This window comes from Methylobacterium sp. 1030 (assembly GCF_040544715.1).
Lineage (GTDB): Bacteria > Pseudomonadota > Alphaproteobacteria > Rhizobiales > Beijerinckiaceae > Methylobacterium.
This window is the reverse complement of the sequence record NZ_JBEPKM010000008.1, coordinates 115,344-226,239: the sequence shown is the minus strand read 5'-3', so window position 1 is coordinate 226,239 and position 110,896 is coordinate 115,344. Positions and strand designations below refer to the sequence as shown.

The 110,896-nt window shown below is 72.6% G+C and carries 104 protein-coding genes, 1 tRNA gene and 1 pseudogene (2 of these 106 only partly in view); 51 read left to right on the top strand and 55 right to left on the bottom strand.

What is annotated here, in order from left to right; translation table 11 throughout:
* Positions 1-263: the start of an alpha-D-glucose phosphate-specific phosphoglucomutase gene (locus ABIC30_RS13770; protein WP_103985000.1), read on the bottom strand. 1,372 nt of this gene lie to the left of the window's left edge; 263 of the gene's 1,635 nt are visible here — the first part of the coding sequence; its start codon is at positions 261-263; the stop codon falls past the left edge of the window.
* Between the two features lie 217 nt (positions 264-480).
* On the opposite strand from ABIC30_RS13770, the gene ABIC30_RS13765 reads away from it, so the two are divergent.
* Entirely contained in the window at positions 481-1,593 is a 1,113-nt protein-coding gene (locus ABIC30_RS13765) for an alpha/beta hydrolase (protein WP_049961816.1), read from the top strand.
* Between the two features lie 56 nt (positions 1,594-1,649).
* Here ABIC30_RS13765 and scpA read toward each other — a convergent pair whose 3' ends face one another.
* The 9 genes from scpA to ABIC30_RS13720 all read right to left on the bottom strand — a co-directional run bounded on the left by scpA (position 1,650) and on the right by ABIC30_RS13720 (position 13,933).
* Complete coding sequence (scpA, locus tag ABIC30_RS13760; RefSeq protein ID WP_020093231.1) at positions 1,650-3,815, bottom strand: methylmalonyl-CoA mutase; 2,166 nt, start codon at positions 3,813-3,815, stop codon at positions 1,650-1,652.
* Between the two features lie 117 nt (positions 3,816-3,932).
* A complete protein-coding gene (locus ABIC30_RS13755) occupies positions 3,933-4,652 on the bottom strand; it encodes an SURF1 family protein (protein WP_020093232.1) in 720 nt (239 codons plus the stop codon).
* A gap of 74 nt (positions 4,653-4,726) precedes the next feature.
* A complete protein-coding gene (cyoD, locus tag ABIC30_RS13750; RefSeq protein ID WP_020093233.1) occupies positions 4,727-5,122 on the bottom strand; it encodes a cytochrome o ubiquinol oxidase subunit IV in 396 nt (131 codons plus the stop codon).
* Complete coding sequence (cyoC, locus tag ABIC30_RS13745) at positions 5,119-5,751, bottom strand: cytochrome o ubiquinol oxidase subunit III (protein WP_020093234.1); 633 nt, start codon at positions 5,749-5,751, stop codon at positions 5,119-5,121. Before cyoC ends, cyoD begins: the two co-directional genes overlap by 4 nt.
* A gap of 4 nt (positions 5,752-5,755) precedes the next feature.
* Positions 5,756-7,756 carry a cytochrome o ubiquinol oxidase subunit I gene (gene cyoB / locus ABIC30_RS13740; protein ID WP_020093235.1) on the bottom strand — a complete coding sequence of 667 codons (2,001 nt, stop codon included), beginning with the start codon at positions 7,754-7,756 and terminating at the stop codon, positions 5,756-5,758.
* Positions 7,757-7,831: 75 nt separating this feature from the next.
* A complete protein-coding gene (gene cyoA, locus ABIC30_RS13735; protein ID WP_020093236.1) occupies positions 7,832-9,064 on the bottom strand; it encodes a ubiquinol oxidase subunit II in 1,233 nt (410 codons plus the stop codon).
* A 139-nt stretch (positions 9,065-9,203) separates the two neighbouring features.
* The gene (locus ABIC30_RS13730; RefSeq protein ID WP_020093237.1) at positions 9,204-10,535 is read right to left on the bottom strand and encodes an MFS transporter; all 1,332 of its coding nucleotides are present in this window, start codon (positions 10,533-10,535) and stop codon (positions 9,204-9,206) included.
* Between the two features lie 168 nt (positions 10,536-10,703).
* A complete protein-coding gene (locus ABIC30_RS13725) occupies positions 10,704-12,890 on the bottom strand; it encodes a glycosyltransferase family 2 protein (RefSeq protein WP_354455440.1) in 2,187 nt (728 codons plus the stop codon).
* A complete protein-coding gene (locus ABIC30_RS13720; protein ID WP_091926348.1) occupies positions 12,890-13,933 on the bottom strand; it encodes a hypothetical protein in 1,044 nt (347 codons plus the stop codon). The genes ABIC30_RS13725 and ABIC30_RS13720 overlap by 1 nt, the downstream gene beginning before the upstream one ends.
* A gap of 476 nt (positions 13,934-14,409) precedes the next feature.
* On the opposite strand from ABIC30_RS13720, the gene ABIC30_RS13715 reads away from it, so the two are divergent.
* Positions 14,410-14,484, top strand: a tRNA-Val gene (locus ABIC30_RS13715).
* 217 nt (positions 14,485-14,701) lie between these two features.
* Here the strand turns inward: ABIC30_RS13715 and ABIC30_RS13710 are convergent.
* A complete protein-coding gene (locus ABIC30_RS13710) occupies positions 14,702-14,920 on the bottom strand; it encodes a hypothetical protein (protein ID WP_020093240.1) in 219 nt (72 codons plus the stop codon).
* 39 nt (positions 14,921-14,959) lie between these two features.
* Positions 14,960-15,289: a hypothetical protein gene (locus ABIC30_RS13705; RefSeq protein ID WP_020093241.1), complete on the bottom strand. Its 330-nt coding sequence runs from the start codon at positions 15,287-15,289 to the stop codon at positions 14,960-14,962.
* Positions 15,290-15,586: 297 nt separating this feature from the next.
* Here ABIC30_RS13705 and ABIC30_RS13700 point away from each other — a divergent pair, with 297 nt between their 5' ends.
* The 5 genes from ABIC30_RS13700 to ABIC30_RS13680 all read left to right on the top strand — a co-directional run bounded on the left by ABIC30_RS13700 (position 15,587) and on the right by ABIC30_RS13680 (position 19,245).
* On the top strand, positions 15,587-16,090 hold the full coding sequence (locus ABIC30_RS13700; RefSeq protein ID WP_020093242.1) for a hypothetical protein: 504 nt from the start codon (positions 15,587-15,589) through the stop codon (positions 16,088-16,090).
* Positions 16,087-16,584, top strand: a complete 498-nt coding sequence (locus tag ABIC30_RS13695) for a hypothetical protein (RefSeq protein WP_020093243.1) — start codon at positions 16,087-16,089, stop codon at positions 16,582-16,584. Before ABIC30_RS13700 ends, ABIC30_RS13695 begins: the two co-directional genes overlap by 4 nt.
* 225 nt (positions 16,585-16,809) lie before the next feature.
* The gene (locus tag ABIC30_RS13690; RefSeq protein WP_020093244.1) at positions 16,810-16,947 is read left to right on the top strand and encodes a hypothetical protein; all 138 of its coding nucleotides are present in this window, start codon (positions 16,810-16,812) and stop codon (positions 16,945-16,947) included.
* A 173-nt stretch (positions 16,948-17,120) separates the two neighbouring features.
* Positions 17,121-17,900 carry an SDR family oxidoreductase gene (locus ABIC30_RS13685; protein ID WP_020093245.1) on the top strand — a complete coding sequence of 260 codons (780 nt, stop codon included), beginning with the start codon at positions 17,121-17,123 and terminating at the stop codon, positions 17,898-17,900.
* A gap of 61 nt (positions 17,901-17,961) precedes the next feature.
* Positions 17,962-19,245 carry an amidase gene (locus ABIC30_RS13680; RefSeq protein ID WP_103985004.1) on the top strand — a complete coding sequence of 428 codons (1,284 nt, stop codon included), beginning with the start codon at positions 17,962-17,964 and terminating at the stop codon, positions 19,243-19,245.
* Positions 19,246-19,269: 24 nt separating this feature from the next.
* Here the strand turns inward: ABIC30_RS13680 and ABIC30_RS13675 are convergent, their stop codons facing one another.
* A complete protein-coding gene (locus tag ABIC30_RS13675) occupies positions 19,270-20,475 on the bottom strand; it encodes a serine hydrolase domain-containing protein (protein WP_081636480.1) in 1,206 nt (401 codons plus the stop codon).
* 242 nt (positions 20,476-20,717) lie between these two features.
* On the opposite strand from ABIC30_RS13675, the gene ABIC30_RS13670 reads away from it, so the two are divergent.
* The 4 genes from ABIC30_RS13670 (at position 20,718) to ABIC30_RS13655 (ending at position 23,169) form a co-directional block, all read left to right on the top strand.
* Positions 20,718-21,059 (top strand): GCG_CRPN prefix-to-repeats domain-containing protein, encoded by a 342-nt coding sequence (locus ABIC30_RS13670; RefSeq protein ID WP_376738877.1) that lies wholly within the window; start codon positions 20,718-20,720, stop codon positions 21,057-21,059.
* Between the two features lie 124 nt (positions 21,060-21,183).
* On the top strand, positions 21,184-21,438 hold the full coding sequence (locus ABIC30_RS13665) for a hypothetical protein (RefSeq protein WP_042670699.1): 255 nt from the start codon (positions 21,184-21,186) through the stop codon (positions 21,436-21,438).
* 78 nt (positions 21,439-21,516) lie between these two features.
* A complete protein-coding gene (locus ABIC30_RS13660; RefSeq protein ID WP_082557758.1) occupies positions 21,517-22,119 on the top strand; it encodes a nucleoside deaminase in 603 nt (200 codons plus the stop codon).
* A 246-nt stretch (positions 22,120-22,365) separates the two neighbouring features.
* Positions 22,366-23,169 (top strand): class II aldolase/adducin family protein, encoded by an 804-nt coding sequence (locus tag ABIC30_RS13655; RefSeq protein ID WP_103985006.1) that lies wholly within the window; start codon positions 22,366-22,368, stop codon positions 23,167-23,169.
* Between the two features lie 219 nt (positions 23,170-23,388).
* Here ABIC30_RS13655 and ABIC30_RS13650 read toward each other — a convergent pair whose 3' ends face one another.
* The gene (locus tag ABIC30_RS13650) at positions 23,389-24,288 is read right to left on the bottom strand and encodes a LysR family transcriptional regulator (RefSeq protein WP_042670683.1); all 900 of its coding nucleotides are present in this window, start codon (positions 24,286-24,288) and stop codon (positions 23,389-23,391) included.
* A 142-nt stretch (positions 24,289-24,430) separates the two neighbouring features.
* Between ABIC30_RS13650 and ABIC30_RS13645 the strand changes: the two genes are divergently transcribed.
* Entirely contained in the window at positions 24,431-26,593 is a 2,163-nt protein-coding gene (locus ABIC30_RS13645) for a malate synthase G (RefSeq protein WP_234080751.1), read from the top strand.
* A 170-nt stretch (positions 26,594-26,763) separates the two neighbouring features.
* Here the strand turns inward: ABIC30_RS13645 and flhB are convergent, their stop codons facing one another.
* The gene (flhB, locus tag ABIC30_RS13640; RefSeq protein WP_354455434.1) at positions 26,764-27,825 is read right to left on the bottom strand and encodes a flagellar biosynthesis protein FlhB; all 1,062 of its coding nucleotides are present in this window, start codon (positions 27,823-27,825) and stop codon (positions 26,764-26,766) included.
* Between the two features lie 104 nt (positions 27,826-27,929).
* Positions 27,930-28,625: pseudogene (locus ABIC30_RS13635) on the bottom strand (flagellar motor switch protein FliG); the annotation flags it as partial.
* Between the two features lie 6 nt (positions 28,626-28,631).
* Between ABIC30_RS13635 and ABIC30_RS13630 the strand changes: the two are divergent.
* From ABIC30_RS13630 to ABIC30_RS13615, 4 genes are all read left to right on the top strand, one after another.
* Positions 28,632-28,772 (top strand): hypothetical protein, encoded by a 141-nt coding sequence (locus ABIC30_RS13630; RefSeq protein WP_020093256.1) that lies wholly within the window; start codon positions 28,632-28,634, stop codon positions 28,770-28,772.
* Entirely contained in the window at positions 28,769-30,016 is a 1,248-nt protein-coding gene (locus ABIC30_RS13625; RefSeq protein WP_234080752.1) for a chemotaxis protein, read from the top strand. Before ABIC30_RS13630 ends, ABIC30_RS13625 begins: the two co-directional genes overlap by 4 nt.
* A 185-nt stretch (positions 30,017-30,201) precedes the next feature.
* Entirely contained in the window at positions 30,202-31,581 is a 1,380-nt protein-coding gene (locus ABIC30_RS13620; protein ID WP_234080753.1) for a flagellar hook-length control protein FliK, read from the top strand.
* Positions 31,541-32,086, top strand: a complete 546-nt coding sequence (locus ABIC30_RS13615; RefSeq protein WP_042670687.1) for a transglycosylase SLT domain-containing protein — start codon at positions 31,541-31,543, stop codon at positions 32,084-32,086. The genes ABIC30_RS13620 and ABIC30_RS13615 overlap by 41 nt, the downstream gene beginning before the upstream one ends.
* A 236-nt stretch (positions 32,087-32,322) precedes the next feature.
* On the opposite strand, the gene ABIC30_RS13610 is transcribed toward ABIC30_RS13615, so the two are convergent.
* On the bottom strand, positions 32,323-32,730 hold the full coding sequence (locus tag ABIC30_RS13610; protein ID WP_042670689.1) for a hypothetical protein: 408 nt from the start codon (positions 32,728-32,730) through the stop codon (positions 32,323-32,325).
* 271 nt (positions 32,731-33,001) lie between these two features.
* On the opposite strand from ABIC30_RS13610, the gene ABIC30_RS13605 reads away from it, so the two are divergent.
* Positions 33,002-33,756 (top strand): IS5 family transposase gene (locus tag ABIC30_RS13605; protein WP_354455430.1). Its coding sequence is split into 2 segments (ribosomal slippage): positions 33,002-33,326 and positions 33,326-33,756, totalling 756 coding nucleotides; the frame shifts between segments, so codons are not numbered across the junction.
* Between the two features lie 12 nt (positions 33,757-33,768).
* Here the strand turns inward: ABIC30_RS13605 and ABIC30_RS13600 are convergent.
* Positions 33,769-33,960: a hypothetical protein gene (locus ABIC30_RS13600; RefSeq protein WP_091677546.1), complete on the bottom strand. Its 192-nt coding sequence runs from the start codon at positions 33,958-33,960 to the stop codon at positions 33,769-33,771.
* 87 nt (positions 33,961-34,047) lie between these two features.
* On the opposite strand from ABIC30_RS13600, the gene ABIC30_RS13595 reads away from it, so the two are divergent.
* Positions 34,048-34,320, top strand: coding sequence for a hypothetical protein (locus ABIC30_RS13595; RefSeq protein WP_020093263.1), 273 nt, complete (start codon positions 34,048-34,050; stop codon positions 34,318-34,320).
* A gap of 55 nt (positions 34,321-34,375) precedes the next feature.
* On the opposite strand, the gene ABIC30_RS13590 is transcribed toward ABIC30_RS13595, so the two are convergent.
* Positions 34,376-35,002 (bottom strand): cell wall hydrolase, encoded by a 627-nt coding sequence (locus ABIC30_RS13590; protein WP_103985008.1) that lies wholly within the window; start codon positions 35,000-35,002, stop codon positions 34,376-34,378.
* 136 nt (positions 35,003-35,138) lie between these two features.
* A complete protein-coding gene (locus ABIC30_RS13585) occupies positions 35,139-35,465 on the bottom strand; it encodes a DMT family transporter (protein ID WP_020093265.1) in 327 nt (108 codons plus the stop codon).
* Between the two features lie 336 nt (positions 35,466-35,801).
* On the opposite strand from ABIC30_RS13585, the gene ABIC30_RS13580 reads away from it, so the two are divergent.
* Positions 35,802-37,031, top strand: a complete 1,230-nt coding sequence (locus ABIC30_RS13580; protein WP_103985009.1) for a serine hydrolase domain-containing protein — start codon at positions 35,802-35,804, stop codon at positions 37,029-37,031.
* Positions 37,032-37,080: 49 nt separating this feature from the next.
* Here the strand turns inward: ABIC30_RS13580 and ABIC30_RS13575 are convergent, their stop codons facing one another.
* The gene (locus ABIC30_RS13575) at positions 37,081-38,493 is read right to left on the bottom strand and encodes a DUF4105 domain-containing protein (protein WP_056523253.1); all 1,413 of its coding nucleotides are present in this window, start codon (positions 38,491-38,493) and stop codon (positions 37,081-37,083) included.
* A 632-nt stretch (positions 38,494-39,125) separates the two neighbouring features.
* Between ABIC30_RS13575 and ABIC30_RS13570 the strand changes: the two genes are divergently transcribed.
* Positions 39,126-39,554 (top strand): Ros/MucR family transcriptional regulator, encoded by a 429-nt coding sequence (locus ABIC30_RS13570; protein ID WP_020093268.1) that lies wholly within the window; start codon positions 39,126-39,128, stop codon positions 39,552-39,554.
* A 219-nt stretch (positions 39,555-39,773) separates the two neighbouring features.
* Here ABIC30_RS13570 and ABIC30_RS13565 read toward each other — a convergent pair whose 3' ends face one another.
* Entirely contained in the window at positions 39,774-40,727 is a 954-nt protein-coding gene (locus ABIC30_RS13565; RefSeq protein WP_244603190.1) for a PAS domain-containing protein, read from the bottom strand.
* Between the two features lie 63 nt (positions 40,728-40,790).
* Between ABIC30_RS13565 and ABIC30_RS13560 the strand changes: the two genes are divergently transcribed.
* The 3 genes from ABIC30_RS13560 to ABIC30_RS13550 all read left to right on the top strand — a co-directional run bounded on the left by ABIC30_RS13560 (position 40,791) and on the right by ABIC30_RS13550 (position 43,345).
* Entirely contained in the window at positions 40,791-41,009 is a 219-nt protein-coding gene (locus ABIC30_RS13560; protein ID WP_128083362.1) for a hypothetical protein, read from the top strand.
* 496 nt (positions 41,010-41,505) lie between these two features.
* Positions 41,506-42,441, top strand: a complete 936-nt coding sequence (locus ABIC30_RS13555) for a sugar kinase (protein WP_042672778.1) — start codon at positions 41,506-41,508, stop codon at positions 42,439-42,441.
* A 109-nt stretch (positions 42,442-42,550) separates the two neighbouring features.
* Positions 42,551-43,345: a DUF502 domain-containing protein gene (locus tag ABIC30_RS13550; RefSeq protein ID WP_042672775.1), complete on the top strand. Its 795-nt coding sequence runs from the start codon at positions 42,551-42,553 to the stop codon at positions 43,343-43,345.
* A 311-nt stretch (positions 43,346-43,656) separates the two neighbouring features.
* Here the strand turns inward: ABIC30_RS13550 and ABIC30_RS13545 are convergent, their stop codons facing one another.
* A complete protein-coding gene (locus tag ABIC30_RS13545; RefSeq protein WP_042672773.1) occupies positions 43,657-43,980 on the bottom strand; it encodes a hypothetical protein in 324 nt (107 codons plus the stop codon).
* Positions 43,981-44,277: 297 nt separating this feature from the next.
* Positions 44,278-46,497 (bottom strand): ATP-dependent DNA helicase RecG, encoded by a 2,220-nt coding sequence (gene recG, locus ABIC30_RS13540; RefSeq protein WP_244603191.1) that lies wholly within the window; start codon positions 46,495-46,497, stop codon positions 44,278-44,280.
* Between the two features lie 98 nt (positions 46,498-46,595).
* On the opposite strand from recG, the gene ABIC30_RS13535 reads away from it, so the two are divergent.
* Together ABIC30_RS13535 and ABIC30_RS13530 are read left to right on the top strand one after the other, a co-directional pair.
* The gene (locus ABIC30_RS13535) at positions 46,596-47,480 is read left to right on the top strand and encodes an alpha/beta fold hydrolase (protein WP_042672765.1); all 885 of its coding nucleotides are present in this window, start codon (positions 46,596-46,598) and stop codon (positions 47,478-47,480) included.
* Between the two features lie 281 nt (positions 47,481-47,761).
* A complete protein-coding gene (locus ABIC30_RS13530; RefSeq protein ID WP_042672770.1) occupies positions 47,762-48,976 on the top strand; it encodes a UbiH/UbiF family hydroxylase in 1,215 nt (404 codons plus the stop codon).
* A gap of 177 nt (positions 48,977-49,153) precedes the next feature.
* Here ABIC30_RS13530 and ABIC30_RS13525 read toward each other — a convergent pair whose 3' ends face one another.
* Together ABIC30_RS13525 and ABIC30_RS13520 are read right to left on the bottom strand one after the other, a co-directional pair.
* Positions 49,154-49,498 carry a hypothetical protein gene (locus tag ABIC30_RS13525; RefSeq protein WP_020093275.1) on the bottom strand — a complete coding sequence of 115 codons (345 nt, stop codon included), beginning with the start codon at positions 49,496-49,498 and terminating at the stop codon, positions 49,154-49,156.
* Between the two features lie 161 nt (positions 49,499-49,659).
* Complete coding sequence (locus ABIC30_RS13520; protein ID WP_244603192.1) at positions 49,660-51,003, bottom strand: AMP-binding protein; 1,344 nt, start codon at positions 51,001-51,003, stop codon at positions 49,660-49,662.
* A 487-nt stretch (positions 51,004-51,490) separates the two neighbouring features.
* Between ABIC30_RS13520 and ABIC30_RS13515 the strand changes: the two genes are divergently transcribed.
* The gene (locus ABIC30_RS13515) at positions 51,491-52,270 is read left to right on the top strand and encodes an invasion associated locus B family protein (protein ID WP_020093277.1); all 780 of its coding nucleotides are present in this window, start codon (positions 51,491-51,493) and stop codon (positions 52,268-52,270) included.
* Between the two features lie 89 nt (positions 52,271-52,359).
* On the opposite strand, the gene ABIC30_RS13510 is transcribed toward ABIC30_RS13515, so the two are convergent.
* The 4 genes from ABIC30_RS13510 to ABIC30_RS13495 are packed head-to-tail and all read right to left on the bottom strand — an operon-like array spanning position 52,360 to position 54,975.
* On the bottom strand, positions 52,360-53,466 hold the full coding sequence (locus tag ABIC30_RS13510) for a DUF4424 domain-containing protein (protein ID WP_103985012.1): 1,107 nt from the start codon (positions 53,464-53,466) through the stop codon (positions 52,360-52,362).
* 12 nt (positions 53,467-53,478) lie between these two features.
* On the bottom strand, positions 53,479-53,817 hold the full coding sequence (gene hspQ / locus ABIC30_RS13505) for a heat shock protein HspQ (protein ID WP_012318638.1): 339 nt from the start codon (positions 53,815-53,817) through the stop codon (positions 53,479-53,481).
* Between the two features lie 47 nt (positions 53,818-53,864).
* Positions 53,865-54,242: a nuclear transport factor 2 family protein gene (locus tag ABIC30_RS13500; RefSeq protein ID WP_042672764.1), complete on the bottom strand. Its 378-nt coding sequence runs from the start codon at positions 54,240-54,242 to the stop codon at positions 53,865-53,867.
* A 10-nt stretch (positions 54,243-54,252) separates the two neighbouring features.
* Entirely contained in the window at positions 54,253-54,975 is a 723-nt protein-coding gene (locus tag ABIC30_RS13495) for a DJ-1/PfpI family protein (RefSeq protein WP_020093280.1), read from the bottom strand.
* Between the two features lie 53 nt (positions 54,976-55,028).
* Between ABIC30_RS13495 and ABIC30_RS13490 the strand changes: the two genes are divergently transcribed.
* Positions 55,029-56,012 (top strand): GlxA family transcriptional regulator, encoded by a 984-nt coding sequence (locus ABIC30_RS13490; protein WP_042672762.1) that lies wholly within the window; start codon positions 55,029-55,031, stop codon positions 56,010-56,012.
* A 174-nt stretch (positions 56,013-56,186) separates the two neighbouring features.
* On the opposite strand, the gene ABIC30_RS13485 is transcribed toward ABIC30_RS13490, so the two are convergent.
* The 6 genes from ABIC30_RS13485 to ABIC30_RS13460 all read right to left on the bottom strand — a co-directional run bounded on the left by ABIC30_RS13485 (position 56,187) and on the right by ABIC30_RS13460 (position 64,888).
* Positions 56,187-57,236, bottom strand: a complete 1,050-nt coding sequence (locus ABIC30_RS13485; protein WP_042672761.1) for an HpcH/HpaI aldolase/citrate lyase family protein — start codon at positions 57,234-57,236, stop codon at positions 56,187-56,189.
* A gap of 142 nt (positions 57,237-57,378) precedes the next feature.
* Positions 57,379-58,758 (bottom strand): DUF2778 domain-containing protein, encoded by a 1,380-nt coding sequence (locus ABIC30_RS13480; RefSeq protein WP_103985013.1) that lies wholly within the window; start codon positions 58,756-58,758, stop codon positions 57,379-57,381.
* Positions 58,759-58,945: 187 nt separating this feature from the next.
* Positions 58,946-60,298: an AmpG family muropeptide MFS transporter gene (locus ABIC30_RS13475; protein ID WP_042672758.1), complete on the bottom strand. Its 1,353-nt coding sequence runs from the start codon at positions 60,296-60,298 to the stop codon at positions 58,946-58,948.
* Positions 60,299-60,363: 65 nt separating this feature from the next.
* Entirely contained in the window at positions 60,364-63,954 is a 3,591-nt protein-coding gene (gene mfd / locus ABIC30_RS13470; RefSeq protein WP_042672757.1) for a transcription-repair coupling factor, read from the bottom strand.
* 381 nt (positions 63,955-64,335) lie between these two features.
* Positions 64,336-64,566 carry a hypothetical protein gene (locus tag ABIC30_RS13465; RefSeq protein WP_020093287.1) on the bottom strand — a complete coding sequence of 77 codons (231 nt, stop codon included), beginning with the start codon at positions 64,564-64,566 and terminating at the stop codon, positions 64,336-64,338.
* A gap of 25 nt (positions 64,567-64,591) precedes the next feature.
* A complete protein-coding gene (locus tag ABIC30_RS13460; RefSeq protein ID WP_020093288.1) occupies positions 64,592-64,888 on the bottom strand; it encodes an FAD assembly factor SdhE in 297 nt (98 codons plus the stop codon).
* A gap of 190 nt (positions 64,889-65,078) precedes the next feature.
* Here ABIC30_RS13460 and ABIC30_RS13455 point away from each other — a divergent pair, with 190 nt between their 5' ends.
* The 3 genes from ABIC30_RS13455 (at position 65,079) to ABIC30_RS13445 (ending at position 66,992) form a co-directional block, all read left to right on the top strand.
* Entirely contained in the window at positions 65,079-66,056 is a 978-nt protein-coding gene (locus tag ABIC30_RS13455) for a quinone oxidoreductase family protein (RefSeq protein WP_020093289.1), read from the top strand.
* Between the two features lie 9 nt (positions 66,057-66,065).
* A complete protein-coding gene (gene pncA / locus ABIC30_RS13450; RefSeq protein WP_042672749.1) occupies positions 66,066-66,692 on the top strand; it encodes a bifunctional nicotinamidase/pyrazinamidase in 627 nt (208 codons plus the stop codon).
* 99 nt (positions 66,693-66,791) lie between these two features.
* A complete protein-coding gene (locus tag ABIC30_RS13445; RefSeq protein ID WP_042672748.1) occupies positions 66,792-66,992 on the top strand; it encodes a hypothetical protein in 201 nt (66 codons plus the stop codon).
* Positions 66,993-67,040: 48 nt separating this feature from the next.
* Here ABIC30_RS13445 and ABIC30_RS13440 read toward each other — a convergent pair whose 3' ends face one another.
* The 3 genes from ABIC30_RS13440 to rimO form a co-directional block, all read right to left on the bottom strand.
* Positions 67,041-67,286 carry a hypothetical protein gene (locus ABIC30_RS13440; RefSeq protein WP_244435304.1) on the bottom strand — a complete coding sequence of 82 codons (246 nt, stop codon included), beginning with the start codon at positions 67,284-67,286 and terminating at the stop codon, positions 67,041-67,043.
* Between the two features lie 264 nt (positions 67,287-67,550).
* On the bottom strand, positions 67,551-68,633 hold the full coding sequence (gene dinB / locus ABIC30_RS13435; protein ID WP_354455420.1) for a DNA polymerase IV: 1,083 nt from the start codon (positions 68,631-68,633) through the stop codon (positions 67,551-67,553).
* A 193-nt stretch (positions 68,634-68,826) separates the two neighbouring features.
* A complete protein-coding gene (gene rimO / locus ABIC30_RS13430) occupies positions 68,827-70,173 on the bottom strand; it encodes a 30S ribosomal protein S12 methylthiotransferase RimO (protein ID WP_042672745.1) in 1,347 nt (448 codons plus the stop codon).
* A 357-nt stretch (positions 70,174-70,530) separates the two neighbouring features.
* Between rimO and pabB the strand changes: the two genes are divergently transcribed.
* The 6 genes from pabB (at position 70,531) to ABIC30_RS13400 (ending at position 74,851) form a co-directional block, all read left to right on the top strand.
* Positions 70,531-71,904, top strand: coding sequence for an aminodeoxychorismate synthase component I (gene pabB / locus ABIC30_RS13425; protein ID WP_354455417.1), 1,374 nt, complete (start codon positions 70,531-70,533; stop codon positions 71,902-71,904).
* Positions 71,901-72,515 (top strand): anthranilate synthase component II, encoded by a 615-nt coding sequence (locus ABIC30_RS13420; RefSeq protein ID WP_354455415.1) that lies wholly within the window; start codon positions 71,901-71,903, stop codon positions 72,513-72,515. Before pabB ends, ABIC30_RS13420 begins: the two co-directional genes overlap by 4 nt.
* Positions 72,502-73,365, top strand: coding sequence for an aminotransferase class IV (locus ABIC30_RS13415; RefSeq protein WP_331327876.1), 864 nt, complete (start codon positions 72,502-72,504; stop codon positions 73,363-73,365). The genes ABIC30_RS13420 and ABIC30_RS13415 overlap by 14 nt, the downstream gene beginning before the upstream one ends.
* The gene (locus ABIC30_RS13410) at positions 73,362-73,880 is read left to right on the top strand and encodes a DoxX family protein (RefSeq protein ID WP_427509452.1); all 519 of its coding nucleotides are present in this window, start codon (positions 73,362-73,364) and stop codon (positions 73,878-73,880) included. Before ABIC30_RS13415 ends, ABIC30_RS13410 begins: the two co-directional genes overlap by 4 nt.
* Before the next feature lie 126 nt (positions 73,881-74,006).
* Positions 74,007-74,189 carry a hypothetical protein gene (locus ABIC30_RS13405; RefSeq protein ID WP_026604943.1) on the top strand — a complete coding sequence of 61 codons (183 nt, stop codon included), beginning with the start codon at positions 74,007-74,009 and terminating at the stop codon, positions 74,187-74,189.
* Positions 74,190-74,305: 116 nt separating this feature from the next.
* Positions 74,306-74,851, top strand: a complete 546-nt coding sequence (locus tag ABIC30_RS13400; RefSeq protein WP_042672733.1) for a YciE/YciF ferroxidase family protein — start codon at positions 74,306-74,308, stop codon at positions 74,849-74,851.
* 78 nt (positions 74,852-74,929) lie between these two features.
* Here the strand turns inward: ABIC30_RS13400 and ABIC30_RS13395 are convergent, their stop codons facing one another.
* The 6 genes from ABIC30_RS13395 to ABIC30_RS13370 all read right to left on the bottom strand — a co-directional run bounded on the left by ABIC30_RS13395 (position 74,930) and on the right by ABIC30_RS13370 (position 79,552).
* Complete coding sequence (locus ABIC30_RS13395) at positions 74,930-75,259, bottom strand: hypothetical protein (protein ID WP_354455412.1); 330 nt, start codon at positions 75,257-75,259, stop codon at positions 74,930-74,932.
* Between the two features lie 134 nt (positions 75,260-75,393).
* The gene (locus ABIC30_RS13390; RefSeq protein ID WP_056523114.1) at positions 75,394-75,771 is read right to left on the bottom strand and encodes a hypothetical protein; all 378 of its coding nucleotides are present in this window, start codon (positions 75,769-75,771) and stop codon (positions 75,394-75,396) included.
* Between the two features lie 141 nt (positions 75,772-75,912).
* Positions 75,913-76,830, bottom strand: coding sequence for a nucleoside triphosphate pyrophosphohydrolase (gene mazG / locus ABIC30_RS13385; protein WP_091677476.1), 918 nt, complete (start codon positions 76,828-76,830; stop codon positions 75,913-75,915).
* A gap of 98 nt (positions 76,831-76,928) precedes the next feature.
* Entirely contained in the window at positions 76,929-77,165 is a 237-nt protein-coding gene (locus tag ABIC30_RS13380; protein WP_020093304.1) for a hypothetical protein, read from the bottom strand.
* A gap of 127 nt (positions 77,166-77,292) precedes the next feature.
* The gene (locus ABIC30_RS13375) at positions 77,293-77,538 is read right to left on the bottom strand and encodes a hypothetical protein (protein ID WP_042672728.1); all 246 of its coding nucleotides are present in this window, start codon (positions 77,536-77,538) and stop codon (positions 77,293-77,295) included.
* A gap of 130 nt (positions 77,539-77,668) precedes the next feature.
* Positions 77,669-79,552 carry a glycosyltransferase family 2 protein gene (locus tag ABIC30_RS13370; protein ID WP_056523119.1) on the bottom strand — a complete coding sequence of 628 codons (1,884 nt, stop codon included), beginning with the start codon at positions 79,550-79,552 and terminating at the stop codon, positions 77,669-77,671.
* A 45-nt stretch (positions 79,553-79,597) separates the two neighbouring features.
* Here ABIC30_RS13370 and ABIC30_RS13365 point away from each other — a divergent pair, with 45 nt between their 5' ends.
* The 4 genes from ABIC30_RS13365 to ABIC30_RS13350 all read left to right on the top strand — a co-directional run bounded on the left by ABIC30_RS13365 (position 79,598) and on the right by ABIC30_RS13350 (position 83,484).
* Complete coding sequence (locus ABIC30_RS13365; RefSeq protein WP_354455408.1) at positions 79,598-80,545, top strand: transporter substrate-binding domain-containing protein; 948 nt, start codon at positions 79,598-79,600, stop codon at positions 80,543-80,545.
* Positions 80,546-80,694: 149 nt separating this feature from the next.
* A complete protein-coding gene (locus ABIC30_RS31820) occupies positions 80,695-80,916 on the top strand; it encodes a hypothetical protein (protein ID WP_502915841.1) in 222 nt (73 codons plus the stop codon).
* A gap of 242 nt (positions 80,917-81,158) precedes the next feature.
* Positions 81,159-82,865, top strand: a complete 1,707-nt coding sequence (locus ABIC30_RS13355) for a lysine--tRNA ligase (protein WP_354455406.1) — start codon at positions 81,159-81,161, stop codon at positions 82,863-82,865.
* 7 nt (positions 82,866-82,872) lie between these two features.
* Positions 82,873-83,484: a pyridoxamine 5'-phosphate oxidase family protein gene (locus tag ABIC30_RS13350; protein ID WP_020093309.1), complete on the top strand. Its 612-nt coding sequence runs from the start codon at positions 82,873-82,875 to the stop codon at positions 83,482-83,484.
* A gap of 123 nt (positions 83,485-83,607) precedes the next feature.
* Here ABIC30_RS13350 and ABIC30_RS13345 read toward each other — a convergent pair whose 3' ends face one another.
* The 3 genes from ABIC30_RS13345 to ABIC30_RS13335 all read right to left on the bottom strand — a co-directional run bounded on the left by ABIC30_RS13345 (position 83,608) and on the right by ABIC30_RS13335 (position 90,620).
* Positions 83,608-84,507, bottom strand: coding sequence for a transglutaminase family protein (locus ABIC30_RS13345; RefSeq protein ID WP_354455404.1), 900 nt, complete (start codon positions 84,505-84,507; stop codon positions 83,608-83,610).
* A 115-nt stretch (positions 84,508-84,622) separates the two neighbouring features.
* The gene (locus ABIC30_RS13340; RefSeq protein ID WP_354455402.1) at positions 84,623-87,160 is read right to left on the bottom strand and encodes a circularly permuted type 2 ATP-grasp protein; all 2,538 of its coding nucleotides are present in this window, start codon (positions 87,158-87,160) and stop codon (positions 84,623-84,625) included.
* A gap of 169 nt (positions 87,161-87,329) precedes the next feature.
* Positions 87,330-90,620, bottom strand: a complete 3,291-nt coding sequence (locus tag ABIC30_RS13335) for a transglutaminase family protein (RefSeq protein ID WP_103985066.1) — start codon at positions 90,618-90,620, stop codon at positions 87,330-87,332.
* A 197-nt stretch (positions 90,621-90,817) separates the two neighbouring features.
* Here ABIC30_RS13335 and ABIC30_RS13330 point away from each other — a divergent pair, with 197 nt between their 5' ends.
* The gene (locus tag ABIC30_RS13330) at positions 90,818-92,014 is read left to right on the top strand and encodes a zinc-binding metallopeptidase family protein (RefSeq protein WP_026604947.1); all 1,197 of its coding nucleotides are present in this window, start codon (positions 90,818-90,820) and stop codon (positions 92,012-92,014) included.
* A gap of 80 nt (positions 92,015-92,094) precedes the next feature.
* Here the strand turns inward: ABIC30_RS13330 and mntR are convergent, their stop codons facing one another.
* Positions 92,095-92,556, bottom strand: a complete 462-nt coding sequence (gene mntR / locus ABIC30_RS13325) for a manganese-binding transcriptional regulator MntR (protein WP_020093314.1) — start codon at positions 92,554-92,556, stop codon at positions 92,095-92,097.
* 187 nt (positions 92,557-92,743) lie between these two features.
* Here mntR and ABIC30_RS13320 point away from each other — a divergent pair, with 187 nt between their 5' ends.
* On the top strand, positions 92,744-94,072 hold the full coding sequence (locus ABIC30_RS13320; protein WP_020093315.1) for an Nramp family divalent metal transporter: 1,329 nt from the start codon (positions 92,744-92,746) through the stop codon (positions 94,070-94,072).
* Between the two features lie 57 nt (positions 94,073-94,129).
* On the opposite strand, the gene ABIC30_RS13315 is transcribed toward ABIC30_RS13320, so the two are convergent.
* Positions 94,130-95,818 (bottom strand): thiamine pyrophosphate-binding protein, encoded by a 1,689-nt coding sequence (locus ABIC30_RS13315; protein WP_354455399.1) that lies wholly within the window; start codon positions 95,816-95,818, stop codon positions 94,130-94,132.
* A gap of 205 nt (positions 95,819-96,023) precedes the next feature.
* On the opposite strand from ABIC30_RS13315, the gene ABIC30_RS13310 reads away from it, so the two are divergent.
* Both ABIC30_RS13310 and ABIC30_RS13305 read left to right on the top strand, forming a co-directional pair.
* Positions 96,024-96,458, top strand: coding sequence for a DUF1236 domain-containing protein (locus ABIC30_RS13310; protein WP_170868094.1), 435 nt, complete (start codon positions 96,024-96,026; stop codon positions 96,456-96,458).
* Positions 96,459-96,580: 122 nt separating this feature from the next.
* Positions 96,581-96,868 carry a hypothetical protein gene (locus ABIC30_RS13305; protein WP_020093318.1) on the top strand — a complete coding sequence of 96 codons (288 nt, stop codon included), beginning with the start codon at positions 96,581-96,583 and terminating at the stop codon, positions 96,866-96,868.
* Positions 96,869-96,910: 42 nt separating this feature from the next.
* Here ABIC30_RS13305 and ABIC30_RS13300 read toward each other — a convergent pair whose 3' ends face one another.
* Positions 96,911-97,795: a LysR family transcriptional regulator gene (locus ABIC30_RS13300; protein ID WP_082557748.1), complete on the bottom strand. Its 885-nt coding sequence runs from the start codon at positions 97,793-97,795 to the stop codon at positions 96,911-96,913.
* Between the two features lie 443 nt (positions 97,796-98,238).
* On the opposite strand from ABIC30_RS13300, the gene ABIC30_RS13295 reads away from it, so the two are divergent.
* The 3 genes from ABIC30_RS13295 (at position 98,239) to ABIC30_RS13285 (ending at position 102,318) form a co-directional block, all read left to right on the top strand.
* Positions 98,239-99,720: an HD domain-containing phosphohydrolase gene (locus ABIC30_RS13295; protein ID WP_354455396.1), complete on the top strand. Its 1,482-nt coding sequence runs from the start codon at positions 98,239-98,241 to the stop codon at positions 99,718-99,720.
* 31 nt (positions 99,721-99,751) lie between these two features.
* The gene (locus ABIC30_RS13290; RefSeq protein ID WP_042669790.1) at positions 99,752-100,777 is read left to right on the top strand and encodes a histone deacetylase family protein; all 1,026 of its coding nucleotides are present in this window, start codon (positions 99,752-99,754) and stop codon (positions 100,775-100,777) included.
* Between the two features lie 191 nt (positions 100,778-100,968).
* Entirely contained in the window at positions 100,969-102,318 is a 1,350-nt protein-coding gene (locus ABIC30_RS13285) for an MFS transporter (RefSeq protein WP_354455394.1), read from the top strand.
* A gap of 51 nt (positions 102,319-102,369) precedes the next feature.
* On the opposite strand, the gene ABIC30_RS13280 is transcribed toward ABIC30_RS13285, so the two are convergent.
* Both ABIC30_RS13280 and ABIC30_RS13275 read right to left on the bottom strand, forming a co-directional pair.
* A complete protein-coding gene (locus ABIC30_RS13280) occupies positions 102,370-103,080 on the bottom strand; it encodes a DUF1013 domain-containing protein (protein WP_020093323.1) in 711 nt (236 codons plus the stop codon).
* Between the two features lie 448 nt (positions 103,081-103,528).
* Positions 103,529-104,203 (bottom strand): TetR/AcrR family transcriptional regulator, encoded by a 675-nt coding sequence (locus tag ABIC30_RS13275; RefSeq protein WP_103985067.1) that lies wholly within the window; start codon positions 104,201-104,203, stop codon positions 103,529-103,531.
* A gap of 78 nt (positions 104,204-104,281) precedes the next feature.
* On the opposite strand from ABIC30_RS13275, the gene ABIC30_RS13270 reads away from it, so the two are divergent.
* Both ABIC30_RS13270 and ABIC30_RS13265 read left to right on the top strand, forming a co-directional pair.
* Positions 104,282-105,520: an HlyD family secretion protein gene (locus tag ABIC30_RS13270; protein WP_020093325.1), complete on the top strand. Its 1,239-nt coding sequence runs from the start codon at positions 104,282-104,284 to the stop codon at positions 105,518-105,520.
* A gap of 56 nt (positions 105,521-105,576) precedes the next feature.
* Positions 105,577-107,169, top strand: a complete 1,593-nt coding sequence (locus ABIC30_RS13265) for a DHA2 family efflux MFS transporter permease subunit (protein ID WP_103985025.1) — start codon at positions 105,577-105,579, stop codon at positions 107,167-107,169.
* 12 nt (positions 107,170-107,181) lie between these two features.
* Here the strand turns inward: ABIC30_RS13265 and ABIC30_RS13260 are convergent, their stop codons facing one another.
* Positions 107,182-108,222: an ABC transporter substrate-binding protein gene (locus ABIC30_RS13260; protein ID WP_020093327.1), complete on the bottom strand. Its 1,041-nt coding sequence runs from the start codon at positions 108,220-108,222 to the stop codon at positions 107,182-107,184.
* Positions 108,223-108,398: 176 nt separating this feature from the next.
* On the opposite strand from ABIC30_RS13260, the gene ABIC30_RS13255 reads away from it, so the two are divergent.
* Positions 108,399-110,075: a cache domain-containing protein gene (locus ABIC30_RS13255; protein ID WP_354455391.1), complete on the top strand. Its 1,677-nt coding sequence runs from the start codon at positions 108,399-108,401 to the stop codon at positions 110,073-110,075.
* A 57-nt stretch (positions 110,076-110,132) separates the two neighbouring features.
* Here the strand turns inward: ABIC30_RS13255 and ABIC30_RS13250 are convergent, their stop codons facing one another.
* Positions 110,133-110,759: a TetR/AcrR family transcriptional regulator gene (locus ABIC30_RS13250; protein ID WP_354455389.1), complete on the bottom strand. Its 627-nt coding sequence runs from the start codon at positions 110,757-110,759 to the stop codon at positions 110,133-110,135.
* Between the two features lie 105 nt (positions 110,760-110,864).
* On the opposite strand from ABIC30_RS13250, the gene ABIC30_RS13245 reads away from it, so the two are divergent.
* A protein-coding gene (locus ABIC30_RS13245; protein WP_020093330.1) for a PspA/IM30 family protein crosses the window boundary here: on the top strand, positions 110,865-110,896 show its beginning. It continues 643 nt past the right edge of the window; the window shows 32 of its 675 coding nt (coding positions 1-32); its start codon is at positions 110,865-110,867; its stop codon lies off the right edge, out of view.

Sequence of the window (110,896 nt, the reverse complement as noted above, 5' to 3'; positions counted from 1 at the left end):
CCCTGCCCGACCAGGACCCGGCCGAAGCCGTTTCCGGCGGCCAGCCGCAGCGTCTTCTGCACCACCTCGCGGTTGAGGAACCGGCCGTCCCCGCCGAGCACCAGGGTGGCGCCCGCCCTGTCGGGCAGGGTGTCGAAGATCGCCTGGACGAAGTTCTCGACGTAGTTCGGCTGCCGGAACACCGGCACCTTCTTGCGCAGGCCGGAGGTGCCCGGCTTCTGGTCGGGGAAGGGCGTGGTCGCGACGGTCGTCGGGGTCGTCATAAGCGGGCGTCTCCCGGGCTCTCCCGCCTCAATGCCCGCGCGGAGGCGCGGCGTCACCAGCCCCGGCGACAGGGGCGGGCTTTTATCACGCGGTTTCGCCGGATCGGGCGACGGAACCCGCCGCCTGTCCGCCGCCGGCCGCCCCGGAGCGTTGCGCCCGCCGGCACCCGCCGGTTCAATCGCCCGAGCCGCCGGACAAGGCGGACCGGAGGAAACCATGGCGGACAGACCGATGCGGACAGATCCGAACGGGGCACGACCGGGCCGGGGCCTGGCCCGGCGCGAGCTGGTCGGGGCGCTCGCCGCCGGGGCGGCGGTCGCGGCCGCGGCGGCCCCTGCCGTCGCGGCTCCCGCGGCCCGGCTGGCCACGGAAGAGTTCCGCCTCCCCTGGAGCGAGCCGGGCGTCGACATCTACGTGCGCAACAAGCGCCCGGCCGGCACCGACACGTTCCCGGGCGACCGGATCCTGCTCTACGTGCACGGCTCGACCTACCCGTCCTCTACGGCCTTCGACCTGCCGCTCGGCGGGATGTCGGCCATGGACTACCTCGCGGGCCTCGGCTTCGACGTCTACTGCGTGGACCTGCCGGGCTACGGCCTGTCGGGGCGCCCGGCCGCCATGGACGCGCCGCCGGACGACAACCCGCCGCTGATGCGCACGCCCGACGCCGCCAAGGTGGTGGGGCAGGTCGTCGACTTCATCAAGAAGCGGCGCGGCGTCGAGAAGATCGACCTGATGGGCTGGTCCTGGGGGACCTCCACCATGGGGCTCTACACCAGCACCCACAACGACAGCGTCAACCGCCTCGTCCTCTACGCGCCGCAATGGCTCGCGCGCACGCCGGGCCTGATCGGCGGCGGTGGCAAGGTCGGGGCCTACCGCACCGTCAGCCGGGACAGCGCCCGGGCCCGCTGGCTGACCGGGGTGCCCGAGGACAAGAAGGCCGACCTGATCCCGGCGGGCTGGTTCGACCAGTGGGCCGACGCGACCTTCGCGACCGACGCGGACGGGGCGAAGCGGTCGCCGCCGGTCCTGCGCGCGCCGAACGGCACGGTCGCCGACAAGGACGCCTACTGGGCGGCCGGCAAGCCGCTCTACGACCCGGGCGAGATCCGCGTGCCGGTGCTGATCATCCACGCCGAGTGGGACGCCGACCTGCCGAGCTACCAGGCCCAGGAATACTTCGCCAAGCTCACCCACGCCCCCTACAAGCGCTTCGTCGAGCTGGGGGAGGGCACCCACACGGTGATGATGGAGAAGAACCGCATGCAGTTCCTCCACGCCGTCGGGGCGTTCCTCACGGAGGCGGACCCGCAGGCGCTGAACTGAGGCGCCTCGGCAATGAGGTCCGCGGCGGCCAGCTTGGCCGCCGCGGGAGGCGCGTCCTACTCCGCCGCCTGCCGGGCCGCGTAGCCCAGCCGCTCGTTCAGCGCGCGGATCAGCTTGGCTGCCGCCTCGGCGATCACCGTGCCGGGCGGGAAGATCGCCGCCGCGCCGGCCGCCGTCAGCGCCTCGTAGTCGCCCGGCGGGATGACGCCGCCGATGGCGATCATCACGTCGTCGCGGCCCTGCTCGGTGAGCGCCGCCTTCAGCTCCGGCACCAGCGTCAGGTGGCCGGCCGCCAGCGACGAGACGCCGACGATGTGGACGTCGTTCTCCACCGCCTGCCGGGCGGCCTCCGCCGGCGTGGCGAAGAGCGGCCCGATATCCACGTCGAAGCCGAGATCCGCGAAGGCCGAGGCGATCACCTTCTGGCCGCGGTCGTGACCGTCCTGGCCCATCTTGGCGACCAGGATGCGCGGCCGGCGGCCGTCGTTCTCCTCGAACGCCTCGACCAGCGCCCGGACTTCCTCGACCACTGGCGACATGCCCCCCACCTCACGCTTGTAGACGCCGGAGATCGAGCGGATCTCGGCGCGGTGCCGGCCCCAGGCCTTCTCCAGGGCCTCGGAAATCTCACCCACCGTCGCCTTGGCGCGGGCGGCCTCGACGGCGAGTTCGAGCAGGTTGCCGGCACCGTCGGCGGCCTTCGTGAGCGCCTCGAGCCGGGCCGTCACGGCGGCCTCGTCGCGCTCGTCGCGCAGGCGCTTGAGCTTGTCGATCTGGAGCCGGCGGACATTGCCGTTGTCGACCCGCAGCAGCTCGATCGCCATCTCGTCGTCGGCGCGGAACTTGTTGATGCCCACGATGGTCTGCCGGCCGGAATCGATCCGCGCCTGGGCGCGGGCGGCGGCCTCCTCGATGCGGAGCTTCGGGATGCCGGCCTCGATCGCCTTGGCCATGCCACCGAGCCCGTCGACCTCGCGGATGTGCTCCCAGGCGCGGGCGACCATGTCGGCGGTGAGCTTCTCCACGTAGTAGGAGCCGCCCCAAGGATCGACGATCCGGGTGGTGCCGCTCTCCTGCTGCAGGAACAACTGGGTGTTGCGGGCGATCCGGGCCGAGAAGTCGGTGGGCAGCGCCAGCGCCTCGTCCAGCGCGTTGGTGTGGAGCGACTGCGTGCCGCCCTGCGTCGCCGCCATCGCCTCGATGTTGGTGCGGGTGACGTTGTTGAACACGTCCTGGGCGGTGAGCGACCAGCCCGACGTCTGCGAGTGGGTGCGCAGGGCGAGCGACTTCTCCGACTTCGGATCGAACCCCTTCACGAGCTTCGCCCAGATCAGGCGCGCGGCCCGCATCTTGGCGACCTCCATGAAGAAGTTGGTCGAGATCGCCCAGAAGAACGACAGGCGCGGGGCGAACTGGTCGATGGTCAGCCCGGCCGCCAGCCCGGCCTTGATGTACTCGACGCCGTCGGCGAGCGTGTAGGCGAGCTCCAGGTCGTTCGTGGCGCCCGCCTCCTGCATGTGGTAGCCGGAGATCGAGATCGAATTGAACTTCGGCATGTTCTTCGACGTGTAGGCGAAGATATCGGAGATGATCCGCATCGATCCCTTGGGGGGATAGATGTAGGTGTTACGGACCATGAACTCCTTGAGGATGTCGTTCTGGATCGTGCCCGCGAGCTTCTGCGGCGGCACGCCCTGCTCCTCGGCGGCGACGATGTAAAGGGCGAGGATCGGCAGCACCGCGCCGTTCATCGTCATCGACACAGTCATCTCGTCCAGCGGGATGCCGGAGAACAGTGTGCGCATGTCGTAGATCGAGTCGATCGCCACGCCCGCCATGCCGACATCGCCCGAGACGCGGGGATGGTCGGAATCGTAGCCGCGGTGGGTGGCGAGATCGAAGGCGACCGACAGGCCCTTCTGCCCGGCCGCGAGGTTGCGGCGGTAGAAGGCGTTCGAATCCTCGGCCGTGGAGAAGCCGGCATATTGCCGGATCGTCCAGGGCTGGGTGACGTACATGGTCGGGTAGGGGCCGCGCAGGAACGGCGCGATCCCCGGATAGGTGTCGAGGAACTCGATGCCCTCCCGGTCCTCCGGCCCGTAGCGGCCCTTCACCGGGATGCCCTCCGGCGTCATCCAGGGCTCGCCGAGCGCCGGGGCCGACACCGCGAGCGATTCGCCTGAGAACGGGACTTCGGCGAAGTTCGGGATGCGGGAGGTCATGGCGTTGACTCGTTGTGGCGTTTGTCACGCCATTATAGGGACCCGCTCGGAGCGGGCTACTCCCCTATCGGTCAAGCCTCGCGCGGAGGCCGCGCGGCGCCGGCGCCCCGGCAGGCCTCAGCGGACCTCGACGTCCCGGTCCCCCGGGCCGCGCCGCAGCAGGTAGATCACGGCGCCGGCGAGCATCAGCGCCATCCCGTACCACGTGATCGCGTAGACGAGGTGGTTGTTGGGGAAGGCGATCACCGTGAGGCCGCCCACCGGCAGGCCGCCCGGATTGGGTGTCGCGTCCGCGTCCACGAAGTAGGGGGCGACGTCGGTCAGGTCCCGGGCGGCGGCGATCGCTGCCACGTCGCGGGAATACCAGCGGCCGTCCTTCGGATCGTTGGCGCGCAGGAACGCCCCCCCGGGCTCGGTCAGCCGCAGGAGGCCGGTCACCGCGGTCTCGCCGGCGACCTGCCCGGCCGCCCGGGTCGCCGGGTCCCGACGGTCGCCGGGCACGAAGCCGCGATTGACCAGCACGACGGTCCCGTCCGGCCGCCGCAGGGGCGTCAGCACCCAGAAGCCGCCGCCCAGCTCGGTGACGGCCTGAACCAGGGTCTCGCGATCGTGCAGGAAGGTGCCGGAGAGCCGGACATGCCGGTAGGCGTCGTCGGGGCCGACGCGCGGCCACGCGGCGGCGCCGGGCGCCGGCACGGGCGGCGCGTGGACCCGGGCATCGACCCGGGCGATCAGGTCGAGCTTCCAGGCCCGCCGCTCCACCTGCCAGGTCCCGAGCCCCAGCAGCACCAGGAAGACGAGGCCCGCGCCGGCGCCGAACACGGCGCGCCGCAGCAACGAGAGCGGGGCCGGGGAGGGGCCCGGATCGGACCCCCCTCCCGACCCCGCGGGTCTCGAAACCGAACGCGCGCTCAGCGGGCGTTCTTCATGACGTCGTGGGCATCCATCGGCATCATGTTGTGGTTGAGGTGGTACATGACCCACACCGAGCCGGCGAGCATGATCACCACCAGCGTGATGGTGAAGATCAGTGCCATGAAGGTCCAGCCGCCCTCCGACTTCGTGCTCATGTGCAGGAAGTAGATGACGTGCACGACCATCTGGACGCCGCCGAGCGCCAGGATCACCAGGGTGGTGACGAGGCTGTTGTCGAGCACGTTGCCCATCACCAGCCAGAACGGGATCACCGTCAGGATCACCGACAGGACGAAGCCCGTCATGTAGCTCTGGAAGGTGCCGTGCCCGCCCTCGCTGTGGGCGTCGTGGTGGCCGTGCCCGGCGGCGGCGTTGTGAACGTCGGCGCTCATTCGAGCACTCCCATCAGGTAGACGACGGTGAAGACGCCGATCCAGATCAGGTCGAGGAAGTGCCAGAACATCGACAGGCACATCAGCCGGCGCTTGTTCTCGACGATCAGGCCGCGCTTGCTCACCTGCACCATCAGCACGACGAGCCACAGGATGCCCATCGAGACGTGCAGGCCGTGCGTCCCGACCAGGGTGTAGAACGAGGACAGGAACGCGCTGCGCCAGGGCGGCGCGCCCTCGTGGAACAGGTGAACGAACTCGCGGATCTCCAGGGCCACGAAGGCGACGCCGAACAGGCCGGTGATGGCGAGCCAGATCTGCGTCTGCTTCACCCGGTCCCGGTCCATCTCCAGCATGGCGAAGCCGTAGGTGATGGACGAGAACAGCAGCATGGCGGTGTTCACCGCGATGCCCGGCAGGTCGAACAGCTCCTTCGGGGTGGGGCCGGCCGCGTAGCTGCGCCCGAGCACCCCGTAGGTCGCGAACAGGGTCGCGAAGATGAGGCAATCGCTCATCAGGTAGAGCCAGAACCCGAGCATTGTCGAGCCCTCGGAATGATGGCCCTCCTCGTCGGTCTGGTAGAAGACCGGCGCCGCGGCGCCGGGGGGTGCAGTCTCCGCGTGCATCATCGGATCACGCCATCTCCAGTTCGCGCGTCCGCTGACCTTCCGTCCGACTGACGACGTCGGCGGGAATGTAGTAGTCGCGATTGTAATTAAAGGTGTGGGCGATCGCCACGACGAAGATCGCCACGAAGCTGAGGATCGCCAGCCACCAGACGTACCAGACCATGGCGATGCCGAAGGTGAAGTTCAGCGCCGCCAGGATCGCGCCGGCCGCGGTGTTCTTGGGCATGTGGATCGGCCGGTAGCCCTTGAGCGGGCGGTCGAAGCCGCGGTTCTTCATGTCCCACCACGCGTCGGAATCGTGGACCACCGGCGTGAAGGCGAAGTTGTAGTCCGGCGGCGGCGAGGAGGTGGACCATTCCAGCGTCCGGCCGCCCCACGGGTCGCCGCTGAGGTCGCGCAGCTTGTCGCGGTTCCGGATCGAGACCACGAACATGATGATCTGCGAGGCGATGCCGCAGGCGATCAGCGCCGCGCCGAAGGCCGCGATCACGAACCAGATCTGCAGCGACGGGTCGTCGAAGTGCTGCATGCGCCGGGTCACGCCCATCAGGCCGAGCACGTAGAGCGGCATGAAGGCGACGTAGAACCCGGTCACCCAGAACACGAGGGCCATCTTCCCCCAGAACTCGTCGAGCTTGAAGCCGAAGGCCTTGGGAAACCAGAAGGTCACGCCGGCGAACATGCCGAACAGCACGCCGCCGATGATCACGTTGTGGAAGTGCGCGATCAGGAACAGCGAGTTGTGCAGGACGAAGTCCGCCGGGGGCACAGCGAGCAGGACGCCGGTCATGCCGCCGATCACGAAGGTGACGATGAACGCCACCACCCACAGCATCGGCACCTCGAACCGGATCCGGCCGCGGTACATCGTGAACATCCAGTTGAAGATCTTCGCGCCCGTCGGGATCGAGATGATCATGGTCGTGATCCCGAAGAACGAGTTCACGTCCGCGCCCGAGCCCATCGTGAAGAAGTGGTGCAGCCACACGAGGTAGGCGAGGATGGTGATCACCACCAGCGCGTAGACCATCGAGGTGTAGCCGAACAGGCGCTTGCCGCAGAAGGTCGAGGTGATCTCCGAGAACACGCCGAAAGCCGGCAGGATCAGGATGTAGACCTCCGGGTGACCCCAGATCCAGATCAGGTTGAAGTACAGCATGGCGTTGCCGCCGAGGTCGTTCGTGAAGAAGTGCGTGCCGACGTAGCGGTCGAGCGACAGCATCGCGAGAACGGCCGTGAGGATCGGGAAGGCGGCCACGATCAGGATGTTGGTGCACAGCGACGACCAGACGAAGATCGGCAGCTTCATCATGGTCATGCCGGGCGCCCGCATCTTCACGATGGTGGCGATCAGGTTGATCCCTGAGAGCAGCGTCCCGATGCCGGCGATCTGCAGGGCCCAGATGTAGTAGTCGACGCCCACGCCCGGGCTCATCGCCGCCCCGGAGAGGGGCGGGTAGGCCAGCCAGGTGGCGCGGGAGAACTCGCCGACGAAGAGCGAGACCATCACCAGCATGCCGCCGGCGACCGTCATCCAGAAACTGAAATTGTTCAGGAACGGGAAGGCGACGTCGCGGGCGCCGATCTGCAGCGGCACGGCGAAGTTCATGAGCCCCGTGACGAACGGCATCGCCACGAAGAAGATCATGATCATACCGTGGGCGGTGAAGATCTGGTCGTAGTGGTGCGGCGGCAGGAAGCCCTGCTGGTCGCCGAACGCGACCGCCTGCTGCGAGCGCATCAGGATCGCGTCGGCGAAGCCGCGCAGCAGCATGATGCCCGCGAAGATGCAGTACATGATGCCGATCTTCTTGTGGTCGATCGACGTGATCCAGTCACGCCACATCGGCCCCCAGAAGCGGTAGTAGGTGATGACGCCGAGCACGGTGAGGCCGACGACGGCCACGCCGGCGAACGTCCCCTGCAGGATCGGCTCGTGATAGGGGATCTGCTCGATCGTGAATCGCCCGACGAGCAGCTGCTGTAGGTCCAGGTTTGCGAACATGGGATCGGCCCGTTCAGTGGGTTCGACGGCGACCGCCGGTTGTGTGTGTGGAGTCCGCTGTCAGCACGCGCGGCCTCACTGGTTCAGCTGCTTCGGGGCGATCTGGATGCCCCCGCTCCGACCCCCGCCGGAGCCCTGGCCCGTGGCGTCGGGCGGCGTCGTCTGGCCCCGGACGTCCGGGTTGCCCATGTCGGGTCGCGGCTGCATGCCCTGCGGCTGCGTCTGGCCGTGCGGCGCCGTTCCGGAGGCCGGCGCCGTCGCGCCCGGCCCCTCGACGCCGCGCTCGGCGAGCCGGTTGTCGTACCGGAGACGCGCGTAGTTCTCCGCGGCCTCCGTGCCGGTGGCGCCGCCCTGCGCGTCGATCTTCGCCATCTCTCCGACGCACATCTGGTCGGGCCGGGGGCACATGCCGATGATCCGGTCGTACAGGCCCTTCATGTAGGACTTGTAGAACCGCGCCGGCTCGGCCTCGCTCGGCTCCTCCAGCTTCAGGTAGGCCTCCTGGGTCAGCTCGCCGCCCTCGGCCTTGGCCTTGGCGATCCACTGGTCGAACTTGTCGGTGGTCAGGCCGTGGAACTTGAAGAACATGTTGGAGAAGCCGGCGCCGCTGTAATGCGCCGAGCGGCCCTCGTAGGCGCCCTCGCGGTTGATCACCGCGTGGAGCTGGGTCTGCATGCCCGGCATCGCGTAGACCATGCCGGCGAGCGTAGGCACGTAGAACGTGTTCATCACGTCGGTGGCGGTGATCTTGAAGCGGATCGGCCGGTCCACCGGCGCGGCCAGCTCGTTGACCGTGGCGATCCCGTATTGCGGGTAGAGGAAGAGCCACTTCCAATCCATGGCCACGGCCTCGACCTCGAGCGGCACCGTCCCGGCCGGGACGTCGCGCTTCGGGTCGATCTTGCTGAGCGGCCGGAACGGATCGAGGGTGTGGGTCCCGATCCACGTGAGGGCGCCCAGGGCGATGATGATCATCAGCGGCGCCGTCCAGATCAGCACCTCGAGCTGCGTCGAGTGGTGCCATTCGGGATCGTAGACCGCGTCCTGGTTGCTGGCGCGGTAGCGCCACGCGAAGATCAGCGTGAAGGCGATCACCGGGACGATGATCAGGAGCATCAGCCCGGTCGCCGCCAGCACGAGGTTGCGCTGCTGCTCGGCGACGTAGCCGGCCGGGTGCAGGACCACGAAGTTGCAGCCGCCGAGCAGGGTCAGGAGCGGCAGGGCGAGGAGCGGCAGGAGGCGCCGAGCGCGACCGCCTCGGCGGGTCGCGGTGTCGGTCCTGTCCGGTCGATGGATCGTGGATGTCACAGCACGCGTCTCGTCATCCCAGGCCGCTGCCGCGGCACTTCTGCCATGCCGCTGCCGCGGCGCTTCTGCCGTACCGCGCGAGGCGGCGTTCCAGTCAGCTCACGGGCGGGCCGGGCGGCCTGCGCCGCCGGCCGCCGACTCACATCTGGCGCAGTTCCGACCGGTCGGTGAACAGGGCCACGAGGCTGCAGACCGCGCCGGAGAGGAGGTAGACGCCGATCATCGCCAGGCCGTAGCGCTGCGACAGGAACAGGGCCACCAGGGGCGCGAAACCGGCCCCGATCAGCCACGCGAAGTCGGAGGTCAGCGCCGCGCCGGTGTAGCGGTAGCGGTTGCCGAGGCGGGCGCTCACCGCTCCCGCGGTCTGGCCGTAGGCGAGGCCGAGCAGCATGAAGCCGATCGTGACGTAGATGGTCTGGCCGATGGCGCTCTCGCCGAACAGGAGCGGCGCGATGATGCTGCCGACGGCGAAGAAGCCGATCAGCGAGCTGCTCATGATCAGGCAGTTGCGGCGGCCGATCTGGTCGGCGATCAGCCCCGAGGCCGCCACCGCGCCGGCGCACACGATCGCGCCGGAGAACTGCACGATCAGGAACTCGCCCGGCGAGCGGGTCGTGCTGTTCAGCGCGAGCCACGCGATCGGGAAGATCGTCACGAGGTGGAACAGCGCGAAGGCGGCGAGCGGCACGAAGGCGCCGCGGACCACGTCGCCGGCGTGGTGGCGGAACAGCTCCAGGGCCGGGACCGGGCGCAGCCGGTCGAGGTCCATCATCCGGGCGAACTCGTCGGTGGCGACGAGGCGCAGCCGGGCGAACAGCGCGACCACGTTGATGGTGAAGGCGCAGTAGAACGGGAAGCGCCAGCCCCAGTCGATGAAATCGGCCTCGTCGAGATTGACGATGAAGAACGCGAACAGGGCGCTCGCCACCATGAAGCCCAAAGGCGCGCCGAGCTGCGGGATCATCGCGTACCAGCCGCGGCGCTCCCGCGGGGCGTTCATGGCGAGCAGCGAGGCGAGGCCGTCCCAGGCGCCGCCGAGGGCGAGGCCCTGCAGGATCCGCAGGCCGGCCAGGATGTATACCGCCGAGATGCCGATGCTGTCGTAGCGCGGCAGGAAGCTCACCGCCGCCGTCGACCCGCCGAGCAGGAACAGGGCCGTGGTCAGCTTGACGCTGCGGCCGTGGCGCCGGTCGATCGCCATGAACAGCACGGTGCCGAGCGGCCGGGCGATGAAGGCGAGGGCGAAGATCGAGAAGGCGTAGAGGGTGCCCTTCAGCGGGTCGACGAAGGGGAAATACACCTTCGGGAAGACCAGCACGCAGGCGATGCCGAACACGAAGAAGTCGAAGTATTCGGACGCGCGTCCGATCACCACGCCGATAGCGATCTCGTTGGGGTGGACCTTGTGGTCTCCCATCGCCTGCTGGGCGTCGCGCTCCAGGCCCGCGACCGTAGGGGTGTTCGCACTCATCTCTGATTGTCGCCCTCGCCGCGCGCCCGTGGGGACGCCTTGGCCGGAACTGCCTCTTGCGGCATGTCCAGAGGTACCGCAACCGGCTCCGGACGCAAGTTTACCCACTGACGCATGCATAGCACCGCGCGGCCGCGACCACCGGTGTCGCCACCGGGTGAGGACCGCTCACACGCGGTAATGGGCGGAATTCCGTGACAGGTTGATGTTGTAATAGGGGTCGGCACGCAGCTCCGGGCCCCAGCGGTCGAGCATGGTCAGCACCTCGCCCTCGAAGCGCTTCTGCTTCTCCGGCGTGTCCTCGGCCCCGCGGCTCTTCGACTCGTGATGAATCAATTTCGCGAAGGGGGTCCAGACGATCCGGTAGCCGGACCGGCGGATCTTCAGGCAGAGGTCGACGTCGTTGAAGGCGACCTTCAGGGCCTGCGCGTCGAAGCCGCCGACCTCCGCGAACACGTCCGCCCGCATGGCCAGGCACGCGCCGGTGACCGCCGAGACCTCGTGGGCGATGACCATGCGGCAGAAATAGCCCGGATCCGCGTCCGCGACGCCGAGATGGCTGTGGCCGGCCACGCCCCCGATCCCGAGGACGATGCCGCCGTGCTGGATCGTGTGGTCCGGGTAGAGGAGCTTGGCCCCGACGGCCCCGATCTCCGGCCGCACGGCGTGGCGGACCAGCTCGGCCAGCCAGCCGGGCTCGAGCACCTCGATGTCGTTGTTGAGGAACAGGAGCACCGCGCCGGTGGCCGCGGCGGCGCCGCGATTCGACAGATCCGAGAAATTGAACGCCCCCGGCACCGGCACGACGCGCACCCGCGGATCGTCCCGGTAGCGGGCGAACAGGGCGGCGGTCTCCGGCTCGCGGCTGTCGTTGTCGACGATGATCACCTCGATGTCGGGGTAGTCGGTCGCGCCGAGCAGTCCGTCGAGGGTCACCGACAGGATCTCGGCCCGGTCGCGGGTCGGGATGATCGCGGAGACCCGCGGCAGCGACGCCGGCAGCGGCCGGACCAGGCGGTTGAAGCCGCCGGGACCGCGCTCCGCGCGGCCGCCCCAGGGCGCCACGACCTCCTCCAGGGCGCGCAGGCGCGCGGCCTCCGCCCGGGCGAGCGCCCGGTCCGAGAAGGTCCCGGAGCCCTGCGCGGCGCGCCAGTGATAGAGCACCCGCGGGATGTGGCGGATGCGGGCGGGGTCGAGCCCGTCGGTCAGCCGCAGCAGCAGGTCGTGGTCCTGACTGCCCTCGAAGCCGGGGCGCAGGCCGCCGACGGCGCGCAGCGCCTCGGTGCGCACGACCGTGAGGTGGTTGATGTAGTTCTGGGCGTAGAGCAGCTCGCGGTCGAAGCAGGACTTGAAGTGCGGGTCGAATCGCCGGCCGCGCCCGTCGATCTTGTCCTCGTCGCTGTAGATCAGCACGAGGCCCGGGTCGCGGCGCAGCGCCCGGGCGACCTCGTAGAGGGCGTCCTCGGTGAGCGCGTCGTCGTGGTCCATGAAGGCGCAGACCGCCCCCCGGGCCATGCCCAGCGCGTCGTTGGTCGCCCGGGCGATGTGGCCGTTCTCCGTCCGGGCGAGGACGCGGATGCGCGGGTCGGCCTCGGCCGCCCGGCTCAGGATCCGCGGGATCTCGGGGCGCGTGGAGGCGTCGTCCACGGCGCACAGTTCCCAGTGGGGGTAGAGCTGCGCCCGCAGCGAGGCCAGGGCCGCGCGCAGCACCTTCGGGTCCGGATCGTGGACCGGCATCAGCACGGAGATCAGGGGCGGATCGGTCCAGGCGGCGATCTCGGCGGCGATCCCGTCCCGCTCCGCGCGGCGCAGGGTGTGGGTCCCGAGCCAGGCCTCGTAGCCGCTCACGCGCCGGTGGCGCAGCGCCCGGCCGAGGAAGCCCCGCGCGCGCACCTTCTTGCCGAGGATCCGCCAGGTGAAGGCCTGCACGGTCAGGCCGGGATCGCGCAGGAGCCCGCGGGCGGCCAGGACCGGCCGGGCGAGGCGGCGCACGGCGATCCGGCGCAGCCGGACCGGGACGCGCCCGGCCGGGTCGGCGACGCGCAGCTCGACGACGTCCTCGGGCAGGCAGCCGATCCACGCGAAGGCGCCGCCGCCCCGGGCCTCCTGCGGCAGCAGCGTGCCCGCCCGTCCGTCGGGACCGACGAAGCTGATGTCGGGGAGGGTGTCGCGGGCCTCGGCCGGGTCGTTGGACAGGATGATCTCGACCCAGCGGCCCGCGAGATCCGGCAGCGCGACGCGCAGCCCGTCGGAGCCCGCCCGCGCCGGGAGGGCGCGCCGCTTGCCCCAGAGCCCCGTGACCTGCGCCGTCGGGAGGCGGAATTCGGGCACCGCCGGCCCGGTCGAACGCACCATCAACTCCAGCTCTTGTCGACCGAGGCCTTCACGGCATCCGACATGGCCACGTCGAACACGATCATGTCCTCGACCGCCTTGACGCTCTTCAGGCGCTCGGCCAGCGCCAGCGTCTCGGCCGGCACCGGCGGCAGCGCCGGGATCGGCGCGCCGATCCCGAGGCGGTCGAACAGCGTCGACGCGAAGGCGGGGAACCGGGTCTTGTGGCCGACGATCCCGACCCGGGCGAGAATCTCGATCGCCGCGATCGAGTTGCCCGGATGCAGCCGGTCGTCCGGCATGCGGGTCCCGAGCTGGCGGGTCAGGGGGTTGTAGAGCAGCCGGTAGGCGGGCTCGGGCAGCATCCGGAAGAAGCGCTTGAGGCTCTTCACGTCGGAGAAGTCGTACCCGTCCGCGAAGGCGGCGGCCTCGGCCAGCGGCCCCAGGCGCCAGCTGCGCGCCGGATCGGCCGCATCCGCGGCCCGGGCCTTCAGCCAGCGCATTCGGGCCGCCATCTCGATCTGCGGTTCCTGGAGCAGGATGGCCGTGACCATCAGGTCCGGCGTCATGAAGTTCTCGTAGCGCGGGATGGTCACGGCGCCCGACAGGAAGGCCGACGGGGCGGCCGGGCCGGCCAGGACGCAGCTCAGGATCTCGTCCGGCAGCTTGTGGATGCCGAAGTAGCAGTGCTGGAAATACGGGAAGAGCGCCGTCTGGAGGACGGTCTCGGGCTCGATGCCGGTGTTGATCAGCATGGTCCGCAGCCGGATCTGACCCTCGACCGGCATGCGGCGGTAGACCAGCACGTTGGTGTCGGCATCGTAGAGTTCGAGCCGCGGGATCTCGGACAGGCCCGGCACCTCGGCCTCGCTGACCACGAAGGTGCATTGCCCGGTGGCGTGCCAGCCGTTGCGCTTGAACGCCTCGTCGATGACGCTGGCCGGGACCTCGGCCACGCGTCGGCCGTCGACCGCGACCACGACCCGGCTGATGGCGAGGGGATTGTCCGGCACGATCCAGCCGCGGATCGAGTCGCCCTGATCGTGGTCGATGAAGTAGCGCATGTCCTGAAGCGTGAGGCGGCGGCATGCCGGCGCCGAGTGTCCGCCATGTGTCGCGGCGCGGCCGGATGCCGAGCGGCAGGGCCATAGCGCATTTTCCCGTCGGCGTGCACCATGGCGCGTTCGGCCCGGAGACGGATCCCGGCGGGTTGCCACCGCCGGCTCGTTCTCCCCGTCTCTAAGCCATTGACGCAAAATGCGCTATCCACGCGCGGCGCGGGGCGATCGGGTCGGCGCGCGCCGCGGCCGGACCATTGAGGGACGCGATCGATCGGCCTGGTCACGCAGGTTCCGCTTGCGCCCTCGCCGGGCAGCCGCTATAGGCCCCGCCCACCGGAGCCCGAACGGCGCCGGCCCGGACGCGCAGCTCGGCGGGAGAGCACTACCTTGACACGGTAGTCGGCACTCTCATAAGTTACTGAGCAGTCTGGACTATTTCGATGGCTTGCAGGTTCGTCGAACCTGATCGCGGTCGATACGGAGACGTAGCACAGCGGTAGTGCATTCCCTTGACATGGGAAAGGTCACAGGTTCGATCCCTGTCGTCTCCACCATTCGACGCCGTGACTCCCGGCCCGTCTCCAGATTGAACGCCCCAGACTGACGTCACGGCAGGATCGCCCACCGAGAGGGGTTCTCCGAACCCGTCGCGGCCTCCGGAATCGCGCCTGCCCGCTCCTCCCTCACGGCGTCGCTCGTGCCTCCTCTCGCGTGGCGAGACGGCGAGGCTCGAGCAGAACCGATGCCCGACCCGTCGGCGGGACCGGGATCCTACGGGATCGCGGCGCGGGCGAGGGCCGCGCGGCGCAGCCGACAGGCGGCCTCCGTGACACGGCGCGAGCGGTCCCGTCCCGCGTCCGGCCGCGCGCGGTCGCAGGTCTTCGCGACCGCGTCCAGCACGGCCGAGGCCGCCGCCATGAGGGCCAGCGTCGTCGCCGAACCGACCGAGACTAGGAAGAAGATCGTTGCGATGACTTGCGGAGCGGTCATGACGCACCTCCTCGGGTGCTTCGCGGTGATGCGGGAGACTTATGGCCGGTGCGGCGGGAACAGCGTGCGGCCGAGCACGGGCCGCGTCGCGTCGGGCGCACCGCCCGCGGGCTCCGGACGGGGGGAGAACCTCAGCTCGATCGTCCGGCCCTCGCGCGCGACGACCTCGCAGGCTTGGTTCAGCAGCAGGGCGATCGAGACGAGCCGGACGGCCTGCGGTGGCACCGCCTCCGGCTGGACCTCGATCCGCGCCCCGGATGTCCTGAGCTCCCAGATCAGGCAGTCACAGCATTCCTGCGGGTGCCCGAAGAAGATCTGTCCGGTCTTGAAGGCCGGCCTCCAGGCCTCTTCCATGCGGTTCCCGGCCATCGCGATCTCCTACAGAACAACCATTTCAGCCCGTACCGATGAGCTGAATACGCGGTCATTCCGGGCGCGAATTCCGTATCAAACAGCACATCCGGCGAGCGCGCCGGCAATCCTGCCGCCGGCTTCGATCCGGCGATCCGGGGCCCGGCGCGAGGCCCGCCCGGCCGTGGCCGACGCGCGCGGATCGGCCGCCGTCATCAATTGTCCAATACCCGATCGCCCGTCGTTTAATCCTTCGTTAACCATTCTAAACAGCTTAGTCGGATCAGAATCGCGTACACAGGGAGCAGGGGATCCGTGAGCGAGCTGCAGAGGCTTCTGAGCGATCCTCGGTTCCGGCCCGCAGACAAGGCCAAGCGCGGCGCCGCGTCCGAACCCGACCTCGGCAACGTCCTGCGCGCCGTCGCGTCGCTGCACGCGCGGGCCGAGTCCCCGACACCGCCGGCCGCGCCGCGGGACTGGGACGCGCTGATCCACCGGGTGCAGACCGCCGCCCGCCAAGCGCGCGTGATCGAGGCCCAGGCGCGCGAGCGGGAGGCGCGGATCGAGCAGGTGCTGGATCAGGTCCGCGAGGAGGTCCACGCCTCCAACGAGCGCGCCCGGATGGCCGAGATGCAGGCGCGCGAGGCCCAGCTGCGCGCCGAGGCGCAGGTCGTCGCCGCCGAGGAGCGCGCCAAGGCGGCCGAGGCCCGCGCCCGCGCCGCCGAGGATCGGGCCCGGCAGGCCGAGGACTGGCTGGACCGTGTCCAGCAGGCGATCCTGTCCGAGTTCTCGGACCTCACCGAGCAGGCCGCGGCATGAGTGCCGCCCGCGCGTGGGCCGAGCCGACGGTGCCCCATCCCCTGTCCGACCCGGCCCTGCCGCGCGACGGCCACGCCGACCCGATCGACCGGGTCGTGGCGCTGTTCTCCGGCGCCGCGGCCGCATCCCCCGCGCCCGCCTCCCCGGCGGCCGAGGATGACTGGTCGACCTCCCTGACCGCCGTGCGCGGCGCCGCGGCGCGGGTCCGCGCCCTGCAGGCGAGCGCCCGCGACTCCGTCCGGGAGGCTCAGAGTTCCGTGCGGGCGGCCGAGACGGCGCTCCGCGCGGCCGAGGAGCGGGCCCGCCACGCCGAGGCGCTCCTGCAGGCGGCGCTCGCCCGGGCCGAGCGGGCCGAGGCGCAGGCCCGCGCGTCGGACGAGCGGGCCGAACGGGCGGAGGCCCAGCGGGCCGAGGCGCGGGCGTGGCTGCGCCGGATGCACGAGTGCATGGTCAACGAGTTCGGCGCCCTGTCCGGAGCGGCGGATCAGCCCTGAGCCGGCGCGCACCGGCCGGGATCGCGCGGACCCGCGATGCGTCGGCCTCGGCCGAGCGTCCGACGCCGCCATCACGCGCGATGGCCGCCGCGACGCGGGCCGGCCGCGCAGATTTCCCTCAGGTTCCCGCAATTACGAGCACTCGCCTTAAGTCGTCGAAAACAATTCTCAGGATATGGAATTCTGATCTCGTCGCCTCGACACCGTCCGCCTGGCAGGATCGCCGTGACCCTCAGCCTCGTCCTCAGCACGTCCCTCCCGCTCCTCACCGGGGCGGTGGCCCTGCTGTGGGCGGGCTTCGTCGCTCCGGAGCGGGAGGAGCGTCCGGACGTGCCCGGCGCCCGCGACCTGCGCACGTGGTGAGCGCCGGATCCCGGTTCCGGCCGTGAGGCGCCCGCCGCCGAACCGGCCCTCCGGAGGCGGAGAGACCCCGAGAGGCCCCGCGCCCCGTCCCGGGCCGCTTCCGGAGACGGCACCCGGCGCGCTATGACGCGCCGGACGCCCTCGCGGCGAGGGCCGGCTCACGGAGGCTTCCCATGGATCTCGGCTTGAGCGGACGCCGGGCGCTCGTCTGCGCGGCGAGCAAGGGACTGGGCAAGGGCTGCGCCCTGGCGCTCGCCCGGGAGGGCGTCGCGGTGACGATCACGGCCCGCACCGCGGAGACGCTGGAGCGGACCGCGGACGAGATCCGCGCCGCGACGGGCGTCACCGTCACCGCCGTCGCGGGCGACATCGCCACCGAGGCCGGCCGGGCGGCCGCGCTCGCCGCCTGCCCCGAGCCCGACATCCTGGTCAACAATGCCGGCGGCCCGCCCCCCGGCGATTTCCGCGAGTGGGACCGCGACGCCTGGATCCGGGCGCTCGACGCCAACATGCTGGCGCCGATCGCGCTCATCAAGGCGACGGTCGACGGGATGATCGACCGCGGGTTCGGCCGGATCGTCAACATCACCTCCGGCGCCGTGAAGGCGCCGATCGAGCATCTCGGCCTGTCGAACGGCGCCCGCTCGGGGCTGACGGGCTTCGTGGCCGGCCTGGCGCGCAAGACCGTGCGGCACGGCGTGACGATCAACAACCTGCTGCCCGGCCCCTTCGACACCGACCGGATCCGCGGCAACGCCGCCGCGGGGGCCGCCAAGGCCGGCACCTCCGTTGAGGCGTTCCTGGAGGCGCGGGCCCGCGACAACCCCGCCGGCCGCTTCGGCCACCCCGACGAGTTCGGCGCCGCCTGCGCGTTCCTGTGCAGCCAGCAGGCGGGCTTCATCACCGGGCAGAACCTGCTGATGGATGGCGGCGCCTATCCCGGCACGTTCTGACGCGGACCGGCCCGACCGGCCCTCCGCTTGCAGGGCCGGATCAGATCATGCGGTGAGGACCATGAGCGTACGCGAGACCCTCGAGGCCCGGCTGGCCCGGATCGCCGCGGGGGACCCGGCGGTCTTCACCCGCCTCTACCCGGAGCAGGCCCGCGCGGCGGCGGACGCCGCCGATGCGCGCCGCCGGGACGGGATCTCCCTCGGCCCCCTCGACGGCGCGATGGTCTCGATCAAGGACCTGTTCGACGTGGCGGGCGAGACGACGCGCGCCGGCTCGGTCCTCTTGGCCGACGCGGCGCCGGCGCGGTCCGACGCCCCGGTGGTCGCCCGCCTGCGCCGCGCCGGCGCGGTGATCCTGGGCAAGACCAACATGTCCGAGTTCGCCTTCTCGGGGCTCGGCCTCAACCCGCATTACGGCACCCCCGGCAACGCCGCCGATCCGGCGCGCATCCCGGGGGGCTCGTCCTCCGGCGCCGGGGTCTCGGTGGGGCAGGGGACGAGCGACATCGCGATCGGGTCCGACACGGGCGGCTCCGTTCGGATCCCGGCCTCGCTGAACGGCGTCGTCGGCTTCAAGCCGACCGCGAGCCGCGTGCCGCTGGAGGGGGCGTTCCCGCTGTCCTACGCCCTCGATTCCCTGGGGCCGCTCGCCCGGACGGTCGCGGATTGCGCGGCCGCCGACGCCGTGATGGCGGGCGAGGAGCCCGCGCCGCTGGAGGCGCTCGCCGTCGCCGGCCTGCGCATCGGCGTGCCGCGGGGCCTGCTGTTCACCGAGACGGAGGCGCCGGTCGCCGAGGCCTTCGAGCGGGTGCTGTCCCGCCTGTCCCGGGCCGGCGCCCGGATCGCCGATCACCCGATCGACGACCACCTCGCCGCCATGGACGCGGCGCTCCCGGACGGCTCCCTCGCGGCGATCGAGGCCACGGCGATCCACGCCGACTGGCTGGACAGCGCGGCCGGCCGCTACGACCCGCGGGTGCATCGCCGCATCGTGGCCGGCCGGAATGCGACGGCCGCGGGCTACATCCGGACGATGCGCCGGCGGGCCGCGCTGATCGCCGCCTTCGACCGGCACCTCGCCCCGCTCGACGTGCTGGCGCTTCCGGCGACCGCCGCGACGGCGCCGCTCACCGCCCCGCTGGCGGCGGACGACGCGGCCTTCCTGGCGGCCAATCGCCTGATGCTGCGCAACACCGCCTTCGGCAACTTCTTCGATCTCACCGGCCTGTCCCTGCCGATGCCGGGCCTGCCCCGGCCGGCGGGCCTGATGCTGCTGGCCCGGCACGGACAGGACCGCCGGCTCCTGGCGATCGGGGCCGGGATCGAGGCCGCGCTGGCGGGGTGAGCGCCCCGCGCGGCCCGGGCCCGCTCAGCGGATCTGGCGGGACAGCGCCACGCCGAGGCGCTCCGCGCCGATCTTCGGCTGGCCGCCGGCCACGAAGACGACGAGATCCTTGCCCGGATTGACGACGACCACGCTGTTGAAGCCGTCGGTCCCCCCGACCTTCAGGAAGACCGGCCGCTGGCCCGCGTCCGGGTCGCCGATCTCCTCGATCCAGGCCATGCCCTGCCGGAAGGTCTGTCCCTCCGGCTGGTAGAGCGGCGTCATCGCCTCGCGCAGCGCCCGGGTGAGCGCTGGCGGCACGGGCGCGCCGTTCACCGCCTCGTGCCCGAGCGCCGCCTCGCCGAAGGCGAGCATGTCGGTGGCGGTCGAGCGGAGCGCTCCCGCGGCGTACCACGCGAAGACCGGCCAGGGCATGACCGGCTGGCCCTCCATCCCGTAGCCCTGCGCGAGACGCGCGCGGTCGGCCGGCTTCACGGTGACCGCCGTGCTGGTCATCCCGAGCGGCCCGGTGATCCGCTCGTGCACGAGGCTCTCCCACGGCGCGCCGAGACGTTCGGAGAGAACGTAGCCGAGCAGGCCGATGCCGGCATTCGAGTACCGGTAGGGGGCGGGCAGGGCGCAGCCGCCCGCCTCGGATCCCTCCGGGCTCCAGCGCGACACCCAGGCCAGGAACGCTTCCGGCGGGTAGGTCCGGACGCTGCGCTCCGCCAGGGCACGCGGCAGGTCGCCCGGCAGCGTCGGCATCCCCGAGGTGAAGTCGGCGAGCTGCAGCGGCGTGATCTGGGCCGTGCAGGGCCGGAGCCGCAGGTTCGGCAACAGCTCCTGCAGCGGCGTGTCGGGACGCAGGCGGCCCGCATCGACGGCCTCGGCGAACAGTGCGGTCGTGAACACCTTGGTGATCGAGCCGATCTCCACGATCGTGTCGGACCGGTAGGGCGCGCCGCCGGCCCCGTTGAACCCGAAGTAGCTGCGCCGCCCCCGGTGGCTCACGCCCACGATCAGGCCCGGGATCGCCCCGCGCGCGACCCAGGCGCCGGCCAAGCGCTCGACGACCGGCCGCAGCGCGTCCACCTCCGCGCCGGCCGCGAGGTCGGCCGGGCGCCCGGCCCCCTCACCGAAGCCGTCCTGCGCGCCGCCGGGACCGGCGGCGAGCGCGAGGACGAGGGCGGCGAGGCCGGCCGTCACGATGGGTCGAGACCGTCCGCCGGCCCGACGATCCGTGCTGTTCATGGTCCTCCTCCCGATCCGTCACCGGCGCGCCGGGTGCGTCAGATTGGAACGGATGCATTGACGAACACTGAATACAGAACGGAAATCGCGCGGCTCATAAATGATGATGCGTAGTTGATACAGGTATTGACTGAATGCGGGCCATTGACATTAATCTTAGCTCGCAAGCAGCATGATGCACGATCCGGACGCGGACAGCGCGCCGGTCGCGGGAGGATCACGCCGTGCATTTCATGCGGATGATGGGGCTCGTGGCCCTTGTGTTGAGCGGCCTGGGCCTGGCGGGCCCGGCGTCGGCGGCCCCGCTCTCACCGGCGCCGCTGGCCGGCGACGCGAGCGGGCTGACCCGGGTCGGCTACTGGTGCGGGCCCGGATTCCACCTCAACCCGTGGGGCCGGTGCGTCCCGAACGCCCGCCGGTTCTACGGCCCGGGCCCTGCCTTCTACGGAGCCCGCTACTACGGAGGCCGGCGCTTCTACCGGACCTACAACTATCGCTGGCATCGCAACTATCGCTGGCACCGCAACTATCATTGGCATCGCAACTATCATTGGCATCGCAGCTACCACTGGCGTCGCCGCTGACGAACGCGCCGGCGGCGCTCCGGACGGTCTCGCCCGGAGCGCCGCCGGCCCCACATACCGCTTCCCAGATCCGCGGCCGGCCGGACAGCGGCCGCCGCGGCGCCGTATTCGGAGACCTGTGACGATGCGCCTCCCGCTGATTGCCTTCGCGACCGCGATTGCCCTGACCACGGGGGCGGCGGCGCAATCCGTGCCGGAGCCACCCATCCAGAGCCCGCAGGACGCCGCCTGCCGCGAGCAGGCGCGGGCCCAGATCTTCAGCTACCCCAACCCGAACAACCTCAGCCTCTACGACCTCGGTTCGCAGATCTGGCACCTGTGCATGGCGTCCTATCACGGCCGCGGCCCCAACCCCGGCCGCACCGATCAGCGCTTCTAGGCAGCGCTTCTAGGACGGCCCCGGGCCGCGGTCGCGGCCGCCGGGACGGCCCCTCGAGACAGCTCAGCGGAACCGATCATGACGAGCAAGCTCCGCGGCACCGGGCCGCACGGCCACGCACCGCCCGTCGCGCCCGATGCGGGCCGGCGCGCGTTCCTCGGGGCCGCGGCGCTCGGCGTGGCGCTGTCGACGGGCGCGCGCCCCGCGTCGGCGACCACCGCCGCGCCGGCCACGGCCGCGGACGAGACCTTCATGCGGGCGGCCATCGCCGAGGCGCGCCGCGCCGACTTCCCGTTCGGCGCCGTCATCGTCGCGGAGGGCGAGATCCGCGCCCGGGGCCTGAATCTCGGGAAGCAGCAGCGCGATCCCACGGCGCACGGCGAGATGGTGGCGATCCGCCGCTTCCTCGCGGAGCACGGGCCGGAGGCGCTGCGGGGGACGACCCTCTACACGTCCGGCGAACCCTGCGCGATGTGCATGGGCGCGATCGTCTGGTGCGGGATCTCGCGCGTCGTCTTCGCCGCCTCGCTGCAGCAGCTCGCCACGAAGATCGACCAGATCATGATCACCTGCACGGAGGTCGCGGACCGGTCGGCGTTCCGCCCGATCGCGATCACGGGCGGCGTCCTGGCGGAGGAGGCGCTCGCGCTCTTTCCGCCCGGCGATCGCCCGTCCAAGTAAGGGACTGGAAGACGGCTCGGGCGACCGCCCGCGCGGCCCGGCAATCCGGTGGAACGCGGCCGTCGCTCCCCCGGAGGTCCCGCCGCATCCCACCGGATTGCCGGGCCGCCCGCCCTGGTGCACCCTGCCGGCGATTCCCGGACCTCGCCCCGAGCCCCCGCCTCGGGCGCCCGGGGATCGCGGGACCGCCTGCGCCGGGCGGCGATCCCGGAGGGCCGACAGGGCCGACCGGCAGGGAGCCGTCGCATGAGCGCAGCCACACCGTCGACCGTCGCGGACCGGGATACGGACCTCGCCGATCGCGCCGCGATCCGCGCGATGCGCGTCGACCTCGCGGCCGCCTACCGGCTGATCCATCGGCTGGGCCTCGACGACAGCATCTACACCCACATCTCGGCGCGGCTGCCGGGCGCCGGGCACCGGTTCCTGATCAACCCCTACGGGATGCGCTTCGAGGAGGTGTCGCCGGAGAACCTCGTCACCGTCGACATCGACGGGAAGGTGCTCGAGGATCCGATGGGGCTCGGCATCAACCCGGCCGGGTTCACGATCCACAGCGCCATCCACGCCGCGCGCCACGACGCGATCTGCGTGCTGCACACCCACACGGTCGCGGGCGTGGCGGTCTCCTGCCAGGAGGAGGGGCTCCTGCCCCTGAACCAGTGGTCGATGCAGTTCACGGGGCGCGTCGCCTACCACGCCTACGAGGGCATCGCCCTCGACCTCGACGAGCGGGAGCGGCTGGTGGCCGATCTCGGCGACAAGCCCGTGATGGTGCTGCGCAACCACGGCCTGCTGACCTGCGGCCGCACGGTCGGCGAGGCGTTCCGGCTGATGCACAACCTGGAGCGCTCGTGCCGGGCGCAGCTGGCGATCCAGGCGGCGGGCGCGCCGGTGATCCGGCCCTCCTCCGCCGTCGCCACCAAGACCGCCGGGCAGTACGCCGCCGGCTACGACCGCGTCGTGGTCCAGGGGGCGCCCGACAACGAGTGGGCGGCGTTCAAGCGGATGCTGGCGCGGACGGATCCGGATTTCTTCGCGAACGGCTGAGGGCGGCACGGCCGCCGGCTGAGCCGTTCGGTCGATGCGCCGCTCTCCGTCATCGCGAGCGCGGCGAAGCGACCCAGGGCAGCGCGACGTCCGACCTCGTCACGCCGACCGGACTGCTTCGCTCCACCCGCAACGACGGCGGTACCGCGATCGGCGACGGCGTGAGACGTCGAGCGGGCGTCTCCCGCTCAGCAGGAGCGAGACGCCGCAGCACGGGCCTCACCCGTCTGCCCAGGCCCCGCTCGACCGGTAGGTCTGCTTGAGGAACGCGATGAAGGCCCGGGTCTTGGCCGGCACGAAGGCCCGGCTCGGGTAGACCGCGAAGATGCCGGCCGAGGCCGCCGCCGCGTAGGCCGGCAGCACCACCTCCAGCAGGCCGTCGCGCAGCTCCGCGTGCACGTCCCAGGTGGAGCGCAGCGCGATCCCGAGGCCGCCGATCACGGCCTCGCGCACCACCTCGTTGGAATGGGTGCGCAGCGGCCCCGACGCGCCGACCGTGCAGGGGCCCTCCGGCCCGACCAGCCGCCAGGGATTCTGGTTCTCGGTGGCGAGGCAGACATGGCCGCGCAGGTCGTCGAGGCTCCGCGGCCGCCCGGCCGCGTCGAGGTAGCTCGGCCGCGCGCAGAGGACCCGCTGCACCGGCGCGAGGCGCACCGCCGTCAGCCCGGAACTCTCCAGCGCGCCGACCCGGATCGCGAGGTCGTAGCCGCGCTCGACGATCGACTCGAAATCGTCGCTCAACTCCAAGTTGAGCACGATGCCGGGATGGAGGGCGAAGAAGGCCCGCAGGTGCGGGACGATGTGCAGGCGCCCGAAGGAGCTCGGCGCCGTGACCCGGAGCGTCCCCCGCGCCCGCGTCGCCGTCTGCGACACGAGGCTCTCGGCCTCCGCGATGGCGTCGACGATCGGCGCGATCCGCTCGAAGAAGGCCGCCCCGACATCCGTGGGCGCCACCCGCCGCGTGGTGCGATGCAGCAGGCGCACGGCGAGCCGTTCCTCCAGCCTCTTCAGCCGCTTCGACACCACCGCGACCGACAGGCCGAGCTCCGAGCCGGCCTGGGTGAGGCTGCCGGTGCGGACCACCCGGGCGAAGATCTCCAAGTCGCTCTGGTCGTGCATTGTCAACGCTGCGGAAAAAATCAAATCCCTTTTGCCGCCTTTCTCGCGGATGCCAAGCGATCTATCGAGGAGACATCAAAAATTTTTCACGGCGCGTTCGATTTTTTCTGACGCGCGTCGCCACGCATCCCCGAGGATCGCCATGTCGAAGCTCGTCGTCGCCGAGGATCTCCGCACCTTCGTCTCCGAGGAAGCGCTGCCCGGGACCGGTCTCTCGGCCGACCAGTTCTGGTCGGGCTTCGCCGCGATCGTCCGCGATCTCGCACCGCACAACCGGGCGCTGCTCGACCGGCGCGACGGCCTCCAGGCCGACATCGACTCCTGGCACCGCGACCATCGCGGAGCGCCGCACGATCCGGCGGCTTACGCGGACTACCTGACGCGGATCGGCTACCTGCAGCCGGAGCCCGAGACCGTGCGGGTGACCACCGAGAACGTGGACGCGGAGATCGCCGCCATCGCCGGGCCGCAGCTCGTGGTGCCGATCTCCAACGCCCGCTACGCGCTGAACGCCGCCAATGCCCGCTGGGGCAGCCTCTACGACGCCCTCTACGGCACCGACGCGATCCCGCAGGACGGCGAGCTCGCGCCCGGCGCCGGGTTCAACCCGGCCCGCGGCGCCGCGGTGGTGGCCAGGACCAAGGCGTTCCTCGACGCGACCGCGCCGCTGAGCGTCGGCTCCTGGGCGGATGCCGTGGGCTTCTCGGTGACGGACGGCCGCCTGGCCGCCGATCTCGGCGCCGGTCGCAGCGCCGGCCTGACCGGATCGTCCGCCTTCGCGGGCTACACCGGCGACGCCGCGGCGCCGACCGCGCTCCTGCTGCGCCACAACGGCCTGCACATCGAGGTCGTCATCGACCGCGCGAGCCCGATCGGCCGCACCGACCCGGCCGGCATCGCCGACGTGGTGCTGGAGGCCGCCCTCTCGACCATCATGGACATGGAGGATTCGGTGGCGGCCGTGGACTCGGCCGACAAGGTCGCGGTCTACCGGAGCTGGCTCGGCCTGATGCGCGGTGATCTGACCGCCACCCTGTCCAAGGGCGGCCGCACGGTCGAGCGGCGGCTCGCCGAGGACCGGACCTTCACGGCCCCCGATGGCGGGCGCCTGACCCTGCCGGGACGGTCGCTGATGCTGGTCCGGCATGTCGGCCACCACATGTACACCGACGCCGTGACCCTCGACGGCGCCGAGATCCCGGAGACGTTCCTCGACGCGGCCGTCACCGCGCTGATCGCCCTGCACGACCTGAAGGGCACCGGTCCGCTCCGCAACAGCCGGACCGGCTCGGTCTACATGGTCAAGCCCAAGCTGCACGGTCCCGACGAGGTCGCCTTCGCGGTGGCGCTGTTCGGGCAGGTCGAGGCGCTGGTCGGCCTCGCGCCGCGGACGCTCAAGATCGGCGTCATGGACGAGGAGCGGCGCACGACGCTCAACCTCAAGGCGGCGATCGCCGCGGCGTCGGACCGGCTGTTCTTCATCAACACCGGCTTCCTCGACCGGACCGGCGACGAGATCCACACCTCGCTGGAGGCCGGCCCCGTGGTCCGCAAGGATGCCATGAAGGCGACCGCCTGGATCCAGGCCTACGAGGACGGCAACGTCGATGCCGGCCTCGCCTGCGGCCTGCCCGGCCACGCGCAGATCGGCAAGGGCATGTGGGCCGCCCCCGACCGGATGGCGGCGATGCTCGACGCCAAGGGCGCCCACCCGGAGGCGGGCGCCAACACCGCCTGGGTGCCGTCGCCGACCGCCGCGACGCTCCACGCGCTCCACTACCATCAGGTGGATGTCCGCGCCCGCCAGGCGGCGCTCGCCGGCCGGGCGCCCGCGACCCGCGCCGCCATGCTGACCCTGCCCCTCGCCGAGGGCGCGTTCGCGCCGGAGGCGGTGCGGGAGGAGCTCGACAACAATTGCCAGGGGATCCTGGGCTACGTGGTCCGCTGGGTCGACCAGGGCGTCGGCTGCTCCAAGGTGCCGGACATCCACGAGGTCGGGCTGATGGAGGACCGCGCCACCCTGCGGATCTCCAGCCAGCACATCGCCAACTGGCTGCGCCACGGGATCGTGGACCGCGACGAGGTCGCCGCGGCCCTGCGGCGCATGGCCGAGGTCGTCGATCGCCAGAACGCCGGCGACCGGGCCTACCGGCCGATGGCCCCCGGCTTCGACGGGCCGGCCTTCCGCGCCGCCGAGGCCCTGGTCTTCGAGGGCGCCGGCCAGCCGAACGGCTACACCGAGTTCGTGCTGCACCGGTTCCGCCGGGAGGCGAAGCGCCTGGACGCCCGCGTTCGGGCGGCCTGAGGCCGCTCCCGGATCCCGGACGCGCAGCGCCCCGAGACCGCCCCGGGCCGGCCGACGGCCTGTGCGGCCTGAAACGCCGCGCCGCGGATCTGCCAGGGTCCGCGGCCTCTGCCGGTCGGGACGGGCCGACCGGTCAACGCCGCTGCCACGCCTCGGCCACGCCGTGCCGGTCAGCGGCGCTTGCGCGTCATCACGTAGACCAGCAGGTTCGCCACCGCCCGGTAGAATTCCGCCGGGATCGCCTGGTTGACCTCGACATGGTCGTACATCGCCCGGGTGAGCGCCTTGTCGACGACGACCTCGATCCGGTGCTTCTCGGCGATCTCGCGGATGCGGAGGGCGATCAGGTCCGCGCCCTTGGCCAGAACCGTCGGGGCGTCGTTCTCGCTCTGGTCGTAGCGCAGCGCGATCGCGTAGTGCGTCGGGTTCGCCAGGATCATGGTGGCGCGGGGCACCGCCGCCATCATCTGCTTGCGCAGCCGGTCCTGCGCCAGCGAGCGCATCTTCGCCTTCACGAGCGGGTCGCCCTCGAGCTGCTTGAACTCGTCCTTCACCTCCTGCCGCGACATCCGCAGGTCGCGCTGCCAGCGCACGCGGGTCCAGACCAGGTCGCCGGCGACCAGCGCGATCGTCGCGACGCTCACGGCCGAGACGAGGCGCACCGAGAGGGTCAGCAGGAATTCGGGCAACCAGACTGGATCCACGAACATGACATTGACGATCTCGTGGCGATCCGCGTGCAGGACCATGTAGGACATGCCGCCGATCGCGAAGAACTTGAACAGATTTTTCCCGAACTCGACGAACCCCTGCAGACTGAAGAGCCGATTCCAGCCGGCGACGGGGGAGATGCGGGACCATTTCGGCTGGATCCGATCGAACACCACGCGCGGCGCGTTCTGGAAGATCGAGGCGGCGATGCCGGCCACGAGCAGGATGACCAGGACCGGCAGCAGGAAGCGGCCCATCTCCAGGGCGAGGGCGTGGACGAGGCGCATCGCGTCGTGGCTCGTCTCCACGCTGAAGTTGCGCGGCTGCTCCAAGATCAGCGCGAGCCTCTGCACCAGCGGCAGCCCCTGATCCCGCGCCACGAAGACCAGGAAGATCAGCAGTCCCAGGATGGAGGCGAAGACGGGCGCTTCCCGCGAGAACGGCGTGTTTCCTTCCGCGATCGCGTCGCTGATCTTCTTCTCGCTCGCCGCCTCGGTCTTGCTCTCCCTGTCCTCAGACATCGCGGCGCCCCGAACTCGGGCCGCCGACGGCACCGCGCCGGTCGGCCCGGCGGGACGCGTCCGCCGGAGCGGCGCCCCGGAGCCGTCCCCGACCGGGGACGGTGCTAGCGGAAGTAGGTCTCATCCGAGTCGGCCGGGGTGAGTTCGATCTCGCCGCGCGACGCCATCTCGAGCGCCTGGTCGGTGATCGCGCGGCGCGCGTCGAGCACGTCCCGCTGGGCGGCGGGCTCGCCTCCCTCCAGCTCGTGCTCGACGAGGCGCCGGGCGCGGGCGGTCAGCGCGCTGAGCACGACGTTCCGCAACGGCCCGTTCGTGCCCTTCAGGGCGAGGATGACCTTCTCGTGCGGGACCTGATCGAAGAGCGTCGTCCGCGCCCGCGGCGTCATGTGGATGATGTCGTCGAAGGTGAAGAGCAGGCTCTTCAGGATCTCGGCCGATTTCGGGCGCGTCTGCGTGAGGTTGTCCAGGACCTCCTCCATGCTCTGGCGCTCCATCTTGTTGACGATGTCGGCCATGCGCGAGTGGGTATCCGCCGCGGCATTGCGCGCCAGGTTGATCATGAAGTCCTCGTGGATGGTCTGCTCGATCATCTTCATGGTCGCGTCGACGATCGGCTTGAACGTCAGCATCCGCCGCATGACGCCGTTGCGCAGCGGCGCCGGCAACTGCGCCATCACCTTGGCGGCGCAGGCCGGCTTGACCTTGGACAGCACGAGCGCCGCGGTCTGAGGGTGCTCCTTGATCAGGTAGCCCGCCAGGGCGGTCTCGGACCCGTTGGAGATGCGGTCCCAGATCGAGCGGCGTACATGCTCACCCGGGCCGGGATCGACGAAGCGCGGATCTGGCGCGTCGAGGGCGCCGCGGACCGGACGCCGCGCAACGCCGCGGATCCGAAGGCTCCGGAGAACCGGCGGATCGAGATTCTCCTGCAGGGATCTCCAGGATGAAGGTGTCCCGGACCGGGCGGATCGTGGCGGCCGCCCTCGGCCTGCTCATCGCGGGGAGGGCCGCCCCCGTCGCCGCGGAACCGGCGGGCGGCCCTCCCGCCGCCCCGGCCGCAGAGCCGCAGGCGCCGACGGGCGATCCGGTGCAGTCGGTGCGCACGCTCCAGTTGCTGCAGGATCGGGTCGCCGCCGGCTCCCGGGCCGCCCACGAGAGCCAGCCGCTGCTGATCGCCCGGATCAACGCGGATCTCCTGGCCGTCCCGCCCGAGATTTGGGGCCGCCGGAGCAATATCCGGGCCGCGATCACGTTCGCCCTCAGCGGCGGCGGTCCTTCCGTCCTGCGCCGGCTGACGGCGCAGGACGGCCTCGGCGAGCCCGAAGCGACGCTCGCGCGCGGGGCGCTCGCCTATGTCGAGGGGCGGGAGGCCGAGGCGCGGCGCCTGCTCCAGGACGTCGACACGACAGATCTGCCGCCGACGCTCGCGGGCGCCATCGGCCTGACGCAGGCGTCGCTCGCCGTGCCCGACCAGCCGATCCGGGCGATCGCCCTGCTCGACCGCGTCCGGGTGCTGCTGCCGGGCACGCTGACCGAGGAGGGCGCCCTGCGCCGCGAGATCTTCACCCTCGGTCAGATCGGCGACCTGAAGACGTTCGAGGCGCTGGCGATCCAGTACCTGCGCCGCTTCCCGCACTCGATCTACGCGGGCAACTTCCGGCAGCGACTGGCCTATCAGCTGACGCAGTTCGATATCGGCCACGACGCGGAGCGCTTCGCGACCCTCAACAGGATCCTGGACGAGCTCGGTCCCGAGAGCCGGCGCGACCTGTATCTGGTGGTCGCCCAGACGGCGATCCAGGCGGGTCAGACGGCCGCGGCGCTCCGCGCCAGCGAGAAGGCCCTCGCGCTGTGCGCGCCCGGAAGCGCGGAGGCGACCCGGGGCCAGCTCTACCGGGCTGCCGCCGAGATCGTGAGCCTGGCGACGTTCCAGTCCGGGTCGCGGACGCTGAGATCGCTCGACAGGGCCAAGCTCACGGCCCGCGACCTGCCCCTCCTCGAGACGGCCCTGTCGACCGCCGAGGCGATCGGACGCGGGCTCGCCGGCCGGCCCGGCCTGCCGGAGGCCGACGCCGCCGCGAAGCCGGCGCGGGCGGCGCCGGATCCCACCGACGGGCCCGCGAGCCTGATCCCGAAGGCGCAGGCCACGATCGACCGGATCGATCTGATGCTCAGCAAGGCGACCCCGTGAACACGATCTCCACCGCGGTCCAGAAACCCGTCCCCAAACCCGATCGGGATGTCGCACCGTCCCCGCATCCGGCGGCCGACCTTCAGGCGCTGCCGGATCCGGCGGTGCGGGGCGCCTTCGACCTGGTCCTGCGTGCGGTCTCAGGGGGAACTCCCGCGGCCCGACCCGAGACCGACGGAGGTGAGATGGACGAACCGGAGGGCGCGACCGGGGAGGATCGGCGGCCCGAAGCCGGCGCATCGCCCGCGCCGCCGCCGTCACCGGGCGATCCCGGCAGCGCCGCCGCGGCGCTCGCCGAGATCCTGAGCGCGGCCGTCCTGTCGGCCCGTCCGGAACTGCCCGCGGGACACGGAACCGGTGCTCCGGGACCGGCCCCATCCGCCGCATCCCCGGCGGGCCCCGACGCGGCCCCGGAGACCAGCCTCGTGGGAAATCTCGAGGCGGCCCGCGCGGACGCGTCGCCGCGCGCCGGGCCGAGCCCGGGCACCCTGCTGCAGGGCGGCCCCCCGCAGGTCGAGGTTCTCGACCGGGCGGTTCACTTCAAGCCCGTCCTGCCCGAGGCGGCCCGCCACGCCCTCCCGGCCGCCGCAGCGGCAACGTCCCCGTTGCCGGCCGTCCCGAACGCGGCGGACGCTCAGCCTCGACCCGTCCGCCCCGGACCGGTGGCTCCGGCCGTCGCCGGGCCCGATCCTGCTCCGATCGCGCCGGCCGCCCAGATCGCCGCCCAGATTGCCGCGCAAGTCGCCACCCAGATCGCCGGGACGGTCGCCGGGAAGGTGAACGCAGCGCCGCCGAAGGCGACGGTCGCCCTCGCGACCGATCCCGAGCCTCGAGCCGGCGATGCGTCGGCCCGCGCCGATGCGTCGGCCCGCACCGCGACGGGGATCGATGGGCCGGGGGGGCTCACGGCACGCGAGGACAACCGTCCCCGCTCCGGCATCGCCGGACTCCTCCTCGCCCCCACCGGCCGGCAGGGGCCGCCGGGCGTCCCCATCCCGGGTCCCGGCAACGGATCCGGGACCGAGCCGGCCCGACTCGCCGCCGTCCTGCCGACGATCGCGGCGGCCATCACGGAGGAGATTGAGCGCGCGACCGCGGCCGGACCGGAGCGTCGCGTCGGCGCCGATCCGGCGATCCCCGCGGCTCAGGACGGGCCGCTCCGGGTGCTCAAGATCCAGCTCCGGCCGGAGAGCCTCGGGATCGTCACGGTGGAATTGCGGCTCGTCGACGGTCAGCTCGAGACCCATCTGCGCGCCGCGCGTCCCGAGACGGCGGCGATGCTGCAGCGGGATTCGGCGATCCTCACCGAACTGCTCAAGCACGCGCATTACCGGCCCGAGATCATTGTCGAGCCGGTTCGCCCCGGCGACGCCGGGTTCTCCGCGGGCGGATCACCGTCCCAGGGCCAATCCGGGCTCACCGACGGCGGCGCCCGGCCGGGTCACGGCGGGGACGGGCAGCGGCAGGCAGACCAGCGCGCGGCGCAGCGGCCGACGCTCGGCAGGCGCGACGGGGAGCGGACAGATGAGACGGTACGTCCTCGCGACGGCGGCGTTTATCTGTAGCGCCGCCCCGGTCGCCGGGACCGTGTGCGAGGCCGAGATGGGCCGTGCCGCGGCCCGTTACGGCGTGCCCCTCGGCGTGCTCTACGCGGTCGGCCTCACGGAGACGGGTAAGCGCGGCTCGCTCCAGCCCTACGCCATGAACATCGAAGGGGCGGCCTATTTCGCGACCGGGCCCCAGGACGTGCTGGCCCACTTCGCCGCGGCGCGCCGCCGGGGCGCGCGCCTGATCGATCTCGGCTGCATGCAGATCAACCACCACTATCACGGCGAAAAGTTCGCCTCGGTCGAGGCCATGATCGACCCGCGCGCGAACGTGGACTACGCGACGCAATTTCTCCGGGATCTGAAGCGGCGGGAGGGCAGCTGGACGATGGCCGTGGCGCGCTATCATGCCGGCCCGCACAACAACGCGGCGCAGAAGATCTACATCTGCCGGGTCGTGGCCAACATGGTCGCCACGGGCTTCGGCCAGTGGACGCCGGCCGCGGCCCATTTCTGCCGGTGATCGTCCCGGCCGGGGCGGAAGAATGCGGACCGGGCCCGGTCAGGGAACCAACCGAAGGACCGGGCCCTTTCGGCAGAGGCCCCGTCACCGGCCCGGAGGAGCCGCATGACCGACGCCCCAGACCCGCCGGAAGGACCGCCCGGGAAAACGGCGCTGCTGGTGGTCCTCACCCTCACGGCCGTTGCCGCCGCCGCGTACGTCCTGATCCACATGGACTAGGTTGCCCGGCGACGCCCCTACAGGGTCCGACAATTCCCGTAGCTGACCTTGACGTCGTTGCGCTCCTCGGGATTGAGCTGCGCCTCGACGAAATTCATCTTGTTGAGGTCGATCAGAAGGAAGTAGACGCCGTTCTGACACTTGATCGCGTTGCGCGGCGTGCGCTCGTTCAGCCGCGGCGAGGCCGTCTGGCACTCGTAATAGTCGGAGCGCCCGGCCGAGATCACGGTCAGCAGGCCGCCGCTGGAGACCAGCGAGAATGTCCGGGCCTTCTGGGATTGCGGTTTGGCGCCTTCGGGTGCGGCGACATCGAGACTGGTCGACGCCTCCACCGTACACGTCATCGGACGGCGCAGCTGGGGGACCGCGGGCGTGATGCTCAGCAGGAGGAGCGCACCAGCGAGCGCTACCCGTTCGGCGATCATCGGCGAGGGATCCGTGATTCGTGGGTAGTTTCTACCCAGAAGCTAGACCGTTATCCATCCTTGTAAATGCCGCCTGCTCGGATCGATGGGCCGATCAACAGATTTGCCGCCCGCTCCATTGCATCGCGCCAAGGATTACGGGCCAGGCCGGTTCTTCCGCCGGGACCCGATCCGACCGGAATGCCGGCGGAGCGCGCTCTAGGTCGCGAACCCATAACGGCTGGCACGGTTGAACCGCGGCGTCGTTAGCCCTCTGAGCAGGAGGGCCTTGATGGCGCGGTTTGATCTGACGGATGCGGAGTGGGCGGTGATCGAACCGCTGTTGCCGACGGACGTGCGCGGCAAGGAGCGCGTGGATGATCGGCGGGTGCTGAATGGGATCTTCTGGCGGCTGCGCACGGGCGCGCCCTGGGCCGACATCCCGGCGCGCTACGGCCCACATACGACCTGCGGCAACCGTTTTCGGCGCTGGCGCAAGCGTGGCATCTGGGATCGGCTTTTGGATGCGGTGTCAAAGGCTTACGACGGCGACCTGCAGATGATCGACGCGACCAGCGTGCGGGTTCACCAGCATGCCGCCTGCGCCCAAAAAAAGATGGCCGATCCGGTGGCATGGGTCGCTCGCGCGGCGGCCTGACGAGCAAGATCCACGCTTTGGTGGATGCTGACGGCCGTCCGGTGGCGCTCAAAATCACTGCGGGTCAAGCGCACGATGGGCGCGCGGCGGCCGACATGCTGGGCGGTCTGGGCACGGGCCAGATCCTGCTGGGGGATCGAGCCTATGACAGCGACGCGCTTCGCACTCGGATGGCGGAGCAGGGCGCGTGGGCGAATGTGAAGCCGATGCCCAACCGCAAGCGAGTGCCGGCGTTCAGCCCGTTCCTGTACAAGTACCGCAACTTGGTCGAGCGCTTCTTCAGCAAGATCAAGCACTTCCGGGCCGTCGCCACCCGTTACGACAAGGATCCCGACAACTTCCTAGCCAGCGTCAAGCTCGCAGCCCTGCGGGTCTGGCTGCGAGCTTAATGAGTCCGCGACCTAATCCTCCAGGGCGTCCGGATTGTCGTTGGCGGCCGGATCGGGATCGCGCCGCGCCGCGATCTCCGTACCGATCTCCATGAGCAGCAATCGGGACAGGAGCTGCATCGTCGCCGTGCCGTGCGCGGCCACGAGTTGATGGGCCAGGATCGTCGCCTCCACCATGCGGTCAAAACCGTCGTCGTCGGACATGGCGGTGCAGTAACCTGGTTGAATGCCGAGCATACAACTTAAAGGTAAGGATCCGGTTCGACCGCCCGCGCAGAAACAGGATTTCCCATGATCCCGACCGTCCAGGCCGACGCGCTCCTGGGGAGACTGGCCGAGGCCCTGGGGAGCCCGGTCGAGATCTTCTTCGCCGAATGCGCGCCGGCGACCGGGCGCACATCCGGGGACGCGTCGCCGGATTGCGACGCGCTGCCGACGCTGGAGCTGCTCCGTCTGTGGGAATCGCTGCGGGAGCCGGTGCGCCGGGAGCGGGTGCTGGCCGCCGCCCGGCAGGAGGCCCGAACCCTGCGGGCGAGCCGCGCGGAGGACGCGGCGGCCGGCTGACCGGAGCTCACCGCGCGCAGATCCGGGACGCGGCTGTCGGATCGGGCCGCCTTGATCAGGGGCCCGCGGCGGGCGGCGCGGGTACGGCCGCGAAGGTCAGGGCCGTCGCGGGCAGGGCGGGCGTGGCCGGCCTGTCCTGCTGAGCCGGCTTCTCCAGCTTCTCCAGCTTGGCCGTGCGCCTGTCGCGCTTCTCGTAGAAGGCGTTGCCGCCGGCGACGGCCACGTAGTGCATGTTCGTGTAGGGGAAGCGGTGGCCCGCGGTGTGGAAGAACATCGCCTTCCCGACCTTCGGGTGCCGCTCGCCGGCCAGGACGGCGTCGGCGGCGTCGGCGACCTTCTGCAGGTCCTTCTCCTGCATCGGCTTGGTGAGGACGCCCGGCGCGAACTGGCCCGGCTGCCCGACCACCGCGCAGATGCCGCCTGGGAAGATCGCGTTCTCGAGCCGGTTCATCACGACCGTGCCGACGGCGACCAGCCCGTCGCTGTCGCTCCTGTTCGACTCGAAGTACATGGCGCGGCCCAGACAATCGCGCTCGGCGTCGCTGACGACCATCGGCGGCTTGCGGTCGGGGATCGATCCCGTCGTGAGCACCGGCGACGCGGTGTTGCAGGCCCCCAGGCCGCCGGCCGCCGCCAGAACGATCAGTGCAGGACCGACCTTCGTCCTCTCGCTACCCCGCATGCATCCGCGCTCCGTGCTCCTCCAGCCTGACCAGCCGGGCGGTGTTCCGCTCCGACCGGACGAAGGCCAAGCTTGACGGCATGTTCGCGGCGAGGATGTGGCGAGGCTGTCCCGTTTCGGGACCGGACCGGGAGCCTCAGTGCTGGCCCTGACCCGCGGCCAGGACGGTCACGCCCAGGGCGATCACCCCGATGCCCACCAGCATCGTCGGGTTGAGCGCCTCGCCGTACAGCCACGCGCCGCCGAGCGCCGCGCCGATCATGCCGATCCCCGACCAGATCGCGTAGACCACGCCGATCGGCAGCATGTCCATGCTGGTCGACATCAGCCACAGGGCGGTGCCGTAACCGAGCGCCACGATCACCGTCGGCCCCGGGCGGGTGAGGCCGTCGGCGGCCTTCAGCGCCAGGGTGGCGGTCACCTCCGCGCCGATGGCGAGCCCGAGGATCAGGTACGGATTCATGGCACGGCGGACTTTCGGGCTGCGCGGGCTGGGTGAGTCGGGCGGTCGAGGCGTGTAGAAACAGGTTCGAATCGGACGCCCGCGCGGACGGGGCGGCGCTGGGCCGGCCCGGATCCGCGTCGAAACGGCCGCGGACGTCGGCGGCCGCCGGACACAAGGCCACAGATCCGTGAACATTTCCGAACCGGCGGCTCGCCGCTTCGCGGGCGACGGACCGGCCCGGCGCCGGGGCCGATTGGGGCTTTCGTTAAGGCCTGCTGATCATGGTGACCGCGCGCCGTCCCGCCCCGGGGCCGGCCGCGCGACAGCGACGATCCAGAGCGACACAGATCCAGCATGACCGCGTCCTTGGCGATCCCGGATTCTCCGGCCCGCGCGCGCCGGGGCCGCCGCTGGGGCGCGATCGCCGCGGCGGGCGGCGCCGCGATCGCGGGCTGCGCCTGGACCGCGGCCGCGCTGATCAACGTCCCCGATCCCGTCACCCTGACGGCGCTCGCGGTCATCGAGCCGTCGTCGGTGGGCACGTGGTTCCCGAGCCGGATCGTCCAGGCCCCGGCCCGGGCGAGCGACCTGCCGGCGCGGCCGCGCCCGATCCTCGACCGCGTCCCCTGGAAGGGGAAGACGGTCCCGCTGATGACGGTGCTGGAGGCGACCCACACCAACGCGTTCCTGGTGCTGCAGGACGGCATCCTGATCCACGAGTGGCAGCGCGCGGGCACAGGACCGGAGACACTGTTCCCCTCGTGGTCGGTGGCGAAGTCCATCGTCTCGCTGCTGGTCGGCGCCGCGGTGGCGCGGGGTCAGCTCGCCGAGACCGACCGGGTCTCCACCCTCCTGCCCGAGCTGCGGAACGGCGCGGTCTTCGGCCAGATCACCGTGCGCAACCTCCTCGACATGGCGAGCGGCATCGCCGTGCCGGAGAACTACGACCCCCGGCATCCCCTGACCGGCACCGCCGGCATGTACCTGACGCGCGATCTCACGGCGTTCGTGCGCGACAACGCCCACCTGGCGTTCAAGCCCGGCACCAAGGGCCGCTACCGCAGCATCGACACCGAGCTGCTCGGCCTGATCCTCGCCCGGGTCGAGGGCAAGCCGCTGGCCGACATCCTCTCGGAGCGGATCTGGAAGCCGATGGGCGCCCAGGCCGACGCCACCTGGAACCTCGACCGGCCCGGCGGCATCGAGAAGGCGTTCTGCTGCATCAACGCGACGGCCCGCGACTTCGCCCGCCTCGGCCTTCTGGTGGCCGACCAGGGCCGGTCGGGCGATCACCGCATCATCCCGGGCCGCTGGATCGAGCGGATCATGACGCCGGCCCGGCGCGACGTCGACGGCTGGCAGTACTCGGCCCAGTGGTGGCACGCCCCGGGCGGCGAGGACGACGACATCTCGGCGATCGGCGTCTACGGCCAGTACATCTACGTGAACCGCGCGACCGGCACGGTGATCGTGAAGCTCAGCGACCACGGCGCCGAGCAGGACGAGGTCGACACGCTGGCGGTGATGCAGGCCATCGCGGGCGACCTCGCTGCCGGTCGCCCCGCCGCCCGCAAGGACCCCTGAGCGGGCGACCGCGGTCCCGAGTCCCGATCGGGCCGGGATCAGGCCGGGATCAGGCTTCTGTCGGGCCGGCTCCCGGCACGGAGGGCTGCCGGGCGATCGGGCTCAGGGGCGCGAGGTCCCGCGCCCGCCAGTTGCGCAGGAGCCGCCAGCCGACCCGCTTCCAGGCGATCGACGGCACCGGCGAGGCCGGATCCACGAGGGCGCTCAGCGCCCGCGTGTAATCGAGCACGAGGCCCGGGGTCCAGGTCATGGACCGCGCCCCGTTGCGCAGGAAGGCCGCCGCCCAGAACTCCGGCGTGGTCAGCGCCGCCGCGAGCCGCCGCCAGGGATGCCCGCCGCGGCTGAACGCGCCCTCCACGGCGATGTCCAGCGCCCGCGCCACCGTGGTGGAGCAGTTGCGGCTGATGAAGTTGTAGGTGGTGTCGCGGCTGTACTGCGCCCAGAACGCCCGCAGCCGGGCGGCGTCGATGCCGTTCAGCGTCACCGCCACCGTCGCGGGGCACCAGTCCGCCACCTCCGCGGCGTGCGAGGGCAGGAAGCGCCCGGGCACGTCGTTCTCCGGGCCCGCGCGCAGGCTCGAGCGCAGGTTGGCGGGGGAGCGGTCGATCTCCACCGCGGGGTAGTGGCTGACGTAGAGGTCGTCGCCCTGCTGCAGGGCCGCGTGGCCGGTGGAGAAGCGCCCGGCCTTGTCGACGGAGGCGACGTAGCGCCGGATCAGCCGCTGGCCGGCGGGGGTGGTCGCCTGCCCGGTGGGCGTCCAGACATAGACCGTCAGGCTGCCGGGCTCGTCGCCGCCGACCGACACCGCCGGCTCGGCGGTGCCCAGGCGCCGGGTGCGCAGCCCGACCAGCGCGAGGTTGGCGCCGTTCAGGATCAGGAACATGCCGATGCAGTAGCCGACCGTGCCGGCGTACCAGGTCGGCCAGGGCTGGAGATGGAACAGGCCGAAGGCGATGCTGAGGCCGCCGAGGGCGACCGACATCCGCCAGCCAGCGAATTTCAGCAGGCCGGCGATCGTGATCCGGACGAGGCCGTCGACCACGAAGGCGACGCCGAAGATCATGGCGAGCAGGAAGGTGCTGTGCTTCGTGGCCATCATGATCAGCACGGCCATGACCGACAGCAGCGCGCCCTTGGCGAGGCGCAGGCGGCGCGCGGCGCCGATCGCGGACGCGCCGACGAGGAGGGAACTCACGCCCTCGGCCAGGAGGATCAGGCCGAACCACCGGTCCGGGACGTGGAGCGCACCGTCGAGGGAATCGATCACCACCAGGAGGCCGAGCGACGACCACAGCAGGCCGGTGGCGGCGATGAGGTGCCAGTGACGGCGGACCGCGGCCCGGCCGACGAGCAGCATCCAGAGGGGCGGCATCCGGCCGCCGACCGCGTCCGCGGCGCCCGGTCCGGGCGCTTCGAGCGCGGAGAGCGCGCGCGGGATAGTGGTCGCACAGGGTCCGGACATAGGGGTCGCCCTCGATAGCGCGCGTCGACGGGCCTCTCGCACGGATGCCGCCGTGCCGTCACGGCCGGAACGAGGCTCCCGACGTGCGAGCGTTTCGCGACGCGCCCGGCGCACGATCCACGCCTTGCCTGAGAACTTTGTTAATCGCGGCCCGGTCGCGGCGCCAGCGCCCGCGGAGAGGCCGTGGAGAAGCGCCACGGCCCCCGGGATCCCGTCGCGCGCCGCCCGACCGATGGTCAGCAGGGACGCGGGCCGCGGTCCGATTGACCCGTAACCGGGCGGCATCCGCGATCCGTCCCTGTCTCCGCCGCTGATTCGCGCCCCTGCAGCCCGTCATCGCGCGGCCGTTCGCAGTCATCGCGGACAGCCTCACGGACCGGAGGCCGAAACTGCGCACTGTTTGCGAGACGCCGCAGGCCTGGCAACCTCATGTTGCCTCGCAAGAACAGAAAGTGTTCAAAGAACATCCTAAGATAAAGTATAGACAAAATAGACAGTTTTTGTATAGTTACGCGCCAATCTTGGCACACTCGAAGCAATTCGGCGCATGCTTGGGCGGTAAAATCTGATCCTAGCCTCAGCTTTATCGATGCGCCGGTTTTCATGCCTCGAATTTCGGTACTGGGGGATTCATGAACACCATCGATCTGAACGAAAAGACCTCGGACCTGAACACAGACCTGATCAAGTGCACGGCATCACTGGTCGCGGCCTACGTGTCTCGGAATGCGGTGGGCGTGGGCGACCTGCCGGTTCTGATCGACCAGGTGCACACGGCCATATCGGTGCTGCAGGGCGGCGGCTCGGGATCCGGTCCCGGCTGGACCGGCCCGACGGCGGCGCAGATCGAGGCTTCGATCCAGCAGGACGGCCTGATCAGCTTCATAGACGGCCGGTCCTACAAGACCCTGAAGCGTCACCTCACGGCGCACGGCCTCACGCCGGAGCGTTACCGGGCGAAGTACGGCCTGCCGGCCGACTACCCGATGGTGGCCCCGGGCTACGCCGCCAAGCGCTCGGAGATCGCCAAGGCGATCCAGCTCGGACACAAGGCGGCCTGAGGCGGCCAGGCCCGCACCGCCCTGGATCGGCGGCCCCGTCCGGGCCGCCGCGGGACACGGGCGCGGGGATGCCTGACGGCGGATCGCCCGATCCGCCCGTCCCGGTCTCCGCGCTGGGGTCGGGGGGCCCCCGGGGGGCCAGCGCGGAGACCGACCCCGATGACCCGGTGGGGCGGGGCAGGGCAGATCCCGCGAGCGCCCGTCGGCCGCGCGGGCCGCTCAGACCCGGGCGACCGCCAGGGTCCCGTCATCGATGGGGACGAACCGGACGCCCGCCCGGCGCAGCGCCTCGACCGCGTGCAGGCGGGACCGGCTTCCCCGATGCTCGCTGTCCTCTTCCAGACGCCGCACGGTGGAATGCGACAGGCCGCTCGCCTGAGCGAGCTCCATCATCGACCAGTCGAGGAGCGCCCGCGCGGCCCGCAGGTGGTGGCCGCTCACGGAATGCTCCAGCCCCTCGTGCAGGCCGCCGGGGGGCGGGGCGTGGTTGCGGACGGGGTATTTGAGCCCGCAGCGCCCCAGATAGGTCCCGTCCGGATCCCAGACGGGCATCGTGAGGATCCGGAAGTGCCAGAGCTCGCCGTTGGCGAGGCGCTCGTGGGCGCCCCCCTGGAAGAACGCCCGCCGCTCGATCTGCTCCAGGGCCGCTGCCCGGAAGCCCGCGCGCTCCTCGGGAACGATCAGGATATACGGCTCGGCGCAGATCTCCTCTAGCGGGAGCCCGTGGACCTGGGCGACGGCGAACGGGATGTCCCGGACGCGGTCGAGCCCCATCGAGAAGGTCGTGATGTGCTCCGTGAGGTAGAGCGCGCTCTGCCGGCGGCGCTCTTCCTGCCGCAGGCGCGCCAGCTGTTCGCGGTCGCTCACGTCGAGCGCCGTGCCGCTGAGGGCGACGGGCCGCCCCTCCGCCGAGACGCGCACCTCCATCGTCAGCGAGAGCGTGCGCACCGTGCCGTTCGTCCGGATCACCCGGACGATGACCTCGCGGGGCACGTGCCCCTGCCGGATGTCCGCCAGCGTCGGCATGAGAGGCCGGTCCTCGGGATGGATCAGGCTCAGCAACAGGTCGTAGCGCGCCTTCGCGGCGTTCGGAACGAGCCCGAGCAGCCGGTAGAACCCGGGCGACCAGACCTGCTCCTCGCCCGCGAAGATCCAGCTCCAGGCCCCACTCACGCCCCGACTTTCCGTGAGAGTCAGGAACTCTCCCGACGAGAAAGTCAGAGCGCTTAAAGCAGTATGGAACATCTCAGCACCGTTCGAACCGTATCACCGTTCCCGCCGTTCGGCCACGAGAATTTTTTCGGCACAACACTTCACCATTCATCCGGAATTTCTTCAGATCCGGCACGTATCTCCATCGAGATGGCGCCCGCGATCGACAAACATCTTGCATCGACATTCCAGCCCGAGGCGGTTTGTTCCCGATCGAACGGATTCGTTCCTGCCGCGCTGTGAACGGAGGTTTCCGGGATCCTCGACCGCATCCCGCCCCTCAGTGCGTTCGGCACACACCGTCACGACAGCAACGCGACCGGATCTCGCTCGACAATGACCCCTGTCGCGAAGGAGCTTCTCTGACCTTCGGTGTTTAAGAATGGTGATTTTCCGCTCCGGCATTGAATCGAACTTCAGAAAAGCGCGACGTCGAGGTTCTATGACGAGTCATGCACGCATATTACAGATTTTATTGTGAATTATACTAATTGTATATGATTCATAATCGGTCATGGTGCGTATATTACAATACGTTTGCCAAATTATCGATATGCAAATCCCACGAAATCGAGCGACTGGCGCGCTGATCCTTGGATCGTCGAGGCTCCTCAGACGGGCGCGCGACGGGGCCACGCGAGCGCGGCCGTCGCGGCGAGGTCGGGACCGGGACCGGTGGCGATTGACAGGCCGGGCCGTACAATGCGGGGACACGGGGTCGCGCACCGGGAGGAACCGCATGAGGGTCGCCTGCATCGGCGAGTGCATGGTCGAACTGTCCGAACGCCCGGACGGGAATCTGGTCCGGGGCTTCGGCGGCGACACGCTGAACACCGCGCTCTACCTCGCGCGCCTCGGCGTCGCGGTGGACTACGTGACCGCGCTGGGCGACGACATCTGGAGCGACGAGATGGCGGCGGCCTGGGGCCGCGAGGGCATCGGCCTCGACCGGGTCCGGCGCCTGCAGGGCCGGATGCCGGGCCTCTACATCATCCGCACGGATGCCGACGGCGAGCGCAGCTTCCACTACTGGCGCGACCGGGCCGCGGCCCGGGACCTCTTCACCGAGCCGGGCGCCGCCGAGACGGAGGCGGAGCTGGAGCGCTACGACCTCGTCTACCTGTCCGGCATCAGCCTCTCGCTCTACGGCGAGACCGGGCGCGCCGCCCTGTTCGAGACGCTGTCGCGCCTGCGGGAGCGGGGCGGGCAGGTCGCCTTCGACACCAATTACCGTCCCCGCGGCTGGCCCGACCGGGACGAGGCCTGGGCGGCCTTCCGCGCGGCCCTGGACCTGGCCGACGTGATCTTCGCCTCGGCCGAGGATCTGGACTGGCTGTTCGGCGCGGCGGGCGAGGACGAGGTGCTGCGCCACCGCGGCCGGGCCGAGATCGTGCTCAAGACCTCGGACGGATCCGGCCCCGTCGCCCGGGTGCTGCACGGCCGGGCCGACACCGCCGTGCCGGCCGGGCGGGCCGCGCGGGTCGTCGACACGACGGCGGCGGGCGACAGTTTCGCGGCGGGCTACCTCGCGGCGCGCATCGCCGGGCTGGCACCGGAAGCCGCCGCCGCCGAGGCGCACCGCCTGGCCGGGGCGGTGATCGGGCATCGCGGCGCCGTGATTCCCCGGGACGCGATGCCGGTCCCCGCCGCCCGACCGCCGGGTGCGGACGCCTGAGGGAGGCGGGGCCGCCCTTGAGGCGGACAAGCGCAACCGCTACCTCTCTGCCAGCGGGGGACGGCCCCGCAGCGTCATCGCCGCGCGTGGTGCGGCCGAGAGGGCACCCGTGGCGCCGATTCCCCCGCCGATCCAGGTTCCCGAGCCCGACGCCGCGGCGGGCGGCGGCACCCCGAAGACGCGGGTCAGCGCGCGCGGCCGGCTGCGCACCTATTTCCTCACCGGCATCATCGTCGCCGGCCCGCTCGCCATCACGGCCTACATCACGTGGTGGTTCATCGCGCTGATCGATTCGTTCGTGAAGCCGCTGGTCCCGGCGAGCTACCTGCCGGACCACTACCTGCCGTTCTCGATCCCGGGCCTCGGCCTCGTGATCGCGTTCCTGGCGGTGACCCTGCTGGGCTTCCTCACGGCGAACCTCGTCGGACGCTCGGTGATCGAGTTCGGCGAGGTCCTGCTGGCGCGGACCCCCGTGATCTCCGGCCTCTACAAGGGCCTGCGGCAGATCTTCGAGACGCTGTTCTCGGCCAACGGCACCTCGTTCCGCACGGTGGGGCTCGTGGAGTTCCCCGTGAAGGGCACGTGGTCGGTGGTGTTCCTGTCCGCCCCGGCGGCCCACGAGGTCGAGGGGGCGCTGCGGGCCCGGGGGGCGCCGGCGGACGACCTCGTCGGCGTCTTCCTGCCCTGCGCGCCCAACCCGACCACGGGCTTCTTCTTCTACCTGCCGCGCGCGGAGGTGGTGGAGCTCGCCATCAGCGTCGACGACGCCGCCAAGCTGGTGATGTCGGCCGGGGTGATCCAGCCGGAGGACCCGCAGGGCCGCCTCAACGCCATGGCGGCCACCTTGCGGACGGCCCAGCAGGCCGGCGGACCGCTGCCCCGCCGGGAGCCGCAGGACGCGTGATGCGGCGCCCGGTCGCCGGCTTCGTCGCCGTCTCGGCGGCCGGAGCCACCCCGTGTCGCGCCACGGTGCAGGACGTCCCGCTGCCCTGGGTCGCTGCGCTGCGCTCGCGATGACGGCAGCGTCGAAGCGGGGACGACCTCCGGTCCGCTCAAGGGGCCTTCCCGAGGCGCCGGCGCGCGATCCAGGCCTCCTGCGCGCCGAGCTCACCGCTCCTCGGCTTGAGGGAGACCGTGGGATTGGCGGCCATCGTCCACGAGAAAGGCCGCCCCGCGCGCGCGGGACGGCCCTGAAATGATCAGACTGCTATCGGCTCAGCGCTGCAGCGAGGCGGTCTGCGGCGCGATGGTCGGCGGCGTCGCCTGCGCGACCGTCACGGCGCTGCGGGGCGCCGTCGGGCCCCAGCCGGAGGCGCATTGCAGGGTGAGGGCGAGGCCCAGCGCGATGCAGAGCCCGTTGGCGGCCAGCCAGAAGGGCCGGGACGCCCGACGCACGGCGGCCTGCAGCTCGTCCGCGGTCTTGCCCGCCGCCTCGGCGGCGCTATCCGAGATCGGCAGGAGCCAGGGCTCGGTCGGCAGGGCGTGGGCACCGGCCATCTCGTGGGAGCCCGGCAGGCCTTGGAACAGTCCGTTCGACATGTCCGTCCTCCAGATTCGTCCGTGATGTCCCGGCTTACCGGGCCATTCGTTCATCTCCAGTTAAGGGAAGAATATGGCTGATGCAAGGTCACGAGGCCTGTCCGGAGCCTCCCGGACCGCCCGTACGGCGCCGCCAAGCTTCCGCGCGATCCCGTCAAACCTCTGAAACGAAACACTTTTCCAGAGAGCCTGTGACATCGGCGCATCGGAGTACCGATCCGGTCGCGCGGCGGCGATTCCGGATCCGGCCGTTCAGGAAGGCCGGACTTTCCTGAACGAATCCGTTCAGGAAACCGTTCATCCGGCCCCGATCAGCCGGATCGCGGCCTCCCGCTCGAACAGGTAGAGCAGCACCCGCAGCGCCTGTCCCCGCGGACTCTTGAGGCCGGGATCGCGCTCCACGATCATCCGCGCGTCGTCGCGGGCGGCCTCCAGCAGGGCGGCGTCGCTCTCCAGCCGCGCCAGCCGGAACGCCGCCATACCGGATTGGCGGGTGCCGAGCACCTCGCCCTCGCCGCGCAGCTTCAGGTCGGCCTCGGCGATGCGGAAGCCGTCCTCGCTCGCGCGCATCATCTCCAGCCGGGCCCGGGACACCTGCCCGAGGGGCCCCCGGTAGAGCAGCAGGCACGAGGAGGCCTTCGAGCCGCGCCCGACCCGGCCGCGGAGCTGGTGCAGCTGCGCCAGCCCGAAGCGCTCCGCGTGCTCGATCACCATGATGGTGGCCTCGGGCACGTCGACTCCGACCTCCACCACCGTGGTCGAGACCAGGAGCTTGGTCTCCCCGGCGGCGAACCGCGCCATGGCGGCGTCCTTCTCGGGGCCGGGCATCTTGCCGTGGATCAGCCCGACCGCGTCGCCGAAGTGCTTCCGCAGATCGTCGAAGCGCTCGGCCGCGGCGGCGAGGTCGACGAACTCCGATTCCTCCACAAGGGGGCAGATCCAGTAGACCCGCTCGCCCCCGGCGATCGCCCGGGCGAGGCCGGCCACGACCTCGTCGATCCGCTCGGTCGGCAAGGTGATCGTCCGGATCGGCTGGCGGCCGGCGGGCTTCTCGTCGAGGATCGAGACGTCCATGTCGCCGAAGAAGGTCAGCGCCAGGGTGCGGGGGATCGGCGTCGCGGTCATGACCAGGAAGTCCACCGCCTCGCCCTTGGCGCCGAGCGCGAGGCGCTGGTGGACGCCGAACCGGTGCTGCTCGTCCACCACCGCGAGGCCGAGGTCGCGGAACGTCACCGCCTCCTGGAACAGGGCGTGGGTGCCGACGAGGATGTCGATCTCGCCCGCGGCGAGGTCGGCCAGCGTGCTTTTCCGCTCCGCGGCCCGGTCGCGGCCGGTCATCAGGCGCAGGCGCAGGGGGCCGGCCAGCGGCCTCAGCCGCTCGAAATGCTGCCGCGCCAGGATCTCGGTGGGCGCCATCAGGGCGGCCTGACGCCCGGCCTCGACCGCCGAGGCCATGGCGAGCAGGGCCACCGCGGTCTTGCCCGAGCCGACATCGCCCTGGAGCAGGCGCAGCATCCGCCGGGGCGCCGCGAGGTCGGCGCGGATCTCCGCCACCGCCCGGCCTTGCGCGCCGGTCAGCGCGAAGGGGAGGGCGGCCTCGAGGCGCCCGCTCAGGGCGCCGTCGCCGGCATTGACCCGGCCGGCCTTGCGCCGCTGGCGGGCGCGCAGGAGGGCGAGCGCCAGCTGCGAGGCGAGGAGCTCGTCGTAGGCGAGCCGCTTCCGGGACGGCGTCGCGGGCGGCGGCTGGAGCGGGTCCTCGGCCTTCGGGGGCGCCTCCTCGGGGCGATGCTCGAGGCGGAGCGCGTCCGCGAAGGCGGGCAGGCGGTTCCGCTCCAGCCAGGCCGCGTCCTGCCATTCCGGCAGGACCGGCAGCCGGTCGAGGGCCGCGACCGCGAGCTTGTTGATCGCCCGGGAGGTCAGCCCCTCGGTGGCGCCGTAGACCGGCTCGACGGCGGGGAGTTCCGCGAGGCCCGCCTCGTCCACGATCCGCGACGGGTGGACCATCTGGCGGGTGCCGTCCCAGAGGTCGATCCGGCCGGTGATGTAGCGGTGCGACCCGAGCGGCAGCATCTTCTCCACCCGGGCTCGGGGCATGCCGAAGAAGACCAGGGAGATGTCGCCGGAGGCATCCTCCACCAGCACCCGGTGCGGGCGCCGGCCGGGCCCGGCCTGGGCCGGGCGGTGCGCCACCACGGTGACGCCGATCGTCACCGGCTCGCCGGTGGGGGCCTCGCTGATCGAGCCCATCAGCTTCCGCGCCACGCCGCCCTGGGGCAGGTGGAACAGCAGGTCAACGACCCGGGCCTCGCGCTCGGGGGTGCCGAGCAGCTTCTCGATGAGCGGCGCCATCTTCGGCCCGATCCCCGGCAGGGCGCGGGCCGGCGCGAAGAGCGGGTCGAGGATGCTGGGCCGCAGAGGTGGGGCGACGGCAGGCGCGGGGGCGGCCTCCGCCGCCGGCGCCTCGGCCGCGTCGGAATCGTTCAAGGCCGGGTCCTGAGTCGCGCGTGCATCTGTCATGGCGGTTCGGCGGACATGGTGCCGGAGGCGCCTTATCATCCGGTGCATCCCGGCGCGCCAGTGCGGCAGGATGGAGACCGACCCCGGAGACCGAATCCATGGCCCGCGACTTCCTGCCGGGTTTCGACCGGCACCGGATCGAGACCGCGCCCGGCGTGACGATCAACGCCCGCTCGGCCGGGTCCGGGCCGCCGGTGCTGCTCCTGCACGGCCACCCGCAGACCCTGTCGACCTGGCTCCACGTCGCGCCGCGCCTCGCCGAGCGGCACGCCGTGGTGGCGATGGACCTGCGCGGCTACGGCGATTCGGCCAAGCCCCCGGGCGGCGAGCGCCACGTCGCCTATTCCAAGCGCGCCATGGCGGCCGACGCGGTGGCGGTGATGCGGGCGCTCGGCCACGAAAGGTTCGCGGTGGTCGGCCACGATCGGGGCGGGCGCGTCGCCCACCGCCTTGCCCTGGATCATGCGCAGGCCGTGGAGCGGATCGCCGTGTTCGACATCGCGCCGACCGCGACCATGTACGCGCGCACCGACAAGGATTTCGCCACGCGCTATTTCTGGTGGTTCTTCTTCATCCAGCCCTATCCCCTCCCGGAGATGCTGATCGGGGCCGATCCGGAATACTTCCTGCGCCACCACGTCGAGGGCCAGTCGAAGACCCCCGGCTCGACCCCGCCGGAGCTCTTCGCCGAGTACCTGCGCTGTTATTCCGACCCGGCGTGCCGCCACGCGATCTGCGAGGATTACCGGGCGGCCGCCGGGATCGACCTGGAGCACGACGCGGCCGATGCCGAGGTCCGGATCACCGCGCCGCTGCTGGCGCTCTGGGGCGCGAAGGGCGTAGTCGGCCGGACCTACGACGTGCTGGAGACGTGGCGCGAGAAGGCGACCGACGTCTCGGGCCGGGCGCTGGATTGCGGTCACACCCTCCAGGAGGAGCGGCCGGACGCGGTTGTCTCGGAGCTTGCGGCGTTCCTGGGTTGACGGGCTGCGGCGCCGTGGCCCCGCGTCGCCGGTCTTGGCAGATCCGCTGAAAAGCGCAGATACGAGACGTGCCGGGCTCGCGAACAGCGTCCCCGGTTGATGACTTCGACACCGCCGTCATCGCGAGCGGAGCGAAGCGACCCAGGGTGGCACCACGCTTCCTGACGTCCCGCTGCCCCGGGTCGCTCCGCTCGCGATGACGGGGCCGCGCATCAACCGGAACCTTGGGAAGCCCGACGCCACACTGTCCCGAGTGGGACGCGTCGATCGTGCAGGACACCATGCCGGAGGACACCAACACCGTCTTCGAGGTCGCCGTGGTCGGGGCCGGGGCCGCGGGGCTCGCCGCCGCCCTGGCGGTCGCCCGCGAAGGGATCCCCACGGCGCTGGTCGGGCGCCACGCCCCGGTGGCGGACGGACGGACCGTCGCGCTCCTCGACGGGTCGGTGCGCTTCCTGGACGCGATCGGCGCCTGGGAGGCGGTGGCGCCGCACGCGAGCCCGCTCTGCACGCTGCAGATCGTCGACGACACCGGCAGCCTGTTCCGGCCGCCGCCGGCGCGGTTCCGCGCCGCCGAGATCGGCCTCGACGCCTTCGGGTGGAACGTCGAGAGCGCCCGCTTGGTCGAGAGCCTGCGCGCCCGCGCCCGGGCGCAGGACAACCTCACCCTGGTCGAGGCGGACGCCGCCGGCGCCGTGCCCGGCGAGGCGGCGGCCCGCGTCGCGCTGGCGGACGGGCGTGCCGTCGAGGCCCGGCTCGTGGTGGGGGCCGACGGGGCCCGCTCGCCGCTGCGGGCCGCCAGCGGCGTCCGCGTGCGCGACTGGACCTACCCGCAGAGCGCCATCACCACGATCCTGGCCCACGCGCGCCCGCACCGCGACGTCTCCACCGAGTTCCACACCCGGTCGGGGCCCTTCACCCTGGTGCCGCTGCCCGGCGGCCACCGGTCCAGCCTCGTCTGGGTGACCGGGGAGGGGGCGGCCCGGCGGCTCGCCGCCCTCGACGACGCGGCGCTGGGGCAGGCGGTGGAGCGGCAGGCCCGGGCGATGCTCGGCGCCATGCGGGTCGACGGCCCCCGCGGCCTCGTGCCGATGCGCGGCCTCGCGGTGGCGACCCCCGTGGCCCCGCGGCTGGCGCTGATCGGGGAGGCGGCCCACGTCTTCCCGCCGATCGGCGCGCAGGGGCTCAATCTCGGCCTGCGCGACGCCGCGACCCTGCGCGACGCGGTGCTGGCCGCCGTCCGCGACCGACGCGATCCCGGCTCCCGCGCCGTGCTCGACGGCTACGCGCGGGCGCGCCGCGTCGACACGGCCGCGCGCACCGCCGCGGTCGATCTCCTCAATCGCAGCCTGCTCACCGACCTGCTGCCGGTCGACGCGCTGCGCGGTCTCGGCCTGCTGGCGATGACGCAGCTCGGACCGCTGCGGCGCCTGGTGATGCGGGAGGGCGTGCTGCCCCGGATCGGCGCGCCGGAGCTGATGCGCGCGGCGCGCTAGGACCGTTCCCGATCGTCTCGCGCCAGCGGCGCCCCCTTTCCCGCGCGGGAGAGGGGACCCGCGCCTCGTGCGGCACCGGCAGTGACAGGGAGCGGTCGGACGGCGCTTCCCGGAGGCGGCCTCAGTCCCGGCGCGAGCGCCCGGACGCCGCGACCTCGGCGCGCGCCGGAGGGGGCCTCAGAGATCCGGCTGGGCGGCGACGTAGGCGCCGAGCCGGGTCGCGAGATCGACCGGGCCGCCGCCTCGGGCCTCGCCCGAATCACCGATGAGGATCACCGGGATGCCGCGCTCGCGCAGCTGGCCGCGGAGGCGGGCCGCGCGGCGGGCGTAGGCGGGATTCCGGCGGGTGGGCGCCTGGAGCAGCACGGCCGCCGGACGGGCGATCACGGTCAGGACGTCGTCGGCCGCCTCCATCGAGGCGGTCACGCTCGCGTATCCGAGGCTGGCCAGCTCGCCCGAGAGGGACCGGTCCACGGCGCGGACGCCGTCGTCGACCACGAGCACTTGTTGCAGCGCACCCATAAGCTTGAGCGGTACTCCATCCCGGACGGCTTGGAAAGATAGCCGTCACGACAATCCGATGCAGAACCCGCGAAGAGGCGGATCGGATCCGTCGGTTCGTGTGCAGATGCGAGATTATCCGCGCCGCCTGAGTGCCGGATGAACCGGCGATCGTCCGCCGTTCAGGCGGAGGGGACGGTCGCGACGGTGGCGGCGATCGCCGCGACCGCCCCGTTCGCGCCCCCGTCCGCGCGCCCGTCCGCGCGGAGCGGGCGGAAGCCCGTGCTTCGCCACGCCAGGGGGTCCGTCGCCGGGATCGCGCCGCGGGTGAGCGGGGAGGCCGCGCAGGCCGCCCCCCGGCAGGCGAGGTCGCCGTCGGCGCCGGCGGCGAGGTCCAGGAGGTCGCGGGGCAGGAAGGCCTGCCCGGGCTCGGCCAGGGTCGCGGCGAGGTCGTCCGGGCCGGGGCGGGTCAGCACGAGCGCCTCACCCAGGACCAGCGAATCGAGGCGCTGCGGGCCCGCGGGCCCGGCGCCCCGCGGGGTCAGCCGGGCGGGCGCGCGGTGGACCACGTCGAGGACCCGGACGGTCCAGGGCAGCGGCAGGGCGGCGAGGGCCGATTCGACCCGCGCCGGGACCACCAGCCGGGTCGGAACCGGCCGCAGCAGGGCGGCGCGGAACCCGGTCTCGTCGAAGGGCAGAACGGTCTCTAGGCCGGCGCCGGCCGCCAGGGCGGTGCCCAGGCCGGTCACGAGGCCGCGCAGGTCGTGGCCGGGCAGGAGCGTCAGGACCCGCTCGTCCGCGGTCAGGGGCAGCGCGTCGAGATGGGCGGCGACCGCCGCCGCCAGCGCCGCGGCGGTGCGGTAGACCGGCCGGCCGGGATCGCCGCCCGCGAAGGTGACGAGGCCGCGGCCCGGCGCCGGCTCGACCACGCCCCGCTCCAGGGCCATCGCGTCGAGGCTGATCACGCCGTCCGGCACGCTCGGGCCGAAGGCCGCGAGGTAGCGCAGGGCGAAATGGCGCATGGCCGCGCGGGTGAGGTCCTCGGCGGGCCGGCGCGCGCCGCGGCGGCCCTCCGTCAGCACGGCCACGAGGCCCGCGGCCTCGATCCCGGCGGAGAGCTCCGCCTCGTCCCAGAGGGCGGGCATCGCGCAGGGCAGGTGGCCGGCCGCCTCGACGGCGAGGTGGGCGAGGGCCGATTCGGCACCGCCCGAATACCACAGCCCGATCCGGCTGCCGGCCGGGAGCCGCCACGCGGCGATCCCGCGGGCGAGCCGCCCGACGATCTCGGCGGCGGCCGCGTAGGTCCAGGTGATGGACGGGCGCCCGCACCACGCGACCCGGTCCCCCGAATCACGCAGGAGGGTGCGCTGCGGGCCCGCCAGGGCGGCGGCGAACAGGCGGGTCGCGAGACCGTCGGACAGGCGTCCGGACAGGACTCCGGACAGGCCGTCGGGCGCATCCTCGGATCGCGCGGACGCGTCCGGTGCGGCGTCTTCCGCCCACTCCGCCACCGCCAACGCGCTCAAACCCGCCGCCCCCGCCGATCCTGCAGAACGCCTATCATCTCGGCCCGACAGGGTTAACCGACCGCTAAGAGCGGCCGCGCCGCCGATCGCTGCCGATCGCTGCCGGAGGGCGTCCGGAAGGCCTTCGGCGGCGTCCGGCGGCGCGGCCCGATCACGCGCTCGTGCCTCGCGGCCGCGCAACGTCGCGCTTGCGGCCGGGCGGATGGGAGCCTATCGGGGGCCGGGCGCGGTCGGGACGGTTGCGACAGCTTCCCCGGCCGCGGTGTCATGCCTTCGCCTCATTCGAGGGGAAAGGCAGGCCGCCCGGTCGCCGGGGAGAGGGATGCGCGCAGACGGCGCCCGTCCCGCCCGATGGCCGGACCGATTCATCCGGAGTTCCGGGCGGCGCGCCAACGCGGCGGGCAGCCGGACGCTCCGGCGGACCTGCCGCCAGGCCGGCTCCGCATCCTGCCAGCCACACCACGTCTCTTCCAAGGGGTCAGAGCCGATGTCCTTCACCCGCACCGCGACGCTCGCCCGCGCCGCCCTCCTCGGCCTCGCGGGCCTCGGTCTCGCGGCCGCGCCGGCCCTGGCGCAGCCGAAGAAGCCCGCCGCGCCCGCGCCGGCCGCCCCGGCGCCGACCGCCCCGGGCACCCCCGCGGCCAACACCCCGGCCGCCCAGACGGGCCCGCAGATCGTCGCGGTGAAGTCCGAGCCGAGCCAGGCCGACTGGACCAAGGTCTGCGGCAAGGACCAGGGTTCGGGCACCGACATCTGCTACACGACCCGCGACTTCGTGTCCGACCAGGGCCAGCCGGTGCTGGCCGTGGCGGTCTACGAGATGAAGAACGCCGCCCAGAAGCAGGAGGTGCGCGTGGTGCGCTACCTGCTGCCGCTCGGCCTGCTGCTGCAGCCGGGCATCCGCTTCAGCGTCGACGGCCAGGCGGCGACCGCCGGCCGCTTCGCGGTCTGCTTCCCGAACGGCTGCTTCGCCGAGGCCGGCGGTGTCGATGCCGGCGTGATCGCCGCGATGAAGAAGGGCACGACCCTGAACGTCTCGGTCCAGAACCAGACCCAGCGCGAGGTCACCTTCGCGGTGCCGCTGGCCGGCTTCGGCAAGGCCTTCGACGGCCCGGCCATCGACCCGAAGGTCCTCGAGGAACAGCAGAAGAAGCTCCAGGCGGAGCTGGAGAAGCGCTCCGAGGATATGCGCAAGAAGCTCGAGCAGCAGCAGGGCGCCGCCCCGGCCGCCGGCGCGGCTCCGGCGCCGGCCCCGGCCGCCAAGTAAGCGCCATCGACCCGCCGCGCGGCGGGTCCGTACCGGGGGCCGGGCCGCGAGGTCCGGCCCTTCGCGTTCGAGCCGCCCGGCGACGAGACCTAACGCGTCCCCGGGGTCGCCGAAGCCGGCTGGACGATCAGCACGCGTAGGTCCTGGTCGGGCACGTAGTCCCGGGCCTCCCAGCGGAACGTGGTCGGCCCGGTCTTCCGGATGTCCGTGCGGCAGAAGCTGACGACCGCCTCCGGGCTGCCCTTGTCGACCGTCAGGGTGAAGCGCCCGATCGGCGCGGCCCAGTTGCGCGCCGTGGTGACGATGTAGGGCACCACGGTCGCCCGCAGGGAGCCGCCGGGATCCGGCGCCTTCGCGTGCAGGCGCCGGATCGCCGCGAGCCCCCCCTCGTCCAGGCAGTAGGTCGCCCGGTAGGCCGCGCGGGACGCCGCCTTCGGCTCGAGCAGGTGGAAACCGGTCACCGGCGCGTAGCTGTGCGCGATGCGGACCTCCTGCCCGGGCGGGAAGGTCTGGAGCCAGTGGAACTTGGCCTCGCCGCGCCACAGCCCCTCGGTCATCCGGTCCGGCGTGTCGGGGACGTCGGGGAAGAGCCCGGCCTTGACCAGCGCGGCCCATTCGGGCGCGCCGATCCGCTTGGCCGCCGCGCTGATCGCCTCGAAGCGCAGCGGGTTCAGCGGCAGGCCGTGACGGCGCAGCAGGTCCGTCACCTCGCGCTCGCCCACGAAGGCGCGCTCCTCCAGCTCGGGCTCGAGGGGCTTGCCGTCCACCGTGACGGTGAAGCCGACGAAGTTCGGGCTGTCGGGCCGGGGCAGCGCCAGGGCCGAGAAGCTGAGTTCCCGCCCGTCGATCGGCGGCAGCGGGAAGGCGATCCGGACCGTGCGCGCCTCCTGAACCTGATTGCGGAACAGGTAGGACACGTCGATCCGATCGCGGGCGATCGACAGGTCCTCGCTCACCAGCGCGATCCCGGGCTCGCGCCGCAGGACGAGGCCGCCGGCATCGAGTTCGGCCGCGCTGTCGTTGGCGCGCGCCGTGCCCGTGAGCAGGCCAGCGAGCAGGCCAGCGCGCAGGCCACCGCGCAGGCCACCGCGCAGGAACGCGGCGGCGAAGCGGGGTTTGGCGACTATCGGGCGGGCTCGTCCGACGGCACGGGCCGTCGCGGCAGACGAGCGCCCGCCGCTTGCCAGGACCTTCACGAACAGGGCGCCTCAGTTCGTGGCGCGGTCGCGCATCCGGTACGCGCCGGCGGCGTCGCGCTCGAACATCTCGGCGATGCCGGCGTGGCGCAGGGCCTCGCCCGACGTGTCGGGCAGGAGGTTCTGTTCCGACACGTAGGCCACGTACTCGGTCTCGGCGTTCTCGGCGAGCAGGTGGTAGAACGGCTGGTCCTTGCGCGGCCGGACCTCCTCGGGGATCGACAGCCACCATTCCTCGGTGTTGTCGAACACCGGGTCGACGTCGAACACGACGCCCCGGAACGGGTAGATCCGGTGGCGCACCACGGCGCCGATCGCGAATTTCGCGGTTCTCAGTGTTACGTCCGACATGGTTCAACCCGTCCAGATCGGACAGATAGGTCCGATGACGGATCGTGTCACCCGGTCGCCGCGGAAGTCGGCGTTTCCGCGGCGCGGGCCAAGCGGTCCCGGACGGCGATCGCCTCCGGCAGCGGCCGCCACGGGACGGTCATCTCGGCGATGCGCCCGGCCGCGTCGAGGCGCCGCTCATCCATCCCGTCGAGCCGGTGCGGGCCGGCCGCCGCGCCGAAGAAGGCGGCGACGTGCGCGGGGCCTTCCAGGATCGCGCGGCTCTCGAAGGCGTCGACCACCGGCCGGATCGCCGCCGTCCCGCGCACGGGCTCGGCGGCGAGCGGGGTGTTGAGCACGCCCCCCTCGGCCATCTGCGCCAGCATGGCGTCCCGGTCCTTCGCCGCCAGGACGGCCGCGAAGGCGCGAACGCGGGTCAGGTCCATCGGAGGTCTCCTACGGGATCCGGATGCCGAGCTCGGTCGCGATCGCCCGGGCGGTGGCCTCGCGCCGGGCCGTGATGTCGGCCGCCGCCGCCCGCACCCGCGCCACGGTGTCCGGGGAGGCCGTGTGGGGCGTGCCGCTGTCGAAAGGGGGCTCGGGGGCGTACTGGATCCCGAGCTGGATGGTCCGGGCGGCCTCCTCGCCGCGCAGCGCGGCGGCGAGCTGCAGCGCCCCGTCGATGCCCGCGGTGACGCCGGCCGCGAACACCCAGGTGCGCCCGTCCGCGTCGCGGTCGATCACCACGCGCGCGTCCACCGGCTCGGCGCCGAAGAACGGCAGCAGGTGCACGGCGTTCCAGTAGGTCGTGGCCCGCCGCCCGACCAGCAGGCCGGCCGCGCCGAGGATCAGGGCGCCGGTGCAGACCGAGAGGACGTGGCCGGCCCCGGCCGCCTGGTCGCGGATCCAGCCGAGCACGGCCGGGTCCCGCATCAGGGCCTCCTGGCCCGTGCCGCCCGGGACGTGCAGCACGTCGAGCCGCGGGGCTTCCGCGAGCGTGGCATCCGGCAGCATCCGGAGGCCGCGGACGTCGCGGACGGGCTCCGGGCCCGGCGCGTAGACCCGGTAGGTGCTGTTGGGCACCCGGGACAGGACCTCGAACGGGCCGGTGAGGTCGATCTGGTCCAGCCCCTCGAACAGGAGCGAGCCGATCTGCAGGTGGGTGTCGGGCGGGATCATGCCGGGCCTCCGTGGTGGACAGGGTGATCCTAGCGCGTCAGGATCTGGCCGAAATGCCAAAGAGCCCTCGTTTCTCGCCAGATCCGCCGCGCCCGGTCGAGGTGCTGGCCTTCCCGTCGGTGCAGCTCCTCGACGTGGCCGGGCCGCTCCAGGTCTTCGCCACCGCCAACGAGCACGGCGGCGCCGGGATGCCCTACGCGCCGCGGGTGATCGCGGCCGGCGACCCGGGGCTCACCGCCTCGGCGGGCCTGCGGCTGGTCGCCGACCCATTGCCGGAACCCGACGCGCCGGTGGACACGCTGGTGATCGCGGGCGGCCCCGGCGTCGTCGCGGCCTGCGACGACGCCGCCCTGGTGGCCTGGGTGCGGGCCCGGGCGGGCCGGGCCCGCCGGGTCGCTTCGGTCTGCACCGGCGCGTTCCTGCTCGGGGCGGCGGGGCTCCTCGACGGGCGGCGGGCCGTGACCCACTGGAAGCATTGCGGGGCGCTCGCCGCCCGCTACCGGCGCGCCCGGATCGAGCCCGACCCGATCTTCGTGCGCGACGGCCCGGTCTGGTCCTCGGCGGGGGTGACGGCGGGCATCGACCTGGCCCTGGCGCTGGTCGAGGAGGATCTCGGCCGCGCGACCGCGCTGACGGTGGCGCGCCACCTCGTGATGTTCCTCAAGCGCCCCGGCGGGCAGGCGCAGTTCAGCGCGGCGCTGGCGCTGCAGGCGGGCGAGGAGCGGTTCGGGCGGCTCCACGCCTACATCGCCGACAACCTGTCCGGCGACCTGTCGCTGCCGGCGCTCGCCGCGGCGGCCGGGATGAGCGCGCGCAGCCTGAGCCGGCACTATCACGCGGCGACCGGTCTGACCCCGGCCAGGGCCGTGGAGCGCCTGCGGGTGGAGGCGGCGCGGCGCGCGCTGGCCGAGACGGCGCAACCGGTCAAGCGCGTCGCCCGGACCTGCGGCTTCGGCTCCGAGGAGACGATGCGGCGCAGCTTCCTGCGGCACGTCGCGGCGACACCGCAGGAGTACCGGGCGCGGTTCGGCGGGTGAGGGGGGACTAGAGCCGTATCCGACCATGTTGCAACGGTCGGGAAGGACGGCGAGCCCGGTCTCGCCATTCGCTCCAGGCCCCCTCTCCCGCACGGGAGAGGGGGCCCGCGCCTCGTTTCGTCGCCGCGGCGCCGCGCACGACGCCCGAGTCCGGGAGCCCGAACGGCAACCCGCTCACCCCAGCTTGTACACTGCCGCCAGCTCCGGGTCCTTCGCGGCCACGAGCTTCGCCAGGTCCACGATGACCTTGGCCTGCTTCCAGGTGGCGTCGTCCTGCATCTTGCCGTCGAGCATCACGGCGCCGGTGCCGTCCGGCATGGCCTCGACGATCCGGGCCGCGAAGGCGACCTCGGCCGGGTCCGGCGCGAAGACCCGCTTGGCGATCGCCACCTGGCTCGGGTGCAGCGTCCAGGCGCCGGCGCAGCCCATCAGGAAGGCGTTGCGGAACTGCGCCTCGCAGGCGTCGCCGTCGGAGAAGTCGCCGAACGGGCCGTAGAAGGCCTTGATGCCGTTGGCCATGCAGGCGTCGACCATCCTGGCGATGGTGTAGTGCCAGAGATCCTGCTGGGCGGTGGCGCGGGGGGCATCGCCGGAGGGATCGCTGAGCACCCGGTAATCCGGGTGGCCGCCACCGACCCGGGTGGTCTTCATGCCGCGCGACGCCGCGAGGTCCGCCGGCCCGAGGCTCATGCCGTGCATCCGCGGCGAGGCCGACGCGATCGCGTCGACGTTGGCGACGCCCTCGGCGGTCTCCAGGATCGCGTGGACCAGGATCGGCTTCGTCACCCCGTGGCGCGCCTCGAGCTGGGCGAGCAGCTGGTCGACGTAGTGGATGTCCCACGGTCCCTCGACCTTGGGCACCATCACGACGTCGAGCTTGTCGCCGACCTCGGCCACGATCGTGAACAGGTCGTCCAAGATCCAGGGCGAGTTGAGGGCGTTGATCCGGGTCCAGAGGCCGGTGCCGGTGGCGGCGAAATCGGTGGCCTGGGCCATGGCGACGAAGCCCTTGCGGGCCGCCTCCTTCTGGTCGGCCGGGACCGCGTCCTCCAGGTTGCCCAGCACCACGTCGACGGTCCCGGCGAGGTCCGGCACGCGGGCGCGGACCTTGTCGTTGTGGGGCGGCACGAAGTGGATCATCCGCTCCAGCCGCACCGGCAGTTCGCGGAACGGGGCCGGCGCGCCGGTGGCGAGGGGCTGGAAGAAGCGGCGGGGCAGTTTCATCGGGTGCCTCTTGTCAGGGCTGGCGTCTGAGCCCCGTTAAGGCAGCTTGGGCGGGCGCGTAAAGCCGCGCCGCGCGGAAGTGATCTCGGACTTTCGTGACGCTCGGGCTTCCGGCCCGGCGCGCCGCAGGGCCCGCGGAGCCTCAGCCCCGACCGCCCCGGCGCCCGGCGAGGCCGATCCGGTTGAGGATGCCGCCGCCGTCGCCGCTGCCGGCCACCACCACGAGGCGCCGGACCTCGCCCCGCAGGAAGGCCTGCAGGAAGCGGTTGTAGTCGCGGAACGAGACGCAGCCGTTCGAGGCGCCGGGCTGCCGCAGCATGTAGGTGTGGGCCAGCAGGCCGTCGCGGCCGTGGATCGCGGCGCTGCCGCCCACCGGGTTGAGCCGGATCGCCCGGACCCCGTGGAACAGGCGCTCGCGCTCGGTCAGCGTGTAGGTGCCGGGCGGGGTCGAGCCGCGCATGCGCAGGTGGACGTAGCGCGGGTTGTCCATGTGCTCGCCGAGGCCGGAATGGGCCTCCAGCACCTCGCCGGAGGGCAGCGTCACCGTGCGGGCGGTGATGTCGTAGACGGCCGTTCCGGCCACCGAATCGGGCTCCGGGCTGATCCGGGTGCGCGGCGCCTCCTGCGGCAGGGCGTCCGGGCTGGCATAGGCCAGCGCCTGACGGGGCTCCTGGCGGCTGTCCTGGCGGCTGTCCTGAGACGGCGCCGCGGCGCCGACGCCGAACAGCTTCTCGAAGAAGGACGGCTCCTCGGCCATCGCGGCGCGGAACACGTCGCGGGTCCGGGGCAGGGCGCGGCTCGCCACCCGCGCGGGCGGCGCCGGTGCGCGCCGCAGCTCGGGCGGGCGGGCCACCGGCAGCGGCACGAGGGCGGGAACGGGGGCGGGTGCGAGGGCGGCGGGCGTGGGCTCGGCCGCGGCCATCCGGACCGGCGCCCCCGTCCCCGTCTCGCCGGTCCTCTCGCCGGTCCTGTCCGCGACTCTCTCGGCGACTTTTTCTGCAGCTTTGGCCTGGGCCATCCGGACCTGGGCGGCCCGCGCCCGCTCCGCCTGCGCGACCTGCCGGGCGATCTCCCGGACCGCCGGGGACGGGGCGGCGGCGGCGACCTGGAAGCCGGCGACCGGCGGGGTTTCGCCCCCGAAGGCCGTGGCGGTGCCGGCGCCCAGCGCCGGGCTCCGGTCGAGCATCCAGGCGAGGCTCGGCCGCGGCGCCGCCGCGGCCTGCGGGACCGGGACGGCGGCCGGCCCGGCCGCCGCGACGGACTCCGCCTCGGGGCGGGCCGGCCCCTGCGGGTGGCTGAACACGGCCCAGCCGGCGAGGCTCACGCCGGTGAGAGCGATGAGCGTCGTCAGCCGGGCGCGGCGACGGGCGCGCCGCATGGCGCTCGGGTAGGGCGCCCGGGTGCGGACGACCGGGTCGTAGGCGGTCTCGACGTAGCTGGGGCGCGGGGGCGCCGGTCGCCGGGATTCCGCGCTCGGATACGCGGTCTGGAACGCGGCGAGGGACAACGCAGCCTGGGCCATTCGGGAACTCGCGTACGCGCTTCCCCTGGGCAGCCGCCGCCGTTCGTCCGCGAGAGCCGTTCTCGCGCACGTGGCCCGGGTCACCCGTCTGGGGAGGACATCAACCGTCCACCCCATTAAGCCGTGCTGTGGTTAATCCCCGCTAAAGAGACAGTTTCCGCGGGCGTTCCCGTGTTGGGACACAGCCTCAGGTGGCCCGATTCGGCGCGTCCCCGGCCGCGTCGGCCGCCGGCTCCATCGGCCCGTGCCGGCGCGCGACCAGTAGGCAGAGCAGGGCCACCGGCACGCCGATGAGGGACGTGCCGACGAAGAACCACGTGAACCCGGTCCACTCGATCACGAAGCCCGAGAACCCCGCGAGCAGGCTGCCGGGCAGGGCGCAGAGCGAGGTCAGCAGGGCGTACTGGCTCGCCGCGTGGGCGGTGGCCGAGAGCCGCGACATGTAGGTGATCAGCACGATCGACGCGAAGGCGTAGGCGAAGCCGTCGATCCCGACGGTCAGCGCGAAGGTCCAGAACGCCGCGCCGCCGTGGCCGCCGTGCCAGGCGAGGTAGGCCAGCGCGAGGTGGGAGGCCGAGGCCGTCACGGTGCCGATGAGCAGGCTCGCCATCATGCCGATCCGCGGGATGATGGCGCTCGCCAGGAAGGTGCCCCCGAGCGCGATCCAGAAGCCGAACAGCTTCGTCACCGTCGCGATGTCGGTGTTGGTGTAGCCGAGCGTCTTGAACAGCGGGATCGCCATGGCGTTCGAGACGTAGCCGGGCATCCGGAAGCCCGCGACCAGCGCCAGCACCGGCAGGGCGAGCGGCCCGAGCCGGGCGAGGAGGTCGCGGATCGGCGCCCAGACGGTCTCGACGAAGCCGCCGGTGGCGGGGGTCTCGGGGACGGGGGGTTCGGGCGCCAGCAGGGCCGCGACCGTGCCGGGCGCCATGAGCGCGGCCATGCACAGGTAGGCCACGCGCCAGCCATACGCGTCGGACAGGTAGAGCGCGCCGGCGCCGGCCGCGAGGTTGCCGATCCGGAAGCCGACCTCGGCCCAGGACGACATCAGCGCCTGCTGCTCGGGCGGCGCGGCGGTGATGCGCCAGCCGTCGATCACCACGTCCTGGGTGGCGCCCGCGACGCCGAGCGCCAGGGAGAACGCCACCGTCCAGGCGAGCCAGTGGGCCGGGTCGCCGAAGGCGACGCCCGCCAGCGCCAGGGCGACGAGGATCTGCGTGGCGACGATCCAGCCGCGGCGCCGCCCGAGCCAGCGGCCGATGAGCGGCGCGTCGTGGCGGTCGAGGAAGGGGGCCCAGAGGAACTTGAGCTTGTAGGCGATGGTGAGCTCGCTCATCAGCCCGATCGTGGCGAGCGGCACCTTCGCCTGGACGAGCCACGCCGACTGCGTCGCGTAGACGAGCAGGAACGGGATACCCTGCGCGAAGCCGAGCCCCAGCACCGCGGCGACGCGCCGGTCGGTGAACAGGGGCGTGAGGAAGGCGCCCGGCGCGGCCTTCACCGGCTCGGGCGCGCCGGTGATCGGCGCCGGGTCTGCCATCCACGCGTCTCCTCAAGCCGCCCCGCAGGATGAGGGGTCTCGCCGGGGCGCGACGCCCCCGCCCCTCACGCCGCCTTCTTCCCCCGCTCGGCGATCTTCACGAGACTGCGCAGCACCTCGGTAGCGGTCTTGAGCCGGGCCGGGATCGTGTTCAGCTCGCGCACGAACACCACGCTCATGTCGGGCCGCACCTTCGCGAACGACGCCTGCTCGGCGACGAAGGCCACGAGCCCCTGCGGGTTGGCGTACGACCGGTCGCGGAAATGGACCACCACGCCCTTCGGCCCGGCCTCGACCTTCTCGACGTTGGCCTTGAGGCAGAGGATCTTGATCGTGCCGATCTTGAGGAGCTGCTCCACCTCCGGCGGCAGCGGCCCGAACCGGTCGATCAGCTCGGCACCGAAGCTCTCCATCTCGGCATCGTCCTGGATGGTGGCGAGCCGCCGGTAGAGCGCCAGCCGGACGCCCAGATCCTCGACGTAATCCTCCGGGATCGTCACGGGCGCGCCCAGCGCGATGGTCGGCGACCACGCCTCCTCGGGCACGTCCTCGATGCCGGCCTTGAGCGCGGTGACCGCGTCCTCCAGCATCTGCTGGTAGAGCTCGTAGCCGACCTCCTTGATGTGGCCGGACTGCGCGTCGCCGAGCAGGTTGCCGGCGCCGCGGATGTCGAGGTCGTGGGAGGCGAGCTGGAAGCCCGCGCCCAACGTGTCGAGGCTCTGGAGCACCTTGAGGCGCTGCTCTGCCTGGGCGGTGAGCTGGCGGTTCGCCGGGGTCGTGAACAGCGCGTAGGCGCGCGCCTTCGAGCGCCCGACCCGGCCGCGCAGCTGGTAGAGCTGCGCGAGGCCGAACATGTCGGCCCGGTGGACGATCAGCGTGTTGGCGGTGGGGATGTCGAGGCCCGATTCCACGATCGTGGTCGAGAGCAGGACGTCGAACTTGCCCTCGTAGAAGGCCGTCATCACGTCCTCGAGCTGGCCGGCCGCCATCTGGCCGTGGGCGACCGCGACCTTGATCTCGGGCATCTCGGCGTCGAGGAATTTCTTGACCTCGGCCAGATCCTCGATCCGCGGCACGACGTAGAAGGACTGGCCGCCGCGGTAGCGCTCGCGCAGCAGGGCCTCGCGGATGGTCAGCGGGTCGAACGGCGTCACGAAGGTGCGCACCACCAGCCGGTCGACCGGCGGGGTGGCGATGATCGAGAGCTCGCGAACCCCCGTCATGGCGAGCTGGAGCGTGCGCGGGATCGGCGTCGCCGAGAGCGTCAGCACGTGGACGTCCGCCTGGAGCGCCTTCAGCCGCTCCTTGTGGGCGACGCCGAAATGCTGCTCCTCGTCCACGATGATCAGGCCGAGATCCTTGAAGGCGATGTTCTTCGCCAAGAGGGCGTGGGTGCCGACCACGATGTCGACCGTGCCGGCGATGAGCCCGGCGCGGGTCTGCTTCATCTCCCCCGCCGAGACGAAGCGGGAGAGCTGCGCCACCTGGACCGGCAGCCCTTTGAAGCGCTCGGCGAAGGTCCGGTAGTGCTGGCGGGCCAGCAGCGTGGTCGGGACGATCACCGCCACCTGCTTGCCGGAGATCGCCGCCGCGAAGGCGGCGCGGAGCGCCACCTCGGTCTTGCCGAAGCCGACATCGCCGCAGACCAGCCGGTCCATCGGGCGGCCGGCATTGAGGTCGTCCAGCACCGCGTCGATGGCGTTGGCCTGATCCTCGGTCTCCTCGAACGGGAAGCGGGCGGCGAACTCGCCGTAGAGCCCCTCGGGCGCCTGCAGGGACGGGGCCTTCCGGACGAAGCGCTGGGCCGCGACCTTGATCAGCTCGCCCGCCATCTCGAGGATGCGGCGCTTCATCTTGGCCTTGCGGGCCTGCCACGCGCCGCCGCCGAGCCGGTCGAGGGCGACCTCGGAATCCTCCGAGCCGTAGCGGGTCAGGAGCTCGATATTCTCCACCGGCAGGAGCAGCAGGCCGCCGGTGTATTGCAGCTCCAGGCAATCGTGCGGGGCGCCGGCGGCGTGGATCGTCTTGAGGCCCACGAACCGGCCGATGCCGTGGTCGGCGTGGACCACGAGGTCGCCGGGCTGGAGCGCCTGCACCTCCAGGATCACGTCCTGGGGCCGCTTGGCCTTGCGCTTCTGGCGGACCAGCCTGTCGCCCAGGATATCGCCCTCGGAGACGACGGCGAGTTCGCCCGCGGTGAAGCCCGCCTCCAGGCCCCAGACGGCCACGGCCGCGTCGGTTCCGCGCTTGAGCGCGTAGACGTCGGTGAGCCGGGTGATCGCCACGGGCTTCCTCAGGCCGTGGTCGGTGAGCACGCCGCAGAGCCGGTCGCGGGACCCGTCGGACCAGGCTCCCAGGATCACGTGATGACCGGATCCCTGGAGATCGCGGATATGCGCCACCGCGGCGTCGAACACGCTGGCATTCTCGTCGGCCCGCTCGGGGGCGAAGCTCCGTCCGGCCTTGGCGCCGCAATCGATCACCGCGCGCTCGAACGATTCGGGCTGCGCGAACGGGGTCAGCCGCGCCACGGTGGCGGTGCCGATCCGCTCCTTCAGCTCGTTCGGCGTCAGGTAGAGGGCGCGGGGCGGCAGGGGCTTGTAGGGGGCGACGCCGGGCTGCGGCGTCTTCATCGCGCCCTCGCGGGCCTGGTAATAGTCCTGGACGAGCGCGATCCGCTCGGCGGCGGCGTCCTCCACCTGCGGGTCGAAGACCAGCGGCACGCCGCCGAGGTAGTCGAACAGCGTGTCGAGGTGGTCGTAGAACAGCGGCATCCAGTGCTCGAGGCCGGCGTAGCGCCGCCCCTCGCTCACCGTCTCGTAGAGCCGGTCGTCCCGGGTCGCCGCCCCGAAGCTCTGGATGTAGTTCTGGCGGAAGCGGCGGATGGTCTCCGTGGTGAGCTGGACCTCGCTCATCGGCATCAGGTCGAGCGAGCGGAGCTGCCCGGTTGTGCGCTGCGTCTCCGGGTCGAAGGCGCGGATCGATTCCAGCGTGTCGCCGAAGAAGTCGAGGCGGATCGGGGCCGGCAGGCCGGGGGGCGACAGGTCGAGGATGCCGCCGCGAACCGCGTACTCGCCGGTGTCGCGCACCGTCCCGGTGCGCAGGAAGCCGTTGGCCTCGACCCAGGCCACCACGTCGTCCATCGACACGACGTTGCCGATCGCCGCCGAGAACGCCTCCTTGGCGATGTGGGCGCGGGGCGGCACCCGCTGCACCAGGGCATTGACCGTGGTGCAGAGGATGCGCGGGCGGTCCTCGGCCGAGCGGGTGCGGGCGAGGCGGGCGAGCGCCGTCATCCGGGCGGCGGCGACCGCCGTCGTCGGCGAGACCCGGTCGTAGGGCTGGCAGTCCCAGGCCGGCAGGCTCATCACGTCCATCTCGGGCGCGACGAAGCCGAGGGCTGCCTGGAAGGCCGCCGAGCGCCCGGAATCGCGCGCCACGTGGACCAGCACCGCCGGCGCGTCGACGGTGGGCGCCAGGGCGCGGGCGAGGTCGGCGAGCGCCAGCGCGTCGAAGCCCTCCGGGGCGTTCGCCAGGACCGGGCTGTCGCCGCGCTTGAGGGCGTCGATCGCCCGGGCGAGCGCGGAGGATTTCGGCAGCGCGAAGCGCGCGACCTGCGGCTTGGCGGCGGGGGGCTTCGGCTGAGGCTTGGCCATCGGGTCTTTCGCGGGAAATCCCGCCGGGCGCGTCAGGGGAGGAGGTCGGGTGGCGTTAGCCGATCGGGCCGCCGCGATAAAGCGTCCCCGCGGTCACGGCTGAACGCATCCTATATGGCGGTTCTGCCGCGGCATGGAACGGCTGTTCGGCCGCGCTTCGGGGACACGCATGGCCGGGCCCAGAGCACCTTGCGGATCGCCTCTCCCAGGGGGGAAGAGACGGCCCCATCGTCTTTGCGAGCGCAGCGAAGCGATCCAGCGGCGCCGCACCTTCGGAATTCGCGCTGCCCTGGGTCACGTCGCTGCGCTCGTGATGACGGAGCGGGCCGCATCGGCCGAGCGCTTCGATCGGATGAGACGGAAGCCCGCGGCTTACGCCCCTCAGGCGTCCGGCCCGACGATCTCCGCCAGCGCCGCCTCGACCCGACCGCGGAAGAAGTCCGCGTTGGGCATGTGCTCGGTCATCGCGGCGGCGCGCGCCGTCGCCTGCCGCAGGATCTCGGCGCGGAGCGCCGGATCGGAGCGCTCCATCATCTCCAGCATGATGCGCACCACCAGCTCGGTGGCGATCGACCGGGCCGGGTGGTCGTAGTTGGGCTTCGGTTCGTCCATCGCGGGCTCTCTCGACCGGTCGCTCTCAGGAGTGGATCGGCGCGTCGTGCCGGTGGAACGCCCGCACCCGCCGCCAGACCGACGTGTCGTAGTTCGTGGGCGTCTCGACCTCGCCGGTCAGCCACTTGAACAGGTCGCGGTCCGGCACCTCGATCAGCGCCTCGAACTGGTCGAGCTCCGCCTCCGACAGGTCGCCGATCTCGGCATCGGCGAAGCGGCCCATGATCAGGTCCATCTCGCGGATGCCCCGGTGCCAGGCGCGGTAGAGGAGGCGGCGGCGGCGCGGATCGAGGTCGGCGCTCGTGCGGGTGGTGCCGGACATGGATGTCGGACCTCGGCTCAGGGAATGGCAGGGCCTAGATAGGCGTCCGGGTCCGGCGGATCCAGAACGGGGCCGCGGCCGGGCGGGTTAAAACCGGGGCGCGAGAGGCCAAAAACGAATTGCCTCCGGCGGGCGGTCCGTTATCTCGGGCTGCAACGCCCCGGACGGGGCGGCGAGCGGGAGTCCAACGATGCCGAAGGCGATCCGGGTCTACGAGTACGGCGGTCCCGAGGTGATGCGCTTCGAGGACGTGCCCCTGGCCGAGCCGGGCCCCGGGCAGATCCGGGTCAGGCAGGCCGCCATCGGCGTCAACTTCATCGACATCTACTTCCGCACCGGCGCCTACAAGTCCCCGCACATGCCCTACACCCCCGGCAAGGAGGGCGCCGGCACCGTCACGGCGGTGGGCGAGGGCGTGACCCAGTTCAAGGCCGGCGACCGGGTCGCCTACGGCTCGGTGGCGGACGGCTGCTACGCCGAGGAGCCGGTGATCCCGGCCTCGGCGGCCGTGCCGATCCCCGACGGGGTCGACGAGAAGACCGCCGCCGCCATGATGCTCAAGGGCCTGACCGTCGAGTACCTGCTGCACCGGACCTACGCGGTGAAGCCCGGCGACACGATCCTGTGGCAGGCCGCCGCCGGCGGCGTCGGCCTGATCGCGTGCCAGTGGGCCAAGCACCTCGGCGCCACCGTGATCGGCACCGCCGGCAGCCCCGAGAAGGCGGAGCTCGCCAAGCAGAACGGCTGCGACCACGTCATCCTCTACCGCGAGGAGGACGTGGCCAAGCGCGTGCGCGAGATCACCGGCGGCAAGGGCGTGCCGGTGGTCTACGACGGCGTCGGGCAGGCGACCCTGATGGGCTCCCTGGACAGCCTCGCGCCGCTCGGCCTGCTGGCGAGCTTCGGCTCGGCCTCCGGGGCGATCACCGGGCTCGACCTCGGCCTGCTGGCCCCGCGCGGCTCGCTCTACGTGACGCGCCCGACGCTCGCGACCTTCTCGTCGAACCGCGCCACCCTGGAGGAGGCGGCCGCCCGCCTGTTCAAGGTGGTCCGCGACGGCGCGGTGAAGATCGCCGTCAACGCCACCTACCCGCTGGCCGAGGCGCAGCAGGTGCACCGCGACCTCGCGGGCCGGGAGACCACCGGCTCGATCGTGATGCTGCCGTAGGGACCGACCGTGACGCCCGGCAACGCCGACCTGCTCCTCGTCGTCGACGTGCAGGTCGACTTCCTGCCGGGCGGGGCGCTCCCCGTCCCGGGGGGCGACGCGGTGATCGGCCCGATCAACGACCTCCAGCACCGCTTCCGGCACGTGGTGCTGATGCAGGACTGGCATCCGGCCGATCACGTCTCCTTCGCCGAGACCCATCCGGGGCGGGCCCCGTTCGAGACCGTGACGCTGCCCTACGGGCCGCAGGTGCTGTGGCCGCGCCACTGCGTCCAGGGCAGCCCCGGGGCCGCCTTCGCGCCGGACCTCGCCACCGACCGGGCGAGCCTGGTGGTGCGCAAGGGGCTGGATCCGCGGGTCGACAGCTACTCGGCCTTCCTGGAAGCCGACCGGGCCACGCGCACCGGCCTCGCCGGGGCGCTCCGGGAGCGCGGCATCACCCGCGTCGCCGTGTGCGGCCTCGCCACCGATTTCTGCGTCGCCTGGAGCGCGCTCGACGCGCGCGACGCGGGGTTCGACGTCCTCGTGGTGGCGGACGCGGTGCGCGGGATCGACGTGGACGGGTCGCTCGCGCGGGCCTGGGCGCGGATGGAGGCGGCGGGCGTCCGCCGGATCGCCGCGGCGGAGATCGGCTGAGGGCGTGCGGGGACCGGGAGGCGAACCGCCGCACGCCGCGCGGGAGACCGGCCCCGCGCCGACGCGTTGGCCCGACATCAGCATCCGACAGGAGCCTGCATGTCATCCAAGCACCCGAAGACCGACACGCCCACGGACGCCGACCTCAAGGGCAATCCTGGGATCGGCACCTCGAAGGGGATGAGCGGCGCCGACCCGGCGGATCTGCAGGCGGATTCGACCTTCGAGGGCGACGTCGACAACGAGACGAAGCTCGACGGCGGCGTCGACCCGAACCACCGGCCGCGCAAGAACGCGTGACCGAGAACGCGTGCCCGGATGCCCGGGCCGGCGCGGCCCGGGTCGATCTCAGCGACTGCGCGCCGGCGCCTTCGGCCGCTGCGGTGCGGGGGCCGCGGGCTTGGCGCTCGGGCCGCCTGCCGGAACGTAGACCTGGGCCGGGCTCGCGGTGTAGCCCCGGAGCTGGGCCGCGTTGGCGGCCCCGAAAGCGGATGTGCCGTCCGCGCGGGCGGCGCCCGCCGCGATGGCCGATAGAAGCGCGGCGGCCAGGGCCAAGCGGGCGTGCTTCGGCATCGACAGGGTCCTCGTGTTCACGCGGGCTCGAGAAACCCTGATCTGGACCGGATCGCTCCGCCCTGCGATCGACCCGGCCTTCCCGACGTGCGGAACCGCACAGGCGCCGTGTCGTGCATGACGGCGGCGGCTCCATCGCTTTCCGGTTGATCGCTTCCCCACCGTCGTCGTTGCGAGTGGAGCGAGGCGATCCAGGGCCAGCGCCACGCTGACCGATGTCCTGCTGCCCGGGGTCACTTCGCTGCGCCCGTGATGACGGAGCGTGGGCCTGCCCCGGAGGCCGTGTCAGAGCGCCAGCCCGAGCTGGAACGGCGCCTCGGGCGCGTCCTGCGCGAAGCCCGACAGCGACACCCCGATCAGCCGCGCGCTGCGGCGCAGGGGGAACAGGCCGGCGAGCAGGTCGAGGCCGATCCGCTCCAGGGCGGCCCGGTCGGCCACCGGCACGGCGAGGGACTTCGCCCGGGTGACCTGCGCGAAATCGGAGAACTTGAGCTTCAGGGTCACGGTCCGGGCGCGCATGCCCTTGGCGTCGGCGCCCGCCCAGACCTTGTCGAACAGCGGCGCCAGCCGGGCGGCCAGGACCTCGAAGGCGGCGGTGTCGTCCGAGAAGGTGGTCTCGGCCCCGATCGACTTGCGCACCCGGTGGGCGCGGACCGGCCGCGCGTCGATCCCGCGGGCGACCGCGTGGTAGTAGGCGCCCGCGGAGCCGAAGGTCTCGCGCAGGCGCTCCGGCGTCCAGGCGCGCAGATCCGCCCCGGTCTCGATCCCGAGCCGCTTCATCTTCGCCTCGGTGACCGGGCCGACGCCGTGGAACCGGCCGATCGGCAGCGCCGCCACGAAGTCCGGCCCCATGGCGGGGGTGATGACGAACAGGGCGTCGGGCTTGCGGTGGTCGGACGCCACCTTGGCGAGGAACTTGTTGTACGAGACCCCGGCCGAGGCGATGAGTCCGGTCCGTTCCAGGATCTCGGCCCGGATCGCCTTCGCCACGGCCGTCGCCGTCGGGAGGCCCTGGAGGTTCTCGGTGACGTCGAGATAGGCCTCGTCGAGGGCCACCGGCTCGATGATGGCCGTGTGCCGGGCGAAGACCGCCCGGATCTCCTCGGAGACTGCCCGGTAGACCTCGAAGCGCGGCTTCACGAACAGCAGGTCCGGGCACAGCCGCCGCGCGGTGGCCGACGGCATGGCGGAGCGGACACCGAATTTTCGGGCCTCGTAGCTCGCAGCGGCCACCACCCCGCGCTCCCGGGAGCCGCCGACCGCCAGCGGCCGGCCGCGCAGCGACGGGTCGTCGCGCTGCTCCACGGAGGCGTAGAACGCGTCCATGTCGATGTGGATGATCTTTCGGAGCGCGACCTCCGGATCCATCGCCGCCTCGGGTCCCGACCAAGTTCCTGATCTGTTCCGAAAGACCGCGCGGGGCGGGCGGGGTCAAGCCGCGCCGGACGCGGCGTCAACAGGAGTCCGGTCCGCGCCCGTCATCGCGAGCGCAGCGCGACGTTCCCGAGCGCAGCGCATCCCTGGATTGCCTTCGCTGCGCTCGCAAAGACGGGGTCTGCCGTCAGGCGACGCTGCCGTAGAGGTCGTAGGCCTCGGCCCGGTCGATCTTCACCGTGACGATGTCGCCGACCCGCACCGGGCGCCGGAAGGCGGCGTGGACATTGCCGTCGATCTCCGGCGCGTCGGCCTTGGACCGGCCCCGCGCCACCCCGCCCTCGACGGAATCGACGATGACGGGCAGCCGCTTGCCGACCTTGGCCCGCTGCAGCCGGAGCGCGATGCCGTTCTGGGTCTCCATGAACCGGCGCTTGCGCTCGGCCTTCACCGCCGGCGGCACGAGGTCGCCCAGCGCGTTGGCGGTGGCGCCGGCCACCGGCTCGTACTCGAAGCAGCCGACCCGATCGAGCTTGGCCTCCTGCAACCAAGCCAGCAGCTCCTCGAACTCGGCCTCGGTCTCGCCGGGGAAGCCGACGATGAAGGTCGAGCGGATCGCGAGGTCCGGGCAGGTATGCCGCCAGCTGCGGATCCGGTCGAGCTGGCGCTCCTGGTTGCCGGGGCGGCGCATGCGCTTGAGCACGGAGGGGCTCGCGTGCTGGAGCGGCATGTCGAGGTAGGGCAGCACCTTGCCCTCGGCCATCAGCGGGATGACCTCGTCCACGTGCGGGTAGGGGTAGACGTAGTGCAGCCGCACCCAGGCGCCGAGCTCGCCGAGTTCCTTGGTGAGGTCGTAGAACTTGGCGCGGACCTGGCGGTCGCGCCACGGGCTCTCGCTGTAGCGGATGTCGACGCCGTAGGCGCTGGTGTCCTGGCTGACGACCAGCAGCTCCTTCACGCCGGCCTTCACCAGCTTCTCGGCCTCGCGCAGCACGTCGGCGGCGGGGCGGCTGACGAGGTTCCCGCGCAAGCTCGGGATGATGCAGAAGCTGCAGCGGTTGCTGCACCCCTCCGAGATCTTCAGGTAGGCGTAGTGGCGCGGGGTGAGCTTGATCCCCTGCGGCGGCACGAGGTCGAGGAACGGGTCGTGGGCCGGCGGCACCGCCTCGTGGACGGCCGCCACCACCGACTCGTAGGCCTGGGGCCCGGTCACCGCCAGGAGGTCGGGGTACTTCTCGCGGATCTCCTCCGGCTGCGCGCCCATGCAGCCGGTGACGATGACGCGGCCGTTCTCCGCCATGGCCTCGCCGATGGCCGAGAGCGACTCCGCCTTGGCGGAATCGAGGAAGCCGCAGGTGTTGACGATCACCACGTCGGCGCCGTCGTGCCGCCGGGCCAGCTCGTAGCCCTCGGCGCGCAGATGGGTGAGGATCCGCTCGGAATCGACCAGCGCCTTCGGGCAGCCCAGCGAGACGAACGAGATTTTCGGGGCGGCGCCGGGAGCGGGGCCGCGGGGAGCGGGCGTGGCGGTCATGGCATTCGGGTCGGATAGTCCGGCGGGGCGATCGGCCGCCCGGCGCGCGGGACCAGGAATTCGGGGTCGCGCTCCTATACAGGCTCCCGCGCCTCCGCGCGAGGCCGGCCGCCGCAGGGGTGCCCGGCCCTGCGCGCGAGCCTGAGCCTAGGCGCAGATCCTATCGTTACGGCAGAGCTTTACGGCGGTCTCCTCAGACCCCACATCAGGATTGGACGGCGCGGCCCTGCGCCCCGGACACGGCCCGCCCGCGCGCGGCGGCAGGGCCTGCGTGGAACTGCCGCTTCCCCCGCGGCATCGCCTGTGCGACGGCAGCGCACGACGCACAGCTCGAGGATGGCGGCCCCGAACCCGGTCATGTGGACCCGAGAGATCCCCTTCATCGATCCCGTCGCGGCGGCGGCGCGGCTGCGAGCCCTGCCCGGGCTCGCCTTCCTCGACAGCGCCATGCGGCACGACCCGCTGGGGCGGCACTCGATCGTGGCCGCCGACCCGTTCGCGCGGTTCCGCTACCGCGACGGGCGCGCGACCCTCGACGGGAGGCCGGTGGCGGGCGGCCCGATGGCCGCGCTCCGGGCCTGCCTCGAACCCTACCGGCTCGAGGCAGGCCCGGAGCCGTTCCCCGGCGGGGCGATCGGGTACCTCGCCTACGACCTCGGCGCGGCGCTGGAGCGGGTGGCGCCGCCCGCCCGGCGGGCGGGGCTCACCGACGACATCGCGCTGAACCTCTACGACACCGCGCTGGTCGTCGACCACGCCGCCGGCACGGGCCGGCTCGTCGCAACGGGTTTCCCCGAGACCGCGCCGGACGCGCGGCGGGCCCGCGCGGAGGCGCGGCTCGCCCGCTTCGCCGACCTGCTCGGCGGTGCGGAGCCGCCGATCCCGGCCCCCGCCCGGCCGGCCCAGCCGCTCGCGTGGCGCTCGAACTTCGACCGCCAAAGCTATGAAGAAGCTGTCGAAAAGGTCCGCACCTACATCCGGGCCGGCGACATCTACCAGGCCAACATCGCCCAGCGCTTCGTCGCCGACCTGCCGGCCGGCTTCGACCCGTTCGCCCTCTACCGGCGGCTGCGCGAGACCAACCCGGCGACCTTCGGGGCCTACCTGGAACAGGAGGGCCTGACCGTCGCCTCGTCCTCGCCGGAGCGGTTCATCCGCCTCGACGGGCGGCACGTGGAGACGCGCCCGATCAAGGGCACCGCCCGCCGCCTCGACGACCCGGCGGCCGACCGGGCGGCGGCCGAGGCGCTCCAGGCCAGCGTCAAGGAGCGGGCCGAGAACGTCATGATCGTCGACCTGCTGCGCAACGACCTGTCGCGGGTCTGCCGGCCGGGCACCGTCGCCGTGCCGACCCTGTGCGGCCTGGAGACCTACGCCAACGTCCACCATCTGGTGTCGGTGGTGACCGGCGACCTCCGCGACGGGCTCGACGCCCTCGACCTCCTGGAAGGGACCTTCCCGGGCGGCTCGATCACGGGCGCGCCGAAGATCCGCGCCATGGACATCATCACGGAGATCGAGGGCGACGCGCGGGAACTCTACTGCGGCGCCATCGGCCGGATCGGCTTCGACGGGGCGCTCGACACGTCGATCGCGATCCGCACCGTGTTCATGGACGACCGGCAGGCGGTCCTGCAGGCCGGGGGCGGGGTGACGCTGCTGTCGGAGCCCGGCCCGGAATACGACGAGACCCTGGCCAAGGCCGCCCGCGTGTTCGAGGCCTTCGCATGATCCTCGTCCTCGACAATTACGACTCGTTCGTCTTCAACGTCGTCCGTTACCTGGAGGAGCTCGGCGAGACGGTCCGGGTCGTGCGCAACGACGCGCTGGACGTCCCCGGCATCCGGGCGCTGGAGCCGGAGGCCCTGGTGGTCTCGCCCGGGCCCTGCACCCCCGCGGAGGCCGGGATCTCCCTGCCGGCGATCCGCGACCTGTCGGGCGCGGTGCCGATCCTCGGCGTCTGCCTCGGCCATCAGGCGATCGGCGCGGCCTTCGGCGGCACGGTCGCGCGGGCACAGCGCCCCCTCCACGGGCAGATGACGCCGATCGCCCATACCGGCGAGCGCCTGTTTTCCGGAATCCCGGCGCCGATGCCGGTCGGGCGCTACCACTCGCTGGTCGTGAATCCCGGCCCCGACATGGAAAGACACCTCTCGGTCGACGCGGTCTCGCAGGAGGGGGAGGTGATGGCGCTGTCGCACCGGACCCACCCGACCTACGGCATCCAGTTCCACCCGGAATCGGTCCTGACCGAGGGCGGCCACGCCCTGTTCGCCAATTTCCTGGATCTCGCCCGCGCGTGGCGGGATAGGCCGGAGGGGCGCCGCGATGCTGTGGCGTGACGGGGCGCTTCTGCCCGGAACCACGGCTCCGCTCGACCACACCGACCGCGGCCTGACGCTCGGCGACGGCCTGTTCGACACCGCACTGGCGCTCGGCGGCCGCGTCGCCTTCGAGGACGCCCATATCGCCCGGCTCGTGGCCTCCGCGGAGACGCTGGGGATCCCCGCCGAACCCGAGCGGATCCGTGCGGCCATGCGGGACCTCGCGGGTCAGGGGGAGCGGCTCGCGATCCGGACCACGCTGACGCGCGGCTCCGGCCCGCGCGGCCTGAGGCCGCCGGACGCGCCGAACCCGACCCTGTTCGCCACCGCGGCCGCGAGCGCCAGGGCCGCGTCCTTCGCGCCCCTGCGCCTGTGGCCGACGGCCATCGCCCGCAACGACACCTCCCCCGCCGCCCGCCTGAAGACGCTGGGCTATCTCGACGCGGTGCTGGCCGCCCGCGAGGCCGCCGCCGCGGGGTTCGACGAGGCGCTGTTCCGCAACACCCGGGGCCGCGTCGCCTGCGCGGGCACCGGCAATCTCTTCGCCCTGTTCGGCGCCAATCTGGTGACGCCCCCGCTCGGGGACGGCGTGCTCGCCGGCATCGTGCGGGCGGAGGTGCTGGGTCTCGCCGCCGGATGCGGGCTGCGGGCCGAGGAACGGTCGCTCGGCCTGCCCGATCTCCTCGGCGCGGAGGCCGTGTTCCTGACCAACTCCCTGCGGCTCCTGGCCCCCGTGACGGCCATCGGCGACACGGCCTTCCCGAGCGCCGGCCCGGGCGCCGGCCATCCGGCGGTGACCCGCCTCGTGGCGGCCCTGCGCGCCCGCCTGGCGCAGGCCTGCGGCGTCACGGAGGACGCGGTCGCGTGACCGAGGGAGCGATCGAGGCGTCAATCGAGACTTGGCGGCGCCGGCTGCGCTACGCGCTCGCGGCGACCTACGGGTTCATCGGCGTGGTCCACCTCGTGGCGACCGACGCGATGCTGCCGCTCATGCCCGACTGGGTGCCGCAGCCGCGGCTCGTCATCCTGGCGACCGGCCTGTGCGAGATCGCGGGCGCGGTCGGCCTCCTCACCGGGCGGTTCCGCCGGGCGGCCGCGCTCGGCCTCGCCCTCTACGCGGTCTGCGTCTACCCGGCGAACCTCAAGCACGCGTTCGAGCACGTCCACGTCGAGGGCATCCCGGATTCCTGGTGGTACCACGGGCCGCGGCTCGCGTTTCAGCCGGTCTTCGTCTGGGCGGCGCTCTGGGCCGGCGGCCTGATCGACTGGCCGTTCGGCGGCCGCCGCGGGTCCGGACAGGGCGCGACCGAGATCTCCGGTGATCCGGCACGGCCGCCGAAAGGTCCGGATCCCGACGCGCCGGCAACCATCCGCGAACCTTGATCACAGGATCCCGGGATCCCCGGATCCCGGCAGGCTTTGATCCCAGGATCCTGGCCGATCGACCGGCCGGAAGCCGCCGCGCGGGCCGGAAGACCGGTCGGCCCGGCGGCGATACGGGCGGACGACATGCCGAAGCGCCGCGACCCGGGCCGATCGCCCCCGCCTCCGCCGGACGCGGTGCCGGAGACCGTGCCGGACCGCGACGCGGTGGAGCGCGCCCTGGAAACGGTCCTCGACCGCCTGCGCCCGAAGCCGGGCGGCGCACCGCGGGGCAGCCGGAAGCCGCGCCCGGACGGGGCGGGCGGCTGAGCCCCGAAAGGTTCCTCCACAGGGCGAAGATATCGCCCGGATACGGCCGGCCGGACCGGAGTTCCCCGGAGGACGCCGCCGAACATGGCGCGTGGACCCCAGCGGAGACAGACCGAATGGCCAAGCAGAAGACGCTGCAGGACGCCTTCTACGAGACCCTGAAGGACGTCTACTACGCCGAGAAGCAGTCGGTGAAAGCCCTCAAGAAATCCGCCAAGGCGGCGGAGCACGACGAGCTGCGCCAGGCCTTCGAGACCCACGCCGAGGAGAGCGCCCAGCAGGTGGAGCGCCTGACGCAGGTCTTCGAGATCATCGGCAAGCCGGCCCGGGCCAAGACCTGCGAGGCGATGCAGGGCATCGTCTCGGAGATGGAGGAGGATCTCGACGACTTCGCCGACAGCCCGGCCGCCGACGCGGTGCTGGCCGCCTGCGCCCAGGCGGTGGAGCACTACGAGATCGCCCGCTACGGCACCCTGAAGACCTGGGCGGCCCAGCTCGGCTACGCGGACGCCGCCCAGCTCCTGGACGAGACCCTGCAGGAGGAGAAGCGGACCGACGCGCTGCTCTCGAAGATCGCCGAGTCGATCAACGCCGCGGGCGAGCCCGGCGGGGCGGAGCCGGACGCGGAGCCGTCGAAGGGCCGGGGGAAGAAGGCCGCCTGACCGCGCACCGGCCGCGCGGGCGGGCCGGCGCCTCCGGGCGCCGGTTCGCCGCCGCCCCGCGGGGGCGTCAGTTCGCCGTCAGTTCGACTTCTCGATGGCGCTCAGCGGCGTCCAGTAGCAGCGATCCTGCGTGTCCTTCAGGGCGAGGCAGCCGTAGCTCATCGTCCGGGACTCGAGCCGGACCTCCTCGCCGGGCTTGAACGACCGGCACTCGCCGCTGGCGAGGCTGCCCTGCAGCAGCTGGCCGAACCCGGACTCGTCGCCCGCCATGACCAGCTTGAACAGGCGGTCCGTGACCTCCTGGGTGTGGCACCCGAACCGCTCCTGGAGGATGGTCTCGGCCGCGGCCGGCCGGGACAGGGCGGCGGTGACGGCGAGGACGGCGAGGGCGGGCAGGGTGAAGCGCATGCGCGGAACATATCCGCGCGCCGCGACGTGTCGAGCCCTCGCCGCGCGGGGGAGCCGCGGAGGATCGCCGCGAAGGCAGCCGCGAAGGCAGCCGGCCCGGTCGGGCGGCGCGTCCGGGCGAGGGCCGATCCGCGCTACCCGGCGACGGGCCTGACCACGACGTCCTCGGCGTAGACGAGGGTTGCCATGACACCGGACCGGATCCGATCGAAGACCGCGTCGAGATCCCCGACGCTCTGCATCAGCACGGCGCACGAGAGGGCGACGATCTGCGGGGTGCGCTCCGTCCCTTCGGCGAGGAACTCGCGGATCGCGTCGACGAGGGACGCGGTGGCGTCCGCCTCCGCGGAGACGTCGAGGACGTGCAGGCAATCCTGCCGCAGGGACACGAGATCGCCGTCCACGACCGAGACCCATTGCCGGTCGTGATCGTAGATGAGCCAGCGCACCGACCCCGCCGCCACGGGGGCCAGTCCCGCGAGGTAGCGCCGAGCGGCCGCGTCGTCGAACATGGCACGGGTTTAACGCCCGCCCGCCGGAACGCCAACGCGTCGGATCACCGTTTCGGAGCCCGACGGATCCGCCGCGACGAGCCGGCATCTCGGGCCGCGAGCGGGCAGGGCGGGGCGGGGCGGGGCGGCCTGACAGCGCCGCTACGCCTGTCCCGCCGCCTCGTCGCGCTTGGCCGCCTGCCACGCCGCCTCCATGGCGGCGAGGTCGGAGCGGCCGAGGGCGCCCCCGGACGCCGCGAGATGCCGCGCCATGGCGGCGAAGCGCCGCTCGAACTTGGCGGTGCCGTCGCGCAGGGCGGTCTCCGGGTCGATCCCGGCGTGCCGCGCGAGGTTCGCCACCGAGAACAGGAGGTCGCCGATCTCCTCGGACAGGGCCTCCGGGTCGCCCGCCGCCAGGGCCTCGGCGACCTCGTCGGTCTCCTCGCGGACCTTATCGACGACCTGGGCGGCGTCGTCCCAGTCGAAGCCGTAGGCGGCCGCCCGCCGGGAGATCTTCTCCGCCCGGGCGAGGGCCGGCAGCGCCCGCGCGACGCCGCCGAGGGGGTCGGGCGCCGGGTCCGGCGCGAGCCCCGCGTCCCGCCGCTCTGCCTGCCGGGCCGCCCGCTCCTGCGCCTTGATCGCCGCCCACTGGGCCTCGACCGCCGCGGGGTCGCGCAGGGGCGAGCCGGCGGGCAGGGGCGCGCCGTCCGGGGTGAAGACGTGGGGGTGGCGCCGGACCAGCTTGTCGCCGATGGCGCGGGCCACGTCGTCGAACGCGAAGGCGCCCCGCTCCTCGGCCATGCGGGCGTGGAACACCACCTGGAGCAGCAGGTCGCCGAGCTCGTCGCGCAGGTCGCCGAGGTCCCCCCGCGCCACCGCGTCGGCGACCTCGTAGGCCTCCTCGATCGTGTAGGGCACGATGGTGGCGAAGCTCTGCGCCACGTCCCAGGGGCAGCCGGCGACGGGATCGCGCAGGGTCGCCATCAGGCGCAGGAGCCGGCCCAGGGGCGCCTCCGCGGCGGGATCGGCGTCCCGCCCCCCGCTCGCCCCGGACCGGCCCGCGTCGCGTGTCTCGCTCATGCGGACGGAGTTAGAGCATGGCGCGGCGCAGGGAAATGCGTCTCACGGATCGTCGGTCCTCAGCGTCGGTCCTCAGCGCCGGGCCTCAGCGCCGGGCCTCAGACCCGGCTCGGGTCGCGCTCGCGCACCTGCTCGGCCTGCAGGCCGTTCAGGTAGCCGGTGAGGCGGCCGCTGACCGCCGGGTCGGCGCACTGCACCCAGAGCGGCGCCGGGAGGGCGCGGACGGGCAGGCGCAGCAGGAAGGCCTCGGCCGAGAGGGCCGCCTCCCGCTCGGAGGCGGCGGCCAGGAGGCGCGCCCCCGCCTGCGTGCCGATCAGGATCGCGATCGTGCTCATGGCAGCTCTCCCGGCAGCTCGCTCGGCCGCGCTCTCGGCCTCTCCGGGCCGCGCCCGTGCGGGACAACGGCGCGCGGGCCGCGGGCGTTGCACGGCGCGCCGATCCGCGCGGGTTCCGTCGGGGCCCTCAGCTCGTCGGCCGGACGCAGAGCGGCTCCCGGGCCAGCGCCAGGGTGAACGACCACAGGATCCGGCCGAGGGAATCGGTCAGCACCGCCCCGGTCAGGAGCATGTTGGCGGCGGTCCGGCACAGGTCGCGGGCGCGGCGGATCGCCGCCTCCGCGTCGTCCGCCTCCAGGCGGTCGCTGGCGAAGGCGAGGCCGCAGCGGCCGTCCGCGTGCTCGAGGGTGCGTCGGAGGTGATAGGCCGGCATCGCTTGGACCACCGCGAGGCGAATCACCGGCCGCCCGCGGCGCGGGCGGGAGCCGGCTGGCCAAGCTAGCGGCCCGGCGCGGGCCCGCGACTGATCCAGATCAAGCCGACGCGCATCCGCCGCCGCCGGGTCACGTCCCGGTGTCGCAGGCTGTCGCAGGGTACGCCCGCCGCCGGCGGCCGCTGCGGGAGGTCCGCGCGAGGCCGTGCCGGGTCTTGTTCCAGCGCAGCGGCGCCCGGACCAGCTCGATCAGCGCCAGCCACGCGGCGAGGCTGACCAGCAGGAAGTAGACCGGCATCCACGGGACCGACCGGGCGAGGTCCCCCCAGCCGCGCCGGGCGCAGCCGACGAGGGCGGGCAGGACCAGGGCGGCGAGCCCCGTCCCGAACAGCGTGATGGCGAGCCCCGTGGAGAGGTTGTCCAGGAAGACGGGGGCGGCCGGGATGTCCCGGACCAGGAAGGACCACGCCGCCGCGGCGAGGCAGGCCGGGTAGGCGAGCGCCGAGACCACCGTCCCGGGGACCAGGGCGGCGGCGCAGAGCGTCTCCAGGCCGCCGAGCCTGCGGGCGTTGGCCAGCGGGTGCCGCCCGTGGGTGAGGCTCGTCTGGACCAAGCCCTTCAGCCAGCGGGTGCGCTGGCCGAGCCAGGGCCCGAGGCGGGCCGGCGCCTCCTCGAAGGTCGGGCTGGGCAGGTCGCCGACGGTGTAGCCCGCCAGCGCGAGGCGCAGGCCGAGATCCGCGTCCTCGGTGACGTTGTGGGCGTCCCAGCCGTGCAGAGCCCGCACCACGTCGGTGCGCAGGTGCATCGAGGTGCCGCCCAGCGGGACCGGCAGGCCGCAGCGGGCGAAGGCCGGGTTCAGCACGTCGAACAGCCCGGCATATTCGAGGGCGAAGGCACGGGCGAGGCGCGAATCGCCGGCATTGTCGATCACGAGCCGCCCCTGGAGGCAGGCGGTTCGCGCGGGCAGGCGCGCGAACAGGGCGGCCGCCAGCCGCAGTTGCCCGGGATCGGGCACGTCCTCGGCGTCGTAGACCGTGATCAGGGTGCCGCGAGCCAGCGGCAGCGCGGCGTTGAGCGCCCGCGGCTTGGTGCGCGGGCCGCCCGGCGGCACCGTGATCACCTCGAACCGGGCCGGGAGGGTGTCGCGGGGGAGAGCCGCGGCGGTCTCCGCGTCGTCCGCCTCGAGCAGCAGCTTGATGTCGAGCTTGGCGGCCGGATAGTCGAGGGCGGAGAGCGCCCTGAGCAGGTCCGGCACCACCGCCGCCTCGCGGTGGAGGGGGACGAGGATCGTGTAGACCGGCAGGTCGGCCTCGGCGAGGGGCACCACCGCCTCCGCGGCGACCGGGGCCGCTATGGCGAGGGCCGCGATCCGCAGGGTCGCCATGGCCAGGAACAGGACCTGCCCGGCCGTCATCACCGCGCGCGCCAGCGGGGCCGGCAGCGCCGCGCACAGGCAGAGCGCGGCGGTCCCGCCGAGGGCGAGGACCAGCAGCCAGCGGAAGGCCGGCTCGGGGGCGGCCGCCCACTCGGGGCCGTGCCGCCGCAGGTCGTGCGCCGCGTGATCCGCCACCTGCCCGGGCACGGACGCGAACACGGCCTCGCGCAGGCGGGTAGGGCTGGTGATCGCCGGCACGGCGGCGTGGCCAGCGGCGCGGCCGGCGGCGTCGAGGAGGTCCGCGATCGCCCGCCCGCGGGGCGCCAGGACCCAGGGCGCCACCGCGCCCGGCGCCAGCGGCGCGAGGCCGGCCACGAGGCTGTCGGGGAAGCGCAGGCCCAGGCCGAACGGGATCGGGCCGTCGAGGTAGGGGGCGCCGAGCGCCCGGGCCAGGGCCGCGTAGTAGGCCGATTCCGCGATCAGGCCGGCATTCATCAGCGCGGTCGCCGCGTCGGTCCCGGCCGCGGTCGCCGCGGCGGCGGCCCGGGCCAGCAGCCGCGCGTCGACGCCCTCGTCCAGCAGGAAGGCGATCTCCGGCGGCAGGCCCTCCGGCCCCGCGGGCGGGCGCTGGAACGACACGCCGCGCGCTCCCCCGGCGGCCCGAGGACGTGGTAGAGGAGGGGGGTGAGCCAGTCCCCGCCCCCGCGCTCCGAGAGGAGCACCGCCCCGTCCCCGTCGTCAAGAGGCGATAGGACAGCCATCCCATCCCGGATCGCGGCGGCCGCGGTCGCGGCGCTCCTCGCGGGGCCGGCCGCCGCCGCGGCGCCCCCGGCCGCGCCGGCCACGGGCGTCACCGCCACCCCCGCCGTCACGATCCCGGATTTCTGGAACCCGCGCAGCCGGGGCGAGCGGATCGAGGCGCCGCAGACCGGCCGGGCGGTCCGCTTCCTCACGGACGACGAGTTCCCGCCGCTGCACTTCGCCGGCCCCGACGGCAACCCGACGGGCTTCGTGGTCGAGCTCGCCCGGGCCGTCTGCGAGAAGCTGACGATCACCTGCACGGTGCAGGCGCGCCGCTTCGACACCCTGCTGGACGCCCTCGACGGCAAGCAGGGCGACGTGGTCGCGGCCGCCATCCCGCTGACCGCGTCCCTGCGGTCGCGATTCCTGGCGACGCGGCCGTATTTCCGCTGGCCGGCGCGCTTCGCGGCCCGGGCCGACAAGGGCCTGCCGGTCCCCTCCGCGGCGGCGCTCGCCGGCCGCAGCGTCGGGGTCATCGCCGGCAGCGCCCACGCGGCCTACCTCAAGGCGTTCTTCCCGAAGGCCGTACCGAAGGACTTCACCGATCTCACGGCGGCCGAGAGCGCGCTCAAGCGCGGCGAGATCGACTACCTGTTCGCCGACGGCCTCAACCTCGCCCTGTTCGTCGGCGGCCAGGACGCGGAGAGTTGCTGCGCGCTCACCGGCGGCGACTACCTCGAGAACCGCTATTTCGGGGAGGGGATCGGCCTGATCACCCGCCAGGAGGACGCTGCCCTCTCCCGGGCGCTGGACGACGCGCTCCAGCGGGTCTGGGACGACGGCAAGTACACCGAGCTGTACCTGCGGTTCTTCCCCGTCAGCCCGTTCTGAGGGCTTTCGTCGCCACCAGGAATGGGGATCCTGCTGCCGGGCTTCGGTTGTCGGACGGCACGCGGACGGCACCGTGGCGGATCTGCTCGAGCAGGCGGTGGCGAAGGCGCGACCCGTCCCCGGACCCTCAGGACGAGAGCGCCCGGCTCATGCTGGCCTTCGCGGGGGACGAGGCCCCGGTTTACCGGTTCACCCCGGAGGAAGAGGCGGAGCTCGACGAATCCGGGGCCGCCGAGGCGCGCGGCGATCGCGCCACCGATGCGGAGATCCGCGCCATCTGGGCCAAGGTTCGGCGCCGAGAGCCTGTTCGACTCGGGACTTCCCCTCCTCGCCCTCATCCTGAGGTGCTGCGCAGCGGCACCTCAGGATGAGGGCGAGATTCGGAGATCGGGGATTCGCGATTCGGCCTGGAACGCGCAGGAAGCCGAGCGGATCGGGCGTGCGTCTGCCAAGCCGAAACCGGCCCACGCTGTCATAGGCCGCACGCACAGGCCTCACGCGCGAGCCCGCGATGGAACCCCGCATTGCACCTCCGGGCGTTCCGCTCCGATGCGAACCGCTCTAGGGTGCGCGCTCCCCAACGCGTTCAGCCCTGAAGATCGTCTCCAACGACATGCCCGCCGCTCCCCCAGCCCTGACCCTCGACGCCGACGTGATCGAGGCCGCCGCCAACGCCGCCGCCTGGCCCTTCGAGGAGGCGCGCAAGCTCGTGGCGCGGCTGGAGAAATCCGGCAAGACCGAGGTGCTGTTCGAGACCGGCTACGGCCCGTCGGGCCTGCCGCATATCGGCACGTTCGGCGAGGTCGCCCGCACCTCCATGGTGCGCCACGCCTTCCGGGTGCTTACCCGCGACGCGGTGCCGACCCGGCTGATCGCTTTCTCGGACGACATGGACGGGCTGCGCAAGGTTCCCGACAACGTCCCGAACCGGGAGATGCTGGCCGCGCACCTCAACCAGCCGCTCACCCGCGTGCCGGACCCGTTCGGCACCCACGACAGCTTCGGCGCGCACAACAACGCCGAGTTGCGCCGCTTCCTCGACGCCTTCGGCTTCAGTTACGAGTTCCGCTCGGCGACCGAGTGCTACCGCGCGGGCGTGTTCGACGCGACGCTGCTGCGCGTGCTGGAGCGCTACGATTCCGTGATGGAGATCATGCTGCCGTCGCTGCGGGCCGAGCGCTCGGCGAGCTACTCGCCGTTCCTGCCGCTCCACCCGGTCACCGGCCACGTGATGCAGGTGCCGATCGACGAGGTGAGGGCGGAGAGCGGCACGATCGTGTGGCGCGATCCCGCCACGGGCGAGCGCTACGAGACTCCGGTGACCGGCGGCCACGCCAAGCTGCAGTGGAAGCCCGACTGGGCGATGCGCTGGGTGGCGCTCGGCGTCGATTACGAGATGGCCGGCAAGGACCTGATCGACTCGGTGAAGCTCTCAGGCAAGATCGCCCGGGCGCTCGGCGGCGAGCCGCCGGAGGGGTTCAACTACGAGCTGTTCCTCGACGAGAAGGGCCAGAAGATCTCGAAGTCGAAGGGGAACGGCCTGACCATCGACGAGTGGCTCAAGTACGGCACGCCGGAATCGCTCGCCCTGTTCATGTACAACAAGCCGCGCGAGGCCAAGCGCCTGTTCTTCGACGTGATCCCCCGGCACGTCGACGAGTATATCGGCTTCCTCGACCGCTACGCCGGCCAGGACGCGAAGCTGCGGCTGGGCAACCCGGTCTGGCACCTCCACGCCGGCACCCCGCCGGAGCCCGAGCGGGTCGAGGGCGCGAGCCTGACCTTCGCGATGCTGCTCAACCTCGCGGCGGTCGCCAACACCGAGGATCCGGCGGTGCTGTGGGGCTTCATCCGCCGCTACGCGCCGCGGACCGGGCCGGAGACCCATCCGGGCCTCGACCGGCTGGTGAAGCACGCCCTGAAGTACTTCTCGGACTTCGTGCGGCCGGCCAAGACCTACCGGGCGCCGACGCCCGAGGAGCGGGCGGCCCTGGAGGACCTGTCGGAGACGCTAGCCGAGCATGCCGGCTCCACCGATCCCGAGGCCCTGCAGGCGGCGGTCTACGAGGTCGGCCGGCGCCACTTCCCCGACACGTCCGGCAAGGCCAAGAGCCCGGACGGGCGGCCCGGCGTGTCGCAGGCGTGGTTCACGAGCCTCTACAACGTGCTGTTCGGTGAGGCGCGCGGACCCCGGTTCGGCTCCTTCGTGGCCCTCTACGGCGTCGACGAGACCCGGGGCCTGATCGCCTCGGCGCTGTCGGGGGCGCTGGTCGCCGACCACGAAGCCTTCGCGGCCGGCAAGGCCGCCCCGGTCGCGTGAGGGCGCGATGATCGTCGACGATCTCGCCGCGCTGGAGGCGCTCTACAGCGCGCCCCTGGCGCCCGCCTCGACGGTGAAGGTGGCGGCCGCGATCACGCCGGACTACGCGGCGCTGATCGCGGCCTCGCCCTTCGCGGTGCTGGCGACCGCCGGTCCCGAGGGGCTCGATTGCAGCCCGCGCGGGGACCGGCCGGGCTTCGTGCGGGTCGCCGACCCGCGCACGCTGATCCTGCCCGACCGGCGGGGCAACAACCGGATCGACTCGCTCCGCAACGTCGTGCGCGACCCGCGGGTGGCGCTGCTGTTCCTGATCCCGGGCTCCGGCACGACGCTGCGGGTGAACGGCCGGGCGGTGATCTCGGCCGACCCGGACCTGCTCGCCTCGTTCCGGGTCGACGGCCACGCGCCGCGCACCGCCCTCGTGATCACCGTCGCGGAGGTGTACTTCCAGTGCGCCCGGGCGATCATCCGGGCTGGGCTGTGGGATCCGGAAGCCCGCGTCGACCCGGGAAGCCTGCCGACGCCGGGGGCGATCCTGGCGGCGCTGACCGCGGGCGAGGTCGGCGGCCAGCGCTACGACGCGGAATGGCCGGAGCGGGCGGCCAAGTCGATGTGGTGAGGGTGGCGTCCGCGACATCCCCGTCCTTGCGGGCGGAGCGGAGCGATCCGGTGTCGCGCCACCTTCGGGGATGTCGCGCCGCCCTGGGTCGCTTCGCTGCGCTCGCGATGACGGAGCGTCACCTCATCCCACCAGCGCGAGATCCCGCGTCTCGGTGTCGGGGATGACGTCGACCTCGACCTTGAGGCGCTGCTTGCCCGAGCCGCTGACGATGCCGTCGACCGGCGCCACGTCGCCGTAATCGCGGCCGCGGGCCACCACGATGTGGTCGTCCCGCACCGCGACGCCGTTGGTCGGGTCGAGGCCGAGCCAGCCGGTGCCGCACCAGACCGCCACCCAGGCGTGGCTCGCATCCGCCCCGCGCAGGCGCGGCCGGCCAGGCGGCGGCACCGTGCGCAGGTAGCCGCTGACATAGGCCGCGGGCAGGCCCATGCCGCGCAGGGCCGCGATCATCACGTGGGCGAAGTCCTGGCAGACCCCGGCCCGGAGCGCGAAGGAGTCGGCGAGCGGCGTCGAGACGGTGGTGGCCTTGGAATCGAAGCGGAAATCCCGGCCGATCCGCAGCATCAGGTCGTGGGCCGCCCCGTAGGCGCTGCGGCCGGCGGTGAAGCTCGGGCGCGCGTAGTCGGTGATCGCGGGCAGCAGCGGCACCCGGCTGCTCGGGAACAGGAAGTGCACCGGCGCCCGGCCGCCGAGGTCGCGCCCGGCGAGAACGGCATCGCGGACCCGCTCCCAGGCCATCCCGGATTCGGGCGGCGGCGGGGCCGGGCGCTCGACCCGCACGGTGGAGAGCGCCTCGACGCTGAAGGTGGTGTGGGGTGTCTCCAGGGTGATCGCCACCGCGTCGATCCCGAGATAGTCGCGCCGCATCAAAGCGCGGGCGGGGCTCGGGTCGATCGTGACCGCGCTCGCCAGCACGCTCTGGCCCTCGCAATCCTGCGGCTTGAGCCGCAGGGTGCAGCGGGCGAAGTGCACCGGCCGGCCGTAGCGGTAGGCGGTGCGGTGGCGCAGCGTGTAGATCATCCCGGCCACCGCCCATCGCGACGTCCGTCGCCTGCGGTCGCCGGCAAGCGCGAAGGCGCGCCGCAGCCCGTGCTGCGGATCGTCCTTGAGGCGGCAGCGTCAAGGACACACAGCATCAAGCCAGCCCCGTCAGCTTCTCGGGGCGCAGCGCGTTCGGCCCGGTGGGGAAGTAGCGGGCCGCGATGCCGTCGGCGAGGCGCTCGAGGTCGGTCGCGAGCGCGGTCAGGCGCACAGCGTCGAAATCCGCGGCCTCGCCGCTGCGCAGCTCCGCCAGGATCCGGGTCGCGAGGCGGCAATGGGGCTCGGGGATCCCGTCCGCGGCGAGCGCCGGCAGGTCGGCGAGGTGCCGGGTGATCGCCTCCGCCTGGAAGGCGATCGAGCGCGGGTTGTAGGGGTCGAGCAGCACCATGTCGCGCACGGGGTCGAGGGCCGCCCCCTGCAGGTAGCGCCGCCCGTAGCTGATCTGCGAATCGCACAGGGACAGCATCACCCCGAGGCAGCCGGGGGTCGCCTCGTCGTTGGCGAAGGCCAGCGCGAAGGCGCCGGTGTTGATCGCCCGCTCGATCCGCCGCCCGAGCTCGATGAAGTGCCAGCCCTCGGCGCGGCTCATATTCTCGTGGGTGAGGCCGGCGAGCGCCGCGAGTTGGCTCAGGGCCCGCTCGGCCCGGCCCGCGAGCTGCGACTCGGTGAAGGCCCGCTCGGTGTTGAGGGACAGGAACTCGTTCAGGTCGGCGAGCACCCGCCACGCCTCGCCCGACAGGCGGGCGCGGAGCGCGGCGGCGTTGCGACGGGCCGCGATGACGTGGGACCGGGCCGAGCCCGGCCGGTCGCGCCCGGCCAGCGCCTCCTGGGCGAGGCGGGCGGTCGGCAGGTCGGCGGCCGCGATGGCGCCCCACTCGTGCAGCAGCGCCCGGAGCGCCAGGGCCGCCGGCGTGTCGAGGGCGCCCGAGATGTCGGTCCCGACGGCGTCGCCGACGCTGCGCAGGTGGGCGAGCACCAGCCGGATCACCGCCTCGCCGCGCTCCAGGTAGCGGCCGAGCCAGAACAGGCCGTCGGCGGCCCGGGCGGGGAGGTGCCCGCCGACCCGCCGCACCCGCGGCGCCGCCTGCGTGCCGATCAGGGGCGCGGCGACCGGCTCCTCGGACAGGACCCAGACGTCGGCGGAGCGGATGCCGAGCCGCAGCTCGATCGGGTCGACGTCCTCGCGCTCCGAGACCCGGCAGAAGCCGCCGGGCATGACCTGCCAGCCGAGGGGCGTCCGCGCGGCGAAGACGCGGACCACGAAGGGGCGGGGCGTCAGGAACAGGCCGTCCGGGCCGCGCTCCCAGCCCGGCATCGTCGAGAGCGGCGCCGCCTCCTGGGCGACGTAGTCGAAGGGCCGGTCGCGCAGGGCCGCCACGACCCGCTCGCGCTCCGCCGCCAGGATCGGGCCGGCCAGGATCGCGTCGCGCCCCGCCCCGCGCTGGGGCGTGGCGGCCGGGCGCAGGATCAGGCTGTCGAGGTTGGCCCGCGCGTGCGCCAGGCCCTCGAGGTCGCCGCACCACCACGTGCGCGGATGGCCGAGCCGCAGGGGCTCGCCGAGGACGCGCCGGGCGATGCCGTCGAGGTAGGGGGCGAGGGCGGCCGACTCGACGAGCCCCGCGCCCGGCATGTTGGCCATCACCAGGGAGCCGTTGCGCAGGGCGTCGAGGATGCCGGGCACGCCGAGGCGCGAGGCCGGGTTCAGCTCCAGGGGGTCGAGGAAGTCGGCGTCGATCCGCCGCCACAGGGCGTCGGCCCGCTTCAGGCCCGAGACGGTGCGCACGTGCAGGCGCCCGTCGCGCATGACGAGGTCGTCGCCCTCCACCAGCATCAGGCCGAGGTAGCGGGCGAGCGCCGCCTGCTCGACGTAGGTGCTGCTGTAGGGGCCGGAGGTCAGCAGGCAGATCCGCGGGTCGGCGCGCTCCGCCCCCAGCGCCAGCCCGTCGCGGAACGCCTGGAAGAAGGCCGGCAGGCGCTCGACGTGGAGGTCCTGGAAGAAGTCCGGGAAGGTCCGGGCCAGGACCATGCGGTTCTCCAGCGCCCAGCCGAGGCCCGAGGGCGCCTGGGTCCGGTCGGCGAGCACCTGCCAGCGCCCGTCCGGTCCCCGGCCGAGATCGGCCGCGTAGAGCTTGAGGTAGTGGCCGCCGGGGGGCGCGACACCGTGGAGCGGGTGCAGGAACTCGGGCGTGCCGGCCACGATCGCGGCGGGGAGGAGCCCCTCGGCGACCAGCCGCCCCTCGCCGTAGGCGTCGGCGAGGATCGCCTCCATCAGCTCCGCGCGCTGGACGATGCCGGCACTCAGCGCCGCCCATTCCGGCCCCTCGATCACCAGGGGCAGGCAGCCCAGCGGCCAGGGGTGCTCGCGCTGGTCGCCGGCGATGCGGAACGAGATGCCCGCGTCCCGGATGTGCCGCTCCGCCGCGACGAACCGGGCCATGATCTCCGGCTCGGTGAGGCCGCCGAGACGGTCGAGCAGGCGCGGCCATGCCCCGCGGGGCGCGCCGTCGGGGCCCAGGAACTCGTCCGGCCGGCCGGGGGCGGGGCGGTAGCCCGCGCTCCAGCGGGCGACGCGCTCGCGCGCGCCCTCCGGCCGCTCGGCCCGGCCGCGGCTGCCCGCGAGCGCCGCCTCCATCACGGATCCCGGGTCATCGCGGCTCGCGGATCCACGCAGCGTGGACGACGACGCGGCCGCAGAACGGAGCGCGGGTCCCTCTCCCGCACGGGGGCGGGGGCGGGGGCGGGGGCGCGTCGCGCTCTGTCGACCGCGCCGGTGTCCGCCCCGGATGTCCGAACATCGCGGGTCATTGCGGGGCCGGCGTCCGCAGGTCGAGGGTCAGCGGGAACTCGGCGCTCGATTCCGGGCGGGGCATCTCCAGCCGGCCCGGCGTGTGGCCGTTCGGCTGGAACCGGGCGAGGCGCCGCCCCTCCGCCTCGTAGGCGTTGACCGGGTGGGTCTCGTAGTTGCGCCCGCCCGGATGGGCGACGTGGTAGCGGCAGCCGCCGAGGGAGCGGCCGCTCCAGGCGTCGAGGATGTCGAAGGTCAGCGGCGAGTGCGCGGGGATCGTCGGATGCAGGGAGGAGGCCGGCTGCCACGCCTTGAAGCGCAGGCCCGCCACGGCCTCGCCGCCGCGGCCGGTGGAGGTCATGGGCAGGCGGCGGCCGTTGCAGGCGATGACGTGCCGCTCGGGCACGAAGCCCTCGACCCTGACCTGCAGCCGCTCGACCGAGCTGTCCACGAAGCGCACGGTGCCCCCGCTGGTCCCTTCCTCGCCCATCACGTGCCAGGGCTCCAGCGCCTGGCGGAGTTCCATCCGGACCCCGCCCTGCTCGACCGTGCCGAAGACCGGGAACCGGAACAGGGCCTGCGCCTCGAAGGCGACCGGATCGAAATCGTACCCCGCCGCCCGGAGATCCTCCAGCACCGCGAGGAAGTCGGACCAGAGGAAATGCGGCAGCATGAACCGATCGTGGAGGTTCGTGCCCCAGCGGACACAGCCGCCGGTCTGCGGCTCGCGCCACAGCCACGCCACGAGGGCGCGGAGCAGGAGCTGCTGCGCGAGGCTCATCCGCGCGTCCGGCGGCATCTCGAAGGCGCGGAACTCCAGGAGGCCGAGGCGCCCGGTCGGGCCGTCCGGCGAGTACAGCTTGTCGATGCAGATCTCGGCCCGGTGGGTATTGCCGGTGACGTCGACGAGGATGTTGCGGAAGATCCGGTCGACGAGCCAGCGCGGGATGTTGGGCGCGTCCGGGGCCGGCACCTGGGCCAGCGCGATCTCCAGCTCGTAGAGCCCGTCGTGGCGGGCCTCGTCCATGCGCGGCGCCTGGCTCGTGGGCCCGATATAGAGGCCCGAGAACAGGTACGAGAGCGCGGGGTGGCGCTGCCAGTAGAGCACGAGGCTCTTGAGCAGGTCGGGCCGGCGCAGGAACGGGGAATCGTCCGGCGTGACGCCGCCCATGACCACGTGGTTGCCGCCGCCGGTGCCGGTGTGGCGCCCGTCGGTCATGAACTTCTCCGCGCCGAGCCGGGTCTGGCGGGCCTCGGCGTAGAGGTCGGTGGTGATGGACACCGCCTCCCGCCACGAGGCGGCCGGGTGGACGTTCACCTCGATCACGCCGGGATCGGGGGTGACCTTGATGACGCCGATCCGCGGGTCGTAGGGCGGCTCGTAGCCCTCGAGGTGGATCGGCAGCTTCAGCGCGGCGGCGGCCGCCTCCAGGTGGCCCGCGAGTTCCAGATACTCGTCGGCGCGCTGCACCGGCGGCATGAACACCCGCACCACCCCGTCCCGGGGCTCGAACGACAGGGCCGTGCGCACCGCGACGCCGGTGATGCCGGAGCCGTTGACCACAGCGGCGCCGGGATGGCCCTCGGGGTGCCCGTCGGGGAGGGCGGCGCGGGGCTCCAGCGGGTCCTGCGGCTGGTAGTAGGGATAGTGCTCCGGCGGCACGTAGGGCAGGGACGACAGCGGCAGGCGGAAGCCCACCGGCGAGTCCCCCGGCACCAGGAAGGCGGCGCCGCGCCGGAAGTCCCACGTCTCCGAGATCCAGACGCGGTCGGCCTCGCCGCCCTTGCCGGTGGGCAGGCTTGCCAGCGGCAGGACGTAGCCGGCCGCCTCCCCGAGGCCCCGCGCGTAGACCCGCCTGATCCGGGCGTCGAACTCCGCCGAGCCCGACTTGGCGTCGGCCGGCGTGACGTTGACCGGCAGCGCCGCGGTCTTCCGCTCCCAGAGCTCCCCGTCCTCGAAGGCCGGGAAGACGTAGTCGGCGAGGCCGAGGCGGCGGGCCAGCGCGTCGGCGAGCGCCTCGGCCTGCGCGATGGTGGCGTGCCCCGCCTCCCCGGCGGCCACCTCCGGCGCGATCAGGTCCGGGTCGCGCCAGATCGGCTTGCCGTCCTTGCGCCAGTAGAGCGCGAAGGCCCAGCGGGGCAGGCTCTCGCCGGGATACCACTTGCCCTGACCGTAATGGAGCAGCCCCCCCGGGCCGAACCGGTCACGCAGGCGCCGGATCAGCTGGTCGGCGAGCCCGCGCTTGGTCGGGCCGACGGCCGCGATGTTCCACTCGGGCGATTCGAAATCGTCCACCGACACGAAGGTCGGCTCGCCGCCCATGGTCAGCCGCACGTCCTGCGCGGCGAGGTCGGCGTCGACCCGCTCGCCCAGCGCGTCCATGGCGGCCCAGACGTCCTCCGAGAACGGCTTGGTGATCCGCGGCGTCTCGGCGACGCGGGTGATCGTCATCGCGAAGTCGAAGGTGGTCTCGGCCGGCTCCATCGCCCCCGAGATCGGCGCGGCGGAGTGGTAGTGCGGCGTCGCGGCGAGCGGGATGTGGCCCTCGCCGGTGAGCAGGCCCGACGTGGCGTCCATGCCGACCCAGCCGGCGCCCGGCAGGTAGACCTCGGCCCAGGCGTGCAGGTCGGTGAAGTCCGCCGACGCGCCGGTCGGCCCGTCGACCGCGGTCGTGTCGGGCACGAGCTGGATCAGGTAGCCGGAGACGAACCGGGCGGCGAGGCCGATCCGGCGCAGCACCTGCACGAGCAGCCACGCCGAGTCGCGGCAGGAGCCGCTCTTCAGCCGCAGGGTCTCGGCGGGAGTCTGGACGCCGGGCTCCATGCGGACGCCGTAGGCGGTCTCCCGGGCGATCAGGCCGTTCAGCGCCACCAGGAACTGGACCGTGCTGGTCTCCTCCGGGAGACGGGCCAGCAGCGCCTCCATCTCGGGACAATCCGCGTCGACGGGCGTGAGATACGGGGCCAGCTCCCCGGCGAGGGCGGGGTCGTACGCGAAGGGCCGGACCTGGGCGTAATCCTCCACGAAGAAGTCGAACGGGTTGATCACCGCCATGTCGGCCGTGAGGTCGACCTCGATCCTCAGCTCGTCGGTCTTCTCGGGGAAGACCAGGCGGGCGAGCCAGTTGCCGCTCGGATCCTGTTGCCAGTTCAGGAAGTGGTTGGCGGGCGTCACCGTGAGCGCGTAGGCCGGGACCTTGGTACGGGCGTGGGGGGCCGGGCGCAGGCGGATCACCTGGGGGCCCAGGCTGATCGGCCGGTCGTAGCGGTAATGCGTGACGTGGTGCAGGGCGGCTCTGATCGACACGATGGCTCCGTCGAAAGGATCGAACGCGGTCGCGCTGCCGGTCCCTGGCGCCGGCGCCCACCGCACGGTTATGCGACACGGATCGCGCAACAAGCAATTTCCGTGCGTCGCCCGGCCGTCCGGGCCGCTGGCAGGAACTTTGCCGCCCGGCCCCGCTTGACCGGCAGGTGGGCCGGCCGCCGGCCCGGGACCGCGCGATGAAGATCTTCCAGTGCCAGGCCTGCGACCAGCCGGTCACCTTCGAGGCGACCGCCTGCGAGAGCTGCGCGCGGCCGCTGGGCTACGCCTGCGCGGTCCACGAGGTCTCGGCGCTGGAGCCGCAGGGGCTCTCGGCCCACCCGCTGATGGGCGGCGCGCAGATCTTCCACGCCTACGCGGATCCCGGCCGGCGCTACCGGCTGTGCAACAACGCCCTCGCGCAGGCCTGCAACTGGCTGGTGCCGGAGGACAGCCCCGACATCTACTGCACCGCCTGCCGCCACAACCGCGTGGTGCCGGACCTGTCGCAGCCCTGGAACCTCGCCCGCTGGCGCCAGATCGAGGCGGCCAAGCACCGGCTGTTCTACTCGCTGCTGCGCCTGGAACTGCCGCTCGCCACCCGCGCCCAGTACACGGACGGGCTGGCCTTCGACTTCCTGGTCGACCCTTCCGAGAGCGTCTCCGGCGGGCCGCCGGTGCTGACGGGCCACATCAACGGCCTGATCACCATGAACATCGCCGAGGCCGACGACGTCGAGCGGGAGCGCCGCCGGATCCTGTTCGGCGAGCATTATCGCACGCTGCTCGGCCATTTCCGGCACGAGATCGGGCATTACTTCTGGTACCTGCTCGTGCTGAACAGCCCCGACTGGGACGCCTTCCGGGCGCTGTTCGGCGACGAGCGCCGCGACTACGTCCAGGCGCTGCAGGACCACTACGCGAGGGGCGCCCCCGCCGACTGGGACGAGGCCTACGTCTCGGCCTACGCCACGGCCCATCCGTGGGAGGATTTCGCCGAGACCTTCGCGCATTACCTGCACATCGTCGACACGGTGGAGACCGCCTCGACCTTCGAGCTGCACGTGCGCCCGCGCCTGCGCCAGCGGGGGCCTTCCGGGCCGCAGGCGCCGACCGTGATCGACTTCGACCCGTACAACACGGCCGACCTCGACCGGCTGATCGCCGCGTGGCTGCCGCTCACCTACGCGATCAACTCGCTGTCCCACAGCATGGGCCAGCCGGCGCTCTACCCGTTCAAGCTGACACCCGCGGTGATCGCCAAGCTCGCCTTCGTGCACGAGCGGGTCTACGCCTCCCGCACCGGCACCCTGCCGGATGCCGGCGCGGCGGGCGCCGAGATGCTCCGCGCGGTGATCCTGGGCCTGCGCCAGAAGGTGGCGGCGCCGACGGCTTGAGGGTGGCGGTCGCGGCAGACACAACGTCTCTGCGAGCGTCTCCGCGAGCGGCGCGAGGCGATGACGGTCGGAGGGGCGCCTCACGCCCCCCCGTGCCGCTCCGCGAAGGCGCGGAACGCCGCGAGCGTCTCGGCGCTGACGTGGTGCTCGATCCCCTCGGCGTCCCGCCGCGCGGTCTCGGGGCTCACGCCCAGGGCGCACAGGAAGCGCTCGACGATGCGGTGGCGCTCCCGGGCCTGGGCGGCGAGCCGGCGGCCGGCCTCGGTCAGGAACACGCCGCGATAGGGCCGCTGCTGGACGAACCCGTCCTCGCACAGGCGCTTCAGCATCTTGGCGACGGTCGGCTGCGCCACGCCGAGCCGGGCCGCGATGTCCACCTGCCGCGCCTCGCCGCCGTCGCCGATCAGGTCGTCGATCAGCTCGACGTAATCCTCCACGAGTTCCGAGCGCCGGGCCTCGCGGGCCTGGCGGAAGCTCTCCACGTGGCGCTCGGGATCGACCAGCGCGGTCTCGGGCGAGCCCGGCTCGGACGGTTCCTGCATCGGCTCTCCCCCACCGCGGTCCGCGCGGGCCGCCCCAACCCCTGTCTAGCAAACACCGCCACCTCGAGGGGAGTCCCGCGGGGCCGATACCGGCGGCCGCTGCCGGCCCCTTGAATCCAACCCCTTGAATCCTGGCCGCGAACCCTGAATATAGCCTCCGCTATATCTTTGAGGAGAGGGTTCGAGCATGGTGGCGCCGAACGCCGCGACGGCCCCCGGGCGCGCCGCGCCCGGGGCGATGAGCCGGCGGACCGAGGGCGCGATCCGCGACGTCCTCGACGGCCGTCCCGGCGGCCGGGCCCGGTTCCTGCTGTTCGCCGGCCCCGCCGTGACGGCGTCGATCGCCTACATGGACCCCGGCAATTTCGCGACCAACATCCAGGCCGGCGCCCGCTACGGCTACGGCCTGCTCTGGGTGGTGCTGCTCGCGAACCTGACGGCGATGCTGTTCCAGGCCCTGTCGGCCAAGCTCGGCATCGTCACGGGCAAGAACCTCGCCGAGCACTGCCGGGACGCGACGACGCGGCCGGTGCGCCTCGCCCTGTGGGGCATCAGCGAGGTCGCCGCCATGGCGACCGACCTCGCGGAGTTCCTCGGCGGCGCGATCGGCCTGTCGCTGCTCACCGGCATGCCGCTCATGGCCGGCATGGCGATCACCGCGGTGGTCACCTACGCGATCCTGCTCCTGGAGCACGAGGGCTTCCGGCCGCTGGAGATCGCCATCGGCGCGATGGTCGGCACGATCGGCCTCTGCTACGCGGTCGAGCTCCTGATCGCGCCCGTGGCCTGGGGCGAGGCCGCCAAGGGCCTCGTCACCCCGCGGATCCCGGACGCGCAGGCGCTCACCATCGCGGTCGGGATCATCGGCGCCACCGTGATGCCGCACGCGCTGTTCCTGCATTCGGGCCTGACCCAGGGCCGGGGCAATCCCCGCACCGAGGCCGACCGGCGCCTGCTGGTCCGCTACTCGAACCGCGAGGTGGTGGTGGCGCTGCTGCTGGCGGGCCTCGTCAACATGGCGATGGTGATCATGGCGGCGGCCGCCTTCCACGTCGGCCACAGCGAGGTGGCGGAGATCGGCGAGGCCTACCGCACCCTGACGCCGCTCCTCGGGCCCGCCGCGGGGGCGGCCTTCCTGGTGTCGCTGCTCGCCTCCGGGATCTCCTCCTCGGTGGTGGGCACGCTCGCCGGGCAATTGGTGATGCAGGGCTTCACCGGCTGGCGCATCCCGCTCCTCGTCCGCCGGCTCGTGACCATGCTGCCGGCCTTCGCGGTGGTGGCGATCGGCGTCGACCCGACGCAGGCGCTGGTCCTGTCGCAGGTGGTGCTGTCGCTCGCCCTGCCGGTGCCGATGGTGGCCCTGGTGGTGTTCACCCGGCGCCGCAGCGTGATGGGGCCCTTCGCCAACGGCCCGCTCACCCAGGCCGCCGCCGTGGCGGGGGCCGCCCTGGTGCTCGCCCTCAACATGGTGCTGCTGGCGGTCGCCTTCGGGGTGCCGGTGCCGGGACTGGAGTGAGAGCCCCGCCGGCAGATCCACCGGCAGCCCTGCCGACAGCCCCGCCGACGGCCCCGCTCAGGTCGCCCGCACCACCACCTCCACGAGGTTGGCGCCCCCCGACCGGATCCCGGCCTCGATCGCCGGGGCGATGTCGGCCGCCCGGGTCACCCGCCGGGCGGGCACGCCCATCGAGGCGGCCAGCGCCGGGAAGTCGATCCGCGGGTCGGTGAGGTCCATGGCGATGAAGCGGTTGGCGCGCACCGAGGCGTAGTGCGCCTGACCCTTCATGAAGGTCTTGAGGATGTTGTACTCGGCGTTGTTGATCACCACGAAGGTGACCGGCAGCTTTTCGTGCGCGGCGGTCCACAGGGCCTGCGGCGAGTATAGCGCGGCGCCGTCGCCCACGACACAAACGACAGGCGCACGATCAAGTCCCAAAGAGAAACCCACCGCGGCCGGCATGCCCCAGCCGAGCACGCCGCCGCGCATCGCCGCGTACTGGTGCGCGGAGGGGCTGTCGAGGAAGGTGCGCAGGTGGGTGAGCGTCGCGGGCGCCTCGTCCACGATGGTGGTCTCGGCCCCGACCGCGCGAGCGACCTCCCGGGCGGCGACCAGCGGCGCGATCACCGGATCCTCGAAGGCCGCGTCGGCGGCGGCGGCGAGCTTCGCCCGGCGCTCGGCCCGGGCGGTCACCGCCCCGGAGCGCAGGCCCGCGAAGGCGTCGGCCCGGTCGGCGAGGCGGGGCGCGAGGAGCGGCAGCAGGGCGTCGAGGGAGGCGCGGATGTCGCCCACCGTCGACAGGCAGGTGGCGTAGGTGCGCCCGAGGTCGCGCACGTCCGCCGAGAGCTGGAACACCTGCACCCCCGGCGGCACCGCCGAGACCTCCGAGTAGAGCACGGTGATCAGCGACTTGCCGCCGAGCGCGAACACCGCGTCGTAGCGCCCGAGGATGTCGGCGATGGCGTCGGCCCGGGTCGGCAGGTTCCCGGCCCAGAGCGGGTGCGCGGTGGGGAAGGGGATGTGGGCCGGCCAGGACGAGCCGTAGACCGGCGCCGCCAGCAGGTCGGCGAGCGCCACCATCTGCGCCGAGGCGTCCGAGGCGTCGATCTCGTCGCCCGCGATCAGCGCGAGGCGGCCCGGCGCGATGGCGGCGAGCTTCTCCGCGAGGCGGTCGAGGGAGCCCGCCACGGCCCGCTGGTCGATGGTCGAGGTCTCGCCGGCCGGCACCGCCGACAGCGCCTCCATCACGTCCATGGGCAGGGACAGGAAGACCGGCCCGGAGGGGGCGGCCCCCGCGTCGTGGAAGGCCCGGCGCAGCAGGATCGGGATCTGGTCCGGGCTCGTCACCTCGCGGGCCCACTTCATCACCGGGTCGGCGATGGCGACGAGGTCGCCCATCAGCAGCGGGTCGGTCAGGGCGTGGCGGAGATCCTGCTGCCCGGCGGTGACCACCAGCGGCGTGCCGGAGACCTGGGAATTCACCAGCCCGCCCATGGCGTGGCCGAGGCCGCCCGCCGTGTGCAGGTTGAGGAAGGCGGGCCGGCGGGCGCCCTGCGCGTAGCCGTCCGCCATCGCCACGGCGGTCGCCTCCTGCAGGGCGAGGATGTAGGCGATGTCCGGCGCCTCGGTGAGCGCGTCGATGAGCGGCAACTCGGTGGTGCCGGGATTGCCGAAGATGTAGCGCACGCCCTCCGAGCGCAGCACCTCCACCAGGAGGTCGGCGCCCCGGCGGCGGCCGGCGGTCTCCACGGTCTCGATCGGCATGCCCTGTCCTCTCCGACGGAATCAGCCGGAGGCTACCCCATGGGCGGACTGGGGCAATGCCGGCGCCGCCCCGCGCCGCCCCGCGCCGGGCGGCAACTGACCGGCAACCGATCGGCAGCCTTTTCGGCGTAGCCTCCGGCCGGGACGCGCCCGCGCCCCCGGGCGCAGGCCCGCCGATCCACGCCACCGACCAGGACGACACATCATGCGGATCGCGGCGCCCCTCGCGCTCCTCGCCACCCTGGTGGCTCCCCCGATAGCCCTCCTGAGCCTCGCCGCGGACGCGCGGGCGCAGGGGCTCGAGCGCGGGGCCCAGGAGGGCGCCTCGCGCGGCGAGGAGATGGCGGGTCCCCTCGGGGCGATCGTCGGCGGCGCGATCGGTGCGGCCGTGGGCACGGCCAACGGCATCCTCGGCGTCGACCGGCGGGAGCGGTTCCGCATCTACGCCCGCGGCGAGCGCCGCCCCTCCATCGCGCTCGCGGGACCCGTGCGGGTCGGCACGGTGCTCCCGGAGGACGGCATCGTGTACTACGATGTCCCGCGGGAGTTCGCCCTGCCGGATTACAGCTACACGATCGTCAACGACCACCCGGTCCTCGTCGACCCGCGGTCGCGCCGGATCGTGGAGGTGATCGACTGACGGCCCGGGCGGCCCGGGCGGCCGGGGATCCGGCGCGAGGGAGAGGGCGAGCCGATGCCGAGAAGGATGGGGATCCGGGCGGTGCTCCCGTCGGCGCTCCCGGTGACGGGCCTGGTGACGGGATGAGCGCGCGCGACGCCGCGGATGCCGGACGGCGGCACTGGTTCTACGACAGCCGGATCCTGGTCTGCACGTTCTGCCTGCTCGCGGTCATGGTCATCTTCTGGCAGGTGAGCCGGTTCGAGGGTTTCCAGCCGATCTTCACCTGCGCGCGCAATCAGGACGTCGATCGCGACCTGCTCTCCGTCGGGATGCGCGCCTGCATGGGCGACGCGCCCTCGCAGGCCGCCCAGGCGCGCTGCATGCACGTCGTCTACCTGCTGGCCTGCACGGACGAGCGGTGGCGCTGACGTCGCCGCGCGCGGGCCCGTCCGCGGCGGGGCGGGTTCCGCTCAGGCGCGCAGCTCCGCCACGAAGGCCCGGATGAACGGCGGCAACCCGTCGAGGTCGCGCAGGCACAGGGTCAGGTCGCGCCGCGCCCAGGCGTCGGCGAGGGGCACCACCGCGAGGGCGAGGCCCTGCGCGGCGCGGGCGGCGGCGCTCTCGGGCAGGATCGCCAGCCCGACCCGCGCCTCGACGAGACGGCAGACGGCGTCGAAGTCCCGGAGTTGGACGCGCAGGCGCATCGGTCGCCCCTCGCGCACCGCCTGGGCGACGAGGAAGCGGCTGATGGCGCTGCGCCGGTCGAGGCCGACGAGGTCGTGGCCGAGCACCTCGGCGAACGGGATGGTCCCGCGCGCGGCCAGGGGATGGTCCCGGGCCGCCACCAGCACGAACCGGTCCTCCCGGAACGGGAAGGTCCGCAGCGAGCCGGTATCCACCGTGCCGGACAGGATGCCGAGATCGGCCGCCCCCTCGGCCACCAGCCCGACGATCTCCTCGGAGGTGCGCTCGTCGATCTCGACGCCGATCCCGGGGTGATCGGCCAGGAAGGCCGAGAGCGCCTCCGGCAGGAATTCGGTGAGCGCGTTGGTATTGGCCAGCACCCGGATCTGCCCGAAGGCGCTCCCCGAGAAGGCCGCCATCTCCTCGCGCAGGCGCTCCACCCCGGCCAGGACCTCCCGGGCATGGACGAGGAGCGCGCGCCCGGCCGGGGTCGGGCTGACGCCCTGCCGGCCCCGGGTCAGCAGGGCGGCGCCGAGGGATTCCTCCATCAGCCGGATCCGCGTCGAGGCGGCCGCCAGGGCGAGGTTCGCCCGCGCGGCCCCGTGGGTGATCGAGCCGGCCTCGACCACGTGCCGGAACAGGCCGAGATCGACGAGATCGAACCGCATCATCGCGAAGGCGCCTCCCGCCGCGCCGTCCGGCCGGCGCGTCCCGGGCCGCCCGGGACCCGTCCTGATCCGCGTCTCCGTCGGGGGGCTTGGCGACCGCGTCAACCCCGCCATCCCGGGGCCGCGCCGGGGCCGCCGCGGCGATCCCGGTTACAGACACGCCGATCCCTCAGGCGCCCCGGAGCGGGCGAAGCCAACTCTCCGCGGGTCGATCGTCGCGGCCCCACCGGTCTCCGACAAACGAAGACCCGAATTCGCACCCACCAAGGCTCCGAGTAAAGTAAATCTCCTCAATATAGCCGAGAACGACGATTTACCGCCCGTTAATGCCGCATCCTTCAATGCTGCTCGACAGTCTTGCGAGGCGTCGCGGCGATGGTTCCTGTGTCGACATACCCGGTCCGGCGGCCGCCCCGGGATCGCCTGCGCCGGCCCGGGAGCCGCTGATGGACGCGCTCCTCGTCGACGACAGCGCCACCATGCGGATGCGGCTGCGCCTCCTGCTGGAGGCCAAGCCCGACGTGTCCGTCACCGATCACGGCGACCCGGTCGCCGCCATGGTCGAGGCGCGGACGCGGGCCTTCGACCTTGTCCTGGTCGACTGCCACATGCCCGACATCGACGGGATCGCCTTCATCCGGCAGATGCGGACCATCCCGCACTACGCCCAGGTGCCCATCGTGATGGTCACCAGCGACATCTCGGACGCGGTGCGGCTCGCCGCCCTGGAGGCCGGGGCGACCGATTTCCTCGACAAGTCCATGCAGGGCGTCGAGCTCACCGTCCGCCTGCGCAACCTGATCCGGCTCGCCCGGGCGGTGCGGCGGCTGGCCGAGCAGGCCGCTTGGCTCGACGGCGAGGTGGAGGCCGCCCTGCGCCACATGCGCGAGCGCGAGGAGGAGATCATCTTCCGGCTCGCCCTGGCGGTCGAGTACCGCGACAACGACACCGGCGATCACACGTGGCGGGTGGCCCGCTACAGCCAGATCGTGGCCGAGGGGCTCGGGCTGGCGCCGGAGATCTGCCGCAACCTCTACCTCGCGGCGCCGCTGCACGATGTCGGCAAGGTCGGCATCCCGGACGGCGTCCTGCTGAAGCCCGGCCGGCTCGACCGGGACGAGTTCGACCTCGTCAAGACGCACCCCGCGATCGGCCGGCGCATCCTGGGCGGGAGCGCCTCCGAGCTGATCCGGCTGGCCGCGGAGATCGCCGAGTTCCACCACGAGAAGTGGGACGGCGGCGGCTACCCGCACGGGCTCGCCGGCGCCGCCATTCCCCTCTCGGCCCGGATCGTTGCGGTGGCGGACGTGTTCGACGCCCTGACTACGGCGCGGCCCTACAAGGACGCGATGCCCTTCGAGGCGGCCCTGGACTGCATCCGCGCCGAGAGCGGCCGCCATTTCGACCCCGACTGCGTGGCGGCGTTCTGCGCGCGATTCCCGGACATCCGCGTCGCCGGCGGGCGGACCCGGGCGGGCATGCGGCCGAGCGCCGGGCCGGTCACGGAACCCTGGGCCCGGGTCCCGACCCTCCTGCGCGAGGTCGCCCCCGCCGCGCCCGACCCGACGGGGTGGCGCGCCGACACCCTCGACAGGATCCTGGAGCCGTCATCGGCCCTGTCGGCGAACCCGGAGACGTTTGCGCCGTTGATCCCCGACCCGCACGGATCACGGACGGAGCCGGACCATGACCCCGACCTGGAAGACGCTGCCGGAGATCGCCCTGGCGCACGGGATCTCCCTGGAGGATGCCCAGCGCCTCGTGGACGGGGCGAACTGCCCGAAGGTCTTCCGCGCGGACGGCACCGTCTACCTCATCTGAGCCCGTCCCATCCGGGCGCGTCCCATGCGGGCGCGTCCCATGCGGGTGCATCCCATGCGGGTGCATCCCATGCGGGCGCGCCCCGCGAGGCCGTCCCGGGCGGATGACGCGCGGCCCGGCGGGCCCTAACCTGCCGGCATGCGCATCGTCCACACGCCCGATTCGAGCCGGCACGATCCCGAGCGCTACATGCGCCGCGGCGCGCCGATGCCGCATCCCGAGCAGGCGGCCCGCTACGCGATCCTGCGGGACGCGGCCGTCCGGGGCGGCCACGACCTCGCCGAGCCGGCCGATCACGGCCTCGACCCGATCCGGGCGGTGCACGATCCCGACTACGTGGCGTTCCTGGCCGAGGCCTGGGCGCGCCGGGACGCGATCCCCGGCATCGGCGACGAGATCCTGACCGGGGCCTTCGCCCGGCCGCAGATGCACCGGAAGCCCGCCGGCCTCCTCGGGCGCCTGGGCCTCTACACCGCCGACACTTCGACGCCGATCCGCGCCGGCACCTGGGCGGCGGTCTACGGATCGGCGCAGTGCGCGGTCGCGGCCGCCGACGCTGCGCTGGCGGCGGGGCACGCCTACGCCCTGTGCCGCCCGCCCGGCCACCACGCCTACGCGGATTCCGCCGGCGGCTTCTGCTTTCTCAACAACAGCGCCATCGCGGCCGAGCGGATGCGCGCCGCGACCGGCGGCCCGGTGGCGATCCTCGACATCGACGTCCATCACGGCAACGGCACGCAGGGGATCTTCTACGCCCGCGCCGACGTGCTGACCGTCTCGGTCCACGCCGACCCGTCCGACTACTTCCCGTTCTTCGCCGGCTACGCCGACGAGACCGGCGCCGGGGCGGGGGCGGGGTTCAACCGCAACCTGCCGCTGCCGCCGGGCTCGGGGGACGCGCCCTGGCTCGAGGCCGTCGAGGCGGGCCTCGCACTGATCGCCGCGCACCGGCCCCGGGCGCTCGTGGTGGCGCTCGGCCTCGACGCCGCCGCGGACGACCCGATCGGCGCCCTCGCGGTCTCCCGGGGGGGCTTCGTCGGGGCGGCGGAGCGGATCGCCCGGGCCGGGCTGCCCACGGCGCTGGTCCAAGAGGGCGGCTACCTCTGCGCGGCCCTGCCGGACAACCTCGCGGCCTTCCTCGCCGCCTTCGACGCCGCGCGCTAGGCCGAACGCCGCGGGCGCGCAGAAGGTGCCCAGTGCAAGGTGCGCAGTGAAGCTGCGCAGTGAAGGCGTGATGCGATCGTGATCGCCGGGGCGCCGGATCGGCCGCCCGGATATGGTCGACCCGATGCCACAACCGACCTATCAGGGCGGGGCGGGCGCCGCAGACGCGTCCCGGGCGGGAGGAGCGGGCGATGGACGCGGGCGACGTGGGCATGCGCGAGGCGGCCGGCGCACCGTGGCACGCGGGTCTCACCCGGCGCCACTGGCGGATCCTGTGGGGCAGCTATCTCGGCTGGATCTTCGACGGCTACGAGGCGGTGGCCCTGGTCTACGCCCTGCGCCCGGCGCTGGCCTCGATCCTCACCCCCGAGCAGGCCCAGGCGCCGGCCTTCTACGTGGGCCTCGCCATCGGCATCACGCTGCTCGGCTGGGGGATCGGCGGCCTGATCGGCGGGATCGCGGCCGACTACATCGGCCGCAAGCGCATGATGATGGTGTCGATCCTGGGCTACGCGCTGTTCACGGGGCTCACCGCCTTCGCGGAGAGCTTCACGCAGCTCGCCGTCCTGCGCTTCATCACCGGGCTCGCCATCGGCTCGGAATGGTCCACCGGCATCGCCCTCGTGGCCGAGACCTGGCCGAACCGGGCCCGCCCGAAGGGCTGCGGCTTCCTGCAATCGGGCTTCGGCGGCGGCGCGGTGCTCGCCGCCATCGTGTGGGCCGTACTCGCCGCCACCGAGCCCCTGGGCGCGGAATCCTGGCGGATCCTGTTCGCGCTGGGCGCGCTGCCGGCCTTCGTGTGCCTGTACCTGCGCCGGGCGCTGGAGGAATCCGAGCAGTGGATGCGGGCGCTCAAGGCGCAGCGCTGGGCGGCCACCGCGGAGGACGCGGACCGGGCCCCGCGGAGCGCGCGGCGCCCGTTCTCCCTGACGGAGATCTTCCGCGAGCCCGAGAGCCGGCGGCGGGTCCTCCTCGCCACGCTCCTGTCCTTCGCCACCACGGTGGGCTGGTGGGCGGTCTCGTCCTGGCTGCCGGCCTACACGGAGGGGCTCGCCAAGGCCGCGGGCGCGCCGGCCAATGTCTGGGGCCCGCGCATGGGCATCGTCTACAATATCGGGGCGATCGCCGCCTACGTGATCTCGGGCTTCGTGGCCGACGCGATCGGGCGCCGCGCCTTCCTGCTCGTGACCTATGCCGGCTGCATCGCCACGTCGCTCGCCTGCTACCTCTGGACCGGCGGGCTCGTGCCGTTCATGGCGCTCGCCTTCCTGAACGGGTTCTTCACCCTGGGCTTCGCCTTCTCGTGGATGGCGATCTACCTCGCGGAGCTGTTCACCCCGGCGGTCCGGGCGACGGCGTCGAGCGCGGTCTTCAACGGCGCGCGGCTGATCGCCTGGATCTTCCCGATCCTGGCCGGGCAGATCGTGACCGCCTTCGGGGGCGTCGCCGCGGCGGCGCTGACCCTGTCGAGCGTCTACGTGATCGGCCTCGTGGTGCCGTGGTTCATGCCGGAGACGCGGGGCCGACCGCTGCCGGAATAGGCCGGTCCGGCCCCCGCTCGGTCGGAGCGGGGGCCGGTCCTAGTCCTGGTCCTAGTCCTCGTCGTCCTCGTCCTGGTGCCGGCCCTTGAGCTTGGCGAAGACCGAATCGGCGTCGAGCCGCTCCTCGCGGCCGCCGTGATCGTCCTCGTGGTCCCGCTCGTCGGCGTCGCGGGCCGTGGAGACCTCGGTCGGCAGCAGCGAGGCGCCGGATTCGGCCGCCACCGCGGCCGGGCGGTCGGCCGCCGCGCGCTGGACCTCGAAATCGAGGTTGATCTGGGTGGTCAGGCCGAGGGTGACCGGGTCCATCGGCTGGAGCGAGCCCGAGTTCCAGTGGGTGCGCTCGCGGATCTGCTGGATCGTCGACTTGGTGGTGCCCACGAGCCGGATGATCTGCGAATCCTTCAGCTCGGGGTGGTTGCGCAGCAGCCACAGGATGGCGTTCGGCCGGTCCTGGCGGCGGGAGAGGGGAGTGTAGCGCGGGCCCTTGGTGGTGCGCTTCACCTCCGGCAGCTTCACCTTCGAGACGGCGGGCTTGAGCTTGTAGTGCGGCGCCTTCTGGGCCTTCTCGATCTCGTCGCGGGTGAGCTGGCCGGTGGAGACCGGGTCGAGCCCCTTGATGCCGGCCGCGACCTCGCCGTCGGCGATGCCCTTCACCTCCAGCGGGTGCAGCTTGCAGAAATCGGCGATCTGCTCGAAGGCGAGCGAGGTGTTCTCGACCAGCCAGACGGCGGTCGCCTTCGGCATCAGCGGACCCTGGGACATGCTTCTCGTGCTCCGGCCTGGCGGGACGGGGGCCGGGCATCGGGCCGCGGGCTCCGGATGACCGATCCGGATGTCCCGTCTCACGCTGTCGAATGGGGATGACGCACTATAGGCCCGGGCGGGGAGGGGCGCAATCGCGGGCTCGAGGCGCCGACGCGGATTCTCCGGGTCCCGGGAATAATGGCTAAGCTCGTGCCGTGAGCCTGACCGACTCACCCGCGAAGGCCGCGCACGGCCGGTCGCGGCCGGGAGTGCAGAGGATGGTCATCTCTCTGGCATGGTCCAGAAAAGCGAATGGCGAGTGGAGATTGACGCTCCGCCTCGCCATTCCTCTCTGGCCTCGGCAACACCTGAAACGGTGAATGCCAGGGACCGGCGGTAGCCGCCGTCGGTCCCACTCCCGAAGATAACGCAGCCCTTGCGGCGCAACAACGTTCCGGTCCGCCCCTCAGCGGGGGCGCACCCCGTCGAGGAACAGCCGCACCGCCGCCTGCCGCCGCCGCTCCTGCGCCTCCGGGTCGGTGGCGATGCCGTAGAGGGTCGCCTGGGACGACCGGCCGAGGACGAGGCTGAGGAACAGGTCGGCCGCGATCTCCGGATCCGCCACGGCGATCCGCCCGCGCCGCGCGAAGGCGTCGAGCAGCTGCGCCACCGCGCGCACGCCGCGCAGCCAGCCCTCCTCGTGGGCGAGGCGGGCGAGCTCGGGGAACTGCAGCGCCTGGGCCACGAGGTTGCGCTTGAGCATCGCCGCGCCCGGCGACTGCCCGTGGGCCAGCAGGGTGCGGCTGAGATCCTCCAGGGCGGTCTCGAGGTCGTCGCTCCCGCCCTGCGCGGCCTGGGCCTCGGCGGCCGCCGAGAGCGGCGCCAGCCACGCGGCGATCCGCTCGCGCAGGACCGCCTCGAACAGGGCCCGCTTGTCGCGGTAGCGCGCGTAGACCGTCGGCTTGCTCATCCCGGCGGCCTCGGCCACCGCGTCGATGGAGGTGGCGTCGAAGCCGCGCTCCAGGAACAGGGTCGTCGCCACCGCGATCAGGTGCGCCTCGCGCCGGGCCGCCTCCGCGCGGGTCGGCCGGCCGCCGCGCCGCGGGCCCGCCTCCGCCCGCTCGATCTCCGTGACCGTCACCCCGCGATCCTCCTTGCTCACCACCGCCGTTCGTCCTATTAAAACGATACCGTACCGTTTTGATTCTGGCCAGACCCGATGGACGCACGTCGCAGCGACAGCTTCAAGAGCGCCGACCCGGTCGCGGGTGCGCCGGTCACCGCCCCGACCACCGCGGCTGTCACGCCCCCGGTCTCCGCGCCGGTCCCGGCCACCGTCTCCGCACCGGCGCCGCGCCGCCGCCGCGCGCGGATCGTGCTGCCCCTCCTCGGCCTGCTCGCGCTGGGCGGGGTCGGGACCTACGGCTGGCACTGGTGGAGTGTCGGGCGCTTCCTCGAGGTGACCGACGACGCCTATCTCCAGTCCGACAAGGTCACGGTGGCGCCGCGCATCGCCGGCACCGTCGCGGCGGTGCTGGTCGGCGACAACCAGCCGGTGAAGGCCGGGGACGTCATCGCCCGCCTCGACGACCGGTCCTACCGGGTCCAGCTCAGGCAGGCCGAGGCCGAGGTCGAGAAGGACCGGGCGCAGATCCTGGGCGTCGCCTCGGCGATCGTCCAGCAGCGGGCGCAGGTCGCCTCATCGCGGGCCGACCTCGCCAACGCCGAGGCCGCCCTCACCTTCGCGCAGCAGGAATACACCCGCTACCAGAACCTGCTGCAGACCGGGTCCGGCACGGTGCAGCGCCAGCAGCAGGCGGAGTCCGACCTGCGCCAGCGCCACGCCGCCCGCGACAAGGCCGCCGCCTCCCTGGACGCCGCGCAGAAGCAGATCGACAGCCTGCAGGCGCTCGAGGCCAGCACCCGCGCGAGCCTTGAGGGCGCGCAGGCCAAGGTCGAGGGGGTGAGGCTCGACCTGAGCTACACCACCATCGTGGCGCCGATCGACGGCGTGGCCGGCGACCGGGCGCTGCGGATCGGGCAGGTCGTCTCGGCCGGCACCGGGCTCCTGACCCTCGTGCCGATGGGCCGCGACATCTACCTCGTGGCGAACTTCAAGGAGACCCAGACCGGCCGCATGGTCGAGGGCCAGCGCGTCACCTTCACGGTCGACGCCTTCGGCGACCACGCGTTCCGGGGCCGGATCGAGAGCTTCTCCCCGGGCACCGGCTCGCAATTCGCGCTGCTGCCGCCGGAGAACGCCACCGGCAACTTCACCAAGGTGGTGCAGCGCGTGCCGGTGCGCGTCGCCCTCGACCCGTCGGATCCGCTCATCGCCCGCCTGCGCCCGGGCCTGTCGGTGGAGGCCACGGTCCACACCCAGGATCCGGTCGAGCCGGTGCGGCCCGCCCGGCCGAGGCCCGCTCCGGCCCTCGTCAGCGAGGCCCTGCCCCGATGAGTCCGGCCCCGATGAGTCCGGCCCCGATGAGTCCGGCCCCGATGAGTCCGGCCCCGATGAGTCCGGCCCCGACGAGCCCCGTGCCGGCCGTGGCCGTGCCCGAGGCGAAGGCGAGCGCCCGGGACTGGCTCGCCGTGTTCGGCGCGATCCTCGGCGCCTTCACGGCGATCCTCGACATCCAGATCACCAACGCGTCGCTCGCCGACATCCAGGGGGCGCTCGGCGCCTCCACCGAGGAGGGCAGCTGGATCTCCACCGCCTACCTGATGGCCGAGATCATCGTGATCCCGCTCACCGGCTGGCTGTCCTCGGTGATCGGCCTGCGCCGCTACCTCGCGGTGAACACCATGCTGTTCACCGCCTTCTCGCTGGCCTGCGCGCTGTCGACGACCTTGGGCCAGATGATCCTGTTCCGGGCCGGCCAGGGCTTCACCGGCGGCGTGCTGATCCCCACCGCCATCGTGATCGTGCGCACCCGGCTCTCGAAGGCGCAGCAGCCCATCGGCATCGCGCTGTTCGGGCTGACCGCGACCTTCGCGCCCGCGATCGGCCCGACGGTCGGCGGCTGGCTCACCGACAACCTGTCGTGGCACTACATCTTCTACCTGAACCTGATCTTCGGACCCGTGGCGGCGGCGATCCAGCTCGGCGCCTTCGACAGCGTGCCGGCGCGCTGGGGCGAGCTGCTCAAGGGCGACTGGATCGGCATCGGCCTGATGGCGATCGGCCTGCCGGCCCTGACCTACGTGCTGGAGGAGGGCCAGCGCAAGGACTGGTTCGGCTCGCAGGTCATCGTGAACATGTCGCTGCTGGCGGCGGCCGGCATCGCCGGCTTCATCGTCCGCGAGCTCACGACCGAGCGCCCGTTCATCAACCTGCGGGTCCTGGCCAACCGCTCGGTCGGCGGCGCCTGCGTGCTGATGACCGTGCTGGGCGCGGTCTCGTTCGGGTCGATCTACATCATCCCGGTCTACTGCGCGCAGATCCAGGGCTACAACGCCCAGCAGATCGGCTACGTGGTGATGTGGTCGGGCCTGCCGCAGCTCGTCCTCTTCCCGATGATGCCGCTGCTGATGCGGACCTTCGACGCCCGGGTGCTGGTGGTCACCGGCACGCTGTTCTTCATCGCGAGCTGCTGGATCAACGTCGGCCTGACCCACGATGTCGGCGCCGACCAGCTGATCCTGCCGCAGCTGATGCGGGCCGTCGGCCAGCCGCTCTTCACCATTCCGCTGTCGCAGCTCTCCACCGTCGGCCTCGCCCCGCGCGACACCGCGGACGCCTCCGCCCTGTCGAACATGATGCGCAACCTCGGCGGCTCAATCGGCATCGCCATGCTGTCGACGATGATCGACCGGCGGGAGCACTTCCACTTCTCGATGCTGGCCGAGGCGATCACCGTCAACGCCACCCGCACCCAGGACCGGCTCGCGGCGCTCGCCGCCGGGATGCACGCCCGCATCGCCGACCCGCTGGCCGCCAAGGGCGTCGCGCTGGGCCAGCTCGCCGCCCAGGTCCGCCGCGAGGCCTACGTGATGGCCTACGCGGACGGGTTCTGGCTGGTGGGCGTGAGCCTCGTGGCGAGCCTCGCCGTGGTGGCCATCCTCAAGAAGCCGCAGCGCGCCGCCGGGCCCGTGGAGGCGCACTGAGCGGCCGGGGTCCTACCGCCCCGGCAGGTTGTGGACGATCGGGAAGAACGTGTCCTTCCAGTCCTTGGGCTCGGTCTTGATGGTCTTCATCGCGTAGAAGTGCCGGGCCTGGAGCATGATGCCGTAGGGCGTGGTGGAGAAGTTCGTCCCGGGCTCCTTCATGATCTCGACCAGGGTCTCGGGGGGCGTCTTCTCGTTGGTGGCCGCGACGTAGTCCTTGGCGGCCTTCAGCGGATCCCGGGCGATCTCGGCATTGGCCTCGTCGATGGCCGCCACGATGGCGGCGGCGAGCTTCGGGTTGCGGTTGTACCAGCCGGTCCGGGCGTAGAAGATCGCGTTGCTCACCGGCTCGCCGACCATCTCGTAGGAATTGAGCACCTTGTGGATCGCCGGGTCCTGCAGCTCGCGCTGCTGGAACGGCGGCAGCGAGAAGTGGCTGTTGACCTCGTTGTGCGGGCTCGCCAGCGCCGCCACGGCGTCGGGATGGCCGAGCTGGACGGTGAGCGGGTCGAGCTTGGTGGCGTTCTCGGGCCCGAACGCCTTCTTGGCGGCGATCTGCAGCAGCACAGCCTGGGACGAGACCTTCACGGAGGGCAGGGCGATCTTGTCCTTGGACGAGAAGTCCTTGAGTTCCTTCACGTCCGGATTGCGGGTGAGCAGCATCATCGGCGTGGTGCCGACCCCGCACAGGCCCTTCACGTCGCCCTTGGTGCGGTCGTTGAGCAGCAGCATGTTGGTCGAGCCGCTGTCGACGATGTCGATGTTGCCCGAGAGCAGCGCGTCGTTGCCGGCGGCGCCGCTCGTCAGGTTGACCCACTCCACCGTGACGTCCCCGAGGCCCGCGGCCTTGGCGTGCTTCTCGATCAGCTTGTGCTGCTCGGCCAGCACCGCGGGCAGGTAGACGAAGCCCGGCTGCCGGCTGATCCGGACCTTGGCATCGTCGGCCCGGGCGGGGGTGGCGAGCGCCAGCCCGGCCAGCAGGAGGACCGATCCCGCCCGCAGGAGCCGACGGCGGCCCGGCAGCAGCGAGCCCGTCCGAGACGTACGCACCATGACGCTTCTCCCTGTGGCCCGGCGCGATCCTGAGCGGCGCCGGGCTTTCGTTGGACGGGGAGTGGACAGGCTCGGGCCGGCGCGCGCAAGGCCGTCTTCACGCTCCGCTAACGCAGAAGCTGCAAAATATCGCAGGTTGAAATCATCTTCTTGCAATCATCATCGCGGGGGCGCGGGTGAAGATCGGGCTCGGAGCGAAGCTCCACACCATCACGGCCACCGCGCTGGTCGGCATCGTCGCGGTCTCGGGCATCGGGCTCGTCAGCCTGAAATCCCAGGTCGAGCAGGACCGGATGGCCAAGACGCGGAACCTCACGGACGTCGCCTACGGGGTCGCGGCCTATTTCGAGGGCGAGGAGCGGGCCGGGCGCCTGTCCCGGGCGGACGCGCAAGGCGCCGCGATCCGGGCCCTCAAGGCCCTGCGCTACGACGACAAGGAGTACTTCTGGGTCAACGACATGCAGCCCCGCATGGTCGCCCACCCGATCAAGCCCGAGCTGGAGGGCAAGGATCTCGCCGCCGTGCAGGATACCACCGGCAAGCGCCTGTTCGTCGACTTCGTCGAGACGGTGAAGCGGCAGGGGCAGGGCTTCGTCGACTATTACTGGCCGAAGCCCGGCGCCGACGCCCCCGTGCCGAAGCTCTCCTACGTGCGCGGCTTCGCCCCCTGGGGCTGGGTGATCGGCACCGGCATCTACGCCGACGACACCGCGGCGATCCTGCGGGACGCGGCCTGGAAGGCGGCGGCCGGCATGCTCGTGGTGGTGGCGCTGATCGGCCTGCTCGCGGCGCTGATCGGCCGGCGGCTGACGCGGCCGCTGCGCGCGCTGAACGGCGCCATGCACCGCCTCGCGGCCGGCGAGACCGCCGTGCCGGTGCCGGCACGGGAGCGCCGGGACGAGATCGGCGCCATGGCGGGCGCCGTGCAGGTGTTCAAGGACGCGCTGATCGCCAAGGCCGAGACCGACGCCCGCGCCGCCGCCAGCGCCGACGGGGATGCCCGGCGGGCCGCCGCCCTCGACCGGCTGACCCGGTCCTTCGAGACCCGGGCCGGGACCCTGAGCCGCGGCCTCGCGACGGCGGCCGCCGACCTCGAGGCGACGGCGCGGACGCTGACCGTCACGGCCGCCCACACCACCGAGCGCACCGGCGCGGTGGCCGCGCAGGCGGCCGGCACCTCCGCCGACGTCCAGACCGCCGCGGCGGCCACCGAGGAGATGTCGGCCTCGGTCCAGGAGATCGCCGGGCAGGTGAACCGCGCCTCGGAGATCGCCGGGCAGGCCGCGATCAGCACCCGCCAGGGCGAGGCGACCGTGCGGGCGCTCGCCGCCGGCACCGAGAAGATCGGCGACGTGGTCGGCCTGATCGCCTCGATCGCCGGCCAGACCAACCTGCTGGCGCTCAACGCCACGATCGAGGCGGCCCGCGCGGGCGCGGCCGGGCGCGGCTTCGCGGTCGTCGCCTCCGAGGTGAAGGCGCTGGCCGAGCAGACCGCCAAGGCGACCGAGGAGATCTCCGGCCAGATCGGCCGGATCCAGGGTGAGACCCGGGACGCGGTCGCGGCGATCGGCGCGGTCGGCCGGACCATCGAGGAGATGCGCGGCATCGCGGTCGGGGTCGCGGCCGCCATGGAGGAGCAGAACGCCGCCATCCAGGAGATCGTCCGCGGCGTGGCGAGCGCCGCCACCGGGGCGCAGGGCGTGTCCGAGAACGTCGTCGACCTGCGCCGCGGCGCCGACGAGACCGGCAGCGCCTCCGAGCAGGTGCTGGCGGCCGCACGCGACCTCACCCGCGGCTCGGACGAGCTCGACCACGCCGTGAAGGCCTTCCTGGCCGAGGTCCAGGCTGCCTGAGGGCGCGGCCTGAGGGTGGCCTGAGGGGCGGGGCCCCCGCGGGCGGGCGGGCGGCGCTCAGCCCGCGGAGAAGCCCCGGACCGCGGCCCGCACCAGCGCGTCGATCATCGGCCGCACGTCGCTGACCCCGAGGGGACCCAGGCTGCCGAGATCGGCGAGATAGGTCATGCCGTGGACGCTGGACCACAGCGCCCGCGCCATCACGGGGATCGCCGCCTCGCCGAGGCGGCCACCGTCGCGCAGCACCCCCTCCAGGATCCCGAACAGGGCCGCGATGTCGGCCTGCACCGAGTCCGGCGCCGCCACCGTGCGCCGCTCGAAGATCGCCGCCCAGGCGGCGTGGTGCTCGGCCGCGAAGGCGAGATACGCGTCGGCCAGGCACAGGAGCCGCGCCTCCGTCTCCCGCGACGGACAGGCCGCTAGCGCCCCCACGAGGGTGTCCCGGAGCCGGCGCATGGTGACGGCGTTCGCCTCCAGGCGCAGCACTTCCAGGCTGTCGAACTGCGTGTAGACCGAGCCGACCGCCGTGCCGGCCCGCTCCGCGACGCCGCGGGCGGTCAGCGCCGCCGCGCCGCCCGCGTTCAGGATCGCCACCGCGGCCGCAATCAGGGCCTGGCGATCGGCCGCCCGATCGCCGGGCTCCTTCCGCGGCCGCCCCCTCACTTTTTTATGAACATCGTTCATTTTATCCCTTGCGGCCCGGCACGTCCCGTGTTTACTTGTTTCATGAACGACGTTCAATCAAATCCGGACGCGGTCCGGCCCGTCGTTCCCGCGAGGTGAACCGTGATGAGGACCCTCTCCTTCCTGATGCGCGGCGT

Bases quoted from the DNA above. Each gene is read 5' to 3' on its own strand.
- ABIC30_RS13765 (WP_049961816.1), top strand. From the start codon at position 481: ATGGCGGACAGACCGATGCGGACAGATCCGAACGGGGCACGACCGGGC.
- scpA (WP_020093231.1), bottom strand. From the start codon at position 3,815: ATGACCTCCCGCATCCCGAACTTCGCCGAAGTCCCGTTCTCAGGCGAA.
- cyoD (WP_020093233.1), bottom strand. From the start codon at position 5,122: ATGAGCGCCGACGTTCACAACGCCGCCGCCGGGCACGGCCACCACGAC.
- cyoC (WP_020093234.1), bottom strand. From the start codon at position 5,751: ATGATGCACGCGGAGACTGCACCCCCCGGCGCCGCGGCGCCGGTCTTC.
- cyoB (WP_020093235.1), bottom strand. From the start codon at position 7,756: ATGTTCGCAAACCTGGACCTACAGCAGCTGCTCGTCGGGCGATTCACG.
- ABIC30_RS13730 (WP_020093237.1), bottom strand. From the start codon at position 10,535: ATGAGTGCGAACACCCCTACGGTCGCGGGCCTGGAGCGCGACGCCCAG.
- ABIC30_RS13725 (WP_354455440.1), bottom strand. From the start codon at position 12,890: ATGGTGCGTTCGACCGGGCCGGCGGTGCCCGAATTCCGCCTCCCGACG.
- ABIC30_RS13720 (WP_091926348.1), bottom strand. From the start codon at position 13,933: ATGCGCTACTTCATCGACCACGATCAGGGCGACTCGATCCGCGGCTGG.
- ABIC30_RS13710 (WP_020093240.1), bottom strand. From the start codon at position 14,920: ATGACCGCTCCGCAAGTCATCGCAACGATCTTCTTCCTAGTCTCGGTC.
- ABIC30_RS13705 (WP_020093241.1), bottom strand. From the start codon at position 15,289: ATGGCCGGGAACCGCATGGAAGAGGCCTGGAGGCCGGCCTTCAAGACC.
- ABIC30_RS13695 (WP_020093243.1), top strand. From the start codon at position 16,087: ATGAGTGCCGCCCGCGCGTGGGCCGAGCCGACGGTGCCCCATCCCCTG.
- ABIC30_RS13685 (WP_020093245.1), top strand. From the start codon at position 17,121: ATGGATCTCGGCTTGAGCGGACGCCGGGCGCTCGTCTGCGCGGCGAGC.
- ABIC30_RS13680 (WP_103985004.1), top strand. From the start codon at position 17,962: ATGAGCGTACGCGAGACCCTCGAGGCCCGGCTGGCCCGGATCGCCGCG.
- ABIC30_RS13675 (WP_081636480.1), bottom strand. From the start codon at position 20,475: ATGAACAGCACGGATCGTCGGGCCGGCGGACGGTCTCGACCCATCGTG.
- ABIC30_RS13670 (WP_376738877.1), top strand. From the start codon at position 20,718: ATGGGGCTCGTGGCCCTTGTGTTGAGCGGCCTGGGCCTGGCGGGCCCG.
- ABIC30_RS13665 (WP_042670699.1), top strand. From the start codon at position 21,184: ATGCGCCTCCCGCTGATTGCCTTCGCGACCGCGATTGCCCTGACCACG.
- ABIC30_RS13660 (WP_082557758.1), top strand. From the start codon at position 21,517: ATGACGAGCAAGCTCCGCGGCACCGGGCCGCACGGCCACGCACCGCCC.
- ABIC30_RS13655 (WP_103985006.1), top strand. From the start codon at position 22,366: ATGAGCGCAGCCACACCGTCGACCGTCGCGGACCGGGATACGGACCTC.
- ABIC30_RS13650 (WP_042670683.1), bottom strand. From the start codon at position 24,288: ATGCACGACCAGAGCGACTTGGAGATCTTCGCCCGGGTGGTCCGCACC.
- ABIC30_RS13645 (WP_234080751.1), top strand. From the start codon at position 24,431: ATGTCGAAGCTCGTCGTCGCCGAGGATCTCCGCACCTTCGTCTCCGAG.
- flhB (WP_354455434.1), bottom strand. From the start codon at position 27,825: ATGTCTGAGGACAGGGAGAGCAAGACCGAGGCGGCGAGCGAGAAGAAG.
- ABIC30_RS13630 (WP_020093256.1), top strand. From the start codon at position 28,632: ATGCTCACCCGGGCCGGGATCGACGAAGCGCGGATCTGGCGCGTCGAG.
- ABIC30_RS13625 (WP_234080752.1), top strand. From the start codon at position 28,769: ATGAAGGTGTCCCGGACCGGGCGGATCGTGGCGGCCGCCCTCGGCCTG.
- ABIC30_RS13620 (WP_234080753.1), top strand. From the start codon at position 30,202: ATGGACGAACCGGAGGGCGCGACCGGGGAGGATCGGCGGCCCGAAGCC.
- ABIC30_RS13615 (WP_042670687.1), top strand. From the start codon at position 31,541: ATGAGACGGTACGTCCTCGCGACGGCGGCGTTTATCTGTAGCGCCGCC.
- ABIC30_RS13610 (WP_042670689.1), bottom strand. From the start codon at position 32,730: ATGATCGCCGAACGGGTAGCGCTCGCTGGTGCGCTCCTCCTGCTGAGC.
- ABIC30_RS13600 (WP_091677546.1), bottom strand. From the start codon at position 33,960: ATGTCCGACGACGACGGTTTTGACCGCATGGTGGAGGCGACGATCCTG.
- ABIC30_RS13595 (WP_020093263.1), top strand. From the start codon at position 34,048: ATGATCCCGACCGTCCAGGCCGACGCGCTCCTGGGGAGACTGGCCGAG.
- ABIC30_RS13590 (WP_103985008.1), bottom strand. From the start codon at position 35,002: ATGCGGGGTAGCGAGAGGACGAAGGTCGGTCCTGCACTGATCGTTCTG.
- ABIC30_RS13585 (WP_020093265.1), bottom strand. From the start codon at position 35,465: ATGAATCCGTACCTGATCCTCGGGCTCGCCATCGGCGCGGAGGTGACC.
- ABIC30_RS13580 (WP_103985009.1), top strand. From the start codon at position 35,802: ATGACCGCGTCCTTGGCGATCCCGGATTCTCCGGCCCGCGCGCGCCGG.
- ABIC30_RS13575 (WP_056523253.1), bottom strand. From the start codon at position 38,493: ATGTCCGGACCCTGTGCGACCACTATCCCGCGCGCGCTCTCCGCGCTC.
- ABIC30_RS13570 (WP_020093268.1), top strand. From the start codon at position 39,126: ATGAACACCATCGATCTGAACGAAAAGACCTCGGACCTGAACACAGAC.
- ABIC30_RS13560 (WP_128083362.1), top strand. From the start codon at position 40,791: ATGGAACATCTCAGCACCGTTCGAACCGTATCACCGTTCCCGCCGTTC.
- ABIC30_RS13555 (WP_042672778.1), top strand. From the start codon at position 41,506: ATGAGGGTCGCCTGCATCGGCGAGTGCATGGTCGAACTGTCCGAACGC.
- ABIC30_RS13545 (WP_042672773.1), bottom strand. From the start codon at position 43,980: ATGTCGAACGGACTGTTCCAAGGCCTGCCGGGCTCCCACGAGATGGCC.
- recG (WP_244603191.1), bottom strand. From the start codon at position 46,497: ATGACAGATGCACGCGCGACTCAGGACCCGGCCTTGAACGATTCCGAC.
- ABIC30_RS13535 (WP_042672765.1), top strand. From the start codon at position 46,596: ATGGCCCGCGACTTCCTGCCGGGTTTCGACCGGCACCGGATCGAGACC.
- ABIC30_RS13530 (WP_042672770.1), top strand. From the start codon at position 47,762: ATGCCGGAGGACACCAACACCGTCTTCGAGGTCGCCGTGGTCGGGGCC.
- ABIC30_RS13525 (WP_020093275.1), bottom strand. From the start codon at position 49,498: ATGGGTGCGCTGCAACAAGTGCTCGTGGTCGACGACGGCGTCCGCGCC.
- ABIC30_RS13515 (WP_020093277.1), top strand. From the start codon at position 51,491: ATGTCCTTCACCCGCACCGCGACGCTCGCCCGCGCCGCCCTCCTCGGC.
- hspQ (WP_012318638.1), bottom strand. From the start codon at position 53,817: ATGTCGGACGTAACACTGAGAACCGCGAAATTCGCGATCGGCGCCGTG.
- ABIC30_RS13500 (WP_042672764.1), bottom strand. From the start codon at position 54,242: ATGGACCTGACCCGCGTTCGCGCCTTCGCGGCCGTCCTGGCGGCGAAG.
- ABIC30_RS13495 (WP_020093280.1), bottom strand. From the start codon at position 54,975: ATGATCCCGCCCGACACCCACCTGCAGATCGGCTCGCTCCTGTTCGAG.
- ABIC30_RS13490 (WP_042672762.1), top strand. From the start codon at position 55,029: ATGCCAAAGAGCCCTCGTTTCTCGCCAGATCCGCCGCGCCCGGTCGAG.
- ABIC30_RS13485 (WP_042672761.1), bottom strand. From the start codon at position 57,236: ATGAAACTGCCCCGCCGCTTCTTCCAGCCCCTCGCCACCGGCGCGCCG.
- ABIC30_RS13480 (WP_103985013.1), bottom strand. From the start codon at position 58,758: ATGGCCCAGGCTGCGTTGTCCCTCGCCGCGTTCCAGACCGCGTATCCG.
- ABIC30_RS13475 (WP_042672758.1), bottom strand. From the start codon at position 60,298: ATGGCAGACCCGGCGCCGATCACCGGCGCGCCCGAGCCGGTGAAGGCC.
- mfd (WP_042672757.1), bottom strand. From the start codon at position 63,954: ATGGCCAAGCCTCAGCCGAAGCCCCCCGCCGCCAAGCCGCAGGTCGCG.
- ABIC30_RS13465 (WP_020093287.1), bottom strand. From the start codon at position 64,566: ATGGACGAACCGAAGCCCAACTACGACCACCCGGCCCGGTCGATCGCC.
- ABIC30_RS13460 (WP_020093288.1), bottom strand. From the start codon at position 64,888: ATGTCCGGCACCACCCGCACGAGCGCCGACCTCGATCCGCGCCGCCGC.
- ABIC30_RS13455 (WP_020093289.1), top strand. From the start codon at position 65,079: ATGCCGAAGGCGATCCGGGTCTACGAGTACGGCGGTCCCGAGGTGATG.
- ABIC30_RS13445 (WP_042672748.1), top strand. From the start codon at position 66,792: ATGTCATCCAAGCACCCGAAGACCGACACGCCCACGGACGCCGACCTC.
- dinB (WP_354455420.1), bottom strand. From the start codon at position 68,633: ATGGATCCGGAGGTCGCGCTCCGAAAGATCATCCACATCGACATGGAC.
- rimO (WP_042672745.1), bottom strand. From the start codon at position 70,173: ATGACCGCCACGCCCGCTCCCCGCGGCCCCGCTCCCGGCGCCGCCCCG.
- pabB (WP_354455417.1), top strand. From the start codon at position 70,531: ATGTGGACCCGAGAGATCCCCTTCATCGATCCCGTCGCGGCGGCGGCG.
- ABIC30_RS13420 (WP_354455415.1), top strand. From the start codon at position 71,901: ATGATCCTCGTCCTCGACAATTACGACTCGTTCGTCTTCAACGTCGTC.
- ABIC30_RS13415 (WP_331327876.1), top strand. From the start codon at position 72,502: ATGCTGTGGCGTGACGGGGCGCTTCTGCCCGGAACCACGGCTCCGCTC.
- ABIC30_RS13405 (WP_026604943.1), top strand. From the start codon at position 74,007: ATGCCGAAGCGCCGCGACCCGGGCCGATCGCCCCCGCCTCCGCCGGAC.
- ABIC30_RS13400 (WP_042672733.1), top strand. From the start codon at position 74,306: ATGGCCAAGCAGAAGACGCTGCAGGACGCCTTCTACGAGACCCTGAAG.
- ABIC30_RS13395 (WP_354455412.1), bottom strand. From the start codon at position 75,259: ATGCGCTTCACCCTGCCCGCCCTCGCCGTCCTCGCCGTCACCGCCGCC.
- ABIC30_RS13390 (WP_056523114.1), bottom strand. From the start codon at position 75,771: ATGTTCGACGACGCGGCCGCTCGGCGCTACCTCGCGGGACTGGCCCCC.
- mazG (WP_091677476.1), bottom strand. From the start codon at position 76,830: ATGAGCGAGACACGCGACGCGGGCCGGTCCGGGGCGAGCGGGGGGCGG.
- ABIC30_RS13380 (WP_020093304.1), bottom strand. From the start codon at position 77,165: ATGAGCACGATCGCGATCCTGATCGGCACGCAGGCGGGGGCGCGCCTC.
- ABIC30_RS13375 (WP_042672728.1), bottom strand. From the start codon at position 77,538: ATGCCGGCCTATCACCTCCGACGCACCCTCGAGCACGCGGACGGCCGC.
- ABIC30_RS31820 (WP_502915841.1), top strand. From the start codon at position 80,695: ATGCTGGCCTTCGCGGGGGACGAGGCCCCGGTTTACCGGTTCACCCCG.
- ABIC30_RS13355 (WP_354455406.1), top strand. From the start codon at position 81,159: ATGCCCGCCGCTCCCCCAGCCCTGACCCTCGACGCCGACGTGATCGAG.
- ABIC30_RS13350 (WP_020093309.1), top strand. From the start codon at position 82,873: ATGATCGTCGACGATCTCGCCGCGCTGGAGGCGCTCTACAGCGCGCCC.
- ABIC30_RS13345 (WP_354455404.1), bottom strand. From the start codon at position 84,507: ATGATCTACACGCTGCGCCACCGCACCGCCTACCGCTACGGCCGGCCG.
- ABIC30_RS13340 (WP_354455402.1), bottom strand. From the start codon at position 87,160: ATGGAGGCGGCGCTCGCGGGCAGCCGCGGCCGGGCCGAGCGGCCGGAG.
- ABIC30_RS13330 (WP_026604947.1), top strand. From the start codon at position 90,818: ATGAAGATCTTCCAGTGCCAGGCCTGCGACCAGCCGGTCACCTTCGAG.
- mntR (WP_020093314.1), bottom strand. From the start codon at position 92,556: ATGCAGGAACCGTCCGAGCCGGGCTCGCCCGAGACCGCGCTGGTCGAT.
- ABIC30_RS13320 (WP_020093315.1), top strand. From the start codon at position 92,744: ATGGTGGCGCCGAACGCCGCGACGGCCCCCGGGCGCGCCGCGCCCGGG.
- ABIC30_RS13315 (WP_354455399.1), bottom strand. From the start codon at position 95,818: ATGCCGATCGAGACCGTGGAGACCGCCGGCCGCCGCCGGGGCGCCGAC.
- ABIC30_RS13310 (WP_170868094.1), top strand. From the start codon at position 96,024: ATGCGGATCGCGGCGCCCCTCGCGCTCCTCGCCACCCTGGTGGCTCCC.
- ABIC30_RS13305 (WP_020093318.1), top strand. From the start codon at position 96,581: ATGAGCGCGCGCGACGCCGCGGATGCCGGACGGCGGCACTGGTTCTAC.
- ABIC30_RS13300 (WP_082557748.1), bottom strand. From the start codon at position 97,795: ATGATGCGGTTCGATCTCGTCGATCTCGGCCTGTTCCGGCACGTGGTC.
- ABIC30_RS13295 (WP_354455396.1), top strand. From the start codon at position 98,239: ATGGACGCGCTCCTCGTCGACGACAGCGCCACCATGCGGATGCGGCTG.
- ABIC30_RS13290 (WP_042669790.1), top strand. From the start codon at position 99,752: ATGCGCATCGTCCACACGCCCGATTCGAGCCGGCACGATCCCGAGCGC.
- ABIC30_RS13285 (WP_354455394.1), top strand. From the start codon at position 100,969: ATGGACGCGGGCGACGTGGGCATGCGCGAGGCGGCCGGCGCACCGTGG.
- ABIC30_RS13280 (WP_020093323.1), bottom strand. From the start codon at position 103,080: ATGTCCCAGGGTCCGCTGATGCCGAAGGCGACCGCCGTCTGGCTGGTC.
- ABIC30_RS13270 (WP_020093325.1), top strand. From the start codon at position 104,282: ATGGACGCACGTCGCAGCGACAGCTTCAAGAGCGCCGACCCGGTCGCG.
- ABIC30_RS13265 (WP_103985025.1), top strand. From the start codon at position 105,577: ATGAGTCCGGCCCCGACGAGCCCCGTGCCGGCCGTGGCCGTGCCCGAG.
- ABIC30_RS13260 (WP_020093327.1), bottom strand. From the start codon at position 108,222: ATGGTGCGTACGTCTCGGACGGGCTCGCTGCTGCCGGGCCGCCGTCGG.
- ABIC30_RS13250 (WP_354455389.1), bottom strand. From the start codon at position 110,759: ATGAACGATGTTCATAAAAAAGTGAGGGGGCGGCCGCGGAAGGAGCCC.